Genomic DNA, 115,343 nt, shown 5'->3' on the forward strand with positions numbered 1-115,343 from the left:
TACCGGCATTACTGCCGTGATAGTGCATAGAATCGGTATTCAGCACTTCGCGCCATTTGCCCGGCTGGTTAATGCCGAAGCGGTAGTGATGGCGTGGTACAGGCGTAAAGTTGCTGGCGACGATAATTTCGTTGCCCGCTTTATCCCGGCGAACAAAAACAAACACCGAGCGCTCGTGGTCATCCACCACCAGCCACTCAAAACCATACGAATCAAAGTCGAGCTCGTGCAGCGCTTTATGGTGACGATAAGTGTGGTTCAGGTCGCGCACCAGACGCTGTACACCGTGATGCCAGTTGTCACCCCCTTCCAGCAGATGCCAGTCAAGGCTTGAGTCGTGGTTCCACTCGCGCCCCTGAGCAAACTCATTGCCCATGAACAGCAGTTTTTTACCAGGGAAGGCGAACATCCAGCCATAGTAAGCGCGCAGGTTGGCGAACTTCTGCCACGCGTCACCCGGCATGCGGTCGAGAATGGATTTTTTGCCATGAACCACTTCGTCGTGAGACAGCGGCAACATAAAGTTTTCGGTGTTGTTGTAGAGCATCCCGAAGGTGAGCTTATCGTGATGATACTGACGATGAACCGGGTCGAGTTTCATGTAGTCGAGCGTGTCATGCATCCAGCCCAGGTTCCATTTGTACCAGAACCCCAGCCCTCCCATTGACGGTGGACGAGAGACACCAGGAAAATCGGTCGACTCCTCTGCCATCGTCACCGCGCCCTCAACCTGTTCACCGAGAATACGGTTGGTATTACGCAGGAATTCGATAGCTTCCAGATTTTCACGACCACCATATTCATTCGGGATCCACTCGCCCTCTTTACGGCTGTAATCGCGATAGATCATCGACGCCACGGCATCGACACGCAGGGCATCAATACCGAAGCGTTCGATCCAGTACAGCGCATTCCCGACGAGATAGTTCGTCACTTCACGACGACCATAGTTGTAAATCAGGGTATTCCAGTCCTGGTGGTAACCTTCACGCGGGTCGCTGTGCTCGTATAAATGCGTACCGTCAAACTCGGCCAAACCAAATGCATCCGACGGGAAATGACCCGGAACCCAGTCGAGGATCACGTTCAGCCCGGCAGCGTGTGCGGCACTGATAAAATAGCGGAAGTCATCACGCGTCCCGAAGCGGCGTGTTGGCGCATACAGCCCGGTAGGCTGATAACCCCAGCTACCGTCGAACGGATGTTCATTAACCGGCAGCAGCTCCAGGTGGGTAAACCCCATCCATTTGGCATACGGCACAAGCTGATCGGCTAACTCGCGATAGCTGAGCCAGAAGTTGTTATCCGTGTGGCGTCGCCAGGAACCGAGATGGACTTCATAGACAGAGATGGGCGCGTCAAAGCGGTTTGCCTGTTTACGCTCCTCACTCTGGGTAATTTTTTCCGGCAGACCACAAATCAACGAGGCGGTATCCGGCCGCATCTGTGCTTCGAAAGCATACGGGTCAGCCTTAATTCGCAGCTTACCGTGTGCATCGATCATCTCAAATTTATAGAGCTGACCATTGTGTGCGCCAGGGATAAACAGCTCCCAGATACCGGTTTCGCGACGCAGGCGCATAGGGTGACGGCGGCCATCCCAGTAGTTGAATTGTCCGACAACAGAAACGCGTTGTGCATTAGGCGCCCACACAGCAAACCGTGTCCCGGTGACGCCATCCATTGTATCGGCATGCGCACCCAACGTTTCATAGGGACGTAAATGTGTACCTTCAGACAACAGCCAGGCATCCATCTCTTGTAACAGAGGGCCAAAGCTGTAGGGATCATCAATCAGATTTTGCTGGCCATGCCAGACAACGGCAAGCTGATAACGGAAAGGGTTTTTACGACGGGGCATGATGCCCGAAAAGAAGCCGCGCGAGTCGAGGCATTCCAGTTGGCCGACTTTACGCCCGGTTTTAGGTTCAATGACCCAGACTTCTGTGGCGTCCGGTAACAAAGCCCGGACCTCCAGTCCAGCCTCTGTCTGGTGCATCCCCAGAACAGAAAAAGGGTCGGCAAAATGACCCGCAATAAGCGCATTAATCACGTCTCTATCCATACGATCGGACATGGTGTTCTTCCTGTTTTTTTGAGATCGCTCCCTTTTAAGCGCGCGGAAACGTCTCTTTTATGATGACCTGAACGGGGCAGCACTAATTTGTGCATCCTTTCTGCTCCGTCCTACCTCCAGGCAAAATGTAAAACATCCTGCTTAAAGCATAGCCAACGCTCTAAATGGCTCCTGATAAAAAATAAGACATACGCGTTTTACTCCATGTATTACGCAAAAAAAGGGGGCGACAATCACCCCCCCACTCTATAACAAATTATTACGCCAGCTGGCGCAGCATGCGGCGCAGCGGCTCAGCAGCGCCCCACAAAAGCTGGTCGCCGACGGTGAACGCGGACAGGAATTCTGGCCCCATGTTCAGTTTGCGCAGACGTCCCACTGGGGTAGTCAATGTGCCAGTAACGGCAGCCGGGGTCAGTTCGCGCATAGTGATATCACGATCGTTCGGAATCACTTTCGCCCACGGGTTGTGCGCGGCCAGCAGTTCTTCCACGGTCGGAATAGACACATCTTTTTTCAGTTTAATGGTGAATGCCTGACTGTGGCAGCGCAGTGCGCCGATACGCACGCACAGACCATCAACCGGGATCGCCGAAGCCGTATTGAGAATTTTGTTGGTCTCGGCCTGGCCCTTCCACTCTTCACGGGTCTGGCCGTTATCCAGCTGTTTGTCGATCCACGGGATCAGGCCACCGGCCAGCGGTACGCCAAAGTTATCCACTGGCAGCTCGCCACTGCGGGTCAACTGGGTGACTTTACGTTCGATATCAAGAATTGCGGACGCCGGGTTTGCCAGCTCGTTCGCAACGCTGTGGTGCAACTGGCCCATCTGGGTCAGCAGTTCGCGCATGTGGCGTGCGCCGCCGCCGGAAGCCGCCTGGTATGTTGCAACAGACACCCATTCAACCAGATCCTGGGCGAACAGACCGCCGAGGGACATCAGCATCAGGCTGACGGTACAGTTACCGCCGACAAAGGTTTTTACGCCGTTGTTCAGACCATCGGTGATCACACCCTGGTTAACCGGGTCGAGAATAATGATGGCATCGTCTTTCATGCGCAGCGAAGAGGCCGCGTCAATCCAGTAGCCCTGCCAGCCGCTTTCACGCAGCTTTGGATAGATTTCGTTGGTATAATCGCCGCCCTGGCACGTGACAATAATGTCGAGTGCCTTCAGCGCTTCCAGATCGTAAGCATCCTGCAACGTGCCTGTGCTACCACCAAAAGATGGCGCAGCCTGGCCAAGCTGAGAAGTGGAGAAGAAGACTGGGCGGATGGCGTCGAAATCGCGCTCTTCAACCATGCGTTGCATGAGTACAGAGCCGACCATACCGCGCCAGCCGATAAAACCAACGTTTTTCATAGCATTTTTTTCCTGCAGAGGTGTGTGCTGTTTGTGCAAGCCAGTATTGAACTGGGATATGCTTCACATTACAAAATGCTGCCAAAGTCGCAAGCGAAATTAATCGATGATTGCCCGTCAATCAGAAAAAGAGCTAATCATCGGAATAACACTACTAAGTATCAGGGATAATTTAAGATGAGTGAAATCATTTCCGCCGCGGTTTTATTGATCCTGATTATGGATCCACTCGGAAACCTGCCTATCTTTATGTCGGTGCTGAAGCACACCGAACCCAAGCGCCGCCGGGCGATCATGATCCGTGAACTGCTCATCGCCCTGTTGGTGATGTTTATCTTTCTGTTCGCCGGCGAAAAGATTCTCGCGTTCCTGAATTTGCGCGCCGAAACGGTCTCAATTTCCGGCGGGATTATTCTGTTCCTGATTGCCATCAAGATGATTTTTCCAGGCGCTGAAGGGAGCAGCAGTGGCCTGCCTGCGGGTGAAGAGCCGTTCATTGTGCCGCTGGCTATTCCTCTGGTCGCCGGGCCGACGATTCTGGCGACGCTGATGCTGCTTTCGCATCAATACCCGAACCAGATGAGCCATCTGGTCATTGCACTGCTGATCGCCTGGGGCGGGACCTTTATCATCCTGCTGCAGTCGTCGCTGTTCCTGCGCCTGCTGGGTGAGAAAGGGGTGAATGCGCTGGAACGCCTGATGGGGTTGATTCTGGTGATGATGGCGACGCAAATGTTCCTGGATGGGATCCGGGCGTGGATGAAGAGTTAACCTTCTCCCTCTCCCCCGTGAGAGAGCTGGAGTGAGTGCATCAGCCCTCTCGCCCCCATGAAGAGTGGGTTAGGGTGAGGGCTCATGCAGCTTCAGTGGTTATTCTGTTCACCTTACGTTTCATGCTTCTCTTTCACCACCATAACCCGTGAACGTGCGAGGGTGGCTCAATCGCCACCCCCCTGGCAACCCGGGCTCCCGGCGGTAAATCACCGCTTCGCGATGTCTTCGGCTAATCCTTCCGGCTTATCGGGGACGGGCGGAGGTAACATCCCCGCCCTCCAGGCGCATCCATGTGCCTCGCCCTGCTCCAGCCAACGCTTCTGGACCCCATTCCTGAGCATTTGAAAGCAAGCCTGACAGTGGATGATCTGCCGCTGGATGTGCCTGTTTTGCGCCGAAAAGTGATCAACCGGGACGGTATTGCCAGCGGTTAACACAACTGCTGTTGAGTCGTGCGTTGTCAGGAAGTGAAAAAAGAGTCGCAGGAGATGTGTTGCAGGATTTAGTGGGGTTTTATAGTGATACGCTGAAAGCGCCGCGTGGGTTGCGAACTGATGAGGGTATTGTGCTGCTGTAAAAAAGCCAGGACGGCGCTAACGCTTTCACCCTCTCCCACAAGGAGAGGGTGAAAAACGAGGTTAACTCAGCAGCGTAAACGCAATCATCCCGACAATTGCCCCTGTCGTGCCAAGGATAGTTTCCATCAGCGTCCAGGTTTTCAGGGTTTGCGCTTCGGTTGCACCGGTAAATTTACCGAACAGCCAGAAGCCTGCGTCGTTTACGTGTGACACCACAATCGAGCCGCCCGCGATACAGATAGACAGTGCCGCCATCTGTGCGCCGGAGTAGTTCAGTTGTTCAATCACCGGCATCACCAGACCCACGGCAGTTAAACACGCCACGGTCGCGGAGCCCTGAATGATACGCACCGCCGCCGCCAGCACGAAGCAGGTCACGGCAATGGGAAGGCCCATCCCGGTCAGTGCTTCACCCAGTGCCGGGCCGACGCCGGAATCCACCAGCACCTGCTTGAACACGCCGCCTGCGCCGATTACCAGCAGAATAATACCTGCCGGTTGCAGTGCAGCACCACAGATCTCCATAACACGGTCTTTCGGCATGCCCTGGCGCATCGCCAGACCATAAATCGCCACCAGACAAGCGACCAGGATCGCAGTGAATGGATGGCCGATAAATTCGAACCATTCGTAAGCCGTAGACCCTACAGGAACAAAGCGTGCAGCGATGGTTTTCAACCCGACCAGCACCAGCGGCAGCAGGATCAGCGACAGGCTGAAGCCGAAGGACGGCATTTTGCCTTCGCCAAGGTGCGGCTCGGTGATGTCATCCGGAATATGCAGCTCAACGTAACGGCTGATGAAGTTGCCCCACAGCGGACCCGCAATGATCATCCCTGGAATGGCTGCGCACAGACCAATCAGGATCATCCAGCCAAAATCAGCGTGCATCTGAGACGCCAGCAGCATCGGCGCAGGCCCCGGCAACAGAAACGCCGCCGCCGCCGCAACACCCGCGAACAGCGGAATCACCAGCTTCACAAGGTTTGTACCGGTGTGACGCGCCATTGAGAAGGCTACGCTAATCAGCAGCACAACCGCCACTTCGAAGAACAGCGGCAGCGCACAAATCAGGCCGGCCAGACCAATAGCATAATGCGCACGGCTGTGCCCGAACGATTTGAGCATCTTGACGGCAATCTGGTCGACGGCCCCCGTCTCATGCAAAATCTTGCCAAACATCGCACCCAGCGCAACGACAATCGCCAGGAAACCCAGCGTGCCGCCCATCCCCTTTTCCATGGTCGCTGCGATCTTATCGAGCGGCATACCGGAAAAGAGACCTGCACCAATAGAAACCACCATCAAAGCAACGAAAGCGTGCATACGCGCTTTCATGACTAAAAACAGCAGCAGCAAAACAGAGCCGACTGCCGTTAAAACTAACGTTAATGTAGTCAAAACTTACTGCCTTTTGTTAATAAGCTCGATGGTGCTTGCCACAACACCGTCCAGCGGCTGATCGATATTCACAATCAGTACATCGCGTTCATCTGCGCCCGGCTCTTCCAGCGTTTCGAACTGCGTTACCAGCATCTGGGTTTTGAAGAAGTGGCCTTTACGCGCTTTCAGGCGGCTTTCAATAACCTCGAAATCGCCTTTCATGTAGATAAAGGAGAGATTTGGATTGCCTTCGCGCAGCAGGTCGCGGTAGCTCTTTTTCAGTGCAGAGCAGACAATCAGCGACACTTTGTTCGTGCGCTGCATAGCAAATGCGGCGTCATTCAGCGCCTGCAACCACGGTTTGCGATCGTCATCGTTCAGCGGCTCGCCGGAAGACATTTTAACGATATTGCTGCGCGGATGGAGGAAGTCACCATCAAGGAATGCAGCCTGAAGTTGATGCGCCACTTCGCTAGCCACGGCAGATTTACCGCTACCGGAAACGCCCATCAGGACGTAAACGTGGTGATCATGATTAGTCGTGCTCAAAGGGTGGCCCTCAGTCAATTGTTACGGGTAACAGTTATCGGTAACATTGTCCTGCCGGGGCAAAAGAGAAGCAATATCCAAACGTGCGAGAAATGAATAAGTGTGAGCTACTTCAAATTTGTCAGCTTAAATTGATCCACCCGGTGACAAGGTGAAACCTAAATCTAACATTTTCGGCGTAACCACTTCACCACGAATGCGTGCCAGCAGGCGTTCCGCACCAATACGCCCCATGCGTTCACGCGGCGTCAGGACGCTCGCCAAACGGGGCTCCATCACCTGGCCGATGTCATGGCCGTGGAAACCGGCAATCGCCATATCGTCCGGGATTTTCAGCCCCAGACGCTGACACTCGAACGCCGCACCCACCGCAAGGTCATCGTTGGTACAGAAGATGCCATCAAGCTGCGGATACTCGCGGCGCGCCTGGCGCATCAGCTCAATCCCGGACGTGTAAGAAGACGATTGCTCGACCATCACGCTGTATGGAATGAGGTTTGCGTCGAGCATCGCCTGCTCGTAGCCCTTCTGTTTGATGATAGTACGTTCATCAAGACGTGCGCCCAGATATGCGATATGCCGATGTCCGCGCGCGATGATCGCCGCCGTCATCTGACGTGCCGCGTCAAAGTTATCAAACCCGACGGCAATATCGAGGCAAGGAGACTGGCTGTCCATCAGCTCAACCACCGGAATACCGGCGACTTCAATCATCTTCAGGGTTCGGGGAGTGTGAGTACGTTCGGTTAAAATCAGCCCGTCGATGTTCCAGGAAAGCATGGATTCCAGACGTTCTTCTTCCAGATCCGGTTTGTACCCATAGTGCGCAAGCATTGTCTGGTAACCGAACGCATCCGTCACGCTTTCGATACCGCGCAACACTTCGGCAAAAACCTGGTTGGTTAAGGAAGGGAGCAGGACACCTACCGCGCGGCTGGTTGCATTCGAGAGAATATCGGGGGCGCGGTTGGGGATATAACCCAGTTCATCGAGAGCAGCAGCAATCTTGCCACGCAATGCCACGGAAACCTGTTCCGGGTTACGTAGAAAACGGCTGACCGTCATTTTGGTCACGCCGACGCGATCGGCTACATCCTGAAGTACGGGGCGTTTCTTTTTCATCGTCCTGAGAAATCTTGAGTTTGAGATTTTCTCAGTTTATCACGGACAAAGCCCATCCTTCCCCTGTCAAAAGGAAGGATGGGCATTTATTTATGATTAATTACACCGGCGGCAGGTCGAACAGCAGGATTTCACTTTCGCTGTCAGCATGAACGGACAGTGCCTGTTCATCCCAAATCGCCAGACCATCACTGGTGCTCGCTTTCGTACCGTTGATGGTCACGTCGCCTTTCACCACCTGGATCCACACACGGCGGTTTGCGGCGATCTGATGTACTGACTGTTCGTTTTTCGCCAGCGCCCAGCGGAAAAGCTCCATATCCTGATACACTTTCAGCGAGCCATCACGCGCGTCCGGAGACAACACCAGCTGTTTACCTTGCAGGGCGTCGAAGCGGCGTTGCTCATAACGTGGCGTGATGCCGGTTTCTTCTGGAATGATCCAGATTTGGTACAGATGCAGTTTTTCCGTTTTGCTTGGGTTGTATTCGGAGTGACGAATCCCTGTACCTGCACTCATGATCTGGAATTCACCCGCCGGAACCTGCTCTTTATTGCCCATGCTGTCCTGGTGCTCAACCGCCCCTTCCAGAACATAGGTCAGGATTTCCATATCTTTGTGCGGGTGAGTCCCGAAGCCCTGGCCTGCATCAATCACGTCGTCGTTAATAACCCGCAGTGCAGAGAAGCCCATGAAATTCGGGTCGTAGTAATCGGCAAACGAGAATGAATGCCATGAGTCCAGCCAGCCATGATTCGCGTGACCACGTTCGTTTGCTTTGCGTAAGTAGATCATTGTTTTCATCCCCAGTTCGTTTTGATGGACTCAGTGTGGACGCAAACCGCCAGGGATGATAGAGGGTGAAAATTGACTCCTCTGTTCAAAAATTATGAACAAGCCAGCAGGAGTCTTTTTTACCTATCTGGCGAGGGTTACCGTGGCAGGAGAAGCCTGTTCAAAGGCACGTTCAAGGATTTCAAGATTGGTCAGAACTTCAGTTTCCTTGACGTAATTTGCCGTACCCTGGTTTATCGTTTCAAACAGCGCATCGTAAACGAAGCCATAGTCACCGGTTTCAGGCTTTAGCGCCTCTTTGACTGTGATGCCTTCGGCATTCACATACTCCAGCACGCCAACGGAATCATCCGCCGCAAAACCAGGCTCGCCCGGCATAATATTAGCCTTCAGGCTGGTTTCCTGCTGGTCGATACCGTATTTGATAAACGAGCCTTTCGTTCCGTGGACGATAAATTTTGGGTAATCCATTTTCACCAGATGGCTGGTTTTGACGATGGCTTTCAGGTCGCCATAAAACAGCTGCGCCTCGAAGGTATCATCCGGGTTGGCTTTGTTGCGCAAGCTGCGGATGTCATAGGCAACATGATCCGGGCGACCAAACAGGGAGATGATCTGGTCCATGGTGTGGACACCCAGGCCATAAAACGCGCCATCCTGCGGCAGGCCAGGTTTCGTTTCCGCCACCGGGCGGTAGTAATCGAAGTGGCTTTCGATTTCGACAATCTCGCCAAGTTTACCGCTCTCAATGGCCTTTTTCGCCGTCAGGAAGCAGCTGTCAAAGCGACGGTTTTGATATGGCGTTACGGTCAACCCTTTGCTTTTTGCCAACGCAAACAACGTTTTTGCCTCAGCCAGGGTTGGCGTGAGCGGCTTTTCCACCAACACGTTTTTACCGGCCTCCAGCGCGCGTTTTGCGTAGTCAAAATGGCTGTCCGCGTGGGTACAAACCACCACCAGCTTGACCTGGGGATCGTTGAGTACCTCGTCGAGATCGCTGGTGAAATGAATGTGAGAGTATTGCGGGGATTGCTCTTCAGGCTTCGCACTGCGGCGGTAGATATGCGCGACGTGCCAGCTGTCTTTGCGGTTGAGAACATACGGCAGGTGGTAGCGGGTGGTGCTTTTACCAAATCCAATAAATGCGCAATGTAATGTCATGACTCAGTCCTTTTGAAAGGTTACTGCGTCTTACCATAGCGCAATACCTCTGCTCGCGCATCGGCCGTCGACGTCGCAGGCAGTCTGCTCACGGCAAGCGCGCAGCAACCGGAGCGTACATAGAGTGCGTGAGGATTGCGAGCACTTCCCGGAGGCAAAATGGCAAGTAAGCCAGGCTGAAACAAAAACCCCAAAAAAAAAGCCAGCTAGAAGCTGGCTAAAGTAATACTGGAAGCAATGTGAGCAATGTCGTGCTTTCAGGTTCCCGTAGTGGTCTTCCTGAATGCAGGACAATAATAATCATTCTCATTCGCACTTGTCCAATACTTTTTGCAAAAAATAGCAGTTGACTCAAATTTTAAAGTCAATGATGTTGGAAGGGATGTTTAACTGACTGAGGATTAAGGAATGAGTGAGATAGTGATACGCCACGCTGAACCGAAAGATGCAGAAGCCTTACGCCAGAACTACATGCATTACGGGGTGTATCACGACACGCTACAACTACCTCATCCTTCTCTCGAAATGTGGCAGGAGCGTCTCATCGTTAAGCCAGGCCAAAAACGCCTGGTCGCCTGCATAGACGATACCGTAGTAGGGGATTTAGCGCTCCAGGTCGAAGCCAGCCCACGGCGTAGCCATGTGGCCACATTTGGTATTAGCGTCGCAGTGCACGCACAGGGGCGCGGTGTGGGCAGCGCGTTAATGCGTGAAATGGTCAACCTGTGTGATAACTGGATGCGTATCGAACGCATTGAATTAACAGTGTTTGCCGATAATCCGCCAGCACTGGCACTGTACCGAAAGTTTGGCTTTGAAATTGAAGGTACGGGAAAGAAATTCGCCCTGCGTAACGGCGAGTATGTGGATGCGTACTATATGGCGCGCATGAAACAGTGACCTGATTGTTCTCCCTCTCTCCCCTTCGGGGAGAGAGGGAGAAATCATTAGTACCCCGCCGTCAAATCATCCACAGAACGCGGATCTGACGCGCCAAACAGCACACCTTCCGGCCCAACCATAATGCTCTGAGTGCTCCCCATCGCCTCTTTGACCACCACTTTCTGTCCGCGTTGCTCCAGCAGTTTTATCGTGTCCGGGCTAAAACCCTTCTCGACGCGCAACTCATCCGGCAGCCACTGATGGTGTAATCGCGGGGCGTTGGTCGCTTCAGCCACATTCATCCCAAAATCGATGCTGTTGACCACCATCTGAAGCACGGTGGTAATAATACGGCTCCCGCCAGGGCTGCCAGTTACCAGCCAGGTTTTGCCATCTTTCACCACGATGGTTGGCGACATGGACGACAGCGGACGCTTCTTCGGCCCAACAGCATTGGCATCGCCCCCCACTAACCCGTAGACGTTGGGCACACCAGGCTTGGCAGAGAAATCATCCATTTCGTTGTTCAGCAGAATACCGCTATTCCCCGCCACAATCCCGGTTCCGAAGGTAGTATTCAGCGTATAGGTCACCGCCACGGCGTTACCGTCTTTATCCACCACCGAGAAATGCGTGGTCTGGTTACTTTCATACGGCGCTAATTTGCCTGGGCGGATCTCACTCGATGGCTTAGCCCTGTTGATATCGATCTGATCGGCGATGGATTTGGCATAGGCTTTATTGGTCAGCGCTTGCCACGGCACATTGACGAAATCCGGGTCGCCAAGGTATTCCGAGCGGTCGGCATAGGCCCGTTTCTCTGCCTCCGTCATTACCTGCATCGCATCGGCACTGCCAAAACCAAACTTGTGCATATCGAAGTTTTCAAGAATGTTGAGGATCTGCACGATGTGGATCCCGCCGGAAGACGGCGGCGGCATAGAGAACACCTGATAACCACGATAGCTTCCGCTAATCGGCTCGCGCTCAACCGCTTTGTACTCAGCCAGATCCGCCTTGGTGATGAGCCCGCCGTTCTTTTGCATCTCTTCGGCAATCTGATCGGCAATCGCGCCTTTGTAGAAGGCGTCCGGCCCGTGCTCCGCAATCAGCTCCAGGCTTTTCGCCAGGTTTTTCTGCACCAGCTTGTCGCCCTTTTTCAGCGGCTCGCCGTCTTTCCAGAAGATCGCTTTACTGTTTTCATGATTAGGGATCACTTCGCTGCCATAGGTTTTGAGATCGTCCGCCAACGCGTCGTTCACCACGAAGCCGTCACGCGCAAGTTTAATCGCGGGTTGTACCACTTTGTTCAGCGGTAACGTGCCATATTTTTCCAGCGCCAGCGAGAAACCCGCCACTGTGCCTGGTGTTCCGGAAGCCAGATGAGAGGTCAGGGATTTTTTGCTGTCCGGGTTGCCCTGATCATCAAGAAACATATCGCGGGATGCCTGATTCGGCGCCATTTCGCGGAAGTCGATGGCCGTGGTTTTACCGTCTTTGGTGCGCAGCATCATAAAGCCGCCGCCGCCCAGGTTACCGGCCTGCGGGTGTGTTACTGCCAGCGCGTAACCCACCGCCACCGCGGCATCTACCGCGTTCCCACCCTGCCTGAGAATATCCACGCCGACTCGTGTGGCCATCGCATCAACCGATGCCACCATGCCATGCGTCGCCCGCACGGGATGAAACACATCTTCTTCCACGCCGTAGGACACTGGCGGAGCGGCTGGCGGGTTCGCCGCCACGCTAAATGTGCCGCCTGCCATCAGTGCGGCGATCGCTACCCAGCGAAAAAACGTTGGTTTCATCATTATTGTTCTCCAGGTGATGGGATCCATATTCCCCGCTTAATCCTGGTTCACAACTCCTAAAAAATCATCGTTATGGCGGAATCAGGGTAAACTTAAGAGAAGCCTCAAAAGGAGGAGATGACAATGAAACACTTTTTGATTCTTACCGCGCTGCTACCCTTTGCCGCGCTAGCGCAGCCACTCAACACCATGAACAACCCTAACCAGCCAGGCTATGTCATTCCGAGCCAGCAACGTATGCAAACGGAGATGATGAGCCAACAACAGCAGCAAAAAGGAATGCTTAATCAGCAGCTTAAAACGCAGACTCAGCTTCAGCAGCAAAAACTGCAAACGCAGATCAATAACAACACCCAGCGTGTTCAACAAAACCAGCCGCGTGAGCAGGTGTTACCGAACAGCAATGGCGGGATGTTAAGTGGCGGGGCAACGCAGAGTAGCGGTCAGCAGCATATGCTGCCGCCGCGTTCGAATGGGGATATGCTTAATAATCCGCAGAATTAAAATTCGGACCTATCACGTCAACCACATCGGTACAGATACTATCGACACCCCAGCGCAGCAGTTCTGCCGCGCGCTGGGGTTTGTTGACGGTATACACCAGAATATGCAGCCCGGCATCCTTCAACATCTTAACCCGAGCTTCGTCCAGCAGTTTGTGATTCAGGTGAATCGACACACAGCCCAGGCGAGTGGTCAGCTCGCGCCAGTCCTCACGCCACTCATCCAGCAATAACCCGCGCGGCAGTTCCGGGACGGCGGCCTGAGCCGCTTCCAGCGCATCAATTTCAAATGAAGAGAGCAGCGGCGGAGCCATCCCTTCCCACAACTCACGCGCGGCGAGGGCGATAACCTTGCCGGTTAACGGCCCTGTTCCCGTGGTGGGTTTAATTTCGATATTGGCCATCATCCCGTGTTGACGACAGCGATCGGCTACTTCCGCCAGAAGCGGAAGCGGTTCGCCTTTAAATTCGCCGCTGTACCAACTCCCGGCATCGACTTTCAGGAGATCGCGCCACGGTAATTCCCCTGCCACGCCCCAACCGTTGCTGGTCCGTTCGAGGTTATCGTCATGCAGCAGAAAAATTTCGCCATCTTTCGACAGCTTGGCATCAAATTCAATCATGGTATGACCGTAACGCGCACCCACGTCAATCGCCGCCAGCGTGTTTTCCGGCGCCAGTTTACCGCCGCCACGGTGGGCGACGATGTGGGGGTAAGGCCAGTTACTCATAGTCGTTGTCCTGTTTCACCATCAAATAAGTGCAGATGATTTTCTGGCAGATGCAGCCAGAGCGTACTGCCTGCTTTCGGGCGCTCCTGATGCGCCAGACGCACAACGATCTTTTGTTCGCCCCAGCGTCCATGGGCCAGGTTATCCGCCCCCAGCATCTCCAGCGTGTCCATCACCAGCGGTACACCGCCTTCTGCCTGCGAGCTTAGCGCAATGTGTTCCGGGCGGATACCAAGCGTCATCTTACGCCCGGCATAGCCACGATAGTACCAGTTGATCGGCAATGCCATCCCACTGTCCAGCTCAAAATGGGTTCCTGAGCTGCTGATTCGGCCTTCCAGCAGGTTCATCGCCGGGCTGCCAATAAAGCTCGCCACAAAACGGCTGGCCGGTTTTTCATACACCTCAACCGGCGTCCCAATCTGCTCTGCGATACCTTTGTTCATGACCATCACACGCTGCGCCAGAGTCATGGCTTCCACCTGATCGTGCGTGACGTAAAGTGAAGTGGTATTCAGACGACGATGCAACTGTTGCAGTTCAAGGCGCATCTGTACGCGCAGTTTGGCATCGAGGTTTGAAAGCGGTTCATCAAACAGGAACACGGCCGGATCACGCACAATGGCGCGCCCCATTGCCACGCGCTGACGCTGACCACCAGAGAGTTCACGCGGGCGGCGCTTCAGCAGGCCATCCAGCTCCAGAATGCGCGCGGCTTCTTTCACACGCTCGTCGATATGACCTTTGCCCATACCGCGAATTTTCAGCCCCCAGGCCATGTTCTCTTCCACACTCATGTGCGGATAGAGGGCGTAGTTCTGGAACACCATCGCAATGCCGCGATCTTTGGGTTCCATTTCGGTGACGCGCTGGCGATCAATCCAGATATCGCCGGAGGTCACACGCTCAAGCCCCGCCACCATACGCAATAGCGTCGATTTTCCGCAGCCGGACGGGCCAACCATCACGATAAATTCTCCGTCCGCCACGTCGAGCGTGAGCGGCTGAATGACCTGGGTTTTGCCATCCCAGCTTTTGGTTACTGCCTGAAGTTTCAGTCCTGCCATAGAGGTTGTATCCCTTGATTATTCGTGAACGTCGCTGGCGGCTATTTTTGCCCAGGGCAAGGCGCGAGCGACAACGTTTGGTGGGCCCAAATAAAACGCAAGTAACGCGGCACTGGGCAAAAATAGCCCCAGCCCTTTGGGGCGCGTGCCGAAATCGCGTACTCTGCGTTGTTGGATTTGGACATAGGCCCACTATGTCCATCATCCTCCGCCTTGATTACACGATTTCGGCTCAGCGCCGACGTCACGAATAATCAAGGGATACAACCTACTTCTCACTGTCCACTAAACCACGCACAAACGCACGCTGCATGGCTAAAACGATAATGACCGGGGGGATGAGCGTGAGCAGCATCGCCGCCATCACCTGGTTCCAGAGGGTCGTGCCTTCGCCGGTGGCAATCATGCCTTTGATTCCGGCCACCGCAGTCCCCAGATTGACATCCTGAATAATCAACAGCGGCCACAGATACTGGTTCCAGCCGTAGATAAACGTAATCACAAACAGCGCAGCGAGGTTGGTTTTCGACAGCGGCAGCACGATGTCACGGAAAAAACGCATCGGTGACGCACCGTCAATACGTGCCGCTTCAATCAACTCATCCGGCAGGGTCATGAAGAACTGACGAAACAGAAAAGTCGCAGTCGCAGAGGCCATCAACGGCAGGGTTAACCCTGCATAACTGTCGAGCATCCCGAGGTTAGCGATCACCTCGACCGTCGGGAAGATGCGCACTTCAACGGGCAACATCAGGGTAATAAAGATCATCCAGAAGAACAGGTTACGCAGCGGAAAACGGAACCAGACAATGGCAAATGCGGAGAGCATCGATACCACGATTTTGCCCACCGTGATGCCAAAAGCCATAATGAAACTGTTAAGCATCATCAGCCAGAACGGCGCGCTGTTCACCCCGACGCCCTGCGTCCAGATGGTTTTCATGTTCTCGAAAAGATGTCCACCAGGGATTAAGGTCATCGGCGTGTCAAACACGGCTTTGGTATCCAAAGTCGCCGCCACAAAGGCGACATACAGCGGGAAGAGGATGACGATAATGCCCAGAATCAGCATGGTATGGCTGAAAATCGTCAGCCCCGGACGGTTCTCAATCATTGGTAGCGCACCTTACTTTCAACATAGCGGAACTGAACCACCGTGAGGATGATGACGAGGAACATCAGCACGACGGACTGGGCAGCAGAGGCCGAGAGATCAAGACCCGCAAAGCCTTCACGGTAGATCTTATAAATCAGAGTCGTCGTAGCCTGAACCGGGCCGCCCGCCGTGGCAGCATCGATCACCGGGAAGGTGTCGAAGAAGGCATACACCAGGTTGACCACCAGCAAGAAGAAACTTACCGGGGCAATCAGCGGCAGCGCCAGCTTAAAGAAACGACGAACCGGGCCTGCACCATCAATCGCCGCCGCTTCAACCAGCGATCGTGGGATGGATTGCAGCGCCGCAAAGAAGAACAGGAAGTTGTAGCTGATCTGCTTCCACACCGAGGCAAACACCACCAGGAACATCGCCTGGCCACTGTTCTGCGCGTGGTTCCAGTCATAGCCAAACTCCCCAAGAAAATGGGTAATTAGCCCGCGTCCTGGGTTAAACAGGAAGATCCACAGCACGGCAGCGACCGCAGGTGCAACGGCGTAAGGCAGCAGCATCAGGGTCTGGTAGAGACGGCTGCCGCGCACCACGTAATCCACCAGCGCCGCGAAGAAGAGCGAAGCGACAAGGCCGCTTACCGTCACCAGAGTGCTGAATTTGATTGTCGTCCAGAAGGCGTCGATGTAGTAACTGTCATGCCACAGGGCGGCAAAGTTATCCAGACCGACAAACTGGCTGGAAAGCCCAAACGGATCAACGCTCTGGACTGAGTACCACAGCGCTTCGCCCGCAGGCCAGATAAAGAAGATTACGGTGATGACCAGTTGCGGCGCGACCAGCAGATACGGCAGCCAGCGCGAACGGAACACCGGACGGGATGAGGACATAGATTAGCTCATATTGATTTCCCCTCACCCTAACCCTCCCCCCAAAGGGCGAAGGAACGATTACACCCTCCCCCTTAAGGGAGAGGGCCGGAGTGAGGGGGGGATTAGTTTTAATTAAGACTTCGTTGACTGCTCAAAACGGCGCAGCAGTTGATTACCGCGTTCAACAGCTGAATCCAGTGCTTGTTGTGGCGTTTTCTTACCGGTCCACACGCTTTCCAGCTCTTCATCAACGATGGTACGGATCTGTGGCATGTTGCCCAGACGCAGGCCTTTGGTGAACGGCAATGGTGGCTTGTTCAGCATCTGACGCGTCGCAATATCTGCACCTGGGTTCTTGTCATAGAATCCCTGCTGACGAGTCAGGTCGTAAGCGGCTTTGGTGATCGGCAGGTAGCCGGTTTTCTGATGCCACTCGGCCGCATTTTCAGGTTTTGCCAGGAAGTCCAGAAACTCGGCAACACCTTTATACGTCCCCTGATCTTTGCCCTGCATAACCCACAGACTCGCCCCACCAATGATGGCGTTTTGCGGCGCACCCTTCACATCCGCATCGTATGGCATCATGCCGACACCGTAGTTGAATTTGGCGTAATGACGGATATCAGCCAGTGAACCGGAGGACGCCGTAGTGATGGCACAGTCACCGTTGTAGAACTTCTCGGTCGATTCATCTTTACGGCCGAAGTAGCTGAAATCGCCTTTCTTGTTCAGCTCTTCCAGCAACGCGATATGTTTCACCTGCTCTGGCTTATTGAACTCCAGAACCGCGTCTGTGCCGTCGAAGCCGTTATTTTTCGTTGCCACTGGCAGCCCATGCCAGGCACTGAAGTTTTCAATCTGGATCCAGCCCTGCCAGCCGCTCGCATAACCGCACTTCATACCTGCCGCTTTCAGCTTCGCGGTGTACGCCGCCAGATCCTGCCAGGTTTTCGGTGGCTGCTCAGGATCTAAACCGGCTTTTTTGAAAGCATCTTTGTTGTAATAAAGCACAGGCGTTGAGCTGTTAAACGGCTGAGACAGCAAGTGGCCCGTTTTGGAATCGGTGTAGTAACCGGAAACGGTCGGTACAAACTGGGATTCATCGAAGTTAATGCCCGCATCTTTGAACACTTCATAGACGGGCTTGATCGCTTTCGACGCCATCATGGTCGCCGTACCCACTTCATAAACCTGTAACAGTGCCGGCGCGTTACCGGTACGGAATGCCGCGATGCCCGCACTCAGGCTCTGCTCATAATTGCCTTTATACACCGGCACAATTTTGTAATCCGGGTGGGTGTCGTTGAAACGCTGCGCCAGGGAGTCAACTTCCTTACCCAACTCCCCTTCCATGGAATGCCAGAATGGAATGGTAGTGACAGCCATTGCGTTCGTCGCAAAAGCCAGACTCAGTGCCAGACCCAAAGCTGTGTGTCGTAACGATGTCATTGTCATCTCTCTTATTGTGCCGGATGCGCGATATCACGCGTTTTATGCTCGCGAGGTAACATGACATGCTCGAATGACAGAAAAATAACTGTTTATTTACAGAATGATGACAGGAAGGCGTCAGAGGGATGGTGGAATGGTGAAGGAAATGTGGCGGCAACATCAACGTCACCGCCAGGAAATATATATTTAGTGCTTGTCCTTACCCCAGGCATATATCGCGCGCTTCTCTCGCCGCTCGCGCTCAGCCTGAATGAGTGATTTCCCGGAATCTAATACCGGACAATCTGGGCCACTTTCCACCTCGCAAGGGACAGTACGCAGAGGTTGCCCCGTCTGCAACTTTTCCTGCCAGATGGTTGGGTCACGGGGATCTCTTTTTTCCGATGACGCGGCCTGAAAGCACACGGCCACCAGCAAGCTCATACCCACAAAACAAATAGCGCCCAAACGAGTCATCCCTGCCCCCTGGTTACAACAAATAATATGAGCCACCGCAGTGATTGCCGACAGAACAGCATAGGCTGGCTCCGCCAGCCTGCCCTGTTTAGCCCCCGAGGTACGCGCTACGCACCGCTTCGTTCGCCAGCAGTGCATCACCGGTATCGGATAGCACCACGTGACCGTTTTCCAGCACGTAGCCGCGGTCAGCCAGTTTCAGCGCCTGGTTGGCGTTTTGCTCAACCAGGAAGATGGTCATCCCCTCTTTACGCAGTTGTTCAATGGTGTCGAAGATCTGCTGGATGATGATCGGCGCAAGGCCCAGTGACGGTTCATCAAGTAACAGCAGACGCGGCTGGCTCATCAGCGCACGCCCAATCGCCAGCATCTGCTGCTCACCACCCGACATCGTACCCGCACGCTGAATACGACGTTCAAACAGACGCGGGAAAAGCTCATACACGCGTTTAATACGGTCCTGATACTGGTCGCGGTCGGCAAAGAAGCCGCCCATCGCCAGGTTCTCTTCTACCGTCATGCGGGAAAACACGCGACGTCCTTCCGGGACAATCGCCACCGCTTCACGCATGATTTTGGCCGTCTGCCAGTCGGTAATGTCTTTACCATCGAATACTATCCGGCCGCTGGTTGCACGCGGGTCGCCGCATAATGTGCCCAGCAGCGTGGTTTTGCCCGCACCGTTAGCACCAATCAGAGTAACGATTTCGCCCTGATTGATATGCAGACTCACGTCATGCAGTGCCTGGATCTTGCCGTAGTGGGCACTTACCTTATCAAACGTTAACATCGCTTTTTCCATCTTATGCCTCACCAAGGTAAGCACGGATCACATCCGGGTTGTTGCGGATCTCTTCCGGCGTTCCGCTCGCCAACGGCGTCCCCTGGTTCACCACATAGATACGGTCCGAAATGCCCATCACCAGCTTCATGTCGTGCTCAATGAGCAGAATAGTGGTGTCGTGATGACTACGCAGTTCAGCAATCAGCTCGTCCAGCTCTTTTGTCTCTTTCGGGTTAAGCCCCGCCGCAGGTTCATCCAGCATCAGAATTTCTGGCTGCGTCACCATGCAACGGATAATCTCCAGACGACGCTGGTCACCATACGCCAGGTTACTTGCCTGGCGGTTGGCATGCGGCAACAGGCCGATACGATCAAGCCAGGTGGCAGCACGATCCAACGCTTCGCTCTGCGCGCGACGGAATGACGGGGTTTTTAACAGACCGGAGAACACGCCGGTTTTGAGCTGCTGGTGTTGCGCCACCAGCAGGTTTTCAATCACCGTCATCTCACGGAACAGACGCACATGCTGGAAAGTACGTACCACACCCATCCGCGCAATCTGTTGACCCGGCAACCCTTCCAGGTGCTGGTCACGTAGCATAATCGTTCCGCCCGTCGGCTTATAGAAACCGGTCAGGCAGTTAAAGACCGTGGTTTTCCCCGCGCCGTTCGGGCCGATCAGGGAGACAATCTCTTTTTTATGCAGATCAAGAGAGACGTTGTTGACCGCCAGCAGGCCGCCAAAACGCATCATCAGGCCGTTAACGGATAATAATGGCTGACTCATGCCTGCTCTCCTTTCGCTTGCCCGTTTTTCAGCTTCAGCTGTGGACGGGTCATCGGCAGCAAGCCCTGCGGACGCCAGATCATCATCAGCACCATCAAACCACCCAGCATCAACATGCTGTATTCGTTAAAGTCACGCATCAGTTCACGCGACACCACCAGCAAGATGGCAGCGAGGATAACGGCAAACTGCGAGCCCATTCCGCCGAGCACCACAATCGCCAGTACAAAGGCCGATTCGGCAAAGGTGAAGGATTCCGGGCTGACAAAGCCCTGACGCGCGGCAAACAGCGTCCCGGCAAAACCGGCAAACGCGGCGCTGATGGTGAACGCAGTCAGCTTGATGCGGGTCGGGTTCAGACCCAGAGAACGACAGGCGATCTCATCTTCACGCAGTGCTTCCCACGCGCGGCCCAGCGGCATGCGCAGCAGACGGTTAATCACAAACAGCGTAATCACCACCAGCAGCAGCGCCACCAGATAGAGCCATATCACACGGTCAGACGGATCGTACTTCACGCCAAAGAAGTTGCTAAAGGTATCCCAGCCACCTTCACGCGCAGAACGGCTGAACTCCAGACCAAAGAAGGTCGGTTTCGGGATCTGGCTGATACCATTCGGGCCACCGGTCACTTCGGTGTTGTTGAGCAGCAAAATACGGACGATTTCACCGAAGCCTAAGGTCACAATCGCCAGATAGTCACCGCGCAGACGCAATACCGGGAAGCCGAGCAGGAAGCCTGCCGCAGCAGAAACCAGCCCCGCCAGCGGCAGGCACGTCCAGAAACCAAGACCGTAATAGTGGTTCAGCAACGCGAAAGTGTAGGCTCCGATGGCGTAAAAGCCGCCGTAGCCGAGCACCAGCAGACCGGACAGGCCTACCACCACGTTCAGACCCAGACCAAGAATCACGTAGATCATGGTCAGGGTGGCGATGTCTACCGTCCCGCGCGACACCACAAATGGCCAGGCAACCGCCGCCACCAACAGAGCAACGAGGAACAGCTTCTGCTTAACGGTGGAGCCATCAATCGCGGGCAGAACAAACTTCGGCCCTGAAACGTTTTTCAGCGTCTTCTGGAATACCGGACGCAAAAGCTGGAACAGGAAGACGACGGCAGTACCAATAAAGACCCACTGCCAGCGGATATCAGCGGCGGTATCCACCACCAGCTTTGTCCCATCAAGCTCTAACTGAACGCCCATAAAGACGCCCGCCAGCACGAAGAACATGGCAGCAGAAAGCAGCGCCATTGCAAAATGCATCGGTTTCATACTTTCTCTACCTCCGGACGACCCAGAATACCGGTAGGCATTACCAGCAGAACCAGAATCAGCAGGGCGAACGACACCACATCTTTATATTCGGTACTCAGATATGCCGAGGAGAGCGCTTCCGCCACGCCCAGAATCAGGCCGCCAATCATTGCCCCTGGAATGCTGCCGATGCCACCCAGAACCGCTGCGGTGAAGGCTTTCATCCCGGCCATAAAGCCGATGTACGGGTTGATTACGCCATAGAACTGACCGAGCAGAACGCCAGCAACTGCCGCCATGGCAGCACCGATGACAAAGGTCAGCGCAATGACGCGGTCGGTATTAATCCCCAGCAGGCTTGCCATTTTGAGGTCTTCTGCACAGGCGCGGCAAGCGCGCCCCATACGGGAGTAGCGGATGAAAATGGTCAACGCCAGCATCGCCAGGAAGGTCACAATCCAGATCACCAGCTGCATGGTGGTGATAGAGGCAGAGAAGTTTTCGCTCGCCCCCACAATCCACTGGCCGTTAAACAGGCTTGGCAGGGCGACGTCACGCGAGCCTTCCGTAAGGCTGACGTAGTTTTGCAGGAAAATGGACATCCCGATCGCGGAGATCAAGGCAATCAGACGTTTTGAGCTACGCACCGGGCGATATGCGACACGCTCGATGCTCCAGCCGTAGGCACTGGCAATCACAATTGCCCCTACAAAACCGGCGGCCACCAGTAGCCAGCTACTGTCGATGCCCATCATCATCAGTGCGGCGATGATCATAAAGGAGACATAGCTGCCGATCATATACACCTCGCCGTGGGCGAAGTTGATCATGCCGATAATGCCGTAAACCATCGTATAGCCGATGGCGATCAGCGCATAGGTGCTTCCCAGCGTTACGCCGTTAAACATCTGCTGCAAGAAATAGAGAAACTGCTCGGACATAAGGAAACCTTTTTATACCCGCCCGGTATCACCGGGCGGTGGGATAATTATTTGGCGACCGAGGACGAACCATCGGCGTGCCACTTAAAGACACCAAACTCAAATCCCTTCAGATCGCCTTTCTCATCCCAGTTCAGCGGCCCAATCACGGTGTTCGCCCCGTGTGCTTTTAAATCTTTGACTAAATCCAGCGGCGCTTTGCTGCCGGTGCGATCCATAGCGGTTGCCAGAGACTGCACTGCGGCATAGGTGATCCACACATATGGACCACTCGGATCTTTCTTCTGCGCCTTGAGCGCCTCTACGATAGTCTTATTCGCGGGATCCTGGTCATAGCGTTTTGGCATCGTGACCAGCATGCCTTCTGCTGCATCGCCCGCGATGTTTGACAAGGAGGCATTACCAACCCCTTCAGGCCCCATGAACTGGGTTTTCAGACCAGTAGCGCGCGCCTGGCGCAGCATCTGGCCCATTTCCGGGTAGTAACCACCGTAGTACACGAAGTCGATATTTTCTTTTTGCAGACGGGCAATCAGCGCGGAGAAATCTTTCTCACCTGCGGTAATACCGTCAAAGAAGACAATGTTCGCTCCGCCCTTTTTCAGGCTCTCCTGGACGGAGCGCGCCAGCCCTTCCCCGTACTGCTGTTTGTCATGAATGATGGCAATACGCTGCGGCTTCACGTTTTCGAGAATGTATTTGGCAGCGGTGGGTCCCTGAGAGGAGTCCAGCCCGGCGGTGCGCATGATGTGCTGATAGCCGCGCTGGGTCAGTTCCGGGTTCGTTGCACCTGGAGTGATCATCAGAATGCCTTCGTCTTCATAGATATCCGACGCGGGCTGTGTGGATGAAGAGCAAAGGTGGCCGATGACGTACTGGATGCCATCGTTAACGATTTTGTTGGCAACCGCGACAGCTTGTTTTGGATCGCAGGCGTCGTCATATTCCACGCCAATTAGCTTGTCACCTTTGATACCGCCTTTGGCGTTGATGTCTTTGATCGCCTGACGCGCACCGTTGAACTCCATATCACCCCACTGGGCAACCGGACCGGACATCGCACCGACTACAGCAACTTTAATATCTTCCGCCATGGCCGCATGCGAAATCGACAGTGCAACCATCCCCGCGATTAACGTCTTCGCGTTCCTTTTCATCTCTGAATCCCCACTCGTGATGTGATGTATATATTTTGTTTTATTATGGTTAAAAAGCATTCTGTACTTTTAATGAACAACGCTATTTTTACCAGTGCCTTTAATGGTTTAGCGCAGTTTTTTGTCAAAAACCAGACTAAAATCTCTATTTTTCAGGCTATTAAGCAAAGATAATATTCTGAAATCTTACAGAGATAAACAAATAAAAGTAGGTTTTGCAGCATAAAATAACGGTACAAAGCGCCGAATAAATCACTACCATTTAGGTTAAAATCCTGCTTATTTTTCGATCCATATGTTTTCGAACTGCGCATTGAGTCGTCAAAAAACTAATCACCTGGTAAATGGGTATAAAAAGAGAAAGCCTCTGGCAGAATAAATTGAGTACACTGCCCATACTCTTTTTGATTTGGACAAGCAGCTAATGAAACTGACCATCATCCGTCTGGTGACCTTTAGCGACCAGGATCATATCGACCTGGGCAAAATCTGGCCGGAATACTCCCCTTCGTCGCTGATCGTCGACGACACGCACCGAATTTATGCCGCACGCTTTAACGAGCGTCTGCTCGCTGCCGTTCGCGTGACGCTGAGCGGTACGCAAGGGGCGCTTGACTCACTGCGTGTGCGTGACGTGACCCGCCGTCGCGGTGTGGGGCAATATTTGATTGAAGAGGTGATCCGCGAAAATCCGAGCGTAAGTGCCTGGTGGATGGCCGACGTAGGCGTGGAAGATTGTGATGTGATGGCGGCGTTTATGCAGGCGTTAGGATTTACGGCGCTGGAGAATGGCTGGGAAAAGCATTAGGGTTGATTTGTGCGGCCTGATGCCCTCACCCCGCCCCTCTCCCACGGGGAGAGGGTGCAAACACTAAAATGGCAACCTTACGGTTGCCATTTGTGTTTATTTGGCGTCGGTCGCCGTACCGTTAGCGTGCCAGTCAAACACACCGAACTCGAAGCCTTTCAGATCGCCCTTCTCATCCCAGGACAACGGCCCCATAACGGTTTCAACAGAGTTCGCCTTCAGGTATTTAGCGATTTCAGCCGGATCGGCTGACTGATTCAGACCTGCTTGCAGAGACTGCAGCGCAGCATAAGTGGTCCACACGAATGCACCGCTTGGATCCTGTTTCTTCGCCTTGATGGCATCTACGATAGGTTTGTTCGCAGGAACCTGGTCGTAGTTCTTAGGCTTGGTGACCAGCAGGCCTTCAGCAGATTCACCGGCAATATTAGACAAGGAGACGTTCGCAACACCTTCTGGCCCCATGAACTGGGTTTTCAGACCGGCTGCACGCGCCTGGCGCAGGATCTGACCCATTTCAGGGTGGTAGCCACCGTAGTAAACGAAATCGATATTCTCTTTCTTCAGACGAGCAACCAGCGTGGAGAAGTCTTTCTCACCAGCAGTGATACCGTCAAAGAACACCACGTCAGCATTGGCTTTTTTGAGGTTGTCCTGTACGGAACGTGCCAGCCCTTCACCATACTGCTGTTTATCGTGAATGATGGCGATGCGTTTCGGTTTCACTTTTTCGACGATGTATTTGGCTGCCGTTGGGCCCTGGTCAGAGTCCAGGCCTGTCGTACGCAGGATCAATTTATAGCCGCGCGCCGTCAGCTCTGGTGCAGTTGCTGCCGGGGTGATCATCAGAATGCCTTCGTCTTCGTAGATGTCAGACGCTGGCTGAGTGGACGAGGAACACAGGTGACCGATAACGTATTTGATCCCGTCATTGACCACTTTGTTCGCCACGGCGACTGCTTGTTTAGGGTCACAGGCATCATCATATTTTACGATCTGCAGTTTTTCGCCCTTGATCCCGCCCTTGGCATTAATATCTGCAACCGCTTGTTCTGCGCCAGTGAACTCCTGATCGCCATACTGTGCTACCGGACCAGACATTGCCCCAACAACAGCCACTTTGATATCGGCCTGAGCCATGGTGCTGAATGCCAACGCGATACATCCTGCCAGTAACGCTTTACCCTTCATATTCATCCTGAGAATCCCCATTGTGATGGTTTTTGCAATTGTTGTGATGTTGTTGTGCAGTATATTATTTTTCTTATAGGTATAAGAAAAGCATATGATAGTTATGTTTTGGCGTGCCACCCGGACAAAAGCAGCATACTCTGCTAAAACATACCCCATTTTTATGAATTTGGAATAGCTAATTTGAAATGTATCTATGGTAAGCCCGGCATGCATTCGATACCGGGCAATGGCTTTAACGTGTCAGCACTGACGAGATAATATCCAGCGCTTTACGGAACTGAACTTCGGGGATAGTGAGCGGATAAAGGAAGCGAATGACGTTGCCATACACGCCACAACTCAGCAGTAGTAACCCTTCCTGGAGCGCACGCTCCTGCACCTGACGGGTAAACTCCGGCGAAGGTAGTCCGGTTTGCGGATCGTTAAACTCCACCGCCACCATTGAGCCTTGCGCGCGAATATCCGCAATATAAGGGCAGCCCGCTTTCGCTTTACTGAGCACTTCGACCAGGTCGTGGCCGAGATGGGCTGCGCGGTGACACAGATCTTCTTCGTCGATCACTTCCAGCACGGCAAGTGCGGCGGCAATCGCCAGCGGGTTACCTGCGTAGGTCCCGCCCAGTCCACCCGGGGCTGGGGCATCCATAACATCAGCACGCCCGGAAACGGCAGAAAGCGGCATGCCTCCTGCCAGACTTTTGGCCATGGTGATCAGGTCCGGTTTCACACTCTGGTGCTCCATCGAGAATAACTTACCGGTACGCGCAAAGCCGGTTTGAACTTCATCGGCGATCAGTAATATTCCGTAGGTGTCGCACACGGTGCGCAGACCCTGCATGAAATCGGCAGGCGCGATGTTGAATCCGCCTTCACCTTGTACTGGCTCAAGAATGATGGCGGCAACCTGATCCGGGGCGATGTCGGCCTTAAAAATGCGATCCAGGCTTTTGAGCGCCTCGCGGGTACTGATGCCGTGCAGGTCATTAGGATATTGCGCGTGATACACCGAGCCTGGGAAAGGGCCGAAGCCAATTTTGTACGGCGCAACTTTACCGGTAAGTGCCATGGTCATGAAGGTACGACCGTGAAAAGCACCACCGAAGGTAATTAATCCAGGACGTTTAGTGTATGCGCGCGCAATCTTCACCGCGTTCTCGACCGCTTCTGCGCCAGTGGAGAAGAAGGCGGTTTTGGCCGGGCCTTCAATCGGTACGCGAGCGTTGATACGTTCCGCCAGCGCCACATAGCCTTCATATGGCACAATCTGATAGGCCGTATGCGTAAAGGCATGCAGCTGTTTTTCAATAGCGGCGATAACCTTCGGGTGGCGGTGTCCGGTGTTCAGCACTGCGATCCCGGCAGCAAAGTCGATCACTTCGTTGCCTTCCACATCCCACACCGTGGCATTCTCTGCTTTATCAGCATAGAAATTACACATCACGCCGATACCGCGCGGCGTCGCCTGTAGACGCCGTTCATTCAACTCGTTGTTTTTCACCCTGTCCCCCTGAGATTCCAGCACCCAAAATGCGAATAGCGCACCTGTAAGTGTTTGCCAGAGGGAGAGAATTCGCCAGAGCAGGCGCTAAAAAAACAAAACCCCCGAATTTGCATTCGAGGGTTATCAGGTACTTCGTGAAAATTATGCTTCGATAGCCGCGCGAAGTTTTTTCATGGCGTTCTTTTCAAGCTGACGAACACGTTCTGCGGAAACACCATAACGATCGGCCAGTTCCTGCAGCGTGGACTTGTTATCTTCGTCCAGCCAGCGGGCACGGATGATATCCTGGCTACGCTCGTCAAGGCCTTCCATCGCGAAGGTCAACTTGTTAGCGGCCTGATCTTCCCAGTTGTCTTCTTCAATGCCGTCAGCAAAGTTGGACGATTTATCCTGGAGATACAGAACCGGCGCCATTGGCTGGCTATCAGACGCATCGTCGTCAGAAGACATGTCAAAAGTCATGTCCTGCGCGGCCATACGGGATTCCATCTCACGCACATCTTTGCTGGATACGCCCAGCTCGCGCGCCACCATTTCGACCTCATCCTGATTGAACCAGCCCAGACGCTGCTTGGTTTTACGCAGGTTGAAGAACAGTTTGCGTTGCGCTTTTGTCGTGGCGACTTTCACGATACGCCAGTTACGCAGGACGTATTCGTGAATCTCTGCTTTGATCCAGTGCACGGCAAAGGAGACCAGTCGCACACCCACTTCCGGGTTAAAGCGACGTACAGCCTTCATCAGACCGATATTACCTTCCTGAATCAAGTCCGCCTGCGGCAGGCCATAGCCCGAGTAATTACGAGCAACGTGAACAACAAAGCGCAGGTGAGACAGGATCAGCGTCTTAGCTGCTTCCAGATCGCCCTGGTAATGCAGCTTTTCAGCAAGCTCCTTTTCTTCCTCAGCCGTCAACATCGGCCAAGTGTTAGCGGCCCGGATATAAGATTCCAGGTTACCAACAGGGGCTAAAGCTAAAGTTTGCATTTCTTTGGTCATTCATTCCTCTCAATTCGATATCTTCTGGTCCAGGTTATCCCCATCAGGCAACAACCATGCCAAAGCATTTGAGCAACGAGAATAGCATTCACATTTTTATCAGACAGTGATTTTATCCACAAGTTCCAGGTGCAACAGTGAATAAATTACGCACAAAATGTGACATGACGATGATACTGCGGGGAAGAGACAACAGGGAGCTCTTTCCCTGCAGAGCGAACAACTCGGTGCAGGGAAAGATTATATCACGCTTTTATTAGTCGGGAGTAAAGTGACGTAAATGTTGAACAGTCGCCAGCCATGCCGCAACCCAGCCAATCATTGAGCAGACCAGCAATAACAACAGGCACTCATCAAATCCTAACCCACTGATATCAAACTTAGTTCCAAAAACCTGCGCCACTTCAGTGACGGCGGAAGAGAGCCGCATCACCAAAATTTCTGACAATATCAGTGAAAGAAATGCCCCGGAAAAACCGAGCAATGCACCACCGTACAGGAACGGACGGAGGATGAATCCATCCGTTGCACCAATCAGTTTTTGCACGTTGATCGTATCGCGACGCGCGAAGATGCTCAGACGCACGCTATTACCGATGACAAGGAATACTGCGGCCACCATCAGCACGCCAATCATCGCCGACACGCGCCCCACTAACCCGGTCAGAGAAGCAAGACGGGCAAACCAACTGTCGTCCATCCGCACTTCATCGATACCGTTGATATGGGTGATGCGCTCGCGAAGCGTGTTGAGTGACTCCGTGCCCTGGAAATCAAGCTTCGGGATCACCACGGCCACCGCAGGTAACGGGTTCTCTTCCAGCATATCCAGCGCACCGCCAAACCCGGACCAGTTACGAAACTCGCCCAGCGCCTCTTCGCGCGACAGGTAGTTCACCTTCTCCACACCCTGCTCGGACTGAAGTTGCCCCACCACCTGTGCCGCAGCGTTATCGTCCAGAGCCTTATCCAGATATACCGTGATCTGCGGCGACGGATAGTACTGTGAAGCCGCCTGGTTCACGTTTTTGTAAACCATGTAGCAGACGCTCGGTAACGTCAGGGAGATGGCGATAACCATCACCGTCAGGAACGTCGCCAGCGGCTTGCTTTTCAGATCCTGCAATGCGCCGTGGAAAGCATAACGCACCTGCTCGTTAAAGACGTTCGTTTTGCGAGAGTTCGGTTTTGGTGCAGCCTTCGCACGCTTTGGCGCATTGCGGTTGTTATCGCCGCCGCCCTGCGATTTGCGGAACCGGTCAAACCGGTTCCCAAACTGCCGAATCTGGTTCATTGCTTCACGCTTGTTCACCGTGGCCTCCGTGCAAATGACCGTCGCTCAGCGACAGCATGCGGTACGAACGACGGGAAATCAGTCCGATGTCGTGCGTTGCCATCAATACTGTGACCCCTACGCGGTTAAACTCCTCAAACAGACGCAAGATCCCTTCAGACAAAGCGTCGTCCAGGTTACCGGTCGGTTCATCCGCCAACAGAACGGCAGGTTTATTCACCACTGCACGGGCAATGCCCACGCGCTGCTGTTCACCGCCAGAAAGCTGGATCGGGAAGTTCTTCGCTTTGTCCAGCAATCCAACCTTGTCCAGTGCCGCCGAAACGCGACGGCGAATATCATCCCCGCTCGCGCCCGCAATGATCAGCGGGATCGCGACGTTGTCGAATACCGTACGATCCATCAACAGATGGTGATCCTGGAAAATCATACCGATCTGGCGACGTAAAAACGGCACTTCACGGTTTTTCAGGCGGCTAATATCATGGCCGCCAAAATAGATTTTCCCGGCACTTGGCCGTTCGATCCCACAGATAAGCTTGAGCAGGGTACTTTTCCCCGCGCCAGAATGGCCGGTCAGAAATGCCATCTCGCCCGGCTGCAGGTGAAAGGTCACTCCCTGCAGCGCTTGTCTCCCACCGAGATAGGCCTTGCTGACGTGTTCAAAGCGAATCATTGTTAATCCTCTCGGGCAAATAATGCCTCAATAAAGTCGTCCGCTTTAAACGGACGTAAATCCTCAATACGCTCGCCCACACCAATGTAACGGATAGGAATGCCGAACTGATCCGCCACGGAGAAGATCACCCCACCTTTGGCTGTACCGTCCAGTTTGGTCAGCGTAATCCCTGTCAGTCCTACCGCTTCATCAAACAGCTTCGCCTGACTCACGGCGTTCTGTCCTGTGCTGGCATCAATGGTCAGCATCACTTCATGCGGTGCATCTTCATCCAGTTTTTTCATCACACGGACGATTTTCTTCAACTCTTCCATCAGGTGCGCTTTGTTCTGCAAGCGCCCTGCGGTATCTGCAATTAACACATCCACGTTACGCGCTTTTGCGGCCTGGATGGCATCGAAGATAACTGACGCGGAATCCGCGCCGGTGTGCTGGGCAATCACCGGAATGTTGTTACGCTGGCCCCACACCTGCAGTTGTTCCACCGCCGCCGCGCGGAAGGTATCACCTGCCGCCAGCATCACCGATTTACCCTGCTGCTCGAACTGGCGCGCCAGCTTACCGATGGTGGTCGTTTTACCCACACCGTTCACACCAACCATCAGAATAACAAAGGGCGTTTTTCCTTCAATATTAAGCGGTTCGTCAACTTTTGCGAGAATTTCGCCCATCTCATCTTTTAACAGACCGTATAACGCCTCGGCGTCACGCAGCTGTTTGCGGCTGGCACTTTCGGTCAGGCTGGCGATAATCTTACGGGTCGTTTCCACACCGACATCGGCGATCAGTAACTGCTCTTCCAGCTCTTCAAAGAGATCATCGTCGATCTTTTTGCCCCGGAACAGACTGATAAATCCGGAACCTAAGTTTTCTTTGGTTTTTAGCAGGCTGCGCTTCAGGCGTGCGAAGAAACCCTCTTTGGTTGGTTTTTCCTGCTCCTGAACGGCCTCTTCCTCCGGTTCAGCAATCTCAGCGTCTTCAGCAGACTCAGCAACTAACGCCTGAGCTTCCAGCTCTTCGTCAGTAATATCAGCGACATTTTCTTCCTGGACCGCGTCAATAATTTCAACGGTTTCAGCCTCCGCTTGCCACTCTTCCGGGGAAACTGTCTCAGCTTTCACCTCTTCCGGCAAAGGCAGTTCTTCGTGTTCAACCACCGCCTGAGAAGGGGTTTCGACAACCTCTTCAACGGGTTCTTCAACAACAACTGGCTCAGGCTCAACCACCTGTGGTTGCTCACTTTCCTGTACCTGTTCAGTGACCTCAACCACCTCTTCAGCAAAGGCTTCAGTCTCTTCTTTGCTGTGGGCGTGTTCTTCTGCTTCTACAACGGCTGCGGTTTCAACAGGCGTTTCAGGCAGAGATTGCTCTTCAACGGCTTGTTGTTCTTCGATTTTCTGTTCTGTTTCTTGCTCTTTTTCACCGAAGCCAAGCCAGGAAAAGAAGCCACGTTTTTTTTGTTTTGCCATCAGCGACTACACTCCTCGCGGCGCTATATACAGGGAAGCTAAAAAAATGATGAAATAGTCTAACACTTTACTTAATTGACATCACCGCCTGGAATCGCAGGCCAATTGTTAGCAGAGCTTTCCTGAAATGAAGAAACCCACCCGCGCCTCAGCCGGACAAATTCGTATTATCGGCGGCCAGTGGCGAGGCCGGAAATTACCGGTTCCGGACAGCCCCGGTTTGCGCCCCACCACCGATCGCGTCCGAGAGACGCTGTTTAACTGGCTGTCACCATCGATGGTCGATTCCCGTTGTCTGGACTGTTTTGCCGGGAGCGGCGCATTAGGTCTCGAAGCCTTGTCTCGTTACGCCGCCAGCGCCACCCTGCTGGAGATGGAGCGTAACGTCGCACAGCAGTTGCAGCAAAACCTGGCAACCCTGAAAGCAGCAAATGCAAAAGTGGTGAACACCAATACGCTCAGTTTCCTTGCGCAGTCAGGTACGCCGCATGATGTGGTGTTTGTCGATCCGCCGTTCCGTAAAGGCCTGCTGGACGAAACGCTCACACTGCTGGAGAAAAATGGCTGGCTGGCCGATGACGCGCTGATTTACGTCGAGAGCGAAGTAGAAAATGGCCTGCCGCCAGTGCCTGCTCACTGGAGCCTGCACCGGGAAAAAGTGGCCGGACAGGTTGCGTATCGTTTGTATCACCGTGAAGCACAAGGAGAATCCAATGCCGGTACTGATTAATCTGGGACGTTTACTGATGCTGGGTGTCTGGGCGTTTCTGATCCTGAATCTGGTGCATCCTTTCCCACGTCCGATGAATATTTTCGTCAACGTTGCGCTGATTTTCACCTCATTTATGCATGCTCTGCAGATGGTGATGCTAAAAAACGGTCTGCCGAAAGATGGCCCACAGATGACTGGCTGGCAACAACTGCGCGTCTTTATTTTTGGCGTATTTGAATTGCTGGTATGGATGAAGAAATTTAAAGCGCAGGCGAAGAAGTAAGCGGCCTGATGTTTTCACCCTCTCCCACAGGGAGAGGGGACTTTCCGGGCATTATTCCGGCGCGAACCCCTCAAACCGCGATCCTTTATAGCTTAGCGTCCCTTTATCCCCCACCGTCAGGTGATGATATTGCTGCGCCTCAAGGCGGAAAGTCATCTCCAACCCACCGGTTTCCGGCTTAAAGCTCGCCTCATAACGTATCGTCGCTCCCGCAGGCGTCACCTGCTGCTGACGTGAACGTCGATCGTTAAGGGTTTTCTCGCGCTTATTACTCACCACGACACGTTTTTGCACCAACGGGGCAGCGTCATTACTGGCCTTCTCACGGCGTTGCTGCACGAAACGGAACGAGGCAGCAATCACGATGATAGCCACCACAATAATAAAAAAAAACGGCATCTTGCTCATTGTTAAATCCTATCAGATTAGGCGGAAATCAGGATACCTTGCCTTATCCGTCATTGCCAAACGCCCGCCCGCATCACTACACTGATCTGAAACTGATGATTCAGTCATAACAGATACAGGGAGTTAATATGCTTTGGTCATTTATCGCTGTCTGTTTTTCCGCATGGCTTTATGTCGATGCGTCTTATCGCGGCCCTGCGTGGCAGCGTTGGTTATTTAAACCCGTCACCCTGCTGCTTTTGCTCCTGCTTGCCTGGCAAGCGCCAATGTTCAATGCCGTTAGCTATCTGGTCCTCGCCGGTTTGTGCGCGTCATTAATTGGCGATGCGTTAACGCTGTTACCACGTCAGCGCCTGCTCTATGCCATAGGGGCGTTTTTCCTGTCGCATCTGCTTTACACCATCTACTTTGCCAGCCAGATGACGCTCTCCTTCTTCTGGCCATTACCCCTGGTGCTGCTGGTCATTGGCGCGCTATTGCTGGCGGTTATCTGGACACGTCTGGAAGAGATGCGTGTGCCAGTCTGTACCTTTATCGCCATGACACTGGTGATGGTCTGGCTGGCCGGAGAACTTTGGTTCTTCCGTCCGACATCGCCTGCCATGTCTGCTTTCTTCGGCGCGGCGCTGCTGCTGATCGGCAATATTGTCTGGCTGGGCAGCCATTATCGCCGCCGTTTCCGCGCGGATAATGCCATTGCCGCAGCCTGCTACTTCGCCGGTCACTTCCTGATTGTGCGTTCACTTTATATTTAAATAAGCCTTGACTCTGGAGTCGACTCCAGAGTGTATGCTGCGGCTAATGAGAAAATTATCATTACCGGAGACTGCCATGTCGACTCCAGACACAAACAAAAAAGTGCCGCAATTCTCGGCACTTAAACTTAATCCCCTCCCGGCTAAAGACGATTGCTGCTGTGAGGGGACGTCTTGCGAAAGTGAAAAGGCGCAAGCACTGCCCGAAAGCGGTAACCGCTTCAGTTGGGTCGTGAATGGCATGGACTGCGCTGCCTGCGCCCGCAAAGTTGAGAATGCGGTCCGGCAGGTCAGCGGCGTCGAGCATGTCCAGGTGCTGTTTGCGACCGAAAAACTGCTGGTCAACGCCACATCAGACATCAGTGCCCAGGTGGAAGCGGCGGTTATCCGCGCCGGTTACACTCTGCGTAATGAAAACACTCCGGCAGAAAAAACCACGCCACTGCGCAAAAACCTTCCCCTGATCACGCTGATCATCATGATGGCGTTGAGCTGGGTACTGGAACAATTCAACCATCCATTCGGTAACCTGGCGTTTATCGCCACCACGCTGGTTGGCCTGTACCCCGTCGCCCGTCAGGCACTGCGCCTGATAAAAACCGGGAGCTGGTTTGCCATCGAAACACTGATGAGCGTTGCCGCCATTGGCGCGCTTTTTATTGGTGCAACCGCTGAAGCAGCGATGGTTCTGCTGTTGTTTTTAATTGGTGAGCGTCTTGAAGGCTGGGCCGCGAGCCGGGCACGTAAAGGCGTGAGCGCGTTGATGGCACTAAAACCGGAAACCGCTACCCAGGTTATCAACGGAGAACGTCAGATTGTGGCGATCGGCGCGCTACGCCCGGGAGATGTGATTGAAGTGGCTGCGGGCGGTCGTCTGCCAGCTGACGGTGCTCTCCTCACGGCCACCGCCAGCTTTGATGAAAGCGCCCTGACCGGAGAATCCATCCCTGTGGAACGCACCGCAGGTGAAAAAATCCCTGCGGGTGCGACCAGCGTTGACCGCCTGGTGCAGCTTCGCGTCTTGTCCGAGCCAGGCGACAGTGCCATCGATCGCATTCTGAAGCTCATTGAAGAAGCGGAAGAGCGTCGCGCTCCCGTTGAGCGCTTTATCGATCGCTTCAGCCGTATTTACACCCCGGTCATTATGCTGATTGCTCTGCTGGTTGCCGTCTTGCCCCCACTGTTTTTTAGCGCGCCGTGGGAGGGCTGGATCTACAAAGGGCTGACGCTGCTGCTGATTGGTTGCCCGTGTGCATTAGTTATCTCAACCCCCGCCGCGATTACCTCTGGTCTGGCTACTGCTGCGCGATATGGCGCCCTGATTAAAGGTGGCGCAGCACTGGAGCAACTGAGCCAGATTCACCAGATTGCCTTCGATAAAACGGGCACGCTAACTATCGGTAAACCTCAGGTCACAGGAGTTTATCCGCAGGACACCACCGAGGATAACCTGCTTGCGCTGGCAGCTGCTGTTGAGCAAGGCTCAACCCACCCGCTGGCGCAGGCGATTGTCCGTGAAGCCCAGTCACGTGGGCTGGCAATTCCAGCCGCCACGGCTCAACGGGCGCTGATGGGATCCGGCATTGAAGCGGACATCGAGGGTAAAAAAACGCTGATCATCACCGCAGATAAATTCAAGGCTATCGGGCTGAGCCAGCAAATCCAGACGCTGGAGCAAGCCGGACAGACCGTGGTTATCGTGGTGCAGGACGGCGTGGCGCAAGGCATGCTGGCCCTGCGCGATACCCTGCGCGATGATGCAAAAGCCGCGATCGCCGATCTGCATCAACTCGGCGTACAAGGGATTATCCTGACAGGTGATAACCCACGTGCCGCCGCCAGTATTGCCGCAGAACTGGGGATGGAATTTAAGGCCGGACTGCTGCCCGCCGATAAAGTGAATGCTGTCACGCAGATGAATGCCCGCGCTCCGCTGGCTATGGTAGGCGACGGAATTAACGATGCGCCCGCGATGAAAGCATCAACCATTGGGATTGCAATGGGCAGCGGTACAGACGTCGCGCTGGAAACTGCCGATGCCGCGCTGACACATAACCGCCTGACCGGGCTGGCGCAAATGATCAGTCTGGCTCGCGCCACACGCACCAACATTCGCCAGAACATCACGATTGCACTGGGGCTGAAAGGGATTTTCCTGGTGACCACACTGCTTGGGATCACCGGGCTGTGGCTGGCGGTGCTGGCCGATACCGGCGCGACAGTGCTGGTTACGGCAAACGCCCTGAGGCTGCTTCGCAGGAAGTAGGCCTGCCGACTATCCTTTGCGAATTAAGTACCGGTACGGCAGCGTATCGGTCTCTTGCGCCACCAGCGCATGTTCCATAAAGGTACAAAAACCGGGAATATCGCGGGTGGTGGCAGGATCATCAGCAATGATGAGCAAGGTTTCGCCCGTCTGCATGGTGCGTACAGTTTTACGCACCATCATCACAGGCTCAGGGCAGCGGAGGCCCTGAGCATCGAGCGTATGGTCTGGGCTGGAAAACAGGTCGGTCATTTTCGTCTCGTTCACATAAAAACGGCTGTAGTTTACGCCGCGTTCCCGTCAATGCAAACCAGGTTAACGATTGCGTGAAAATTAGCCATTGCAAACTACATTTAAAGCAGTATCATGCGGCGGCTTTATTGGGTTCCCTCACCCCAAAGATTAATCAAAAAGGTACAATATGAACTCCTTTACACAAACCCAGCGCGTAAAAGCGTTGTTCTGGCTTTCGCTTTTTCATTTGCTGGTGATCACCTCCAGCAACTATCTGGTACAGCTGCCTATCTCCATTTTGGGTTTCCATACCACCTGGGGTGCGTTCAGTTTTCCGTTTATTTTCCTTGCCACTGACCTGACCGTGCGTATTTTTGGCGCGCCGCTGGCTCGTCGCATTATTTTTGCGGTGATGCTGCCTGCGTTATTCGTTTCGTACGTGATTTCGTCCCTGTTTTACATGGGAAGCTGGCAGGGCTTCGAAGCGCTGACGCACTTTAACCTGTTTGTCGCCCGTATCGCGGCGGCCAGCTTCATGGCCTATGCCCTGGGGCAAATCCTCGATGTTCATGTCTTTAACCGTCTTCGCCAGAATCACCGCTGGTGGATGGCGCCAACAGCATCAACGCTGTTTGGCAATGTGAGCGATACGCTGGCATTCTTCTTTATCGCCTTCTGGCGTAGCCCGGATGCTTTTATGGCAGCACACTGGATGGAGATCGCGCTGGTTGACTACTGCTTCAAGGTACTTATCAGCATTGTTTTCTTCCTGCCGATGTATGGCGTACTGCTGAATATGCTGCTGAAAAGGCTGGCAGATAAATCTGAAATCACCGCATTGCAGGCAGGTTAAGGGTTCGATTTATCAGTTGTGATAAGATGGACGAATGAGCCGTTATGGCCGTTTATCGAAAGGAAGAAGTCAATGCGCAATCTGGTTAAATATGTCGGGATTGGCCTGCTGGTTGTGGGCCTTGCAGCCTGTGATAACAGCGACACAAAAGCACCTGCACAAGGCGCGTCAGCTGAAAGTAATGCCACCGGGCAGCCGGTTAATCTGCTGGATGGCAAACTCAGTTTCTCTCTCCCGGCGGATATGACCGACCAGAGCGGTAAGCTGGGCACGCAGGCGAACAATATGCACGTCTATTCCGACGCCACCGGACAAAAAGCGGTGATTGTGATTGTGGGTGACGACACCAGCGAAGCGCTGGGCGTACTGTCAAAACGTCTGGAAGATCAACAGCGCAGCCGCGATCCACAGTTGCAGGTCGTGACCAATAAGTCCATCGAACTGAAAGGCCACACGATGCAACAACTGGACAGCATTATTTCTGCAAAAGGCCAGACGGCTTACTCTTCCGTGGTTCTCGGCAAAGTGGACAACAAGCTGCTGACCCTGCAAATCACACTGCCTGCCGAAGACCAGCAGAAAGCACAAACCGCAGCGGAAAATATCATTAACACCATCGTGATTCAGTAAGTCTTCACGATGATGACGTGGCCTCTGGTGCTTGCTCCAGAGGCCATTTTTTTAGCCGCCATGTCAGCAACAGCGCCACCGCCACCAGCCCAGCTGCCGCCAGATAGATAACCGGCACACCCGCCCACGACATCATCAGCCCCGCCAGCGGCCCGGTCACGCCTAAAGACATGTCCATAAACACCGTATAAGTCGCCAGTGCTGCCCCCTGGTTTTGCTGGGGAACCGCTTTTACCGCCACCACCCCCAGCGCCGGGAAGACCAGCGAGAAACCAGCCCCAGCCAGGAAGACCCCTGTTTTTGCCATCCACGGTTCGCCCGCCACACCGGTCAGCAACAGCCCAACAATCTCTACGGCGAAACAGATCATCGCCACGTTCAGGCCGCCCAGACGGTTGATGCTGTTCGGGAACAGCAAACGCGTCCCCACAAACGCACAGCTAAACAGGGTTAAGGCAAACGCTGCGCCATCCCATCCTTTTGCGTCGTAGAACAGGGTGATAAAGGTGGCAATCACCCCGAAACCTGCCGACGCCAACGCAAGCGCCATTCCGTAAGGCCAGACGCGCCCCAGTACCGCCCGAAACGGCATGGGTTTGCCTTTGCTGGCTTTTACTTTTGGACGCGGTAATGCAAACAGGATCGCCATCAGCGCCACGGCCATAATGGTCAATGCCAGACCGTTCAGCCCCGCAAAGGAGAAGCAGACAACGCCCAGTGGCGCGCCCAGGGCCATTGCCCCATAGGTGACAATCCCGTTCCATGAAATCACCCGGCCAATGTGCGGCGCACCAACGACACCCACGCCCCACAGCGTTGAACCGGTTCCGGCCAGACTTTGTCCAACACCGAGGATCACGCGTCCCAGACAGAGCAACGCCAGGCTCACCATTGGCCAGCCGCTGGTCAACCCGGCCATTAAATAGCTCAGACCACTCAGGAAGCAGCCACAAAGTCCTAATACGACGATGCTTTTCGGGCCAAATAAATCAGCGTATCGCCCGGCATGGGGGCGGCTTATCAGTGTGGCGAAATACTGCAGGCTGATCACCAGCCCTGCCCAGAAAGCACTAAATCCCATCACATCATGAACATAACCGGGCAGTACAGCCAAAGGCAGGCCAATGGTCAGATAACTGGCGAAGTTGAAAATAACAACAGAAACAATGCGCAGATTAAGGCGTAATCCGCTTAATGCCGGCTCGGCGACGGGTTCGGGCATGGAGCTCTACCTGGATTTTTACAACAGTGTTTCACTATTACCACGACGAGCCATGAAAATCAGCAGCGACTTTCAGATTATCAACCCATACGGCGCATGGAGGGCGCACTACACTTAAGAGCACACAATAAAAGGAATTCACATGACATCCATTCAGCCCGACAAAGCGGGTTTACATATACTGCTTAAACTCGCCAGTCTGGTCGTGATCCTCGCCGGTATTCACGCCGCAGCGGATATTATTGTTCAGCTCTTGCTGGCACTATTTTTTGCTATCGTCCTCAACCCCTTAGTGACCTGGTTTATCCGTCACGGCATGAAGCGAACCGTTGCAATTACCCTTGTGGTGCTGGTGATGCTGGTCGTCCTCACCGTGTTGGTTGGCGTCCTCGCCGCCTCGCTCAGCGAATTCTCAACCATGCTGCCGGCGTACAACAAAGAACTAACCCGCAAGGCGCTGATTTTGCAGGACTCACTGCCCTTCCTGCATATGCATATGTCGCCCGAACGCATGTTGCAACGCATGGACTCCGAGAAAATCATGACCTTCGCCACGACGCTTATGACTGGCCTGTCCGGGGCGATGGCCAGCGTTCTGCTACTGGTGATGACCGTCGTCTTTATGTTGTTCGAAGTGCGTCACGTGCCCTATAAACTGCGTTTTGCACTGAATAATCCGCAGATCCATATCGCTGGCCTGCACCGTGCGCTGAAAGGCGTGTCTAAATACCTGGCCCTTAAAACGTTACTCAGCTTGTGGACTGGCGTCATTATCTGGCTGGGTCTGACATTCATGGGTGTACAGTTTGCACTGATGTGGGGCGTGCTGGCTTTTCTGCTGAATTATGTTCCGAATATCGGCGCGGTGCTCTCCGCCGTCCCCCCAATGGTTCAGGCGTTTCTGTTCAATGGTATCTATGAATGCATGTTGGTCGGTGCACTGTTCCTGATCGTGCACATGGTGCTGGGAAATATTCTTGAGCCCCGCATGATGGGTCATCGGCTGGGGATGTCGACGCTGGTAGTGTTTCTGTCATTATTGGTCTGGGGATGGCTACTGGGACCGGTCGGTATGTTGTTGTCAGTCCCGCTGACCAGTGTCTGTAAAATCTGGATGGAGACAACGAAGGGTGGCAGCAAACTGGCTATTTTGCTCGGCCCGGGCCGACCCAAAAGCCGGCTTCCCGGTTAATAATGTCATGCGTAAACCTACCAACCCGGGTAGGTTTATTACCAGTTGGCACTCTGTAGAATATTTGCCAATTTTATAATTGCAGTAGCCTTTATTTATCTGCATAAATCAACGCCAGGAATAACCCGAAAAAAACAGATAAACCTCATGGCAATGGTTATTTAAATCAAATTAAATCACATCTGGTTAAGCATTTGTACTTTCAATAACAATATGCTTCCCTTCATATCTTATTTGTAAAATAATGGCATCAAAGCGATGTCGTCAGAATAACATTTGTCTGATTTAAAACCAGAAGCTGTAAATATTACTCGAATAAATCGTTATTATTGATACGGAGATGTTGATGAAAAAGCTTGTTAAATGGTGTGCAGCCTTTGCCATCGTGGGTGCTCTTGCAGGTTGTGCGCGTACTGCTCCAATCGATCAAGTTCATACAATTGTGAGCGCGGGTCACACGTCTGAACAGGTCAAAAACGCAATTCTTAACGCCGGCCATCAGCGTAAATGGATCATGACGGAAGCAGGCCCTGGTGTTATTAAAGGCCGCCTTCAGACCCGTGACCACTTTGCCGAAGTGCGCATTCCTTATTCCGCAACAGGTTACTCCATTAACTATGCAAATAGCCTGAACCTGAAAGCTGGCGATGGCAAAATCCACAAAAGCTACAACCGCTGGGTTCAGAACCTCGATAATGACATTCAGTTGAATCTCTCTGCTCCTGCTGCGAAGTAAGTTTCGCTAAAGTCGGGCCGCTAATGGCCCGATAATCCCTCCATTAGTTCCGTAAAGGTTACGCAACAATGTACGAAAAGGACTCTCTCAGCGCGCTGGATGCCATCACTGAAGCGCAACGCATCGCCTTTGCACCGATGCTTTTTCAAACTGCGCTCTGTCTGCGTAACTCTGGTGTTCTGGCCTGGCTGGATAAGCAGGGAAAACAAGGCTCTAACCTTGCGGATATAACGGAAAACAGCACCCTGAATGAATATGGCGTCAGCGTGTTGCTGGACATGGGATTAAGCGGCCGGATCGTGACTTATACCGAGGGACGTTATTACCTGGCCAAGGTGGGGCATTTTTTACTCCACGATACCATGACCCGCGTAAATATGGATTTCACCCAGGATGTTTGCTATCAGGGGTTATTTCATCTCGCCGACTCCCTCAAGCAAGAAAAACCCTCAGGACTCAGCGTATTTGGCGACTGGCCAACCATTTATCCTGCGTTGTCACAATTACCCGCGCAGGCGAAAGAGAGCTGGTTTGCGTTTGATCATTACTATTCTGACGCCGCTTTCGATGCCGCATTGCCATATATATTCGCAAGCTCGCCAACAAAATTGTACGATGTAGGCGGTAATACGGGGAAATGGGCGCTGCGTTGCTGTCGGTATGATGAGAATGTCGCAGTCACCATCCTGGATTTGCCGCAACAAATCGCGCTGGCGCAGCAGAATATCGCAAATGCAGGTTTATCTCATCGCATTGGGTTCCATCCTGTCGATATGCTTAGCCATGCGGCGCTCCCTGGTGAGGCGGATATCTGGTGGATGAGTCAATTCCTGGACTGTTTCTCACCCGATCAGATTGTCACCATGCTCGGTAAAATTGCACAGGTTATGAAGCCCGGTGCGCAACTGTGCATTATGGAGCTGTTCTGGGACGCACAGAAATTTGAAGCGGCATCGTTTAGCCTTAACGCCACTTCGCTTTATTTCACCTGTATAGCGAATGGCAACAGCCGTTTTTACAGTGCAGAAAAATTTTATCACTACCTGGAAATGGCAGGATTCCGCGTAACACAGCGGCATGACAATCTTGGAGTGGGTCATACCTTACTGGTTTGTCAGAAAAATGAACAATAGAGCAGTGTAGCTGCCTTGCTCCACCCTTTTATTATTATTGATTACGGTTTTTCGCGGACGCGCGTAGATGAAATTTTCACTGAACATAATCGACTGGCAGGCCAGAGCGCCGGGTCTCAGCGATGCCACAGAGTGGCAGGTATGGTCACGCCATTCGCTAATCATCGATCCAACCGCTGCGCAGGCAAAATTGACCGACTTGCCGATGATGACCGCACGCCGCCTCAACTCCGGCAGTAAGCTGGCGGTTGATTGCGGTCTTGCCATGCTACGCAAACACGCCATTGATGCTGTCGTCTACACCAGCCGCCACGGCGAGCTGGAACGCAATTACCGTATCCTGCACGCACTGGCGACAGAACAGGCCGTTTCACCGACTGATTTTGCCATGTCAGTGCACAATTCCGCCGTGGGTAATCTGACCATTGCCGCGCGCCAGCCAATTGTCTCCTCCTCGCTTTCAGCCGGTCGGGATACTTTCCAGCAAGGTTTGTGCGAAGTCCTGAGCCTGCTGTACGCCGGTTACACCCGTGTATTGATGGTCGATTTCGATGGCGCACTGCCTGAGTTTTACCACTCTACACTGCCTGCCCCCCTGCCAACATGGCCCTACGCCATGGCACTGGTGATTGAAGCAGGTAATACACTGAGCTGCGAAACCCAACGCGCAAGCCCGACAGAAGAGCCTTCGCTGCCACAAAGTCTGCTGTTTTTGCAGCGCTACCTCCGGGATGAAAAGCATTTTCACATCTCCGGCGAACGTTTGCTGTGGCAATGGGCGCGCGCATGAGCACCCTGATGAGCCGCATCAACAGGGTATGGCGTCTGGCAATGACCGGATTCTGCTTCGTGCTCTTTGGCACAGGCGGCCTGCTGCTCTCGCTGGTATGGTTCAACCTGCTGCTGGTTATGCAGCGCGATCGTGCGAAACGTCGTCGACTGGCACGACGTAGCATCTCCGCCAGCTTCCGCTTTTTCTTAACCGTTGCCCGCCTGACAGGTGTGCTGGATTACCGTATTGATAACCTCAGTGCATTGAGCGAAGAACGCGGTTGTCTGGTCGTGGCTAACCACCCGACGCTAATCGACTACGTGATCCTCGCATCGGTGATGCCAGAAACAGACTGCCTCGTGAAAAGTGCGCTGCTACGCAACCCCTTTGTCAGCGGCGTCATTCGCGCAGCGGATTACCTGATCAATAGCGAAGCGGAAACGCTGTTATCCTCAAGCCAGCGTCGGCTGGCACAGGGCGATACGATTTTGATTTTTCCGGAAGGCACGCGCACGCGCGCCGGAGAAGCCATCACGTTGCAACGCGGCGCGGCGAATATCGCCGTTCGTTGTGGCAGCGATCTGCGCGTGGTACTGATCCACTGCAGCGAGCATCTGCTCGATAAAAAAAGCCGGTGGTATGACATACCGCCAAACAAGCCCTATTTCACCGTGGATGTTCGTGAGCGGGTGAATATTCATGATTTTTACGATGCGACGCAACAAGAACCGGCGCTGGCGGCAAGGCAGTTAAACCGGCATCTGCAGCATCGATTAACATCAGGTCTTCAATCTTTGTCAGGAATTAATGATGCAAGCGCTCTATCTTGAAATTAAGAATCTTATTATCTCTACGCTGAATCTGGACGAGCTTACCGACGCGGATATCGACACAGAAGCGGCGCTGTTTGGGGATGGCCTGGGTCTCGACTCCATCGATGCCCTCGAACTGGGTCTGGCAGTGAAAAACCAGTACGGCGTTGTATTATCAGCGGAAAGCGAAGAGATGCGTCAGCATTTCTACTCTGTTGCCACGCTGGCATCATTTATCCATGCCCAACGCGCCTGAGAACTCACCATGACTGAACAAGAAACCATTTATCAGGAAGTCTCTGCACTTCTGATTAAACTGTTCGAGATTACCCCTGAGGAGATCACCCCAGAGGCTCGCCTGTATGAAGATCTGGAGCTGGATAGCATCGACGCCGTCGACATGATTGTTCATCTTCAAAAGAAAACGGGCAAAAAAATCAAACCGGAAACCTTCAAGTCGGTGCGTACTGTCCAGGACGTTGTTGACGCCGTCGCTCAGCTTCTGCACGAAGAGTAAGAGATCGTGCGTGGTTCCCGGTCGTTTCCGGCGATCCCGCTGCTGACGGGTCTGATGCTGCTGGCGTGGCCATTCCTGATTGGTTTTGGCTTAACGCACAACAGTCTGCACTGGCTACTGCCGCTGATGGCGTTGTTGCTGGTCTGCCGGTTGAGACAAGCGAGACATAGCGTCGGACCGATGCGTTTTGTCATTCAGAGCGTTGCCCTGGCGGGTATTGCGCTCTGCGCGGCAAGCTATCTGCTGAAAGCACATCAGTGGCTACTGTTCTATCCGGTGGTCGTCAATGTTGTCATGCTGGCCGTTTTTGGGGGATCGCTGTGGACAGCGATGCCGCTGGTTGAACGGCTGGCGCGTCTGCGTGAGCCGAATTTGCCCCCGGAAGGCGTCCGCTATACCCGCAACGTCACTCGGGTCTGGTGCGGCTTTTTCATCATCAATGGCACTGTTGCCCTTTTTACGGTGCTAAAAGGTGATATACGGCTATGGACGTTGTGGAATGGCATGATTGCCTACGTTCTGATGGGGACGCTGATGGCAACAGAATGGCTGGTGCGCCAACGGGTGATACATAAAGAGAAGCGCAATGAATAACCCCCTTCCGCTAAGCCAGTGGCTCAATGCGCCACGCCCTGACGACACGCCGATTGCCTGGCTGGACGAACACACCTGGACACTCGGTCAGTTGCGCCACGACGTTACGTCACTAATGCAGACCTTGCGCCAGCAGGAAGGCGAACGGTGGGCACTGTGTTTTGAAAACAGCTACCTGTTTATCGTAGCGCTACTGGCGTCGCTGCATGCGGGAAAAACGCCGGTCATTCCAGGGCACTGCCGCGTGTCATTGCTGGAAGAGCAAAAAGCGTTGTTCAGCGGCGTGCTGAGCGATCAAGCGCTGGCATTCCAGGGACCACGAATTGTGGTCAATTCCGCGCGTTGCAATGTCACCGCCTTTACGCCACTTCCGGCGCTGGATGCCTCTTGCTGCGTGGAACTCTTTACCTCTGGCTCCACTGGCGCACCACGACGAATAACCAAACCCGTCTCAAGCCTGGATCGTGAAGCCAGCATGCTGGCTGCCCGCTTTGGCGAACGTCTGGCGGGTTGCCGCGTTGTTGCATCGGTGGTTCCCCAGCATCTGTACGGCCTCACGTTCCGCATCTTTTTGCCCATGACGTTAGGTTTGCCGCTGCATGCTGCCATGCTCTATTACGCAGAACAGCTCGCCGCGCTAAGCCACGATCATCGCTATATGTTTGTCAGTAGCCCTGCGTTTCTGAAGCGGCTCGATACGCAGCTCACACCGCCTCCGGTGGTCATGCTGCTCTCTGCGGGTGGTCTGTTACCGTGGGATGAGGTCTCTGCAACCCATCGCTGGCTGAATATCTGGCCAGATGAAATTTACGGCAGCACCGAAACCGGTATCCTCGCCTGGCGACATCGTCAGGAAGCGGCGATCGCCTGGCAGCCTTTCCCCGAGATCGCATTCCATGCCGAAGGTGAAACCTTCCGCGTAACGTCACCGTTGATCCACGAAGACGCCGGTCTGCTACTTGACGATATCCTGCACTTTGACGATAACGGCAGTTTCACGCTGGCGGGTCGCCGTGGGCGGGTGGTGAAAATCGAAGAGAAACGCATTTCACTCAATGAAATCGAACAGCGTTTGCTGGCGCTGGACGGCATTTGTGAAGCGGCTGCGCTGCCGGTAACACGCGGTGGGCGTCAGGGGATTGGCGTCTTACTGGTGCTGAATGATGACGCCCGTCAGCGTCTGCAACACCACGGAACCAAAGAACAAGAGTTCGCATGGCGTCGGGCCTTACTGCCATGGCTTGAGCCTGTCGCGGTTCCGCGCTACTGGCGCATCATTGATGAGATGCCAGTTAACAGTATGAATAAGCGTGTCTATGCGCAGTTACAGGAGTTATTTCATGAAAATTCATGAAATCGAGCGCCACCAGGCACAACCGCAACACCTTGAGATTGTGTTGCATCTCGATCCCGCGTTGTTTTGGTTCCAGGGGCACTTTGCCGTACAGCCACTGTTGCCAGGCGTCGCCCAGCTTGACTGGGTGATGCACTATGCCACCACACTGCTGGCCCCGGAACATCGTTTTCACAGTATTCAGAACGTGAAATTTCAGGCGCCCTTGCTCCCGGAGAGCACAGTAACCTTAGTGCTCGACTGGAACAGTGACCGCCAGATCCTCACCTTTAGCTATCAGCGCCACGACGGCGATGCACGCCATACTGCCAGCAGCGGGAAAATTCGCCTATGTCGTTGACTTTCCGCCCCTGCGTGATGATCCCCTGCTACAACCACGGCGCGATGATGGCGAGCGTTCTGGCACGCCTGCAGCCGTTCAACCTGCACTGCCTGGTGGTCGATGACGGCAGCGAGGAGAGCACACGCCTGGAGCTTGAACGTCTGGCACAAGAACAGCCGCAAATGACCCTGATTCGCCTGCCGCAAAATAGCGGTAAAGGCGTGGCGGTGATTCGGGGCCTGGAAGCGTGTGCTCGCGCAGGTTATACCCATGCGGTGCAGGTGGATGCCGACGGCCAGCACGCCATTGAAGATATTCCGCAGTTGCTGGCACTGGCTGAACGCCACCCAGAATCGCTGATCTCCGGCCAGCCTGTTTATGACGCGTCTATCCCCCGTTCACGTTTGTATGGACGCTGGATCACCCACGTCTGGGTGTGGATAGAAACGCTGTCGTTGCAGTTGAAGGACAGCATGTGCGGTTTTCGTGTCTACCCCGTCGTGCCCACGCTGCAACTGGCGCAACGTGTGCCGCTCGGCAAGCGGATGGATTTTGATACCGAAGTGATGGTGCGTCTCTACTGGCAGGGCAATACCAGCTATTTTCTGCCAACCCGCGTCACCTATCCACTCGACGGCTTGTCGCATTTTGATGCCCTGAAGGACAACGTGCGTATCTCATTGATGCATACCCGCCTGTTCTTCGGCATGTTGCCGCGCATTCCGTCGCTGCTTTTGCGCCGTCGCAGCCAACACTGGGCAAAACAGCAGGAAGTGAACGGTTTGTGGGGCATGCGCCTGATGCTGCGCGTCTGGCAACACCTTGGACGTAACGCCTTTACCCTGCTGTTATGGCCGGTGATTGCGGTGTACTGGCTCACCGCTCGTCCGGCGCGACAAGCATCCCAGCAGTGGATCCGCCGCGTAAAACAGAGGCTGGCACAACAGCACATGCCTGTGCCACCGCGCCTGAACAGCTTTTTCCACTTCATGCGTTTCGGCAATGCCATGCTGGATAAAGTCGCTAGCTGGCGCGGCGAGCTGAAAATGAACCGGGATGTGGTATTCGCCCCCGGCGCACAGGAGGCTCTCGACATCGACGCGCCACAGGGAAAACTGCTGCTGGCATCTCATCTCGGTGATGTCGAGGCCTGCCGGGCGCTGGCGCAGCTTGATGGCAGTAAAACCATTAATGCCTTGGTATTCAGCGAAAACGCCCAGCGTTTTAAACAAATCATGGAAGAGATGGCCCCACAGGCCGGGCTTCATCTGATGCCTGTCACCGATATCGGGCCAGAAACGGCCATCGCCATTAAAGAAAAACTCGAACGGGGAGAGTGGATCGCCATCGTCGGTGATCGTATCGCCGTCAACCCACAACGCGGTGGCGACTGGCGCGTAGTGTGGAGTACGTTTATGGGCCAGCCCGCCCCTTTCCCGCAGGGGCCGTTTATTCTGGCCGCTATTCTGCGCTGCCCGGTGCTGTTGATTTACGCCCTGCGTCAGCAGGACAAGTTGCACATTCACTGCGAACGTTTTGCCGACCCGCTGATACTGCCGCGCGGCGAGCGTCAGCAAGCACTACAGCACACCGTCGAGCGCTACGCGCAACGGCTTGAACATTACGCCCTGATGTCGCCGCTCGACTGGTTTAATTTTTTCGATTTCTGGCGTCTGCCGGATGCCAAAAACAAGGAGTAAAGGGTGCTGACCGATCCCCGTTTTACGACGGAAGTAGAGCTGACCGTACCGTTTCACGACGTCGATATGATGGGCGTGGTCTGGCATGGTAACTATTTCCGCTATTTTGAGATTGCCCGCGAGGCACTGCTTAATCAGTTTGATTATGGCTATCGCCAGATGAAAGCCTCTGGCTATGTCTGGCCTGTGGTGGATACGCGAGTGAAATACCGCGATGCCGTCACCTTCGAGCAACGTATCCGTGTGCGAGCCCATATTGAAGAGTTCGAAAACCGTCTGCGCATCGCGTACCAGATTTTCGATGCAAAAACCGGAAAACGCACCACGACGGGTTACACCATTCAGGTTGCTGTTGAGGAGACAAGCCGTGAGATGTGTTTCGTCAGCCCGGCGATCCTCTTTGAACGTATGGGAGTGACGCCATGAAGTGGCTACCGTTACTGGCCCTGCTGGTCAGCCCGTTCGTCAGCGCGGTCACGCTTGATGAGCTTCAGCAACGCTTTACCGGGCAGCCTGTCGTGCGGGCGCATTTCGAGCAGGTGCGCACTATCAAAGACATGCCGCAGCCGTTGCGCTCCCAGGGCGAGATGCTGATTGCCCGCGACAATGGGCTTCTGTGGGATCAAAAAGCCCCTTTCCCGATGACATTGTTGCTGGACGACAAACGGATGGTGCAAGCGATCAACGGTCAACCCCCCCAGACCATCACCGCCGACAACAACCCGCAGATGTTCCAGTTCAACCATCTGCTGCGTGCCCTGTTCCAGGCGGATCGCCGCGTGCTGGAAGAGAATTTCCGCATTGATTTTAAAGATCTCGGTGCGGGTCGCTGGTCACTGGTATTAACACCAACCACGACGCCACTGGACAAGATTTTTGCCAACATGGAGCTGGGGGGGGCAACCTACCTGGAATCCATCCGCCTGAACGATAAACAGGGCGATCGCACCGATATTGCCCTTTCACGCCACCAACTGACGCCCGCCAGCCTGACCCATGACGAACGCCAACGCTTTGCCGCACCGTAACACGCTGCGCCCGGCACTGCTGTGGGCCGCGGTATGTCTGGTTCTGCTGGGCGTGCTGCTGTCCCTGCTGCCTGGCGCCCGGCTCAACAGTAGCGTGTTGGCCATGCTGCCGAAACAGACGCTGGGGGCGATCCCTCCGGCGCTCAACGACGGCTTTATGCAGCGTCTCGATAAACAGCTGGTCTGGCTGGTTAGCCCAGGGAAAGAGCCCAACCCACAGGTCGCACAGCAGTGGCTGACGTTGCTGCAAGGCACACCATCCCTGAGTACGGTAAAAGGCCCGATGGACGCCGCCGGGCAAAAAGCCTGGGGCGAATTTTTCTGGCAACACCGCAATGGACTGATCGACAGCGCAACGCGCGCACGCTTACAGAATGGTGGCGACGCGCAGGCACAGTGGATTTTGTCCCAGCTCTACTCCGCGTTCTCCGGCGTGAGCGGCAAAGAGCTGCAAAACGATCCGTTGATGCTGATGCGCGGCTCACAGCTTTCACTGGCGCAAAACAGCCAGAAACTGAGGCTGATGGACGGCTGGCTGGTCACTAAAGATGACGCCGGAAATTACTGGTATCTGCTGCACGGCGAGCTGGCAGGGTCGTCGTTTGATATGCAGCAAACGCACCAGCTGGTGACAACGCTGCATGACCTGGAAAGCACGCTCAAATCCCGTTACCCGCAGGCACAGCTGTTATCACGCGGAACGGTCTTTTACAGCGATTACGCCAGCCAGCAGGCAAAACGCGATATTTCCACGCTCGGTGTCGCGACCATCATCGGGGTGATCCTGCTGATTGTGGCGGTATTCCGCTCTCTGCGCCCTTTAGCCTTGTGCCTGATATCTATCGCCATTGGTGCGCTGGCCGGTACAGTCGTCACCCTGCTGCTGTTTGGTGAACTGCATCTGATGACCCTGGTGATGAGTATGAGCATCATCGGCATCTCGGCAGATTACACACTCTACTACCTGACTGAGCGCATGGTACACGGCAGTCAGGATTCGCCGTGGCAAAGCCTGGCCAAGGTTCGCAATGCCCTGCTGCTGGCACTACTCACCACGGTTGCCGCGTATTTGATTATGATGCTTGCGCCCTTCCCTGGCATCCGCCAGATGGCGGTCTTTGCTGCCGTGGGGCTGAGCGCCTCGTGCCTGACGGTCATTTTCTGGCATCCGTGGCTGTGCCGTGGCCTGCCGGTTCGTCCGGTTCCGGCTATGGTTCTGATGCTTCGTTGGCTGGCCGCGTGGCGGCGCAATAAGAAACTGTCGGTCGGCCTGCCGGTCGCACTGGCGTTGGTTTCCGTCGTCGGCATAGCGTCTCTGCGCGTGGATGACGATATCGCCCAGCTTCAGGCGCTACCGCAGGACATCCTGGCGCAGGAAAAAATCATTACCGCCCTGACCGGACAAAGCGTCGATCAGAAATGGTTCGTGGTTTACGGTGCATCCGCTCAGCAGGCGCTCGAGCGGCTTGAAGCGTTTACCCCGGCATTGGAGCAGGCGAAAAAAACCGGGGAGCTAACGGCATACCGCACGGTCCCACTGAACTCGCTGACACGGCAAGAAAGCGATCTGGGTTTACTGCGTCAGGCCGCCCCTGCCGTTGCCCACGTCCTGCAAAACGCCGGATTGAGCAGCGTCTCACCTGACCTGCGACCGATGCCCGTCAACGTGGATGACTGGCTTGCCAGCCCGGCAAGCGAAGGCTGGCGTCTGCTGTGGCTGACGCTGCCTGACGGGCAAAGCGGCGTGCTGGTTCCGGTCGATGGTGCAAAACACAGTGCGCCCCTCAACGCCCTGGCAGCCGCACATCCCGGTGTGGTATGGGTCGATCGTAAAAGCAGCTTCGACAGCCTGTTTGCACTCTACCGTGCGGTGCTGACCGGATTACTGCTGGTTGCCCTGGCGGTCATTGCCTGCGGTGCGATGTTGCGCCTTGGCTGGCGTAAAGGCTTGATAAGCCTGGTTCCTTCCGTCTTGTCATTGGGCTGCGGCCTGGCGGCGCTGGCGGCCACGGGCCATCCGGTTAACCTGTTCTCATTGCTGGCACTGGTCCTGGTGCTGGGTATCGGTATCAATTACACGCTGTTTTTCAGCAACCCGCGCGGCACGCCGTTAACGTCGATGCTCGCCATCACGTTGGCTATGATGACCACGCTTTTGACCCTCGGGATGCTGGTGTTTAGCGCGACGCAGGCGATCGGCAGCTTTGGCATTGTGTTGGTCAGCGGCATCTTTACCGCTTTCCTGCTGGCCCCACTCGCCATGCCCGCCAAAAGAGAGAGAAAACGATGACGACCCCTTTTTTCCGCGCTGCGGCGCTGGTTGCGACTCTGCTGCTGGCGGGATGTAGCCACTCAACAAACACAACAGAGGGTAATCGTCCTCAGGCCTGGTTACAGCCTGGCACGAAAGTGACGCTGCCCGCACCGGGCATTACTCCTGCGGTGAGTTCACAGCAGTTGCTGACCGGCAGCTTCAACGGGCAAACCCAGTCACTGCTGGTGATGCTCAATGCCGATGCACACAAAGTGACGCTCGCCGGACTCTCTTCGGTGGGTATTCGCCTGTTCCTCGCCACCTATGATGAGACCGGCATTCACACCGAGCAGTCCATCATCGTGCCGCAACTGCCGCCAGCCAGTCAGGTCCTGGCAGACGTAATGCTTAGCCACTGGCCGCTGAGCGCCTGGCAGCCGCAATTGCCGAAGGGCTGGACACTCCGGGACATCGGTGACAAACGCGAATTGCGCAATGCCAGCGGCAAACTGGTGACGGAGATCGTCTACCTGCAACGTAAAGGCAAGCGCGAGCCGATCAGCATCGAGCAGCACGTCTTTAAATACCACATCACCATTCAATATCTGGGTGACTGAGATGATCTACATTTCTGCTGTTGGCATGGTCAACGCGCTGGGGAATTCGGCGGATGAGATTGCCACGAATCTGACGCAAGGCGTTTCACCTGGAATGCGCAGCCGAGCAGGCTGGTTGCAGGGACATTCTGATGCCATATTCGGTGGCGTTGAGGGTGAACTCCCGGCTATTCCGGATAGCATGGCCGCTCATCGCACCCGCAACAATCAGCTGTTACTGGCTGCACTGGCGCAAATCCAGCCCGCCGTGGATGAGGCGATTGCCCGCGTAGGCCGCGATCGCATCGCGGTTGTGTTGGGTACAAGCACCTCAGGGCTGGACGAAGGCGACCGGCACGTGAGCCTGGTCTCGAACGGGCAGGAGAGCCCTCACTGGCATTATCCGCAGCAGGAACTGGGCGATCCTTCACGTTTTCTGGCGAACTGGCTTACCCTGGAAGGCCCGGCCTATACCCTTTCAACCGCCTGTTCATCAAGCGCACGGGCCATGATCAGCGGTCGTCGACTGATTGAAGCAGGGCTTGTGGATATCGCTATCGTGGGCGGAGCCGATACTCTGAGCCGAATGCCGGTTAATGGGTTTAACAGCCTCGAATCCCTCTCCGTTACCTTGTGTGAGCCGTTCGGTCGTGACCGACGCGGCATTACCATTGGCGAAGGGGCGGCTCTGATGATTCTGACCCGTGAGCCGCAGCCTGTTGCCCTGCTGGGGACGGGCGAATCGAGTGACGCTTACCATATTTCAGCGCCACATCCCCAGGGGGAAGGTGCTATTCGCGCCATCACTCAGGCACTGCGTGAGGCCGGCCTGCAAGCCCATGACGTTGGCTATATCAACCTGCATGGAACCGCGACACCACTCAACGATCACATTGAGTCGCAGGTGGTGCATACCCTCTTCGGAGCGGATGTGCCGTGCAGCTCAACCAAACACCTGACCGGCCATACGCTTGGTGCAGCAGGCATAACGGAAGCGGCCCTGAGCTGGTTGATCCTGACGCGTGAACTGCCGTTGCCGCCACAGGATTTCAGCCGCTATGATCCAGACCCGGCACTGCCGCCGTGCGGCGTGCTTCATCAACCAACGGCACTGCAAAAGGCCGTGATTTTGTCTAATTCGTTCGCATTTGGCGGCAATAATGCCAGCATCCTGCTGGGGAGAGTGTCATGAGTTATCTGCCCCCCGTCGACTATCTGCCCCACGACGCCCCCATGCTGCTGCTGGGATCCGTCGAGAAAGTCACAGACGAAAGCGCGGTCTGCTGCGTCAGCGTTAACAACACTGGCGTCCTCGCGCCCTTCCTCACGGCCAATGGCGACCTGCCTGGCTGGTATGCGCTTGAGCTTATGGCGCAGACCGTGGGGGTATGGTCCGGCTGGCATCGTCAGCAACAGGGACAAAGCCAAAGCGCGCTGGGTATGGTGCTCGGCGCGCGCGAACTGATCTGTGCTACAGGTCGGTTTCCCGCAGATTCGACGCTGACGATCACCGTCAAACTGCTGATGCAGGATGCACGGTTTGGCAGCTTCGAATGTGCCATTACATCGGGTGAGGAGACGCTGGCAACGGGCCGCGTAAATACTTTCCAGCCCACCCAGGAAGAACTCGCTACGTTATTTAATCAGGGATCTATCGCATGAGTCGTTCCGTTCTGGTCACCGGAGCCAGTAAAGGCATTGGACGTGCCATCGCCCAACAGCTTGCGGCTGATGGGTTCATTGTCGGCGTGCACTATCACCGCGATGCCACAGGCGCACAGAACACACTGGATGCCATACAGCAGGCGGGAGGCAGTGGTCGTTTGCTCACCTTTGACGTGGGTAACCGCGAACAGTGCCGTGAGATACTGGAACAGGATATGGACACTCACGGCGCGTGGTATGGTGTCGTCAGCAATGCCGGGATCACCCGCGACGGTGCATTTCCGGCACTCAGTGAAGATGACTGGGACAGCGTTATCCATACCAACCTCGACAGTTTTTACAACGTCATCCACCCCTGCATTATGCCCATGATCGGCATGCGCAAGGGGGGACGTATTATTACCTTATCGTCGGTTTCTGGCGTGATGGGCAACCGTGGTCAGGTGAACTATAGCGCAGCAAAAGCAGGGATTATCGGTGCGACAAAGGCGCTGGCGATTGAGCTGGCGAAGCGCAAAATCACCGTCAACTGCATTGCGCCTGGGCTGATTGATACCGGCATGATCGAGATGGAAGAAGCCGCACTGAAAGAGGCGATGTCCATCATCCCAATGAAACGTATGGGCCAGGCCGACGAAGTGGCTGGTCTTGCCAGCTATCTGATGTCTGATATCGCGGGCTATGTTACCCGCCAGGTCATTTCCATTAATGGAGGAATGTTATGACGCGTCGTGTGGTCATTACCGGAATGGGCGGCGTCACCGCCTTTGGAGAAGACTGGCAATCCGTTTCCGCGCGGCTGCTCGCCTACGAAAACGCCGTACGTAAAATGCCGGAATGGCAGGTGTACGATGGTCTTCATACGCTGCTCGGCGCGCCGATCGATGATTTTACCCTGCCGGAGCACTACACCCGCAAACGCATCCGCGCCATGGGCCGCGTCTCACTGATGTCGACCCGAGCCACCGAGCGCGCACTGGAACAAGCCGGATTGATTGGCGACCCGGTGCTGACCAACGGGCAAACCGGGATTGCTTACGGTTCGTCAACAGGAAGTACCGGCCCGGTTAGCGAATTCGCCACCATGTTGACCGAAAAGCACACCAATAACATCACAGGCACAACCTACGTGCAGATGATGCCACACACCACCGCGGTGAATACCGGTCTGTTCTTCGGCCTGCGTGGGCGGGTGATCCCCACCTCCAGCGCCTGTACTTCCGGTAGCCAGGCCATTGGTTATGCGTGGGAAGCCATTCGTCACGGTTATCAGACCGTGATGGTGGCCGGCGGCGCGGAAGAGCTTTGCCCGTCAGAAGCCGCCGTATTTGACACCCTGTTCGCCACCAGCCAGCGCAATGATGCGCCGAAAACGACCCCGTCACCGTTTGATACTGAGCGTGATGGTCTGGTTATCGGAGAGGGTGCTGGTACGCTGATTCTGGAAGAGTTGGAACATGCGAAAGCCCGCGGCGCAACGATCTACGGTGAAATTGTGGGCTTTGCCACCAACTGCGATGCCGCGCATATCACGCAACCGCAGCGAGAAACCATGCAGATTTGTATGGAGCAATCTCTGGCAATGGCAAGCTTAAGTGCCAGAGACATGGGTTACATCTCCGCACACGGTACAGCCACCGATCGCGGCGATATCGCCGAGAGTCAGGCCACCGCCGCCATCTATGGTGATAGCGTGCCTATCTCCTCATTGAAAAGCTATTTTGGGCATACGCTGGGGGCGTGTGGCGCACTGGAAGCCTGGATGAGCTTGCAGATGATGCGGGAAGGATGGTTCGCCCCAACGCTCAATTTACGACAACCTGATGAGCAATGCGGCGCATTAGATTATATTATGGGAGAAGCACGCCAGATTGATTGCGAGTATCTGCAAAGCAATAACTTCGCCTTCGGTGGCATCAATACCTCCATAATCATCAAACGCTGGGCGTAACTATGTACCAGTTTATACTGGGAAAAATCTCCACCCTGAGCGCGGACCCTCTGGCGTCTGCGCTTAAACATACGGCCCCTCAGGGCGTCCGGAACGCGTCCTGGCTTGCAGGCCGGGCGCTGCTCGCCCATGCGTTATCCCCCTCTCCGTTACCGGAAATCGTCTTTGGCGATCAGGGGAAACCCACTTTTGCAGATGACCATCCGCTGTGGTTTAACCTGAGCCACAGTGGAGATGATATTGCCCTGCTGCTCAGCGATGAAGGCGAAGTGGGCTGTGATATCGAAGTGATTCGCCCGCGAGAAAACTGGCAGGCGCTGGCCAATGCCGTGTTCAGCGTGGCAGAACATCATGAACTGGAACGTGAAGAGCCAGAGGCAAAACTCTCGGCATTCTGGCGTATCTGGACGCGCAAAGAGGCCATCGTGAAACAGCGTGGCGGCAGTGCCTGGCAGATTGTCAGCATCGACAGTACAGCGCAGACACATTCAGTCAGTCAATTGCGGTTCGGTACTCTGAGCCTTGCCGTTTGCACCCCGACGCCCTTTCAACTCACGGCGGAGTCGGTTTCTCTCCACGAGGGATCACAGGCCTGAAAATCACCAGTACGCCCAGGACAATAAAGGCGACGCCCACAAGTCCGTGCCAGGAAAAACGGTCTTCCCAGCCAGGCAGCAAAATAGCCGCGCCCCACACCAGGATGTAGCTGAGGCTCAGTAAGGCATACGCTTTACTGAGTACCATGCGGTGAAGTGCCAGATACCAGCAGCCCATCGAGGCGACATACCCCATCAGCCCCAGTATCAGTGAACCTGCACCCGGTGCGAGATGCCAAAGTGCCGGGATAAAACGGGTAATCTCCCCCACCGGCGGCAATGTCATCATGGCATAACGCAGCAACAGCTGCGCAACGCTGACCAGCAGCACGCTGCACAATGCCCAGAACACGCCTTTCACAGGCTTCCTCCCAGCAAAATAATCCCGACCATAATGAACCCCACACCCAGCCAGTGATGTGGGGCAATCTTCTCGCGCCAGAACGCCTTAGCCGCCAGCGTCACCCAGACAAAGTTCAGACTCAGCATCGGGTAGGCAATCCCGACTGGCAGATGTTGCAATACCACCAGCCAGACCAGCATACCGCTGCCCAGAGCCAGTAACGCCAGGCCCAGCCATAACACGATATGCGTTCCGCGCCGCCCGGCTTTCGCCGGACGGGTCGCTTGCTTCTGGCATAACTGCCCTGCACAACTCAGCAAACTGGCCAGTACCAGCCAGAACCAGATCATCATTGTGGCAGGTACTGCAGGTAGGCCAGACGTCCCTGAATGTACAGGTTATCCGGCTTTGGCAGATTAGCGCGTTCAAGATCGCTATTCTTCGACAGTAAGATCACAAGAGAGATACGCCCCTCCTGACGATGTTCAGCCAGCCATTGCGCGAAATCCTCTTTACCCACAAAGCGGCCTGTCACATCCGGGTAATCCAGCCCGTATCTCAGCTCACCGCTTTGACCAAAGAGCGTAATGTCATTGCGTTTCAACTCCCACGCCAGACCCGACGCAACACCAACATTGTTTGCCAGTACATATCGGCTGTCCTGCAACGGCTCACGTACCGTATCCACCAGCGACTGCGGCTGCTTAGAATCCACCACCAGGTTCGGTATGGCAAAACCGATCAACAGCACCAGACCAAGCGGACAAAGAGCTGCCAGCCACCAACGCTGCTGGCTTTTGTAGAGCGTAAACCATCCCACGGCCGCCCAGATGAGGAAGGCAACGACGGCACAGAAAACCTTATACAGCTCGACGGACGTCCAGACGGGATGTTTGGTGAGTCCCCACGGGGAGACAACCAGCGCAGCAACCACACCCACTACGCCAAAGGCCAGGTTTATCCAGCCGTTGACGCGCAAAACCCTGGCACTTTTCTCCATCACTGTGCAGGCATAACGTGCCATCAGGATCGCCAGTGGCGCAAAACACGGCAGGATATAGGTTGGCAACTTGCCTTTCGCAATGCTAAAGAACAGCAGAGGCATGACAATCCAGCCTAATAAATACAGCCCGCTTGCCGTGTCTTGCCGGTCTCGCCACCCCAGACGTAATGCGCCAGGCAATAACGCCAGCCATGGCAGGCTTCCTGCAATCAGGAATGGCAGGTAATACCAGAACGGCGCTTTATGTTGAGCATCGCTCTGGGCAAAACGCTGAATATGTTCCACCCAGAAGAAATAGCGCCAGAAATCCGGTTCACGATGAGCAATCGCCAGCGCCCAGGGCAGGACGATAAGAATACAGCTGAGTATCGCCAGCCAGCCGAACAGCAGCACCTCTTTCCAGCGTTTCTGTACAAAGACCCACGGCAGTACACCAATGACCGGAACGGCTAACGCGAGAAAGCCTTTGGTCATCACCCCCATACCGCAAGCTAACCCTAACAGCAGATATCCAGCGACCTTCCCCCCCGTGGTTTTAGCCTGTGCGGCAAACCAGAAGCTGCACATGGCGGCCACCAGCCAGAGAGTAATGATCGGGTCCAGCACAGCATACGTACCTATGCCATACACCAGGAACAGGGTTAAAAAGATGACGCCGGAGAACAGCGCCACCCGCTTATCACGCCAGATCCGCCAGGCCAGCCACATCACCATCAGCGCAGTCAGCCCCGTGGAGAATATCGCTCCAGCGCGTACCGCAAAATTGGTGTGACCAAACAGTAACTGGCCGATGCTGTTGATCCAGTATCCGGCAATCGGTTTTTCAAAATAGCGTAACCCCAGAAAATGCGGGACGACCCAGTCTCCGGATGCCAGCATTTCACGGCTGATTTCCGCATAACGCGTCTCATCAGGCTGCCACAACAGACGGAAATCCACCGCCAAAAGGTAATAAATGACAAACAGTGCGAAAAGCGCAAAGCCATAACGGGCTGCTTTCATGATACCGGGCTCATGGTTTGTTGATAGCCAAGCCAGCCTTCCCGGCCAGCCATTTCATTACGAACAATTTTTCCAATGGGTAACGTACTGAGATCGTCAGGCAGTAGCTCGCTTAAGGGGCAAAACTGAATACCTTCCTGAGCGGCCATCGTCAGCAGTGCGTCGAAATCCTTCCGGTAGGCGATACCTTCCACTTCGGCATGAATGGTGTAGACCGGCGTACCGGCGTCACGATGGATACAGTCCAGAATGTAACGGTTAAACCCTTCAGCGCTCACCTCGCGCCCGACCACCTCATCCCAGGTGGGAAGCGTGACCGGGATCTGCACCGTACCAACCCGGTTTTCACCCAACTGCGGTAAAAACGGCCCCGTACCGCGGCAGTCGCTATTGTAGTGAAACGCAAAAGGCTCTTTGGCCCGCACCACGCGTTGATCCGCACGCCAGCCAGCCACAGCCGAACACCGCACCGGTTGACGAATAATCGCTTCCAGCTCCAGCATTCCCCGCTCCACTTCGCGCGTTAAACGAGGGATCTCCCAGACACCCGCCCAGGCTTGCCAGGCATGGTGATCCCAGGCGTGTAGACCCACTTCGTGGACGCGCGCCGCTTCGCGGATAACCTCTTCGTTACCTGCGCCGATGCGCCTGCCAGGCCAGGCTGTGCCCGCCAGCAAGATATCCCAGCCATAGAGGGAAGCTGCGCGTGAGCGCAGCATTTTGAACAGAAATGCCGGTTTAACCAGACGCCATAAATGGCGTCCCATGTTGTCAGGCCCAACGCTAAAGAAAATACTGGCCCGCACGTCATGCTGACTCAGCGACGCCAGTAATCCAGGCACGCCATCGCGCGTGCCCCGAAAGGTGTCAACATCAATGCGTAAACCGACTTTTTTCATGATACCTGTTCCGACAGCTCCACAGTGCGCAGGAAGAAATCGAGCGTTTCGTCGATGGTCTGTTCCATCTTCACTTCTGGCGTCCAGTTCAGGCAGCGCTTCGCATTGCGGATGCTTGGCTTACGGTGCTCAACGTCCTGATAACCTTTGCCGTAGTAGCTGCTACTCTCCACTTCACGGAAGCCCGCGAACGGAGGGAACTGATCGCGCAGAGGATGACGTTCAAAGCTTGCCAGCAGCATTTCTGCCAACTCACGGATACTGGCTTCGTTTTCCGGGTTACCAATGTTAATGATTTCCCCATTGCAGCGGCCATCTTTGTTCTCAATGATGCGGAACAGCGCTTCAATACCGTCACTGATGTCGGTGAAGCAGCGTTTTTGCTTCCCGCCTTCAATCAGCTTGATCGGGGAACCTTCAACCAGGTTCAGGATCAGCTGTGTGATTGCACGTGAACTACCGATACGCGCAGCGTTCAGGTTATCCAGACGCGGTCCCATCCAGTTAAACGGACGGAACAGCGTAAAGCGAAGACCTTCTTTTTCGCCATAGGCCCAAATCACGCGGTCCAGAAGCTGTTTGGAAACCGAGTAGATCCAGCGCTGTTTGTTGATCGGCCCTACCACCAGGTTAGACGTATCTTCATCGAAATTCTTATCGGTACACATACCGTAAACTTCAGAGGTTGACGGGAAGATAATGCGCTTATCGTATTTCACGCAGTCACGGATGATCTTCAGGTTCTCTTCGAAGTCCAGCTCAAACACGCGCAGCGGGTTACGGGTGTACTCGATCGGCGTCGCAATCGCCACCAGCGGCAGAACCACGTCGCATTTTTTAATGTGGTATTCGATCCATTCGGAATGGATGCTGATATCTCCTTCAACGAAATGGAAACGCGGGTTGTCCAGGAAACGGCTGATCGCATCAGAACCGATATCCAGGCCATAGATTTCGTAGTTGTCGTCCTTGAGCAGACGCTCGGTCAGGTGGTTACCGATAAAGCCGTTAACGCCCAGAATCAGAACGCGCGTGCGACGTTTGATCGCCACAACCGGAGCACTCGTTATCAGTGCGCCCGCAACCAGACCCAGCGACTGCGCCAGTTGCGTACCCTGAACGTAAACACCGTTGTCTGTCTGGCCGGTAATGATTTCCAGCGCCTGTTCACCACAGCTGACAATCAGCGGTGAAACGGAGACGACAGTGCCAGGTTTTGCCACCGGAATGTCATCACGCACGCGGGATTTCCAGACGATAAATTTGCTCACACCAGCAAAGCTGTATGCGCCTGGCCACGGATCGGTGACGGCACGCACCAGATTGTGCAACTGACGTGCAGGCTTGTTCCAGTCCAGACGACCGTCTTCAGGTGCACGGCGGCCAAAGCAGCTCGCCTTACTTTCATCCTGAGCCGTTTCTGAGAAAGCGCCCTGACGAATCGCAGGCAGAACATCGCGCAGCACGTTTTGCGCCGCACCACACAATTTGTGATGCAGCTGTAATGCGGTTTCATCGGCATCAATCGCCACGCTCTGCTGCGCCACAATACCGCCTGCATCAGCGCGGCGTACCATACGGTGCAATGTTACGCCCGTTTCCGTTTCACCATTAACCAGCACCCAGTTCAGCGGTGCACGACCACGATAGGCTGGCAGCATAGAGCCGTGCAGATTGAACGCGCCTTTGGTGGCCAGGCTTAAGATCTCGTCGTTCAACAGATTGCGGTAGTAGAAGGAGAAAATCACATCGGGGGCGAGATCCCGAATACGCTCTACCCACAGCGGGTGGTTTACATCATCCGGGGCATAAACCGGGATACCACGCTCTGCGGCAATACGGGCCACAGAACTGAAGAAATGGTTTTCACCGGCAGTGTCCGGATGAGTGAAGATCGCAGCAATATCATAGCCCGCGTCCAGCAGGGCCAGTGTGCCCGTGCACCCCATATCGTGATAGGCAAATACAACAGCTTTCATGGGTGAATTTCCTCTTGAGACGCTTTGTGTTCCTGACGGACAACACGTTGAATAAAATAGCGCGGACGTGCGCGAACATCGTTATAGATACGGCCAATGTACTCACCGAGCAGCCCCATACCGACAAACTGGGCCCCGATGAACATGAACAGAACGGCAAACAGCATGAAGACCCCTTCCGCCGCCCACTGTGGACCGAAGACCAGTCGCAACACCACCAGCAGAACGGAAAGCGTAAATCCGGCCAGCGCAATGATGCTGCCGAAGACGCTCAGCAAGCGCAGGGGGGTGGTGGTCAGGCAGGTGATCAGGTCATACATCAGGTTGATCAGACGCATAAAGCTGTACTTCGACTCCCCGTGTTCACGCTCGGCGTGCAGAACCGGGATCTCCGTAGCTTTACGGGCAAAGGTGTTCGCCAGAATAGGAATGAAGGTGCTGCGTTCGTGGCAGTGCAGCATCGCATCAACAATATGGCGACGGTAGGCGCGCAGCATGCAGCCATAGTCGCCCATCGCTTTACCCGTGGTGCGCTGGATGAGACGGTTAATGGTGCGCGACGCCAGCTTGCGGAACAAACTGTCCTGGCGGTTTTGGCGCACTGTACCGACGACGTCATAACCTTCATCGGCTTTAGCCACCAGACGCGGGATCTCTTCTGGCGGGTTTTGCAGATCGGCGTCCAGGGTGATGATCAAATCACCCGTAACGTGGCTGAAACCCGCCATGATGGCGGAATGCTGGCCGTAGTTACGGTTAAGCAACACGGCAACGATATGGCTACCTTCGACCTGTGCTGCTTCAGTGAGCATCAGGGCTGAGTTATCGCTACTGCCATCATCAACCAGCAAAATTTCATAGGCTTTACCCATGGTTTCACAGGCCGCTGTCGTACGGCGAATCAGTTCGGGCAAGCTCTCTTGCTCGTTGTACACCGGAATAACCACGGAGACTTTTTGTACGGGCGGGGCGCTAAACATATCAATGTCCTGCAAGTTGATGGAGCGCGGTAATGACGCGGGTTGTGTCGTCATGGGTCATGTCCGGGAAAAGGGGGAGAGAACAGATACGCGCGCTATTCCATTCGGAGTTCGGGAGCGATACATCCGGAAAACGCTCGCGGTAGTATTTTTGAGTGTGTGCGGCACGGAAATGCAGACCCGTACCAATACCTTTCTCTTTCAGTGCAGCCATCAGCGCATCACGCGTGAGTCCACACTGTGCTTCATCGACACGAATAATGAAAAGATGCCAGGCATGCACATGCGGCCACGCAGGAATGCGCAACGGCTGGAACGGGGTATCGGAAAGCTCCAGCAGATAGCGGTCGGCAATTTCGCGACGGCGCTTGTTGGCTTCGCTCAGTTTGCCCAGTTGAACCAGTGCCAGCGCGGCGTTGATATCAGCGAGGTTGTACTTAAAGCCTGGCGAAATCACTTCTGCCTGAGGAGCACGTCCATGGGTCTGACGATCGTAGGCATCCACACCCAGTCCGTGGAATTTCAGGCTACGTATCCGTTGTGCCAGTTGCTCATCATCCGTCACCACTAACCCGCCTTCGGCACAGGTCATGTTTTTGATGGCATGGAAAGAAAAAATAGCCGTACCTTGCCAGCCCACGTGATGAGCGTTGTAGTAGGTTCCCGCAGCGTGTGCCGCATCCTCAACAACAGGAATGCCGTGACGCTCGCCAATCGTGCGGATCGTGTCAATATCGCAAGGTGCGCCAGCATAATGCACAGGCACAATCGCTTTAGTGCGTGGCGTAATAGCCGCTTCTACCATTTCTGGCGTGACCATCAACGTATCGCGATCGACATCGATCATCACGGGCGTCGCCCCCAACAAGACGATCATGTTGAGCGTCGATACCCATGTCATAGAGGGCGTAATGACTTCATCGCCAGGACCAATCCCCAGCGCCATCAGCGTGACATGCATACCCGCGGTAGCAGAACTGACGGCAATGGCATGACGGTTCCCCGTCAGTGCACAGAATGCTTCTTCAAGCGCCTGATTCTTTGGCCCTGTCGTGATCCAACCTGACATCAGAACGTCCTGAAGCGCCGTAATTTCCTCAACGCCCATCGACGGTCGCGAAAAAGGCAGAAAATCACTCATTATTAATTTCCTTGCTGTATTAAAGGCGTCATCTTTTTACTGCGCTGTCGTAATGGGCAGCTCAATGGGATCTTGCAAGATGGTTTTTAAATAAAGACCAAATAAAATCTAGTCGTTGCTTCATTTATGTCAACAAACCATCAACTAAAGCAAAGTAGCGTTCTTTTCTTAGGAAAAAATTAAGACATAAATAAAGCGCGATGAAACAGGCAAACCGAGGAGACTAAAAAATCGTTGAACAACATAAAGATAGGTGAAGGTGCTATTTTTTTGAATTTTTTGTGACTATGCTCACGGCATATTAAGGATATATTTCATTTTATTACCGTGAAAATAATAAGAAAAGTAAATGAATAATCAACCGATATAAAAATACAGGGGATTTCAGCTGAAAGCCGTAATCCCCTGGGAACTTTTTAATAATGTGAATTGTCGCGCTTAGCGAAGATTAGCAGGGAAATCATCGGGCAATTCGCTGGCAGCACAGGCAATCACATTATCGTTGTTAGCCCCACAATCACGGACAAACGTAATGGTCGCAAATTCATCAATGACTTCAGTCGGATACGCTGGACCCGCATCACGATAAGCATTCATCAGAGGAATATGCTCGTTCTGGAAACAGACGGTTTTTTCAGGATTATTGATGACCCAGCGTGGGAAGAAAATTGTCCCATGGAACAATTTATCACCCAGGTTCACGATCAGACTGACATCAGTACCCGTCGGCTCAGTCCAGGAAATCTTATAGATACTCTCCCCAACCCGCACAATATAAGCCTGCTGGTCCTTCACCCAACGGTTTGCCACGATGCCGCTGTGGATGCGGTAATCCAGCGTGGTGTCATTTTTTACGTAAATCTCATAGTTCCAGCCATTATCGTAGGTATACACCAGGTGTTTGCCCACAAAGCCGCTTAAATCATGTTTGTCGAAGGTGTTCATAACGGGTCTCCTCTGTTTTGATGAAACGATCGTACCCCTTCAAAAAATGAATGAATAACGCTATGTTTGAATCAAATTCATTCAAATTTTAGATGTGTTATGCATAAGACAACGCTGGAACAATGGTCACTGCTGGAAAAGGTCGTCACCCTTGGCAGCTTCGCAAAAGCTGCCGAAGAGAGTAACCGAAGCCAGTCTTCCGTGAGTTACAACCTGTCGCTGTTGCAGGAGCGTCTGGGCGTGGCGCTGCTGGTCCCGGAGGGACGCCGGGCGGTATTGACCCCTGCCGGGGAATTACTGCTCAACCAGGTCAAACCGCTGCTCAACGCCTTTTCTTATGTCGAAACCCGCGCCGCCACTCTGCGCAGTGGCATGCGCACGCAACTGGATCTGGTTGTCGACAGCATTTTCCCGCGCCGCCGCCTGTTCGCTATTTTGCGTCAGTTTCAGCAACGGTATCCGCAAACGCAGGTGCGGCTGACTGAAGTGCTGGAAAACGCCAGTTCAGAGCCGATTAATAACGAGGCCGATGTAATGGTGCTGACCCGCCGTCAGGACATCACCGGCTTGGGTGAATGGCTTATGAATATCGACTTTGTCGCCGTCGCCCATCGCGATCATCCCCTGTTCACCCTTGATACGCCGCTTAACGACGAACTGCTGCGCCCGTGGCCATTGATTCAAATTGCAGGTAGTGCTCCTGCCGCGCGTCAGGCCGGTGAATCATGGACATTTTCGACGATCGATGCCGCTATCGAAGCGGTGATGTTCCAGGTGGGGTATGGCTGGCTACCCGAAGAACGTATTCAAACGCAACTGGAGCAGGGCATTCTTAAAACATTGCCTTTGAGCCACGGTATCCGACGAGCTACTCCGCTGCACCTGATTGTTAAGCGATCGCTCACCCCACTGGATGAGCAGGTTGAAACACTACTCCGCCTTTTTAGCCAACCTCAGGATCCGTCAACTGCTACGCTTTAAGGTCTGAACTTTGAAAACGACAAGGAGCCGATCATGAAAATCGATTTTACGGGAAAAGTGGCACTGGTCACCGCCTCCACTGGCGGCATTGGCTTTGCTATCGCCAGAGGGTTGGCTGAAAGTGGTGCTGAGGTGATTATCAACGGACGCAGCACAGAATCCGTGAACAAGGGGATACAGCAGTTGCAGCAGGTTGTGCCTGGCGTTCAGGTCCGCGCGGCGGTGGCCGATCTCAGCTCGCCAGAAGGGGTTGATTCCCTCCTGAAGGTGGCGGCGAATGTCGACATTCTGGTCAACAACGCCGGGATCTACGGACCGCAGGATTTCTACGCCACAGACGATGAAACCTGGGAGCGCTACTGGCAAACCAACGTCATGTCAGGTGTGCGCCTCTCCCGCGCCCTGCTACCCGGCATGGTGCAAAAAGGCTGGGGCCGCGTGGTATTTATTTCATCGGAGTCAGCTCGCAATATTCCGGCAGACATGATCCACTATGGTGTGACCAAAACGGCACAGCTCTCTCTGGCACGCGGACTGGCAAAATTCGTGGCCGGAAGCGGCGTAACGGTTAACAGCGTGCTACCCGGCCCGACAATGTCCGATGGATTCGCACAGATGATGAAGGACGAGGTCGAAAAAACCGGTAAATCACTTGAGCAACTGGCGAAGGAGTTTGTCATGGCGAACCGTCCAGGCTCGGTTATCCAGCGCGCCGCCACGGTTGAAGAGGTCGCTAATATGGTGGTGTATGTCTGTTCAACTCAGGCTTCTGCCACCTCCGGTGCGGCCTTGCGTGTCGACGGCGGTGTCGTGGATGACATCATCTGACCGGGCTTGCCCACAAGTTCGATAAAAAAACGCGCGCGATATAAGGACTGTAGAGGTAAAGCAGGTAAACTAATGCGCAGAATGTGTATTTCAGCTAAGACGTATCTATGACCAATATGATTGCCGATGAGGCAGTGGCAAAATCCAGAGTGCTCTCTGTCTTTGACTTTGATGGAACCCTGACGCACCACGACAGCTTTATCCCTTTCCTGCGTTTTGCCTTTGGTAAACGCTACTTCGCGGGTCGTCTGGTCCGTATGGCGTTACCGACCATCCGTTGCGTACGCCGGAAGCTGACGCGTGATGAGCTGAAAGAAGTGCTGATCAAAACCTTCCTCACTGGCGTAGATGAACATTGGCTGCGTCAGCAGGCGGAAGCGTTTTGCGAGAAAAACTGGACAAAACTGATGCGCCCGGCAGGTGTTCTGGCGGTGGCGGCAGAGGTTAACTCCGGCGCGGAAGTGACGATTTGTTCTGCGTCTCCGGCACTGGTGTTACAGCCGTGGGCCGATAAGCTCGGGATTAAGTTGATTGGTACGCAACTGGAAGTGAAAAACGGCAAGCTGACCGGGCATATTACCGGCCATAACTGCCGTTGTGCTCAGAAAGTGGCAAGGCTGGAAAAAGTGTATGGCGATCTGAACGATTACCACCTTCGTGCCTGGGGCGATACCCGTGGCGACCACGAACTGCTGGCGGCGGCGCAAGATCCACACTGGCGACACTTCCATCATCCGCGTAAGCGCCGGAACTCACCGATTAAGCGTGAAGTGTGATCTATGGCCCTCTCCCTATGGGAGAGGGCGAAAGCATGACATCAGGCTTCTCGTTTCCCAGGGAAGAGCACGCTCGTAATAATCCCAAGAGCCAGTACACCCAAAACCACAAACAAACTCGCCGTGGCGGAGATGCTGTAACCGTGATGCCAGAAGTGGTCTGTCGCATTCAGCCCAAGCTTAAACGCCACAAAGAACAGCAGCAGAACCACCGCTTTTTCCAGATGCACCAGATACTGTTTCAGCGCCTCCAGTACAAAGTAGAGCGTACGCAGGCCGAGGATCGCAAACATCATGGCACTATAGATAATCAACGGTTCACGGCTAACGGCAATAATGGCCGGAACAGAGTCAAACGCGAACATCACATCGGAAAGTTCAACCACGGCCACACAGAGTAATAACGGCGTCGCGTAGCGTTTCGCCTTCTTCACTCGCCCCACCATCACATCCTGGTTTTCCGGCTTTTCGAGTTCGGCATCAACCTCTTTCTGGCTAAGAATGAACGCATGGCTGCTAATTTTCGGCCAGACAGGGTAAAAACGTTTCACCAGCCGATAGGCCAGGTGGCCGGAGTAATCTTCGACTTCATCACTCTCTTCGTTGCGTTTCAGCATCATCACCGCCGTCCAGCCAACAACCAGGGCAAAGATCACTTCAACATACGGCCCCAGACTCAATAAGCTGGTCCCAATGGCAACAAAGATACCGCGGAAGACAATCGCCCCCAGCACCCCCCAGTACAGCACGCGGTGGCGGTACTTATCCGGCACGCCGAACCAGGCGAAGATCGCCATCATCACAAACAGGTTATCGACGGAAAGCACCTCTTCCAGCGCATAACCCGTAAGGAACAGGCTCGCCATTTCCGCGCCGTGGTGCACATAGAGGAATCCGGCGAAAGCCATCGCCATCATGACCCAGAAAATGGACCACATCGCCGCACTTTTCAGCGAAATGGGCTTATCGTGACGGTGCATGAAGAGGTCGATAAACATCGCCCCAACGGCCATTACCACAAAGACAACAACGGTTTCCGTCGGGAAACCGAGATGAGCAGCAGACATACACAACCCTTTTTGAAAACAAAGACACTAACCATGCTGACTGGCATAAACCAGTAATGAAAAGAGTGGACCGTTTTGCGTCTTACCACTCAAAAAAATCAAACATTCTTTTCAGCCAGCGCCTGCGCGCATGCCCAGGCACTCGCCCATGCCCACTGGAAGTTATATCCCCCCAGCCAGCCGGTGACATCCATCACCTCACCAATAAAGTAGAGCCCCGGCACGTTACGTGCTTCCATAGTACGTGACGAAAGTTCATGCGTATCCACGCCGCCAAGGGTGACTTCCGCCGTGCGATAGCCTTCTGTCCCATTAGGCTGTACACGCCAGTTGGTCAGGGTATCAACCAGCGCCTGCTGGTCGCGATTATTGAGCTGTTTAAGCGAGACATCAGGGATCTGTCCCAGAAGCTGCAAACACTCCACCAGTCGTTTCGGCAACTGCATTGCCAGGGTGTTTTTCAGACTCTGATTCGGGTGCGCGGTGCGTTGTTCGTCAAGGAAGCTCTCCAGGTCACACTCAGGGACTAAATTCACCGTCACAAACTCGCCCGGCTGCCAGTAACTGGAGATTTGCAGTACCGCAGGCCCGGAGAGACCACGATGCGTAAAAAGAAGATTTTCACGGAATACGGTTCCATCCTCCGCCGTAATAACGGAAGGAACAGAGACGCCAGACAGGGTCTGTAACTGTTCAAGTAGCGGCTTGTGCAGGGTAAAGGGGACAAGACCCGCACGCGTTGGCAATACTTTTAGGCCAAACTGTTCAGCAATCTTGTAGCCAAAAGGCGACGCGCCCAGACCCGGCATCGACAAGCCACCGCTGGCAATGACCAGATTATCCGTACTGAGGGTGTCACCGTTGAGCTGCAACGTGTAGCCTTGACCGTCTTTTGTCACGTCGAGCACTTCCGTGCGCAAACGCATCACCACACCACCTTTCTCACACTCAGCCACCAGCATATCGACAATCTGCTGTGCCGAGTCATCGCAAAAAAGCTGGCCCAGCGTTTTTTCATGCCATGCAATACCGTGTTTGCCCACCAGGTCAATAAAGTCCCATTGGGTGTAACGCGCCAGAGCAGATTTGCAGAAATGGCGGTTCTGGCTCAGGTAGGCGGCGGGTTCCACATACAGGTTTGTGAAGTTGCAGCGCCCTCCGCCAGACATCAGGATCTTGCGGCCTGGTTTTTTACCATTATCCAGCAACAGCACTCGACGACCCGCCTGTCCGGCCATTGCCGCACAGAACATACCCGCCGCACCGGCACCAATTACAACGGCATCAAACCTTTCCACGTCAAAATCCTCTTCGTTAACTGCCGCGGATTGTAAAGTTTCCGCTGTGGTCACACCAGCGTAAATAAATATTACAAAGCCATTTCATTGAAATTTAAAGAATAACCTCTCAGGCACAATTCCCAAATCAGGTGGTATATCAAAAAAAGTCTATATTTCACTTTGCCCGTTGCGCATTTGTCCTGGATAATGCGCCGCGTTCATGTCCTCAAAATGGCGTAACGTCCTATGCTACATTTGTTTGCCGGCCTGGATTTACATACCGGGCTTTTACTATTGCTTGCTCTGGTATTTGTACTGTTTTACGAAGCTATCAATGGCTTCCACGACACTGCAAACGCAGTAGCAACGGTTATCTACACTCGCGCAATGCGATCGCAGGTTGCGGTCGTTATGGCGGCGGTATTTAACTTTTTTGGTGTTCTCCTGGGCGGACTGAGCGTTGCTTATGCCATCGTGCATATGCTGCCAACGGATCTGCTGCTTAATGTTAGTTCTGGCCATGGCCTCGCTATGGTGTTCTCAATGCTGCTTGCTGCAATTATCTGGAACCTCGGTACCTGGTATTTCGGCCTGCCTGCATCCAGTTCTCACACGCTCATCGGTGCAATTATCGGTATTGGGTTAACAAACGCCCTGATGACCGGTACATCTGTCGTTGATGCGCTTAACATCCCGAAAGTGCTGGGGATCTTTGCTTCACTGATCGTCTCCCCTATCGTGGGCCTGGTCGTTGCCGGTGGGTTAATCTTCCTCCTGCGCCGTTACTGGAGCGGAACGAAAAAACGCGCCCGTATTCACCTGACTCCGGCTGAGCGTGAGAAGAAAGACGGTAAGAAAAAACCGCCATTCTGGACACGTATCGCACTGATCCTTTCCGCTATCGGCGTGGCATTCTCTCATGGTGCAAACGACGGTCAGAAAGGCATTGGTCTGGTCATGCTGGTGTTGATCGGTGTTGCGCCCGCTGGCTTCGTGGTTAACATGAATGCCTCCGGTTACGAAATCACCCGTACCCGTGATGCCGTGAACAACGTCGAGGTCTACTTCCAGCAACATCCTGAGCTGCTGAAGAAAGTGACGGGCGTTGACCAGTTGCTGCCGTCTCCGGCCACCACCACGACAACTGCGCCAGGCGAGTTCCACTGCCATCCGGCAAATGCCATTAATGCGCTGGAACGCGCTAAAGGGATGCTGGGCGACATCGAAAGCTACGACAAGCTCACCGTTGAACAGCGCGGTCAGTTGCGTCGTATCATGCTCTGCATCTCTGACGTGACGGACAAAGTCGCGAAGCAGCCTGAAGTGAATGCTGATGACCAGCGTCTGCTGAAGAAACTGAAAAGCGATATGCTCAATACCATTGAGTACGCGCCAATCTGGATCATCATGGCTGTCGCATTGGCTCTGGGTATCGGTACGATGATTGGCTGGCGTCGCGTCGCCACCACCATCGGTGAGAAGATTGGTAAGAAAGGCATGACGTATGCGCAGGGTATGTCCGCGCAGATGACAGCCGCCGTTTCTATCGGTCTGGCAAGCTACACCGGTATGCCAGTATCCACCACTCACGTTCTTTCCTCGTCCGTCGCCGGTACGATGATTGTTGACGGTGGTGGTCTCCAACGCAAAACCGTGACCAACATCCTGATGGCCTGGGTGTTTACGCTCCCGGCATCCATTTTGCTTTCTGGTGGTCTCTACTGGATTTCACTGCATATCATCCGATAGGCAGTGCACGCGAAATGTGAAAAGCGGGTCAGGAAACTGACCCGCTTTTTTTATGTGCTCAGTGCCAAATCATCAATGCAACCATACTCACCACAACCAGGCCACACAGGGCACTGGTCAAAATGAACTGACGACGCAGGCGCTCACAGCGACGAATAAACTCTTCATCATGATGATCACGATAACGCTGGGCGTAGATATACCACACCAGACGCATCTGTTTGCTGGGCTGTCCATGCGAGGTGAAGAAGCCTCCACCATCCACATACTGATAAAGCAACGGATCGCAACCACGAAGTACTACTAACAGCGCACGTAACGATGAGAAGTAGCGCGCCATATTCACTATGCAAACCACACATAACGCCCAAAACAATGCGACGGTGCTAACCATACTTCCTCCCCGGCGTCCGCCCACGAAGCAATGCTTCGGGACTACCGCACCCCAATGCCCTGACAGACAGTTCAGTGAAGAATGACTCAAAAGTCGATCGGCATCTCATTTTAATATCCGAGCGACTCATTAAATAGTGTAGGAGATCCGTTAATTTTTTTGCCACAAGGTTAATCGTTATCAACACCAAAGCTTGAAAAATTTGTTCAACTGGGCCGTAATAAAAGCAGATAGACGACGGCTTAACTGAATGGTCATCGATAACTTAAGGAAGGAGTAACACTATGGCTTACAAACACATTCTCATCGCGGTAGACCTCTCCCCAGAGAGCAAAGTGCTGGTTGATAAAGCGGTATCCATGGCGCGCCCGTACAATGCGAAAGTTTCGCTGATTCACGTTGACGTGAATTACTCCGATCTCTATACCGGCCTGATCGATGTGAATCTTGGCGATATGCAGAAACGTATTTCCGAAGAAACCCACCATGCGCTAAGCGAACTGTCCACCAACGCAGGCTACCCTATCACTGAGACTCTGAGTGGTAGTGGCGATCTGGGTCAGGTACTGGTCGATGCGATTAAGAAATACGATATGGATCTGGTGGTTTGCGGCCATCACCAGGACTTCTGGAGCAAGCTGATGTCCTCAGCGCGTCAGCTTATCAACACCGTACACGTTGATATGCTGATTGTTCCGCTGCGTGACGAAGAAGACGAGTAAATATTTCCCCACCTCCTCTCCCACAGGGAGAGGAGGTGAAAACATCAGACTGCACTATTCCGCTGTGCCCGAATAAATATCAAATCTGTGCCCTTTCGTGACCACTGCGTTGGTCGTCGCGACTTCCGCCAACGGTGGCGCATAATCCGGGCGCTTCACCACAACACGCTTTGTTGCCAGCAAGCGAGCAGGCTCCAGCAGCCCATCAGCGTCTAAATCCGGTCCCACCAGCGACTGAAACACACGCATCTCTTTTTTGACCAGCGCACTTTTCTGCTTATGCGGGAACATCGGGTCAAGATAGACCACCTGCGGGCGCGGCGTAATGTCCGTCAGCGCCGTCAGACTGGAGGCATGAATCAGCTGCAAACGCTCTTGCAACCACGGACCAATTTCCGGGTCCGCGTAACCGCGCGCTAGCCCGTCATCGAGCAAAGCGGCCACAACCGGATTTCGCTCCAGCATCCGCACGCGGCAACCCACGGACGCCAGCACGAACGCATCGCGCCCCAGTCCCGCCGTGGCGTCGACCACATCCGGTAAATAGCTCCCTTTGATCCCCACAGCTTTGGCAACGGCTTCACCGCGGCCACCGCCGAACTTGCGTCGGTGCGCCATCGTCCCGCCAACAAAATCAACAAAAATGCCGCCAAGCTTAGGCTCATCACGCTTACGCAGTTCGAGATGCTCCGGCGTCATCACCAGCGCCATCAGGTTCTCTGGGTCATGTTCCAGCCCCCATCGGGCGGCCAGAACAGATAAGGCGCCGTCTCCGGCGCCTGTTTCATCGACTAAGCAGATCTTCACGTAGCAATCAGCCTTTAATCCCGTAATGCTCCAACATCGCATCCAGCTGTGGCTCGCGGCCCCGGAAACGTTTGAACAGAACCATTGGCTCTTCAGACCCTCCGCGCGTCAGGATGCTGTCCAGGAACGACTGACCGGTTTCACGGTTGAAGATCCCTTCTTCTTCGAAGCGCGAGAAGGCATCTGCCGCCAGCACATCAGCCCACAGGTAGCTGTAGTAACCTGCTGCATAGCCCCCCGCAAAGATATGGCTGAAAGCGTGCGGGAAACGTCCCCAGGCAGGACCAGGAATAAGCGCTACCTGCTTTTTAATCTCGGCCAGCGTTTCGAGGATTTTCGCCCCCTGCTCCGGGCTAAATTCCGCATGCAGGCGGAAGTCGAACAGTCCGAACTCCAGTTGACGCAGAATAAACATCGCCGCCTGGTAGTTTTTCGCCGCCAGCATTTTATCCAGCAGCTCTTTCGGCAGCGGCTCACCCGTTTCGTAATGACCGGAGATAAACGCCAGCGCGTCCGGCTCCCAGCACCAGTTTTCCATAAACTGGCTCGGCAGTTCGACCGCATCCCACGGCACACCGCTGATACCGGCAACGCCAGCGGTTTCAATACGGGTCAGCATGTGGTGCAGACCGTGACCAAATTCGTGGAACAGGGTGATCACTTCGTCGTGAGTGAACAGCGCAGGTTTGCCGTTTACCGGACGGTTGAAGTTACAGGTCAGGTACGCAACCGGTTTTTGCAGTGAACCATCGGCTTTACGCATCTGGCCCACGCAGTCGTCCATCCACGCCCCACCGCGTTTATTTTCGCGCGCATAGAGGTCGAGATAGAAGCTACCGCGCAGTTCATTCTTGTCGTCATACAGCTCGAAGAAACGCACGTCAGGATGCCAGACGTCGATATCTTTACGCTCTTTAGCCGTAATGCCGTAGATACGTTTTACCACTTCAAACAGACCATTAACGGCTTTGTTTTCCGGGAAATATGGACGCAGTTGTTCATCGCTGATGCTGTACAGGTGCTGTTTCTGTTTTTCACTGTAGTACGCGATATCCCACGGCTGAAGCTCATCAACACCGAATTCTGCTTTCGCAAAGGCGCGCAGTTGTGCCAGCTCTTTTTCGCCCTGAGGACGCGCCCGTTTTGCCAGATCGGTTAAGAAATCGAGCACCTGCTGCGGGTTTTCCGCCATTTTGGTGGCAAGAGACTTATAGGCATAACTTTCAAAGCCCAGCAGTTGCGCCAGTTCATGACGTAGCGCGAGGATTTCGGCCATTACCGGGCTGTTGTCCCATTTGCCTGCATTCGGCCCCTGATCCGAGGCACGAGTGCTGTAAGCGCGATAGAGCTCTTCACGCAGAGCCTGATTATCGCAGTAGGTCATCACAGGCAGGTAGCTTGGGATATCCAGAGTTAACAGGAAACCTTCCTGCTCTTTCGCTTCAGCCTGCGCTTTTGCCGCCGCCAGTGCGCTTTCTGGCATCCCCGCCAGCTCAGCTTCATCACTAATCAGTTTTGACCAGCCCATGGTGGCATCAAGCACGTTATTACTGTACTGGTTGCCCAGTTCAGACAGACGCGCCGCAATTTCACCGTAGCGGACCTGTTTCTCTTTTGGCAGGCCAATACCGGACAGCTCAAAATCACGCAGTGCGTTATCAACCGATTTTTTCTGTGCCGTATTCATCGCTGCATAGTGATCGCCATCGCGCAGATCACGGTACGCCTGGTACAGCCCTTCATGTTGGCCGACCCAGGTGCTGTATTCAGACAGCAGCGGCAGCGTTTGTTCGTAGGCTTCTCGCAGTTCCGGGCTGTTTTGCACCGAGTTCAGGTGGCTGACTGGAGAGAAAATTCGCCCCAGCACATCGTCCACTTCAGCAAGCGGCTGACACAGGTTTTCCCAGGTATACGGCGCCCCCTGGGCCACCACACTTTCTACCGCCGCACGGCAGTTATCCAGCGCCTGGGTTACAGCGGGGACAACATGCTCAGGGAGGATTTTAGAAAAAGGCGGCAAGGAAAAAGGCGTCAGTAATGGATTGGTCATAAGCGCTGTCCTGTTGAAAAAGGTGAATGAAGCGCGCATCCGGCGCTGTGCATATTGGTTCTAGAATGGGGTTAAGTGTAGATAATTTCAATGGTGAGCGCGGTGAATTACGCCCGGCAGCATTGCACATACCGGGCGCAAAGGCGTTAACGGGCGTGATGTCCGAGTGCATAGGCTGCAGGCAGGTTAAGACGTTGCCAGAACTGCTGTTCAGCCGTATCGCCCGACAACGGATAACCGGCAGGCAATGCGGTTTTCACCATCAACGCCTGACGCTGGGCAACAGACAGGTTTGGCAGCGCGGCCTTCAGCAGAACATCAGCACCTTCAGGAACCGTAAGATTCTGTTTTTCACCTTTCTGCTGCGGCAAATCGTAGGTCATCGTGAAACGGTAGAAAGCCTGCATGGCCGGGTCACGATAGGGATCGTCTTTTCCATTTGTCTTCGCGCAATCAGCAAGGGACATGCCGCACTCTTTTTCCAGCGCAGTACGTAACTGATCGCGGGCCTCATTAAACAGCGTGCGGTATTTCGCGTCGTTCAGGTAGTGGGCAACATTGCGTTGTGCCACCATCCGCGAGCCCATGACATCCAGCGGATAATGCACGCCGAGCACAATCCGTGAATAACCATAGCGTGCGCCTCGCGTCACCAGCGCATCAAACCGCTCCGGGATCATCTCGGCCATCAGCAGTGCATCGGTATAGCCGGTATTGGTATGTCCGCTCGGGAATGAACCACCGTCAGCGGTGTACGGATGATTATCTTTCACCACCACATCATCCGGCACAAGGTGGATCGTGTTGCCCTGAATCAGGAATGGGCGAGGATTATTGAAATGTTTCTTCGCCTCGCTGGTACTCACTTCCGAGGCTTTAATCAGTGCAGCCGCTTTCCCCAGTTCACCTTTATCGTAAGCCGTCAGGAAGGCTTTACCCAAACGTGGCCCCAACGCATCACTGAGGAAATAGAGATAGTTAATCCCTTCCGCATCTGCCAGGGCCTGATGACGGCTTGTCTGAACAGCGTCACGGTTAATCACCGTTACCGTTTCCAGATTGTCCTGAATCACCGTTTTGGGTAGCGAACTAAAGGCTGAAAGTAGCGCGATGCCAGCCTGCTGGTTCTCTTTCGTCTGGAAATCATAGCCACTGGCCTTCAGCCAGGCTTTATCGGCCTGCGTTTTGGTCTGTTTAGCATGTTCAAGCGCCTCACGCGTCAGCGTTGACGCGTTGCCCTTCAGTGCGTCACGAAGTTGCGCCAGCGCCTGGCTCTCTAGCGTATCAAACGCCATGCTTTCCGCCGCTGGCGTTACGCTGTTAGCGATCGCCGCCGCCTGATTAACCGGAACCTCTTTCGCCAGAACCGGCAACGCCAGCATCAGTGCAGATGTCAGGAGTGTTATTTTCAGCTTCATTATTTTTCCTTTTATTCAAACAATTACCTTGCCTGACTGCGACGCTAGCCCCGCTGGTTGACACTTTTATGACACGGTTATGTTTTGCAACGCTTTTGCGGCAATTGAAACAGCACGGCGCTTTAGCGGTAATCTGGGCGGATCTACGGTAAACTACCGCTTAACTTGTTTACTTCCCGGAATCTCTGCATCCATGCTCAGTTATCGCCACAGCTTTCACGCAGGCAACCACGCCGACGTCCTCAAACACACCGTTCAGAGCCTGATTATTGAAGCGCTCAAAGAGAAAGATAAACCGTTTCTCTACCTGGACACGCACGCCGGCGCGGGCCGTTATCAACTGAGCGGCGAGCACGCTGAACGCACGGGAGAGTACCTCGAAGGCATCGCACGTATCTGGCAGCAGGATGACTTACCTGCCGAGCTGGAGCCGTACATCAATGTGGTCAATCACTTCAACCGCAGCGGTCAGCTACGCTACTACCCAGGTTCTCCACTGATTGCGCGCCAGCTTTTGCGCGAGCAGGACAGCCTTCAGCTCACCGAGCTGCACCCGAGCGATTTCCCGCTGCTGCGTTCTGAATTCCAGAAAGATAGCCGCGCCCGAGTGGAAAAAGCAGACGGCTATCAGCAGCTGAAATCCAAACTGCCACCGGTTTCCCGCCGTGGTTTGGTTTTGATCGACCCGCCATACGAAATCAAAACCGACTACCAGGCGGTAGTGACCGGCATCCATGAAGGCTACAAACGCTTTGCTACGGGGACATATGCTTTGTGGTATCCGGTGGTCCTGCGTGCGCAAATCAAACGCATGATCAAAGACCTGGAAGCCACTGGCATTCGTAAGATCCTGCAAATTGAACTGGCCGTGCGCCCGGACAGCGACCAGCGTGGCATGACCGCCTCCGGTATGATTGTGATCAACCCACCGTGGAAGCTCGAAGCGCAAATGAACAACGTGCTGCCATGGCTGCACAAAACGCTGGTTCCGAACGGAATTGGCCATGCGACAGTAAGCTGGATCGTGCCAGAGTAATCACAGTCATCGGTGGAACCTATTGATTTCAGGTATACAATCGCGGCAATTAACGATTAAGGATAAAGGCTATGACTAAGCATTATGACTACATCGCTATCGGTGGCGGCAGCGGCGGTATCGCCTCGATCAACCGTGCAGCCATGTACGGCCAGAAATGTGCACTGATTGAAGCCAAAGAACTTGGTGGCACATGTGTGAACGTGGGCTGTGTGCCGAAAAAAGTGATGTGGCATGCCGCGCAAATCCGTGAGGCTATCCATCTGTATGGCCCGGACTACGGCTTTGACACCACGATCAATCATTTCGACTGGGACAAGTTGATCGCCAGCCGTACCGCCTACATCGACCGCATTCATACCTCGTACGACAACGTGCTGGGTAAAAATAATGTGGATGTGATCCGTGGCTTTGCCCGCTTTGTCGATGCCAGAACGATCGAAGTTAATGGTGAGACGATCACCGCCGATCATATCCTGATCGCGACCGGTGGCCGTCCAGTCCACCCGGCCATTCCAGGCGCAGAATACGGTATCGACTCGGACGGTTTCTTCGAACTGCCCGCATTGCCAAAACGTGTTGCGATTGTTGGCGCAGGCTACATCGCCGTTGAGCTGGCTGGCGTGATTAATGGCCTGGGCGCTGAAGCGCATCTGTTTGTCCGCAAACATGCCCCGCTGCGCAGCTTTGACCCGCTGATTGTCGATACGCTGGTTGAGGTGATGAACGCTGAAGGCCCAACCCTGCATACCCACGCCGTACCAAAAGCCATTGTGAAAAATGCCGATGACAGCCTGACGCTTGAGCAGGAAGATGGCCGTAGCCAGACCGTAGATTGCCTGATCTGGGCGATTGGTCGTGAACCGGCAAATGATAACTTCAACCTGGCCGTGACAGGCGTGAAGACCAATGACAAAGGCTATATCGTTGTCGATAAATTCCAGAACACCAGCGTGCCAGGTATTTATGCGGTTGGCGATAACACCGGAGCCGTTGAACTGACACCCGTAGCGGTTGCTGCGGGCCGTCGCCTGTCAGAACGTCTGTTCAACAATAAGCCGGATGAGCATCTGGATTACAGCAACATCCCGACCGTCGTGTTCAGCCATCCACCGATTGGCACTGTGGGTTTAACCGAGCCTCAGGCACGCGAACAGTATGGCGACGACCAGGTCAAAGTGTACAAATCGGCCTTTACCGCAATGTACACCGCGGTCACTTCTCATCGTCAGCCGTGCCGTATGAAGCTGGTTTGCGTTGGCCCGGATGAGAAGATTGTCGGTATTCACGGTATTGGTTTTGGTATGGATGAGATCCTGCAAGGCTTTGCTGTGGCACTGAAGATGGGCGCAACCAAGAAAGACTTTGATAATACCGTGGCGATCCACCCAACTGCGGCAGAAGAGTTTGTGACCATGCGTTAATTACGCATGAGAACTGGCGTCAGGCAATCAGCATTTGCCCGACGCCAGTACACTCTTCAAAAACAAACATCCTCCTGTGCATACTCATCAAACGCATTCCTGCCACCTGGCAACGCCGTAAAATAATCGGTTTTGTAATCACTGAATGTGAGAAACACACATTACGCATATCACAATTCTCGAAAACGATATTCTCAAGGTAACAGCGATTGAGCGTGAAGTTTGAAAATTGAATATGACGAAACAGGCTTTCGCGGATATTACTGCGAAAAATAATGGCTTTTATCTCTTTATCCTGAACGGTAAGTCCGGCTAATTGCCGATATTCTATTAATCCATTGAAGTCTGATATAGTATTTTTCTGTTCAGGCACAGGGTGTAAAGACAAAGGCATAGCGCCCTGACGCGTCGCGTTAAGGTTCATAAGGGTTTCCAGAGTTGTGTTGTCATCAGAGCAGATGACCTGAGTGAGCCCCTTTAATGCCTCAAAGCATAACGCCAAAACAACCGAGATTTTGTCCATTTATTTGCAGAGTTGTGCTGCAAAATAAAAGCGCAAAGAGACAAAATACTTAAATAGAAAATAAAATAATTTTACTTAGGTTGATATTCCATGCCAAAAAGCAAAAGTAAAAACTGTGTTCTGGTTATCGAATCACCGTGGGGACTGGATGATTACGATGCCAACCGTTCATCCGTTGTACCGTTTATTCAGGGGATCGCAAAAATGCAGGGCGATACCGAAGTCTATTTCCTGAATTTCTACAATAAAAAGAGTTTTGACATTGCCCTTGAGTGTCTGTGCCGCCAGAGATTTGAAAACACCATCGTTTATGTCGCAGCACATGGCAGCGAAACACATATCGGCGATGTCTCCCTTATCGATATTCTGTTCGCCGTTAATCAGAAATCCCGCGAGTTCAATATCAAAGGTCTGATGCTGGGGTCGTGTTTTGCAGGCACCAAAACACATCTGATGCAGGGATTTACTCAGGACAGTAATCTGTGCTGGTGCGCGGGCTATTCCTCCTCATGCGAGTGGCTGACAGGCACGATGATCGATTGTGCAATCATCCACAAAGCACTCAATATCAAGAAAGCTCACTATAAAAACCGCGAGAAGATGCAGCTCGCCTTTGCATCGGCCATATCGCCTTTCGCCGCGAATGCTGTGATTGGTCAAAATACGGATGATGAAAACGTACCGCTGCACGAATCGTTGCAATTTGTCATTCAACCGGAAGGTAAAGGTTTTCACGCGCTGCCCTCATCCGAAGCAATTTTCAGACGCGCACTGGACTGGCATATCGAAGAAGAGGACGCTGAAGCCTGATTTTCAGACTCCAATTCACACTCTGTTGCAAAGCGAATGATCCGAATTTGACCACGCCAGATCGCTGCTGAAAATGATGTTTATCGCAGTAAAAACAGAAACCTGTATTCAGCAGCGACGATGACGCCTCATCCGTAAATGTGATCAGGCGCACATTTCCATCCCCACACACCGAAGCGAATGACTACGCTTAACAGACACCCGGAAAAACCTGTCTTTGTGAACATACAACCGGAGGTCTTTATCGCCATGTTCAGCCAGAAACTACACGCTGCAGACACCGTCGAATTCGAGATCGCGGAAGAGCTTCGCTACGAGACCGATCCCTGCGAGTTGAAACTGGATGAAATGATCGAGGCGGAGCCGGAGCCCGAAATGATTGAGGGACTACCTGCTTCTGACGCGCTCACACCTGCCGATCGCTATCTTGAACTGTTTGAACATGTTCAGTCATCTCGATTGTTCGCCGATAGCAAAACCTTCCCCGACTGTGCGCCCAAAATGGACCCGCTGGATATTCTGATCCGCTACCGTAAAGTTAAACGCCATCCGGATTTTAACCTGCGACAATTCGTGGAGAACCATTTCTGGTTGCCGGAAACTTACAGTACAGAGTATGTCTCCGACCCTGGTCTGTCGCTCAAAGAGCACATTGACAGCCTGTGGCCCGTGTTGACGCGCGAACCGCAGGATCATATTCCCTGGTCGTCACTGCTGGCGCTGCCGCAGGCCTACATTGTGCCCGGCGGGCGTTTCAGTGAAACCTACTACTGGGATTCTTACTTCACTATGCTGGGGCTGGCAGAGAGTGGCCGTAACGACCTGCTGAAATGCATGGCGGACAACTTCGCCTGGATGATCGAACGGTATGGGCACATCCCTAACGGGAATCGCACCTACTATCTGAGCCGCTCCCAGCCGCCCGTTTTCGCGCTGATGGTTGAACTGTTTGAAGAGGACGGTGTGCGCGGTGCTCGGCGTTATCTTGATCATCTACTGATGGAATATGCCTTCTGGATGGATGGCGCAGAATCACTGGTGCTAAATCAGGCCTACCGCCATGTCGTGCGACTGCCTGATGGGTCACTCCTTAACCGCTACTGGGACGACCGCGATACTCCGCGCGACGAGTCGTGGATTGAAGATGTTGAAACCGCTAAACACTCCGGGCGTCCGGCAAATGAGGTATACCGTGATCTCCGCGCCGGTGCGGCATCAGGCTGGGACTACTCTTCCCGCTGGCTGCGCGATGCCGGACGTCTTGCCAGTATTCGTACCACGCAGTTTATCCCGATCGATTTGAATGCGTTCCTGTATAAGCTCGAAAGCACCATCGCCAATCTCTCCGGCCTGAAAGGGGATAAAGAGGCAGAAGCCCGTTTCCGGCAAAAAGCGCACGACCGCCGTGCAGCAGTGAACCGATATCTGTGGGATGACGAGAGCGGCTGCTATCGCGATTACGACTGGCGACGCGAAGAGATGGGGTTGTTCTCAGCGGCCAGCATTGTGCCCCTGTACGTCGATATGGCAACCCATGAACAAACAGACAGACTGGCTGACACCGTAAAAGCACGCCTGCTGACGCCGGGCGGCATCTTAGCAACCGAACATGAAACCGGAGAACAGTGGGATAAACCTAACGGCTGGGCCCCATTGCAATGGATGGCGGTTCAGGGATTCAAGCGCTATGGCAATGATTCGCTGGGTGACGAAATAGCCCATAGCTGGCTGCAAACCGTCAACCATTTCTATAAGAAGCACCACAAGTTAATCGAAAAGTACCATATTGCCAGCAGCACACCGCGCGAAGGCGGCGGCGGTGAGTATCCACTGCAGGATGGTTTCGGCTGGACGAACGGCGTGGTGAGGCGGTTGATTGGATTGTATGGGGAACCTTAAAGTGCGTCCCTCTCCCGTATCAGAAGAGAGGGAGCGCTTAGCGAATCACATCATAAATAGCGGTCTGGATAGACTGCCACTTTTTCGTGTTTTCATCTGGCTGCGATTGCGCGCGGCGTTTCGCCATGTCCGCGTCATGCTGCTGTCGTTTGACCACCGCAGGTACAGTACAAAAAGCCTGTAAATACTGCTTACGCATTGACGTTAATGATTCGCCATTGGACATCGCGTGACTAAGGGTGTTGATAAAACGGCGGCACGGCTTCTCTTCCACCATCTGAAGCCGATAACGCAACAGAATTTCCAGCACGTCATCATCGCCTGCCGACATCGCCTCTTCGGTCCATGACATCTTCCAGTCCATACCACCTTGCAAAAACAGCAGGGCTACGCGGGTATCGTTACGGTTGATAGCCGAGCGAAAATTATTCTCATCCCAGGTGACGCCCATGCGCGTGAGAGTTTCGCGTGAAGACGGTGCTTCTCGCATTTCCTTAGGCTCCGGCCTGACCTCTACGGTGGCATTCACTTGCGCAGGTTTGCTGCTGGTTACCAGCCAGAATCCTCCGACCACAATAGCAATAACCATCAGGCCAACCGCGCCCCAGAGCGCACCTGAGATGAGCTGTTCGCGCTGTTCAGGCGTTCGAGGCGCACGCTGGGTCGGCTTTTCAATCGTGTCACGAACTTCAAAGAGATCGCCACCGGTTATGCGATCCATTTTCTGCGCGTTTTCCCAAAAGGCATGCAGTTCACTCGCATCGACGGCCATTAATCCTGCCGGATTGATACGCGTCCGCCCTTCTTCAAACGCACGCTGAACAGGCTGGGTAATTTGCGCATAGTAATTATCCAGTAGCAGTATCTGCGCTGAACTTAGGGGCTGTTGCACGGTAATACAGTTGCGGATTTGCCGGATGTCATCCAGGAAGGTTTGTAACGTTTTTCGCGGTTCAACCAGCAGCGTCAGCATCATCGGGTCGCTAAACAATGACGAGTAATACCGACTGAACTCTTTTTTATCCACCACCATCAGTGCCAGCTCGCTAAACAACATTCCGCTGAGCACATCGTTGATTTCACCCAGTTTCAACCAGCGGCGCACGCGGTCTGCATTGAACAACGTTTTCAGATGGTTATTCAGCCGTACCGGGTCGGGCCATGCCTGCAAAACCAGTCCTTTAATCATCAGTTCAATTGCGCGAACCTGCTTATGGGCCTGCTGCTGCTGAATATCGTTACCCGGTGCAACTTCGGTGCTGTACATTAAAAGCGGCTGTCGCAGACGCAGGTGTTCGAGTGATGTCACGAAACGCATGGCAGCAATAAGCTGGTTTTCACTCACATCCTGACCGCTTTCGTACTGCGGTACACGCTGCTGCAACAAACGCAGTTGCAAAGTGAAATCGGACATTTCAGCGTCATTCAGGTTGAGCTGCTTCGCCACAGCGGCCCATCCGCCCAAACCTAAGCGAGCATTATCCAGTTGCTCCAGAAACCAGCGAGGATCTTTTCCTTCAGAAACATGCACATTGAGGAGAAGCAAAATCTCCACAGACGCCTGACGAATAACCGCCAGGCAGTGTTCAAACTGAGCGCGGATGTGGTGTGATGTGCTGAGAGCCATTGTTTTCCTTCAAAGCCAGCGAAGACATCGGTATTGGCCACATATGGACCGTTTTTCTTTTTATTTATACGAAGTTAAACCATAACCGAGTTTCTGTTCAAATACAGTGACAGCCCTACAATCATTTGCAAATGTCATGGAGAATCCGTATGCCTACCCTCACGACCTCGCGCCTGACGTGCACACTGTTGCGAGAGGAAGACTGGCCCTTTTTTTTGTCTTTGCAGCAACATCCTGAAGTGATGCGTTATGTTGCTGATACCCGCAACATCAGTGATATCCGTGAGACTTTCGATTCTCGTCTGCCCCTCTGGACACCGGGAAGTTCGCACTGGCTCTGTCTCGTCGTGCGTGATACGGCCAGCCAGACACCACTGGGTGTCACCGGCTATATTCACCGGGAAAAGGATTGCGCCGAGGTGGGATTCCTTTTTGCACCGCACGCACAAGGCAAAGGCTATGGTTTCGAATCGCTACAGGCATTGTGTGATTTCGCGTTTAACCAGGGCGGTATTCGTCGACTGACCGCAACCGTCACTGCGGGTAATCTCGCATCAAGATACCTGCTGGAAAAAACAGGGTTCCGCCAGGAAGGCGAACTGCGGGAAAGCTATTTCCTTGCAGGGCAATGGCAAAATGACTGGATCTTCGGTTTGCTGAAACATGAGTATCTTATCGATAACCCGTAAACAATAGCCATTTGGCTGATATGGCATACGCTTCGTTTCCTCTACAGTCATGTCCGAGAGAGGAAACGCCTATGACATGCCATTCGCTAAAAATATCTTCTACCGGAATTGAGTTAATTAAAAAAACACAGGGGCTTTCTCTGGAGAAATATCGCGATGAAAACGGGATATGGGTCATTGGATATGGCCACGTCATCAGCCAGGGTGATTCGTTTAACAAACTTATCACCCCTGCTGAAGCCGCATATTTACTGCAAAAAGATCTCCAGAAATGCGAGGATTTACTGCGGAAAAATATCACCCAACCCTTAACACAGGATCAGCATGATGCGCTGGTGTCGTTGATATTTAGCTTAAGTGATACATCAGGCCTGCAAATGAATATTCTTCAGACGGTCTGCCGGGTATAGAGCATGGCCGCCTGAGTTCTGTTTTTGACATCAAGGCGGCGAAAGAGCGTTTCCAGGTGCGCTTTTACCGTTCCCACACTGATGTTGAGCAAACGGCCAATCTCTTTGTTTGATTCGCCGGCGGCCAACAACATCAACACTTCATGCTGGCGCTCACTCAGGGATGACAACTCCTGTTTCGGTGGCGACGCTGCTTTTAGCCAATCGCCCGGAAGGCAAACCATTCCCTTTGATACAGACTCCAGAACAGCAGAAAACATTGCAGGCGAGGCGCGACGAGGAATAATGGCGACCACGTTGCACTGCATGAGTTGCTCAACCCACCTTGCCTCTTTCTTCGCCAGAACCATGACAATACGCAGGGCCGGAAAACGAAATGCCACCTCTGCCAGAAAGGCCATACCATCATCCTGAATGAAATGCCCGTCAATCAGGGCAATACAGGAAGGAGATGCAGAAAGAAGCGCCCACAACTCATCCGTCTGACTTGTGCCCGTCATACTTATTTCCGGAATTAATTTCTGCAAACTGTTCATTGCTCCATGAATAAATATTGACTGCCTGTCAAACATGATCACTCGCATTCTTTTTCTCCCTCTGACGAAAATGGCTGTCGTCATGGATGATTGTTAAACGTAATAAATAGCGAGGAGGATTCTAGCGAAGTGTTTTTTGAGAAAAAACTCAATGAGGGTAAAGGTTACATATTGCCTGGCATCGTTAAATTTCCCGTGTTTTTGACACATTTATTTTGAGGAATTCCTCAAAATATAGCCGTGATGGGGTTCCCTCCCCTCCGGCATCAAATCAGAGGAACATACCGCCTGATACTTCAATACGTTGTGCATTCATCCAGCCGAGATTATCGCTGAGTAGCGCGGCAATCGCGTCCCCAATATCGTCAGGTAATCCCACCCGTCCCAGCGCAGTCTGAGAAGCCAGAAGCTGGTTGAGCTGTGCATTATCACGTACCCGGCCGCCACCAAAGTCCGTTTCGATCGCCCCAGGCGCAATGATATTGACGGAGATCCCACGCGCACCCAGTTCTTTCGCCTGATAACGCGTCAGTACTTCCATCGCCCCTTTCATCGCCGCGTAGGCACTGGAGCCAGGTTGTGTGAAACGCGCCAGACCACTGGAGACGTTCAGGATGCGGCCACCGTCGTTCATCACTGGTAGCAGAGATTGCGTCAGGAAAAATGGTCCTTTGAAATGGATGTTCATCGCCTCATCAAACTGGGCTACCGTTGTCTCAGCGTAAGGTGCGTACAAACCCGTACCGGCATTGTTCAATAAATAATCGAAGGCATCGCGTTGCCAGACCGTCCTGAGCGTTTTTTGCACATCGCGGGTAAAGTTGTCAAAACTCGTGATGTCACCAACATTCAACTGCAACGCTGCTCCTTTAACACCTTTCGCCTCTATTTCACGTACCACGTCCTGAGCTTCTTGCTCGCTGCTGTTATAGGTCAGGATGATTCCCGTACCCGCCGCTGCCAGCTTTAATACCGCATTTTTACCCAGCCCTCGGCTTCCGCCAGTCACTAATGCAATACGTTCAGTCATAAGAAACCTCATTTCTACTGTTATGGAGATTGAGATAGAGCTTATTAGGTGATAGAAAATCAATAAAGATGGAAATAAACGCTTCACTGTTCCAATAAAAACAACAATGAGTCTTTGCTATGGATAAAATTCACGCAATGCAACTCTTCATCCGCGTCGCGGAACTGGAGAGTTTTTCCCGTGCAGCAGAAACGTTAGGCCTGCCAAAAGGCAGCGTATCACGTCAGATCCAGTCTCTGGAAAACCTGCTGGGAACGCAGCTTCTGCACCGAACCACGCGCCGCGTCAGCCTGACGCAGGACGGTATGGTTTATTATGAACGTGCAAAAGATCTCCTGGCGAATCTCGATGAACTGGATGGATTATTTCAGCATGACCCTTCCAGCATCAGCGGACGATTGCGCGTCGATATGCCTGTTGGCATTGCACGAAATTTAGTCATCCCAAAACTGCCTGCCTTTTTGCAGCAGTACCCCGGCATTGAACTGGAGCTGAGCAGCAGCGACCGTCTGGTGGATGTCATACGCGAAGGGTTTGATTGTGTGGTGCGCGTCGGCACACTAAAGGACTCAGGATTGATTGCTCGCCCACTTGGCAAGCTGTCGGTGATCAATTGTGCAAGCCCTGATTATCTGGACCGTTTTGGCTACCCGGATAGCCTGGACGATCTGGGCTCTCACGCCGTTATCCACTATTCCGCCAATCTGGCAACGCGTCCTCATGGCTTTGAGTTTTACAACGGCAGTACCACTCAATGGATTAAAACGGGCGGTATTTTGACGGTGAACAGCACCGAAACCTACCACGCTGCCTGTATCGCCGGGTTAGGCATCATCCAGGTTCCCCGCGTCGGTGTGCGTGAGTCTCTGCGCGCGAAAAAACTTCTGGAGATCTTGCCGCAATACCGTGCAGAACCCATGCCGGTATCCCTCATTTATCCCCACCGGCGTAACCTCTCCCGCCGGGTACATCTCTTCATGGAGTGGCTCACAGTGTTAATGAAGGGTTATGTTGATTAGAGACAGGCTATAATTTCAGTGACATCCCGTCAGACGAATAAGGAAAACGCGCGTGACGCAGGAAAACAACCCGCAACCTTCACCCCAGGAAACCTCCCCCGGAAAAGCCAGGCAGGCGCTACAAACAGTAACCGGCACAGCGCAAAAAATTCAGCGTTGTCCCGTCATTGCGCACCTGTTACGTGCCACTGAACGCTTCAATGATCGTATGGGGAATCAGTTTGGTGCAGCCATCACCTATTTTTCATTTTTATCGATGATCCCCATCCTGATGGTGTCATTTGCTGCCGCCGGTTTTATTCTTGCCTCCCATCCGACGTTGCTGGAGGATATTTTCGAGAAAATCCTGTTGAATGTCAGCGATCCCACTCTTGCGAGCACGCTCAAAAGCACCATTAACACCGCCGTACAGCAACGTACCACGGTGGGTATCGTCGGATTGCTGATTGCACTTTATTCCGGGATTAACTGGATGGGAAACCTGCGTGAAGCCATTCGCGCCCAGTCGCGCGATGTCTGGGAGCGCACACCGCAGGATCAGGAGAAGATATGGGTGAAATATTTCCGCGACTTCGTGTCGCTGATCGGGCTGCTGATTGCGCTAATTGTGACGCTTTCTATCACTTCTGTAGCCGGTTCGGCACAGCAGTTGATCATCTCGGCACTCTATCTCGACAGCATTGAGTGGCTTAAACCGGCATGGCGCGTTATCGGTCTGGCAATATCCATTTTCGCGAACTACCTGTTGTTCTTCTGGATCTTCTGGCGTTTGCCACGCCACCGACCACGTAAAAAGGCACTGATTCGCGGCACGCTGATCGCAGCCATAGGCTTTGAAGTGATCAAAATCGTGATGACCTATACCCTGCCAACACTGGTGAAATCTCCGTCTGGAGCAGCTTTCGGCTCAGTACTTGGGCTAATGGCCTTTTTCTACTTCTTTGCGCGGCTGACATTGTTCTGCGCAGCGTGGATCGCCACCGCGCAATACAAAGACGACCCGAGAATGCCGGGTAAAACGCACAGTTAACAGGCCCATCGGACTGATATAAGCATGTAATACTTCAGTTCGACTCATCATTTCAGCATATAAATCCAGTACGTAACTTTTATTTAACCAAAAACTAGTTTTATCATCTAATATTTAAATTCTGTGAAGCATTTCATAGAAGGTATTTTGCTGGCTTGAATATTATCCGCTTTTTGCTGATTTTATCACCAGCTCGCAACTTTGTTACAGATTGAAATGTCGCTTTTGCTATGCGTAATATGGCCGTTCGTTCGTCAAAAAATAAGAAAATATTATGCAAGCCACAGCCACAACACTCGATACCGAACCAGAAAACGTTCCGGTCAATTCACGCAACAAAGTTGTCGTCGCATCGCTGATTGGCACTGCCATTGAGTTCTTCGACTTTTATATTTATGCCACTGCCGCGGTCATTGTCTTTCCGCACATTTTCTTCCCGCAGGGCGACCCTACGGCTGCCACGCTACAGTCTCTGGCAACCTTTGCGATCGCGTTTATCGCACGCCCTATCGGCTCTGCCGTATTTGGGCACTTTGGCGATCGCGTGGGCCGTAAAGTCACTCTGGTCGCATCGCTGCTGACAATGGGGATCTCCACTGTCGCAATCGGCCTGTTACCGACCTACGACACCATCGGTATTTTGGCCCCTGTTCTGCTGGCACTGGCGCGCTTTGGTCAGGGTCTCGGCTTGGGGGGGGAATGGGGCGGCGCGGCGCTGCTGGCAACCGAGAATGCGCCGCCGCGCAAGCGTGCACTGTATGGCTCATTCCCGCAACTGGGCGCGCCGATCGGCTTCTTCTTCGCGAACGGCACTTTCCTGTTGCTCTCCTGGCTGCTGACTGATGAGCAGTTTATGAACTGGGGTTGGCGTATACCGTTTATCTTCTCTGCTGTGCTGGTTCTGATTGGCCTGTACGTGCGTGTTTCCCTGCATGAAACACCGGTATTCGCCAAAGTTGCGGCGGCGAAAAAGCAGGTAAAAGTGCCGCTGGGCACACTGCTGACCAAACACGTTCGCGTAACGGTTTTGGGCACATTCATCATGCTGGCAACCTATACGCTGTTTTATATCATGACCGTGTACTCGATGACGTTCAGCACTGCGGCTGCGCCCGTCGGTCTGGGGCTGCCACGTAACGAAGTGCTGTGGATGTTAATGATGGCGGTGGTCGGTTTTGGTGTGATGGTTCCGATTGCAGGTCTGCTGGCAGATAAATTTGGTCGTCGTGCAAGCATGATTGTGATCACCTCCCTGATTATCCTCTTCGCTTTGTTCGTCTTCCCACCGCTGTTGGGTTCAGGTAGCCCTGCGCTGGTCATGGCCTACCTGTTAATTGGTCTGAGCCTGATGGGGCTGACATTTGGCCCAATGGGCGCACTGCTGCCGGAGTTGTTCCCGACTGAAGTGCGCTACACCGGGGCATCTTTCTCTTATAACGTGTCCTCAATTCTGGGCGCATCCGTCGCACCGTATATCGCCACCTGGCTTCAGGCAAACTACGGTCTGTTCTATGTGGGTGTGTATCTGGCAGCGATGGCAGCGCTGACGCTAATTGCGTTGTTGCTGACACACGAGACGCGTCACCAGTCATTATAAAAGCGAAACGGCAACCATAAGGTTAATGCCGATCAGTTAAGGATCGATTGACCGATCCGGTGGCTGGTGTAAAAAGGGTTCCATGTTCATGATGGAGCCCTTTTTAAATGGAACTTTATCAGGCACCTGGCATTATCAACGCCACCACTCCAGAGCGTGCCCGTAGTCTCGCCGACCTCATTCCCCCGGCGCTTATTCAGCAGGCACTCACGCTGACCGATACCGTCACTTTGCGTAAACGCAAACTCCCTCTCGGGTCGATGATTTGGCTTGTCGTAGGGATGTCCATTTTCTGCGACCGTCCAATGACAGAAATCGTAAATCTGATGGATATCACTGACCGTACTGGCCCCCCCTTTTACCGCCCGGAGTGCTGTCATTCAGCGCCGTAAAACACAGGGGGAGAACGCTGTGCGGGAGCTTTTTGATATCGCCCGGCAAACAGGCAGTGCATCCACAATGGCACGGACTGAACCTCTTTGCTGTCGATGGCGTGGTCTGGCGTACCGCAGATACACCGGAAAACAGAGCCGCCTTCAGTAAACACACCAGTCAGTATGGCGAAGGGGGTTATCCTCAGGTACGTATGGTTTGTCTGATGGAGCTGAGCAGCCATCTGATCACAGCCAGTGCTTTCGACAGTGAAAATATCAGCGAAATGAGGCTGGCTGAGCAACTGACAGAGAAAGCGCCGGATAACAGTATTACCCTGTTCGATAAGGGATTTTACCCGATGGGCCTGCTCCATCACTGGCAGACATTAGGAGAAAACCGGCACTGGTTGTTGCCGTTGAAAAAGAATACACAGTATCGGGTGGTTCGCCGTCTGGGCCGGGGAGATGAACTGGTGTGCCTGAAAACCAGCCCGCGAGCCCGGAAGCACTGGCCAGGGGTCCCGGAAGAAATAGTGGGAAGACTGCTGACCCGCAGGGTGGACGGAAAAGAGAGGCAGGTGCTGACATCACTGACAGACCCGAATCGTTATCCAGGCAATGACATCAGTGAGTTATATCGCCACCGCCGGGAAACAGAGCTGGGTTACCGGGAAGCCAGGCAGAGTATGCTGGACAGTCGATGGACGTTACGCAGTCGCCTGCCGGAACTGGTGAGGCAGGCGCTGTGGGGGGGTCTGCTGGCGTATAAGCTGGTGCGATATCAGATGGTGCAGATGGTGTTCCATCTGAAGGGAGATGATTTGCCTAACCAGCTTAGCTTCAGTGGAGCGATAAGCGAAATAATCCGGCTACTGATAACCCTGCCGTGGGCCTCACCGGGAAAAATGCCGGGCGAAATGAGAACGCTGTATGAACAAGCGAAATGGCTGATATTACCGGAGAGAAGGGAGCGAAGTTACCCGCGGGAACTCAGGGTAAAGACCAGAAAATATCCGGATAAAAAGGTTGCTGGTCACCTTAAGTGACCAGCATTAACCATAAGGTTGCCGTTTTTTATGCACCAGTCCTCTTCCTGTCACAAAGGCCTTCAGGCTGAACAATCACTTTTTCATCTGCGCCAGTATGTTCCGACACTGATTTGCCTCTCCTTCTGACGGAGAGATCAGCGCCAGCAGCGCTGCAGCTGGTGTCACCAGCGTAGCCAGTGCCGCAGCGACTGCACCACGGGCAATCAATGGCCCGGCTTTCACCCCCGCCTGCGGGTTTTTGAATGTACCTCGCACATACAACGGCGAACGCAGGGTAATGATGCGGATCCCTTTGCTTTCAGGGTCGATAGTCAAATCGAGCTGTTCAGACGCCATGCTGGCCGTCCCGGTGACGTTTATCACTGCATTCTCCGTATCAAAGGCGAAAAGCTGGGGACGCGCCACACCGTTGACCAGATCCACGTTCGCAGCCGCGCAATTCACTTTCACTTCGTCATCGCCAAAAATTTGTCCGACCACGAAATTACCCACGTTCAGCCCCAGGATCTCCATCAGGTTACGGCTCACCAGTCCATCGTTCATCAGCAGTTTGAGGTTACCGTTACTGCTCCCCAACAGAGCGGCGACAGAATTCCCGGTTCCGCGGAAGTCAGCATCACCGTTCATTTCGCCGAGCGTTTTTTGCATCAGTTCAACGTCAGGCATCAGCTCTTTTAGCTTGAGACGCCGCGCCTGTACATCGGCCCGTCCTTGCATCGGCTTTTTATCGCCTTCAAGGTGAATATTCGACGAAATCATTCCACCCGCGAGGCCAAATTTCAGCGGTTGCAGGCGCAGGTCAGCATTTTTGAGGATCAGATGAGTGGAGAGATCGCTAATGGGTAGCGTACTGCCATGCTCAATTTTACGCCCTTTAAAGCGGACATCGGCATCCATCACATTCCATTTATCGGTTTCAAAGCGATCATATGGCAATACTTTACCTGCTGGCTGAAGATCCTTTTTCACCTCTTTGGACCTGGTTCCTTTCCCCGAATCCACGCCAATCAGTGGCCCAAGATCGGCCAAACGCAGCTGACGGGACTCCACATCACCTTCCAGTTTTGGCCGAGGTTTTCCCGTGGTGTAGGTCAGCGAACCGTGAATATCGCTGTCACCGATGTGGCCGTTGAAATCACGGTAATCGAATACTGACGCCTGTTGATGACCTATTTTGGCCACCAGATGACCATCCGTTTCGAATGGCGGCGTATCAGGCAACAATACGCCTGTCAGGTCGTAAAGCGCACCCAGTGAATCACCAGAGAACCTCAGCCGCAGATCCACGCCCCCCATGTTCATTGGATCATTTATTGTTCCGACAAATGCCACGCGAGTGTTCCCGGAACGGAAATCAGCCTGTACCGGGAAAGGCGTACCGTCGCCGCGTAATGCCAACATACCACCTATTTTCCCTGTGCCACTCAGCGGTTGCCCGTTGTAGCGGCCCTTTGCCGTCAGACCGAAGATGTAATCACCTGTCTTGCGGGACGCCTCTTTGCTTTGGCTACCTGTGACTTCATTAAACGGTAGCGGTTTCCCAAGCGGATCAACCAGGATCTCCACATTGGCCTTACTCACTGCGTCATCAATCGCGATCCGCCCACGATCAAACAGGATGTTATCCAGACGAAATGACCATGCCGAAGGCACTGCATCGGGCTTGCTGCCATCATTGTTGGCGAGATTAAACGTCCAGTTATTATTTTTTTCTGACAGGCGAATCAAGCGTGCATCGGGTTTTTCGAGCTTGATCCAGGGCAGATAAACCGTTTTATTCAGGAGTGCGAGCGGCGCAAGCGTGGCCTCAACGCGCGGGAGATGAACCATTGTGACATCGGGGATATCAGGTGGGTTGCCAAGAATAATGTCATCAGCATGAACGTGCGGCCAGGGAACCCAGCTTCGCCAGCCCGTCTCTTCTTGCTGCCGTTCCCACACAATGCCCAGATCGCCACGAATGGCAAAAGGCCGGTTCAGCTCGGTTGAGACTTTCTGGTTGATGGTCGGTTTAAGGCGATTCCAGTCAAACGTGGCAATAATGATGATTGCCACCACAATCAACAACAAGAAGATCCCAAGTCCCCAGGTGACAATCCTGGCTGTTTTCGTCATCTTTTCCCCCTTACCTGATGGCCTTACCTTTCATGAATATAGCTCATGGCTCAGATAAGCGGGGGCCGCTGTGTCCGGTAATAGTGCGTATTCTCCACGCACTATTATGGGAAACAGCAGGGGTTATAAAGTGATAATAACGTTATCGAGCGTGTCCATCGGAACCGGACGCGAGAGGAAATAGCCCTGAGCTGCAGCCGCAGGCGAGTTTTGTACGTCGCGCCACTCTTCCAGCGTTTCAACGCCTTCCACAATGACTCCCTGACAATAACGATTCATCAACTGCAGCAACAGGGTGAACAAATTTCGCCCTTCCGACGTCTGTCGCAACATAATGAACAAGTCACGGGCGACTTTGATGTAGTCGTAGCGAACTTCACTCAGTGCAGAAAAATTCGCCATACCCGTACCGAAGTCATCCAGCCACAATGGGCCAAATTCACACATAGAGGCAAACGAAGAATCCTGTGGAAGACGGACATGCTCAACCAACTCAAAACGCATCCACGGCAACGCAGAGATCAATCCCTGTAATGTCGCATTCTGGCGTAATGCCATCAGGGTTGGGCCGTCGACATTCACCGAGGCAAGAATATTGTGCTGCTGGAAAAAGGACTGCCTGGAGGCCAACATTTTCAGTTGCTCTTCCAGCACATCCAGGCGCTGACGCACGGAAACCTCGGCAAAATAGCGGTCCGGTGCGATACGCTGTAAAGGATTCGATGGGTGTGTAACAACCGTTAAAATCTCAATTGCCATCAGCCGACCATCAGTACGGTAGATCGGTTGATAGGTGTACACACGCTCACATTGCAGCCAGTAGCGATGCTCCTGCAAGTTCTCAATACTTGCCTCAGGCGTAGTGCTTAGCCGCTGGATAACCTGCTCTGACTTCATTTCAGATGTCCTGTTGTATGGGGATGACCTTTTGGACTCGTCAATGGGTTATCGGCGCAACGATTGAGAACTTTATGTTCAGTCTGCGGGGAAAATGAAATTAAGATGACAGAAATTTCCAGGAATACGCGCTGGCTCAAAAAAAATAATGGAACGTCGTTTTAATATAGTTGACCATAAAATCCACACAGCGCACACTACCGCTAATTTATCTGTTCAGGTTCACGACTATGTCCAAAAAAATTGCCGTGATAGGCGAATGTATGATTGAGCTGTCACAAAAAGGCGCGGAAGTCAGCCGCGGTTTTGGTGGCGACACATTGAACACGTCAGTTTACATTGCCCGTCAGGTTGCACCCGACGCACTCTCCGTAAACTATGTTACCGCACTGGGGACAGACAGTTTCAGCCAGCAAATGCTTGAAGCCTGGCAAAGCGAAAATGTACAAACTTCACTCATCCAGCAGATGGAAAACCGTCTGCCGGGTCTGTACTACATTGAAACCGACAGTGCAGGTGAGCGCACGTTTTACTACTGGCGCAACGAAGCCGCGGCAAAATTCTGGCTGGAAAGCGACGCCGCCGCCGCCATCTGCGAAGAGCTGGCAACCTTTGATTATCTCTATCTGAGCGGGATTAGCCTGGCGATTCTAAGCCCGACCAGCCGCGAAAAACTGTTGTCACTCCTGCGTGAATGCCGTGCAAATGGCGGTAAAGTTATCTTCGATAACAACTACCGTCCTCGTCTGTGGGCCAGCCGCGAAGAGACACAGCAGGTCTACCAGCAGATGCTGCAGTGCACCGATATCGCATTCCTAACACTGGATGACGAAGATGCCCTGTGGGGTGAGAAACCGGTCGATGAAGTGATCGCCCGAACTCAGGCTGCTGGTGTAAATGAAGTGGTGATTAAGCGTGGTGCAGATTCCTGCCTGGTTGCCGTCGCTAACGATGCACTGGTTGACGTTCCAGCCGTGAAATTAGCCAAAGAAAAAGTGATTGATACCACTGCTGCAGGTGATTCATTCAGTGCGGGTTATCTGGCCGTTCGCCTGACGGGTGGAACACCTGAAGCCGCCGCACAGCGCGGACACCTGACGGCCAGTACCGTCATTCAGTATCGCGGTGCGATTATTCCACGCGACGCAATGCCTGATTAAGACGTTTGACCTCTCCCCCTCTCTCCAAAAGAGAGAGGGGGAGAGTGAAGAGCTTACTGCCCCTGTGGAATATCCGTCACTTCCTGATGCGCATCATCTGTCGCAGTATTCTGAGCAGACGCCGTCGACGAGACCATAATAGAATTCCAGGTCGACTGAAGCGCTTTCATGTCATATTCCGGCTCGCCTTTCGGCTGCATCAGAATCAACGCCATATCTTGTGACAGTTGCTGACGCAAATCCTGGTTCAACATCTCAACGGTCAGACCGCTCAGGAAATCCTGACGTAGCTTCTGATACTGTTCTGGCGCAATATCCACCACCTGATTTTGCAGGGAACGAATACGCTGGCTGATCAGAATGTCTGTATCAGCACGGGCATAGGTTGCAAACAGCTTCTGTAGCTCAAGTTTTTTCTGCGCGACCAGCGCGTTGAATTCATCTTCAGACAGGCCATCTTTACGCACTTTCGCCAGTTCCTTTGCCACCACACCGAGATTGGCGTTCAGCTTGTCGCCAGGCGATTCAACATTAATGGCACACTGTGCACGCTGGAACAGCACACGGCAGTCAAAGCCCAGGCCAATATCTTTCATGTTGTTTTTGCTGAGCGTCTGCTGAACGTGCCAGAACAGGGCTTCACGCGCCAGGTCTGCACGCCAGTAACGCAGCAATGCGGCGGATTCACGGATTGGCTGCCACGCGGTATCCCACATGACGGAGAGACGATCCTGACGCACTGTGTCGGTCATGATACTGACAGGCTCTGCACGCAACGGCGAAAGCGTCGGGACAGGAGCAGGCGTCTCACGCTTACCTTTTAGTTCACCAAACGCCTTGTTGATCTGTTCAACAACCGCACGGCTATCAACATTACCCACCACAATCAGGGTCATCGCATCCGGGGTGTACCATTTCTGGTAGAAGGATTTTACCTGCTCGGCATCCACTGGCTGTTTCAGCGGCTCTGCCGGATCGTGTCCCAGCAGCATTGAGCCCTTCAGACGATAACGCCACCAGCCGTCTTTGGTATCAGCAGGCCATGTCGCGACCATGTCACTGTTACTTAATGCGTAGTTCACGGTATCTGGCGTAATTGCCAGCTTGCCCGTCGAATCCGACAAATAGGTGAGTGCTTCTTTCAGCAGGTCATTACGGTTATTCGGCAGACTCAGATTAAACATGGTGTAGTCATAAGAGACCACTGCAGGAGGAAGCGGGCGCTTAGGATCAATAGCCTGTTGCCAGAGTGAGCGCACCTGTACAGCTTGCAAACTGCCGCTCTGAGTGAGCGCCAGCCGAGGAATAAAATGGCTTAAACCGGTCTGCTGGGTACTCTCAGCAAGAGAGCCTGTATTCACAGACAGACGGATTTCGATACGGTCGCTGGGGCGTTGAGGAGTGGCTAAAACTTGCCACTGGAACCCATTCGCCAACGTCCCTTGTTGCCAGGCCGGGTCTGGCTGGAGCGCATCTGCCTGCACATAACTGGCCGCTGCCATCATCAGCAAACCGCCGGTTAAGAGTCGAATTTTTGTGCCCTGCATGTGAACCCCTGATCAACATTCCTGGTTAAAAAAGAGTGTCTCACGACGTGGAGAACTCTAAAAGATGACGATGAAAACACGTCGATTAGACCGCGTGTTCAGCAAAACGTCACGGTCAGAAGTGAAATATACCCAAAAAAAATCTTGTCGAATTATGACAGGTATGAACAGTTATTATGCGCAGGAGCCCGCTTCCCGACAAGGGAATGCGGGCATAAGTGAGGAGATTAGGAGGATAATCCCTGGGTTTTGCTATCAGATGTCCGATTATTCAGCGTGTCGTCGAGCTTTTTGTGATCTAACTCTTTAACCCACTTCGCCACAACCACTGTTGCCACACCATTACCCACCAGGTTGGTCAATGCGCGCGCTTCAGACATAAAGCGGTCAATACCCAGAATCAACGCCAGACCCGCTACCGGCAAGTGGCCTACAGCCGAAATGGTCGCCGCGAGAACGATAAAGCCACTTCCTGTTACACCTGCCGCCCCTTTGGATGAAAGCAATAACACAACCAGCAGCGTAATTTGATGGAAAATATCCATATGGCTGTTGGTCGCCTGCGCGATGAAGACCGCGGCCATAGTCAGGTATATCGACGTACCATCCAGGTTGAAGGAGTAACCCGTCGGGATCACAAGCCCTACAACAGACTTCCGGCAACCGAGTTTTTCCATCTTATCGAGCATACGCGGCAGTGCAGATTCAGAAGAAGAGGTCCCCAGTACAATCAGCAGCTCTTCGCGGATGTAGCGAATGAATTTGAAAATATTGAAACCTGCGGCACGTGCAATCGACCCCAGCACGACCACCACAAACAGAATACAGGTGATATAGAAGCAGATAATCAGCTGGCCGAGCTGTACCAGCGAACCCACACCGTATTTACCAATGGTAAATGCCATCGCCCCGAACGCACCGACAGGTGCAAGGCGCATGATCATATTGATAATGCCAAAGATGACCTGAGAGAAACTTTCAATCACGTTGAAGATAATCTGGCCTTTGCTGCCCAGACGGTGCAACGCAAAACCAAACAGGACGGCAAACAGCAGTACCTGCAAGATATTCCCGCTGGCGAACGCGCCAATCACACTGCCTGGAATAACATCCAGCAGGAAAGCCACAACACCTTGATCTTTTGCCTGTTCGGCGTAGATAGCGACCGCTTTTGCATCAAGCGTCGAAGGATCAACGTTCATCCCCGCACCCGGCTGAACCACGTTAACGATAATCAGACCGATGATCAGTGCGATGGTACTGACCACTTCAAAATACAGAAGAGCGACTGCACCGGTACGGCCTACCGCCTTCATGCTTTCCATGCCAGCGATGCCGGTCACTACCGTACAGAAAATCACCGGAGCGATGATCATTTTGATGAGCTTAACGAACGCGTCGCCAAGCGGTTTCATTTGTGCGCCTAATTCCGGGTAGAAGTGACCAAGCAGAATACCGATTGCGATGGCTGTCAGGACCTGAAAATAAAGGCTTTTGAAGAGAGAGGTTTTCATAGGGTGTCCTTGGGAAGAAAAACCACAGGCTTTGTAAGGTTATGGTTAACCTGCGGCTCTAAAATAACACCCGTAAAACAGGACAGAAATAAACTCAGATCAAATTTGAAACACAAATGTTAAAAAGTTAGAGCTGACTCGCACAAGCCAGCAACAAAATTACACGTTTGCGTTATTGTCTTCGCCAAAAAGATATCGCTGTTCAAACACATTCGCAGGGACAGCACGAGCAAACAGAAAGCCCTGTCCACTCTCAACACCCGCCCCGGCAAGCCAGTCGCGCTGCGCTTCCGTTTCAATCCCTTCGGCAATCACATGCAGTTTGAGGCTTCGCGCCATCTGAATGATGGCCTGGACCATGCTACTGTCATCCGGCAGACCGTCAACAAAGGTTTTATCAATCTTCAGGACATCAACCGGCAGCGTTTTCATGTGCTGGAGCTGACGCAACCCGGCATACCCCATACCAAAATCGTCAAGTGCGATGCGGATACCCGCATTACGCAGCGGTTTCAGAATGGCGACAGCTTCATTAGGATCATCAATACGTCGGCTCTCCGTCACCTCCAGAATCAGCGTATCAGGCTGGATCCGGTAACGGTGGATAAGTTCCAGCATCTCCGACACCATCGTCGGGTGCATAAGCTGTAATGCAGACAGGTTCACCGACAACGGCATCATGACACCCCGCTCTTGCCAGGCGGCGAGCTGTCGGCAGGACTCTTCCAGCACCCAATAACCCACGGTCACCATCAGACCGCAAGACTCGATACGCTCAATCAGCCCTTGAGGCAGTTCCCATGAGCCATCGGGTTGCTGCATACGCAACAGGGCTTCTGCACTTTTCACCTCTCCGGTCAGCAGGTTCACCTGCGGTTGTAACCAGATCGCAAACTGATGGTTATCCAGCGCAGTCAGAATGTCACTCTCTTCTGTCAGGCGCTGCTGCGCTTTCTCCATTTGCTCCGGATCGAAGAACTGAATTTGATTTTTGCCCTTACGACGAGCAGTGAAAGCAGCCGAGAAGGCGCGGCGATAAAGTTGCTCAGCCGTCAGGTCGCCATAGAACATCGCAATCCCGATGCTGGCACTTGGCCGCAGCTGGATTCCCTGAATCGGCAACCGCTCGTTAATAACAGTGAGTACTTGCTGACCTAGTGTAATCGCATGCCATGGCTCTTTTACACCATGCGCGATAATCACGAAGTCATAGCCGCTCACCTGGGTGAGCACCATACGCGGTGCGAGAACAGATTTTACTTTTTCAACCAGTGTCAGCAGCAGTACTTCCCGCTGGCTCTCCTTCAACACGCCAGCCGTGTCCTGCAAGGTTTCACATGCCACTACCATCAGCGCAGTCGTCTGCTGGCGCGCCACAGTTTGCTCCAGCATTGCCATCAGAAAGGCTTTGTTGGGCAAATCAGATACCGGGAAGCGAGTGGCATTGCTGTTCAACTCATCCTGCTGGCGCATGACACGCTGTTGGTTGATGTTGTAGCTACGCACCAGCATGCCGATTTCATCATCATGATGCAGGCGCGGAACGTCCAGTTGATGTCCAACCTGGTCCTGAGGCGAGAGATTATCCAGCGCTCTGGCAATACTGCGCAGCGGGTGCACAATCAGGCGGTTAATACACCAGGTCAGAGCCACGCTCAGGATGAGTGATAAAAGTAAGTAAGTAGTTACCAACGTGGCAACCCAGCTCATCACAAACTTATACAGACGGTAGGAGTCCGCCTGGAGTACAAGATAGGCCAGCGGCTGTGGGTTTGCCGGGCGCTCAAGCGAATAAACAGGCAATGAGATTTGCACTGGCAGCTCAAACAACCGCATGAGCATCATCGGAACCGGACGCTCAGGAATGAAGCTCATCCGTAGCGCCTGAAACTGATTGGGTAAGACGACATCCGCACGGCTGACAATCCCCGTCGGCTGGATGCGTTTTAAGATGGTTTCCGCCTCGGGAATATCCCCTTTCAAAATCGCGGCTGAGAGCGGGCCGCGTATTGAGCGGGCTATACTTTCTAATTGCGAAGCCGTGTTATAGCGATTCTGCTGTACGGAATGAAACAGCAAAATGACGCAGAATAGAAAAACAAACAGCATAGTGACGGCTGAAACCATCGCCATCTGTTTGATAGTTAAAGAACGGCTGACACGCAAAATGACTCTCCACAGAACTCGAAGCGCAAGACACACCAGGGAGTTAGCCTGGTGCGCCTGAGTATACCCGATTGATGAGATTTTAAGAGAGACTTACAAATGGATTAAGGATTATTCTGGTTACCAGTCCGCATAAGGTATGAGCGGTTGCGGCGGGAGGTCCATATCCCCTTGCCAGCCTGCGGCAGAATAACGCACATAAATAAGCGCGTGGCTTGGTGTGTAATCCTTCGCCTGCTGTATGTCAACGCCCAGCCCAACGAACCAGTTTGACGTAACACGACGTTCAATAATCGCTCTCGCGGTGTAACCCGTACCCGACGAACTGCTGCCGTTTACAGGCTCATGCTTATCGGCATACATCAGATTATCGTCAGCATCGTAATTATCATTCGGAATCAGCCCCTGAAGAGGGTATCGCATCCCGTCACTGGTTTTCGAATGCGACCATGAAACCGAGCCACCCAATTCCCACGACCAGTTTTCGGTACGTTTGCGCCAGGTGACAGGCAGCGCGAAGGAAACATACTCCTGAGGGCTGTAATAACCGCCTTGTCCCAGGGTATAGCCACCCAGGTCTTTGTCGTAATGCCACAGCATATTGCTGACGCCGACCGTCAGGCGTTCATTATTTTTATTAATGACTTTGTAGTAATACCCGGTCATCCAGCGGATGCGCCAGTTATCCGCCACATTCTTACCTGTCAGGCTATCCGCATTCAGGCTGGACCAGACACCGTTCGCCTCCCCCTTGTCATAGCTCATGCTCACGCCACCACCGGTGGCACGTACGCCGCCCCAGGTCGTGTCGGTATTCGAATCATGTTGTCCTGCAAAAGCCAGCACAGAGCTGGAAATCGGGCGGCGGTGAACGTTCAGGGTATAACCGATCGGCCCCAAATCGTTGCTGTATGCCAGACTACCGACCACGTCCACCACATCGAAGCCCATCGGCGTTGTGCCAATGTCCATCGCCCAGGTGTCGTTTTGCCAGCCAACCGCCACACTTGCGCCATTGGCAGTCTGATTTGTATTGCCATGGCAAGGCGTTCTTGCACACGTACCCCATTGCGGATCGTATTTCCCGTCTTTGGTGGCAAAAGTTCCGGCATCCATATTCACCAAATCGCTCCGGAAGAACATACGCCCATCCGCCAGTGGCGCGTCCACTTGCAGCATAGTGGTATGCGCTTTCAGGTCGGAATACCCGCCCGTACCGCTTGACCCCCAGTAATCGTGTTGCAGCGTGACATTCACATCCTGCTGGCGATACAGATCGCCTGCGTCACTGCGCACGCCCCGTTTCAACCAGTCATCTTTCTCGTCATTCCGCGTCAAACGCGTAAAGCTGTCATTATCTGCCGGACGCGTAGTCGTAATACCGGAGGAAACCATCGCGTCTTTATAAGTCTCCAGCGCCTGCTGAGGCTCGCCACTTTGCGCCTGAATACGGGCGGCATCACGCAGCACCAGCGCATTTTCCATAGAGGCAGGTTGTGTCCTTGCCTGCGGAACAATGTTACTGAGCGTCTGCTTAGCCGCAGCGGTATCACCAAGACCTGCCTGAGCCAGGGCCACACGACGCTGTACATTGAGAGATGGCGGCTGATCGCTTTTCACCTCAGACAGTTTTGCCAGCTCTGTACGCGCGGCATCTTTATTGCCTTGTGCAATATAAACTTCCGTCAGACCGAGAATCGCATCTTCGTTGTTTGGCTCCCGCTGCAAGACTTTGCTGTATGCGGCCTGTGCCTGAACGTTATCCCCACGCTGCTGAGCCCAGTCAGCCAGGGTTAAATCAATTCGTGTTGAGGCCGGTTGCTGGCGCAGCAGGTTTTCGGCCTCCTGCTCTTTCCCGCTGTCACGCAGACGATTTGCCGTTTCCAGCACCTGGTTGCTTTGCAGACGGTCTGACAACTCCTGAATATTGCCATTCCATTTATCGCGCGGGAGCGTATTCAGGTGAGCCAGAGCAGCCCGATCCTGATCGTTCCCTGAGAGGTAAAGCCCGGTGGCGTAAACTTGTTCCGGATCGCCAGGTTTTTGACTCGCAAGCTGCCGCATTAATGTATCCGCCTGGCTGCGCTGTCCTGCACTGTAGAGATCGCGTGAAAGACGGTAGGTGATCCATACATCGCCTGGTGAGAGCGCCAGACGACGACGCTGAATTTCTGCAGCCTGTGCAAATTTACCCTGATTTTCCAACTGTTCTGCCTGTTGGGAAAGCTGTTCGTTCGTCAGGCTACGTTCAATGTCATCAATGCTGCGACGCTGGCTGGCAGAAAGGGACTGAATAAACTGTGTGGCCTTCTCTGGCGATTGCGCGCGATACACATTTGCAAGACCACGTACCGCGTTGCTGTTACCGCTGTCCATGCGCAATGCCTGGCGATAATAACGCTCGGCCGCCACGTTATCTTTACGCACCATCGCGGCATCCCCCAGCCCCAGGACTGCATAGCTGTCGGTATTATCGATGTTGCGTGCCTGCTGGTAATAACGCTCCGCCTGGCCTGGATTGTTCGCTTTTAGTGCGGCATCACCTTGCTGGATTAAAAGCCAGTAACGGTTAACCTTTAACAGGCTATCCCATTTGCCCCGGTTGTCGCTCTGCGGATCGAGAGCGATGGCCTTTTCAAACTGCGCGACTGCGCGGGCACGATCGCCTTTCTGTGAATACGCCTGGCCCAGTGCGCCGACGGCTTCACTGTCGGCATGGTTCGCGCTGACCGCTTTTTGCAGTTCCGCTACGGCCTTGCCACCCTGCCCGGCATCGACTGCGGCTAACCCTTCTGCTTTCGCACGGAACGCTGGATCGGCGAGCTGTTTCTGTTGCGCTTCAAGCTGCGAGCGAGCAGCGGTCACGCTGTCACCATGACTAAAAACACTGAGGTATTTTTGTAGTGCATTGACGCTGGCACTGCTTGTTGGCTGGTCTTTAATTTGCTGATACCAAAGCTCAGACGCCTGGTCACGGCCACTGGTGCTTTTGGCCATATCCTGCAATACCGCAAACCCTTCATCACGTCGCCCATTCTGGAACAATAACTGCGCCAGAGAAGCCTGTTGTTGCGTGTTACCGGGATTATTCGTGTTAATTCTCTTCAACTGATCGATGGCTGTGTTACGTCTGGCAGGATCTTTCGCAACCACTGTCCAGTATTCTGCTGCCAAATCCCCTGTGGGTGGATTGCCATCAAAGAGTTTGTCGTAAGCGGCAATGGCTTCCTGAGTATGGCCTGTCGTGGCTAACAATCGTGCTTGTTGCAACGCCTGACGGCCATCCGATGTCGAGAGCAACATGGTGTTACGTGAGGATTTATAGGCGTTCGAGCTGGGTGCGAGTCCTTTAAGACGATCCAGCTCTTTTTGCGCCCCTGCAACATCCCCCTGACGCAGCAGATAGCGGAATCGCGCAGCCACCACGTCCGGATTGTTTGGGTCGATCAGTTCAAGGCGGTAGAGCGACTGGCGTACCAAATCTTCACGCTGTGTTGACTCACCCAGATGCACCTGTTCCAGCAGCTGTTTCTGTTGCGGAGAATTGGCGGCCTGAGCCAAAGGCATCAGCGCAAGGCCAAGCGATAAACTGAGTAAATTTAATGTGAACTTGCGCATTCCTGGCCCCAATCCGGTATTAATTCACCTTTTGCGGTGAAGCGAAAACGATGCTGATCCCATCCTTGTCCAAAGAGAGTCAGCACGTAGCTGTAATAGGCATTATTATCGGGAAAATTGTCGGCGACACGCTGACGCTGTACCGCTTGCGCGTCACGGTTTTGTATAAATGGCAGCAAAGAGGCAGAAAACCCGACCGGGCCTTTTCCCGTGCGTTTTCCGCTCGCCACATCCACTTTCTCCGGCGGTACGCCCTGCTTTGTCGTCACCGTCGCCATCGGCTGAAAGCGTGCCAGTAGCCGGGCTTTTTGCGGATCGTTATCGTTCATCATGCCCACCCAGAGATACACCCGGATGGCATCGTAGCTTCCCACCAGGGACGCTGCCTGGTTCAACTGCCAGCCTTTGTTTTTCCGGTACTGCACCCAATCAGGTGAGAACCCTTTTGGCGCTGTCTCCAGCAATAAGCGCTGGTTTGTTTCACGAAGAGCGGTCCATGGCGCGCCAAAGCGGGTGAAATAGTGCGCAAACTGAGGAGGAAGATAACTGGGGTTGAAACGCCAGGCATCGGTTTCAGCAAAACCGATTTTACCCGGAAGCAGCATGGACCCCAGCCCAGGTACTTTCACCACTTCTTCACTGGCAATGCGTTTAAGTAACGCTTTCCCCATGCTGGTGTAGTTCGGTTTCTTCCATAAACGTCCCGCTTCCAGCAGTGACCAGGCAATCCAGATATCAGCATCTGACGCAGAGTTCGTGTCGAGCACAGTCCAGGTCTCTTTACCCTTCTGCCCCCACAACCAGGCTGGCAGATGTTGCTGTAAGTCACCCTGAGCCAGGTTATCGCGAGTCCAGGTCAATAGCAGATCAAAAGCCTTAGGATCATTGGCTGCCAGCGCAAAGAACAACGCATAGCTTTGCCCTTCGGAGGTGGTAATTTTGCGCGCATCACTCGGATCAATGACGCGCCCCCCCTCGCTGATATAGTCCTGTTTAAACTGTTCCCAGGCAGGCCAGGTGCAGGCGGCGCGAAGATCAACCGCCGCCAACATCAGTCCAGCCAAAACACACCAGCGAAAGGCTCTCATCACGTGTTACTCGTGGTCCGGGTTGAGGCGACGACGGCTGATAATACGCAGCAGACGCCACAGCACCCACGCCAGCAGAACGACGCTGATTGCCGCCAGAATCGCCAGTAAAACCGGATGGTTTGCCAGCGCATACCACAGACGTTCAAACCACGGCAGATGCCCCACGTAGTAAACATCACCGACACGCAGACTATTTACCCCCGACTCACGAATGACCGACACTGAACCGAACATCGACGCACGCTTGCCGCTGTCATTCATCGCATTGTTTAACAGTTCATAACCGCGCGGACTATCAGCCAACAGCGCGATAACGCTTCGCTGGTCGTTGTACGGTGACTGGAAGCCCACAATCGCGGCCATTGGACCGGAAGAAGTCACGCGGGTCTGGACGTTGGCCTGGCGATCGCCGCTGTCAGGCATAATGCTTGGGAATTCACTCTGACGCAGCGGGGTATTGACCCAGGACTGAGTGGCCTGCACCAGCAAATCGATACGCTTATCGTCTTTCAGCTTATCCGGGATAGTCCCAATCACCATGATGTCAGCATCTTTGTTCTGAATCTGGCTGCCATCGTCAGTGAGCGTCACATTGATGGACGGTAATCCCGTTTGCGCCCCCACTGAAGCCATGGTATCCAGCAGCGTCGTCAGTTGCGCTTCATTTGGCGCTTTTGGCATCACAACAATGGACTCAGACAAGTCAGCCATGCGGCTGAACGGGAAGCTGGCATTGGCAAACGCCCGCAGATCCGGCATCGCCAGGAAGTGATAATATTTCGAGAAATCGATAGTCGACTCGTCGCCAATAACCACGTGGTTCTGCACTGGCTGGAAGGTAATGCAGTTGTCAACCGACCCACCAGGCATCGGGTTCATGTACTGAAAGTCAAAACGTAACTGGTTAACCGCCCCCAGTTTCAGCGCCGGGATGGATACATCCGTTTTACCGTCCAGCAAGCCTTGCAGTACCGGCAAGCGCAGCATCAGTTTGTTGGTATCCTGATTACTGGCCAGACTAAAGGATTGCAGGAACTGATTATTCAGGCTGATATCCATACGCGAACTGTCATTGACCGACGGTGCGGTATAGCGGTAGTTCAGATTGATATCGATGCCGTTAGTGCGCAGCAGATACAAGTCTGGTGGAAGGTTGAGTGAAAGGTTGATAGGCGAAGGCTCAAGCCCCGTAGACTGAAGCTGCTCTTCATAGGTTTTTAACTCACCAAACGTGATGGCACGATCGGTACGTACCCAGTTCGGCGCATCGTACGGTTTACGTGCCAGCAGAGGTTTCACATCATCCACCACTACACTGTTACCACGGAACAGTACGTTACCCTGAGCGATCCCTTTTGCAGCCTGGACCAGATCTTTGTCATCACGACCAAATACCACCAGCAGTTTCACGTAAGGATTGTCAGGATGGTTAATGACTTCAACCGTCGGCGCTTTCACATCCGGGTGGTCACGCAGGAAAGCGGGACGTTTTTCATTAGTGGCAAACACAATGGCATTACGGTCCGGCAAGGTATCAAACAAAACCGGGAAACTCTGCCCACGCCAGCCAGAACGGGAACCAAACCAGGAGGACACAATGGTGGCGGCCAGTTGCTGGGTCACATCCGGAGAGCCAGCAAACACCACCGGTAAGTTTAACGGGCGGTTATCACGCGGGTCGAAGAACGGAATGGGGAAAGCGGAAAGATCGTTCTTCAGCGCCAGTGACTGGTAGGTCATTTGCAGCGACGTATTACGGCCAACGTCGACCCAGAGCGTACTGCTGGCAGGGTTTTCACACACATCGCGGTAGTGACCGACAAACTCCAGACGCACGCGGTTAAAGTCGGTGATAAACAGGGGATTGATTGGAACCTGTGCCAGCGTTTTTTTACCCAGTTGTTCTTTGGTAACAGGCAGGACATCCATCAATTCATCATTGAGGTACACCTTCAGCTGCGATTGTATCGGCAACAGCGACGGTGACGGCGTGTATTCCAGGTTCAACATCGCCTTCGACACCACTTCATCGCTTCGCATGCCAAACTCGACGCCACCGTTAGGGTTAATGCCACGTAGCACCATACTGCCCGGAGGCGGTGCGATCTGAGCAAAGGTGAGTTTCACATCCCTGGACGGGGCGTTGTCCACGACGATTGGCGCATCAGCACCGCGTACACCAGGCAGGACACGTCCAACGGTCTGAGCATCCCCGCCAGTCGGCTGAACAGCCGCCTCGTTTTCGGCTGGCGTCGATGCAGCGGTGACAACCTGATCGGTCGCTTGCACAGTCGTAGCCGCGGTATTTTCAGGGGCTGCATTCGCCACCATGGAGGGAAGTGCACTCATCCCCACTGCCACTGCACATATCCAGGAAAGTTTTGTTTTCATCGCGTTATCATCATTGTTGAGCCATAACCGGGTCTGATTGCTTCGTTTCATCCCGTTCAGGTCGACGAGGAATAAACGATACAACCCAGGAAATCAGCGAGGTAAGTGACCGGAAAATTAATTTCACAGACGACGGGGCAAATTCTGCAAGGTGACGATAGCCACGGAACCCCAGCTTCAGAATATCCAGCAGGCTTTCCAGTGGTTTATCTTCCGGGAAGCTGTCCTGCCAGAGAGCCCACGTATCCGCGCGGGCAAACGTACATTGCACAAAATCAATATGTTGCTTTTTGGTCAGCGGCATAAGTTGCAGACCGACTTCATTACCTGACACACGCACGACTTGCGTCGGGAAGACATACTCCTGCTGACCGCGTTTGAGCAGCAGGTTTACTTTCTGCCCTTCCAGCACTTTCGCCTGACCATTGATCTTGATCCCCAAACCGCCGTCAGAAAAGTCATGCACGGTACAGGAGAAGAGATGGCCATCTTCGCGGGCAATTGCCGCAGGCATGCTGATCTCAACACGATGCGCACGGCGCACCTGTTTGCTTTCTACCGATACCGCCACCGCGCCACCCAGGATAATCAGGTTGTAGAATACCCACGCCATACTCACGAAGACGGTCAGGACTTCGTTTTCCGGTCCATAGAAGTAGCGCCAGATACCCACAATCACGCCGACAATATTGAGCAGCACCAGGAAGATATACGGACGAGAGATAACCCAGTCGACGTACTCCTCTTCCACCAGCCCACCTTTGGCGGTGACGTTGAATTTCCCTTTATGCGGGTTAATCAACGCAACCATTGTCGGTGGCGCGATATACCAGGCCAACACGGTTTCGTAGATTTCACTCCAGAATGAATGACGATATTTACCCTGAATCTTCGAGTTCGTCAGGCTGGCATGGATCATGTGAGGCAAGACAAACAACGCAATCATCAGTGCCGGAGCAAAGATGATGTAAGCGTGAAGCAGCAAGAATGCCAGCGGCGCAGTCAGGAAGATCAGTCGTGGAATACCGGACAAAAAGTGGAACATGGCGTTGACGTAACACAAGCGCTGCGCCATCTTCAGCCCTTTACCAAATAACGGGTTATCAAGACGGAAAATCTGCACCATGCCGCGCGCCCAGCGAATACGCTGGCCAATGTGCGCTGAGAGGGATTCCGTCGCCAGCCCTGCGGCCTGAGGGATACGCATATAGGCGGAGGTATAACCTCGACGGTGTAAGCGCAGCGACGTATGGGCATCTTCTGTCACCGTTTCTACGGCGATACCGCCAATCTCATCCAGGGGTTTACGGCGAATAACCGCACAGGAACCGCAGAAGAATGTGGCATCCCACATGTCGTTCCCATCCTGTACCAAACCGTAGAATAGTGTCCCTTCGTTAGGGGTCTTGCGAAAACGGCCCAGATTACGTTCAAACGGATCCGGAGAGAAGAAGTGGTGCGGCGTCTGCATCATCGCCAGTTGCTTCTCTTTCAGGAACCACCCCATCGTCATTTGCAGGAACGAACGGGTGGGAACGTGGTCGCAGTCAAAGATGGAGACAAACTCCCCTTTGGCATACTTCAGCGCATTATTTATGTTCCCGGCTTTCGCATGCTCGTGCGTGGTACGAGCGATATACTCCACCCCGACATCTTTCGCAAAATGTTGAAATTCTTCGCGGCCACCATCATCAAGGATCCAGATTTTGAGCTTGTCTTTTGGCCAGTCGATACCCAGCGCAGCATAAATGGTGTTTTTCACCACAGTCAGATCTTCGTTGTACGTAGGGACAAAAAGATCAACTGTCGGCCACAGAGAGGTATCCTTTGGCAACGGAACCGGCTGGCGATTCAACGGCCAAATGACCTGGAAATAGCCCAGAACTAACACAATCCATGCGTAAGTTTCCGCAAATAGCAGCACCAGCCCACACACCAGGCTTACCGGATCATCCCAGTTCAGCGTCGAGGTATAACGCCACCAGATGTAGCGGCAAGAGACCGTCAGCGACAGCACAATCAGCATCAGCGCTGAGAAACGGCCTGGAATTCGGCGAACCAGCAACGCCACACCCCAAAGCAGGATCAGGAAGATAAACTGCGCCAGCGGGTTAAAGGGCTGCGTGATACAGACCAGCGCCAGAATGAGTGAGAACACCACGATCACGCCGAGGATAAAACGCCTAAGCCCCGGATGGAGATGCCCGAGTTCTTTATGGTCATCAAGATGGCTGGTCTGGTCGCTGACGCGACCGGGCAGATTATCCAGCCATTGATGGTAACGCCCACGAAGATGCTGAGCACGCTCGAAGCCGTGCCAGCGTGGACTCTTTTTTTCATGTTTTTCCGCTGTTGCAACAAGCCACACAGCCTGAATGGCATAGCGTGCGGGATCTAATGGCCGAGGTTTATCAGGGTTGATATGCGGATAAAACTCACGGTGCTGTGCACGAATACGTTGCCAGCGCGGATGTTCAAGCGGAATAAATATCCAGGCCAGGATCATCCATAAACAACCCAGCGCAGCACTCAGCGATGACGCACCATGCCGACGGTAATGCCGGTAATGCTCGCTTAAACGCGCGCTGACTGGCGGGATGAGTAACCAGCTGGACAGACGACTCATACAGAACTCCCGGCAGATGCAGGACGATTCGCATACTGCAGTAAACACCAGTTGGCCAGCGTAAGGATCTCTTCCGCCGCCAGTGCATCGCTACGGTATTCACCGAGCGGCTGTTTGGAAGCGAGACACTCTGCCATTCCTTCATCACGATGAATCACCATCGGCAACAAACGACGCTGGCTTTGTAGCCATATCTGATAGAGATCATCCTGAATCTGACTGTTTAGACGTAAGTCGTTAATCAGAATATGGGCATCCGCAGGCAGAGCCTGCTGATGCAGACGGATGTGACAATTTGCATCCGCATTGACGATGGTGAGCATGCGGTCACATTGATCAATCAATTGGCGGGTGAGCGTTGTATAGCCGTGGGGAAGATCCAGTAATATCCACTGGTAATGGCTTTTTTCTTTCAGCTGTTGCAGCGCGTTGCTAAACGCCGCCAGCGGTTGCTGATAAGCGTCAGGATTTTCACGTTCATTGGCGGTCAGTTGACCAAAAGGCAGCACGTCGAGCTGAGAAGTGTAGCGTAATCCCGCATCTCGCCAGTCTTGACCATCCAAAAGTGCACGAGCCCAGCCGTTAGCGTTATCAAAATCTACGTTGAAAGACATGCGCAGCAAATTATCGGGGCATGCATCAATAACCAGCACCGATTCGCCTAATATTTGTAATGACCACGCCAGCGCCGCAGTAACGGATGTTGTACCCACTCCACCACGGACGCCCTGTAATCCTAGTACGGCCATCAATGGCTCCCTTATTGTTGTTGGGCAAATTCGGCTAATAATGGCCAGCGTTTAATAGCCGCCGCCAACTGTTCGCGCTGGGAAATATCGGTGTAATCTATTTCAGGCAATGAAAAAGCCCGCGTCAGCGCCAGAAAATCGTTTTGGAAAGTGTAACCCAGGCTAGAGTCGACCGGCGTGCCGGATTCATTATTATGCATTTATGTCTCTTCCCTTTGAGTAAAATCATACAACCAGATCCAGCAAGGCATCCTGCCACGAAATTTCATTTACATGCTAAATCTGATGTTCTTTAATTTCAATGTTAGGTTTATTTCTACGCTTTCGCTAGTAAACTGAGATACAGATAAATTAGACGAAAAGAGGGACACCGTGGACTCCATATTTTCTATTGGCATCCAGTCATTATGGGACGAATTGCGCCACATGCCAGTCGGGGGAGTCTGGTGGATTAATACGGACCGCAATGAAGACGCCTTAAGCCTGGTAAATCAAACGATTGCAGCACAAGATCAGGATGCGCGTGTGGCTGTCGTAACGATGGGTGAAGAGCCCAAAAAAACCATCAAACTCGATAGTCAACACGGACCAAAAAAGGTGCGACTTTTTTCCATGCCAAACGAAGCAAATAGTCTATACTTTTTGCCCCGTGATATTCAGTGTAGCATTGATCCCGATCACTATTTAGTGGTGCTAAAGTGCGCAACGAATACCTGGCAGAATATATCCGCTGAAAATTTGCGACGCTGGTTAGAAAAAATCAATAAATGGGCGCGGAATCAAAATTGCACGCTTCTGGTTATCAACCCGGGCAATAATAATGATAAACAGTTCTCATTTTTAATGGGTGAATATCGGTCCCTTTTCGGTCTGGCGAGTATCCGCTACGAGACTGATAGCTATCTTTACGATATTGCATTCTGGTGCAATGAAAAAGGCGTCAGCGCCAGACAGCAGCTTGATCTGAAAAATATTGAAGGTGAATGGCATCTCGCTCAACAAGAAGAAACCGTTGTGCAGCCACGTAGTGATGAAAAACGCATACTGAGCCAAATTGATGTATTAGAAGGTGCACCAGCACTTTCTGAATATTGGTCGCTCTACGAAACAAATGAAGCCATGTTTAATGAGGCGCGCACCACTCAGGCCGCCACTATTGTTTTCTCATTAACGCAAAACAACCAAATAGAAACGCTGGCCAAACAAATCCACACCCTCCGCCGTCAGCGTGGTAGCGCATTAAAAATCGTGGTACGCGAAAATCACACCAGCCTGCGCGCAACTGATGAGCGCCTGCTGCTGGGTTGCGGTGCGAGTATGGTTATTCCGTGGAACGCCCCACTTTCACGTTGTCTGACGCTGATTGAAAGTATTCAGGGCCAGCAGTTTAATCGGCATGTCCCGGAGGACATCACCACGCTGTTGTCGATGACGCAGCCGATGAAACTGCGCGGGTATCAGAAATGGGATACCTTCTGCGATGCGGTCAGTAATATGATGAATAACACACTGCTTCCTGCAGATGGAAAAGGTGTGATGGTTGCGCTCCGCCCTGTACCGGGTATTCGTGTTGAGCAAGCACTTACGCTGTGCCGCCCGAACCGTACAGGTGACATTATGACCATCGGTGATAACCGTCTGGTGCTGTTTTTGTCTTTCTGTCGGGTCAACGACCTCGATACCGCGCTTAACCATATCTTCCCCTTGCCCACTGGCGATATTTTCTCAAACCGCATGATTTGGTTCGAAGATAACCTGATAAGCGCAGAACTTTTGCAGATGCGTACCCTTACGCCAGATCAATGGGTCAAACCGCTCCCTATAACGAGCGATTTCAAACCGATTCTCAATGCTCAGCATGATGGACATGTCTGGCGTCGAATACCTGAACCGCTTCGCTTATTACCAGAAAGTGAGGAGAGCGCATCATCATGAATATCAGCGATATTATTCAACTGATCGTACTTTGTGCGCTCATTTTTTTCCCGCTTGGCTACTATGCACGCCATTCAATGCGCCGACTCCGTGATACGGCCAGATTGCTGTTTGCAAAACCTCGCTACGTTAAACCAGCCGGAACACTGACACGGGCTCCGCACGTCAAGGCAAACCAAAAAAATGACTAATTCGACCTATACTGCTTCAGCTCCTTCGCCGCTCTGGCAATACTGGCGCGGCCTTTCCGGCTGGAACTTCTACTTTTTGGTGAAGTTTGGTCTGCTGTGGGCTGGCTATCTGAATTTCCATCCCCTGCTCAACCTGGTGTTCATGGCCTTCTTGCTGATGCCGCTGCCGAATATCAGGCTGCATCGCTTACGTCACTGGATTGCTATACCCGTTGGCTTTGGCCTGTTCTGGCATGATACCTGGCTTCCTGGGCCAGACAGCATTATGAGCCAGGGCTCGCAAGTTGCAGGATTCAGCGCTGACTACCTTCTCGATCTAGCCGAGCGTTTTATTAACTGGCAGATGCTTGGTGCGGTGTTTGTGCTGTTGATTGCATGGCTTTTCCTGGCACAGTGGCTCCGTGTGACAGTATTCGTCGTCGCCATCATGATATGGCTTAACGTGCTCACTCTGGCGGGCCCAGGCTTCTCTCTGTGGCCGGCGAGTGAACCAGCCACCACGGTCACAACCACCGGCGGTAGCGCCGCTTCGACGGTCGCCACAGCGGGCGATACGCCTGTCGTCGGCGATATTCCGGCAGAAACTGCGCCCCCCACCTCCACAAACCTGAATGCCTGGCTTTCCAGCTTCTATACCGCTGAAGATAAACGCCAGACCCGATTCCCGGATGCTTTGCCAGCCGATGCTCAACCCTTTGAACTGCTGGTCATTAACATCTGTTCTCTTTCGTGGGCCGATGTGGATGCCGCAGGATTGATGTCACATCCATTGTGGTCGCACTTTGATATTCAGTTTAAAGATTTCAACTCGGCAACATCGTATAGCGGCCCGGCAGCGATTCGTCTGCTACGTGCAAGCTGTGGGCAGCCGTCGCATAAGAATCTGTATCAACCTGCTGGTAACCAGTGCTATTTGTTCGACAACCTGTCAAAACTGGGCTTTACACAGCATCTGATGCTGGGCCATAACGGCGTATTTGGGAACTTCCTGAAAGAAGTGCGGGAAAATGGTGGGATGCAAGCACCGCTGATGGAGCAGACTGGCTTACCTGTTTCGTTGCTGGGCTTTGACGGTTCACCGGTCTATGACGATACCGCGGTATTGCAACGCTGGTTACAAACCATCCAGAAAGAGACGAATTCACGCAGCGCAACGTTCTATAACACCCTGCCACTGCATGACGGCAACCACTATCCTGGCGTAAGCAAAACGGCAGATTACAAAGTTCGCGCGCAGAAGTTGTTTGATGAACTGGATGCATTCTTCACCGAACTGGAAAAATCGGGTCGTAAAGTGATGGTGGTGGTTGTACCGGAACATGGTGGAGCGCTGAAAGGCGACAGGATGCAGGTTTCAGGACTGAGAGACATCCCAAGCCCGTCTATTACCAATGTCCCTGCTGGCATTAAATTCTTCGGTATGAAAGCGCCGCATCAGGGTGCACCTATCGAAATTACTCAGCCAAGCAGTTATCTGGCGATTTCTGAACTGGTCGCCCGTGCAGTAGACGGTAAGCTTTTCGTCGAAGACAGTGTGAACTGGAATCAACTGACCAGTGGTCTTCCTAAAACGGCAGAGGTATCGGAAAACGCCAATGCGGTTGTCATTCAGTACCAGAATAAACCGTATGTTCGCCTGAATGGCGGCGATTGGGTTCCGTATCCGCAGTAACAACACTGACCCTTTCCCCGCAGGGGAGAGGGTCAGTCCCGTCCAATACTATTGCTCTGAGAGCCACACCAGCATTTTAAGGCTTGCGGAGTAGTAGTCGTCCTTTGCGGTAATG

106 protein-coding genes and 2 pseudogenes (2 of these 108 cut by a window edge) are annotated in these 115,343 nt (G+C 53.4%); 50 read left to right on the plus strand and 58 right to left on the minus strand.

Features of this window, described 5'->3' with window-relative positions; all coding sequences use genetic code 11:
* Together glgB and asd are read right to left on the minus strand one after the other, a co-directional pair.
* A protein-coding gene (gene glgB / locus HV346_RS21450) for a 1,4-alpha-glucan branching enzyme (protein ID WP_181621181.1) crosses the window boundary here: on the minus strand, positions 1–2,077 show its 5' portion. Its footprint begins 110 nt before the window's first position; the window shows 2,077 of its 2,187 coding nt (coding positions 1–2,077); its start codon is at positions 2,075–2,077; the stop codon falls past the left edge of the window.
* Positions 2,078–2,336: 259 nt separating this feature from the next.
* Positions 2,337–3,440 carry an aspartate-semialdehyde dehydrogenase gene (asd, locus tag HV346_RS21455; protein ID WP_181621182.1) on the minus strand — a complete coding sequence of 368 codons (1,104 nt, stop codon included), beginning with the start codon at positions 3,438–3,440 and terminating at the stop codon, positions 2,337–2,339.
* 177 nt (positions 3,441–3,617) lie between these two features.
* Here asd and HV346_RS21460 point away from each other — a divergent pair, with 177 nt between their 5' ends.
* Together HV346_RS21460 and HV346_RS21465 are read left to right on the plus strand one after the other, a co-directional pair.
* The gene (locus tag HV346_RS21460; protein WP_181621184.1) at positions 3,618–4,211 is read left to right on the plus strand and encodes a YhgN family NAAT transporter; all 594 of its coding nucleotides are present in this window, start codon (positions 3,618–3,620) and stop codon (positions 4,209–4,211) included.
* A gap of 290 nt (positions 4,212–4,501) precedes the next feature.
* Positions 4,502–4,791: pseudogene (locus HV346_RS21465) on the plus strand (hypothetical protein); the annotation flags it as partial.
* 61 nt (positions 4,792–4,852) lie between these two features.
* Here HV346_RS21465 and gntU read toward each other — a convergent pair.
* From gntU to HV346_RS21490, 5 genes are all read right to left on the minus strand, one after another.
* Positions 4,853–6,193 (minus strand): gluconate transporter, encoded by a 1,341-nt coding sequence (gene gntU, locus HV346_RS21470; protein WP_181621186.1) that lies wholly within the window; start codon positions 6,191–6,193, stop codon positions 4,853–4,855.
* A 3-nt stretch (positions 6,194–6,196) separates the two neighbouring features.
* Positions 6,197–6,724 (minus strand): gluconokinase, encoded by a 528-nt coding sequence (gene gntK / locus HV346_RS21475; RefSeq protein ID WP_181621187.1) that lies wholly within the window; start codon positions 6,722–6,724, stop codon positions 6,197–6,199.
* A 126-nt stretch (positions 6,725–6,850) separates the two neighbouring features.
* Complete coding sequence (gntR, locus tag HV346_RS21480) at positions 6,851–7,846, minus strand: gluconate operon transcriptional repressor GntR (protein WP_181621188.1); 996 nt, start codon at positions 7,844–7,846, stop codon at positions 6,851–6,853.
* Between the two features lie 100 nt (positions 7,847–7,946).
* Positions 7,947–8,642, minus strand: a complete 696-nt coding sequence (locus HV346_RS21485; RefSeq protein WP_181621190.1) for a pirin family protein — start codon at positions 8,640–8,642, stop codon at positions 7,947–7,949.
* A gap of 123 nt (positions 8,643–8,765) precedes the next feature.
* Positions 8,766–9,803, minus strand: a complete 1,038-nt coding sequence (locus tag HV346_RS21490) for an oxidoreductase (protein ID WP_181621191.1) — start codon at positions 9,801–9,803, stop codon at positions 8,766–8,768.
* A 408-nt stretch (positions 9,804–10,211) separates the two neighbouring features.
* Between HV346_RS21490 and yhhY the strand changes: the two genes are divergently transcribed.
* Positions 10,212–10,703, plus strand: coding sequence for an N-acetyltransferase (gene yhhY, locus HV346_RS21495; protein ID WP_181621192.1), 492 nt, complete (start codon positions 10,212–10,214; stop codon positions 10,701–10,703).
* A gap of 47 nt (positions 10,704–10,750) precedes the next feature.
* Here the strand turns inward: yhhY and ggt are convergent, their stop codons facing one another.
* Positions 10,751–12,496, minus strand: coding sequence for a gamma-glutamyltransferase (gene ggt, locus HV346_RS21500; protein WP_181621193.1), 1,746 nt, complete (start codon positions 12,494–12,496; stop codon positions 10,751–10,753).
* A gap of 123 nt (positions 12,497–12,619) precedes the next feature.
* Here ggt and HV346_RS21505 point away from each other — a divergent pair, with 123 nt between their 5' ends.
* Positions 12,620–13,000 carry a DUF2756 family protein gene (locus HV346_RS21505; RefSeq protein WP_181621194.1) on the plus strand — a complete coding sequence of 127 codons (381 nt, stop codon included), beginning with the start codon at positions 12,620–12,622 and terminating at the stop codon, positions 12,998–13,000.
* Here the strand turns inward: HV346_RS21505 and ugpQ are convergent.
* The 11 genes from ugpQ to livK all read right to left on the minus strand — a co-directional run bounded on the left by ugpQ (position 12,981) and on the right by livK (position 23,610).
* The gene (ugpQ, locus tag HV346_RS21510; RefSeq protein WP_181621195.1) at positions 12,981–13,730 is read right to left on the minus strand and encodes a glycerophosphodiester phosphodiesterase; all 750 of its coding nucleotides are present in this window, start codon (positions 13,728–13,730) and stop codon (positions 12,981–12,983) included. The genes HV346_RS21505 and ugpQ overlap by 20 nt on opposite strands.
* Positions 13,727–14,797: a sn-glycerol-3-phosphate import ATP-binding protein UgpC gene (locus HV346_RS21515; protein ID WP_181621196.1), complete on the minus strand. Its 1,071-nt coding sequence runs from the start codon at positions 14,795–14,797 to the stop codon at positions 13,727–13,729. Before HV346_RS21515 ends, ugpQ begins: the two co-directional genes overlap by 4 nt.
* Before the next feature lie 268 nt (positions 14,798–15,065).
* Positions 15,066–15,911 (minus strand): sn-glycerol-3-phosphate ABC transporter permease UgpE, encoded by an 846-nt coding sequence (gene ugpE, locus HV346_RS21520; RefSeq protein ID WP_181621197.1) that lies wholly within the window; start codon positions 15,909–15,911, stop codon positions 15,066–15,068.
* The gene (gene ugpA / locus HV346_RS21525) at positions 15,908–16,795 is read right to left on the minus strand and encodes a sn-glycerol-3-phosphate ABC transporter permease UgpA (protein ID WP_181621199.1); all 888 of its coding nucleotides are present in this window, start codon (positions 16,793–16,795) and stop codon (positions 15,908–15,910) included. Before ugpA ends, ugpE begins: the two co-directional genes overlap by 4 nt.
* Positions 16,796–16,909: 114 nt before the next feature.
* Entirely contained in the window at positions 16,910–18,226 is a 1,317-nt protein-coding gene (ugpB, locus tag HV346_RS21530) for a sn-glycerol-3-phosphate ABC transporter substrate-binding protein UgpB (protein WP_181621200.1), read from the minus strand.
* 189 nt (positions 18,227–18,415) lie between these two features.
* The gene (locus tag HV346_RS21535; RefSeq protein WP_181621201.1) at positions 18,416–18,685 is read right to left on the minus strand and encodes a hypothetical protein; all 270 of its coding nucleotides are present in this window, start codon (positions 18,683–18,685) and stop codon (positions 18,416–18,418) included.
* Between the two features lie 88 nt (positions 18,686–18,773).
* Positions 18,774–19,487, minus strand: a complete 714-nt coding sequence (gene livF, locus HV346_RS21540; protein ID WP_181621203.1) for a high-affinity branched-chain amino acid ABC transporter ATP-binding protein LivF — start codon at positions 19,485–19,487, stop codon at positions 18,774–18,776.
* 1 nt (position 19,488) lies between these two features.
* A complete protein-coding gene (livG, locus tag HV346_RS21545; protein WP_181621204.1) occupies positions 19,489–20,256 on the minus strand; it encodes a high-affinity branched-chain amino acid ABC transporter ATP-binding protein LivG in 768 nt (255 codons plus the stop codon).
* Positions 20,253–21,530: a branched chain amino acid ABC transporter permease LivM gene (gene livM / locus HV346_RS21550; protein ID WP_014072159.1), complete on the minus strand. Its 1,278-nt coding sequence runs from the start codon at positions 21,528–21,530 to the stop codon at positions 20,253–20,255. Before livM ends, livG begins: the two co-directional genes overlap by 4 nt.
* Positions 21,527–22,453 (minus strand): high-affinity branched-chain amino acid ABC transporter permease LivH, encoded by a 927-nt coding sequence (gene livH, locus HV346_RS21555; protein ID WP_040078237.1) that lies wholly within the window; start codon positions 22,451–22,453, stop codon positions 21,527–21,529. The genes livM and livH overlap by 4 nt, the downstream gene beginning before the upstream one ends.
* Before the next feature lie 47 nt (positions 22,454–22,500).
* Entirely contained in the window at positions 22,501–23,610 is a 1,110-nt protein-coding gene (livK, locus tag HV346_RS21560; RefSeq protein ID WP_181621205.1) for a high-affinity branched-chain amino acid ABC transporter substrate-binding protein LivK, read from the minus strand.
* Positions 23,611–24,034: 424 nt separating this feature from the next.
* Between livK and panM the strand changes: the two genes are divergently transcribed.
* Positions 24,035–24,418 (plus strand): aspartate 1-decarboxylase autocleavage activator PanM, encoded by a 384-nt coding sequence (gene panM, locus HV346_RS21565; protein ID WP_181621206.1) that lies wholly within the window; start codon positions 24,035–24,037, stop codon positions 24,416–24,418.
* A gap of 96 nt (positions 24,419–24,514) precedes the next feature.
* On the opposite strand, the gene livJ is transcribed toward panM, so the two are convergent.
* From livJ to ftsY, 6 genes are all read right to left on the minus strand, one after another.
* Complete coding sequence (livJ, locus tag HV346_RS21570; RefSeq protein WP_181621207.1) at positions 24,515–25,615, minus strand: branched chain amino acid ABC transporter substrate-binding protein LivJ; 1,101 nt, start codon at positions 25,613–25,615, stop codon at positions 24,515–24,517.
* Positions 25,616–25,844: 229 nt separating this feature from the next.
* Positions 25,845–27,110, minus strand: coding sequence for a 4-aminobutyrate--2-oxoglutarate transaminase (locus tag HV346_RS21575; RefSeq protein WP_181621208.1), 1,266 nt, complete (start codon positions 27,108–27,110; stop codon positions 25,845–25,847).
* Positions 27,111–27,254: 144 nt separating this feature from the next.
* Positions 27,255–28,112, minus strand: a complete 858-nt coding sequence (gene rpoH / locus HV346_RS21580; protein WP_181621209.1) for an RNA polymerase sigma factor RpoH — start codon at positions 28,110–28,112, stop codon at positions 27,255–27,257.
* Between the two features lie 256 nt (positions 28,113–28,368).
* Positions 28,369–29,424, minus strand: coding sequence for a permease-like cell division protein FtsX (gene ftsX, locus HV346_RS21585; RefSeq protein WP_181621210.1), 1,056 nt, complete (start codon positions 29,422–29,424; stop codon positions 28,369–28,371).
* Positions 29,411–30,082 carry a cell division ATP-binding protein FtsE gene (ftsE, locus tag HV346_RS21590; protein ID WP_181621212.1) on the minus strand — a complete coding sequence of 224 codons (672 nt, stop codon included), beginning with the start codon at positions 30,080–30,082 and terminating at the stop codon, positions 29,411–29,413. The genes ftsX and ftsE overlap by 14 nt, the downstream gene beginning before the upstream one ends.
* A gap of 2 nt (positions 30,083–30,084) precedes the next feature.
* Positions 30,085–31,554, minus strand: coding sequence for a signal recognition particle-docking protein FtsY (gene ftsY, locus HV346_RS21595; protein WP_181621214.1), 1,470 nt, complete (start codon positions 31,552–31,554; stop codon positions 30,085–30,087).
* 127 nt (positions 31,555–31,681) lie between these two features.
* On the opposite strand from ftsY, the gene rsmD reads away from it, so the two are divergent.
* Positions 31,682–32,284, plus strand: coding sequence for a 16S rRNA (guanine(966)-N(2))-methyltransferase (gene rsmD / locus HV346_RS21600; protein ID WP_181621215.1), 603 nt, complete (start codon positions 31,682–31,684; stop codon positions 32,282–32,284).
* Complete coding sequence (locus HV346_RS21605) at positions 32,268–32,549, plus strand: DUF1145 family protein (protein ID WP_090420791.1); 282 nt, start codon at positions 32,268–32,270, stop codon at positions 32,547–32,549. Before rsmD ends, HV346_RS21605 begins: the two co-directional genes overlap by 17 nt.
* 51 nt (positions 32,550–32,600) lie before the next feature.
* On the opposite strand, the gene HV346_RS21610 is transcribed toward HV346_RS21605, so the two are convergent.
* Positions 32,601–32,957 carry a DUF2500 domain-containing protein gene (locus HV346_RS21610; protein ID WP_181621217.1) on the minus strand — a complete coding sequence of 119 codons (357 nt, stop codon included), beginning with the start codon at positions 32,955–32,957 and terminating at the stop codon, positions 32,601–32,603.
* A gap of 128 nt (positions 32,958–33,085) precedes the next feature.
* On the opposite strand from HV346_RS21610, the gene HV346_RS21615 reads away from it, so the two are divergent.
* A complete protein-coding gene (locus HV346_RS21615) occupies positions 33,086–33,712 on the plus strand; it encodes a lysoplasmalogenase (protein ID WP_181621219.1) in 627 nt (208 codons plus the stop codon).
* Between the two features lie 76 nt (positions 33,713–33,788).
* The gene (gene zntA / locus HV346_RS21620; RefSeq protein WP_181621220.1) at positions 33,789–35,978 is read left to right on the plus strand and encodes a Zn(II)/Cd(II)/Pb(II) translocating P-type ATPase ZntA; all 2,190 of its coding nucleotides are present in this window, start codon (positions 33,789–33,791) and stop codon (positions 35,976–35,978) included.
* Positions 35,979–35,987: 9 nt separating this feature from the next.
* On the opposite strand, the gene tusA is transcribed toward zntA, so the two are convergent.
* Positions 35,988–36,230 carry a sulfurtransferase TusA gene (gene tusA, locus HV346_RS21625; RefSeq protein ID WP_181621221.1) on the minus strand — a complete coding sequence of 81 codons (243 nt, stop codon included), beginning with the start codon at positions 36,228–36,230 and terminating at the stop codon, positions 35,988–35,990.
* Between the two features lie 169 nt (positions 36,231–36,399).
* Between tusA and HV346_RS21630 the strand changes: the two genes are divergently transcribed.
* Together HV346_RS21630 and HV346_RS21635 are read left to right on the plus strand one after the other, a co-directional pair.
* A complete protein-coding gene (locus HV346_RS21630) occupies positions 36,400–37,065 on the plus strand; it encodes a 7-cyano-7-deazaguanine/7-aminomethyl-7-deazaguanine transporter (protein WP_181621222.1) in 666 nt (221 codons plus the stop codon).
* 72 nt (positions 37,066–37,137) lie between these two features.
* On the plus strand, positions 37,138–37,695 hold the full coding sequence (locus HV346_RS21635) for a DcrB family lipoprotein (protein ID WP_181621223.1): 558 nt from the start codon (positions 37,138–37,140) through the stop codon (positions 37,693–37,695).
* Positions 37,696–37,699: 4 nt separating this feature from the next.
* On the opposite strand, the gene HV346_RS21640 is transcribed toward HV346_RS21635, so the two are convergent.
* Entirely contained in the window at positions 37,700–38,917 is a 1,218-nt protein-coding gene (locus tag HV346_RS21640) for an MFS transporter (protein WP_181621224.1), read from the minus strand.
* A gap of 142 nt (positions 38,918–39,059) precedes the next feature.
* Here HV346_RS21640 and HV346_RS21645 point away from each other — a divergent pair, with 142 nt between their 5' ends.
* From HV346_RS21645 to acpT, 20 genes are all read left to right on the plus strand, one after another.
* Positions 39,060–40,109, plus strand: coding sequence for an AI-2E family transporter (locus tag HV346_RS21645; RefSeq protein WP_181621225.1), 1,050 nt, complete (start codon positions 39,060–39,062; stop codon positions 40,107–40,109).
* Positions 40,110–40,455: 346 nt separating this feature from the next.
* Positions 40,456–40,845 carry a hypothetical protein gene (locus tag HV346_RS21650; protein ID WP_181621226.1) on the plus strand — a complete coding sequence of 130 codons (390 nt, stop codon included), beginning with the start codon at positions 40,456–40,458 and terminating at the stop codon, positions 40,843–40,845.
* A 68-nt stretch (positions 40,846–40,913) separates the two neighbouring features.
* Positions 40,914–41,978 (plus strand): class I SAM-dependent methyltransferase, encoded by a 1,065-nt coding sequence (locus tag HV346_RS21655; protein ID WP_181621227.1) that lies wholly within the window; start codon positions 40,914–40,916, stop codon positions 41,976–41,978.
* Between the two features lie 67 nt (positions 41,979–42,045).
* Positions 42,046–42,768 (plus strand): beta-ketoacyl synthase chain length factor, encoded by a 723-nt coding sequence (locus HV346_RS21660; protein WP_181621229.1) that lies wholly within the window; start codon positions 42,046–42,048, stop codon positions 42,766–42,768.
* Positions 42,765–43,580, plus strand: a complete 816-nt coding sequence (locus tag HV346_RS21665) for a lysophospholipid acyltransferase family protein (protein WP_181621231.1) — start codon at positions 42,765–42,767, stop codon at positions 43,578–43,580. Before HV346_RS21660 ends, HV346_RS21665 begins: the two co-directional genes overlap by 4 nt.
* Complete coding sequence (locus tag HV346_RS21670; protein ID WP_181623851.1) at positions 43,561–43,818, plus strand: phosphopantetheine-binding protein; 258 nt, start codon at positions 43,561–43,563, stop codon at positions 43,816–43,818. Before HV346_RS21665 ends, HV346_RS21670 begins: the two co-directional genes overlap by 20 nt.
* 9 nt (positions 43,819–43,827) lie before the next feature.
* A complete protein-coding gene (locus tag HV346_RS21675; RefSeq protein WP_181621233.1) occupies positions 43,828–44,079 on the plus strand; it encodes an acyl carrier protein in 252 nt (83 codons plus the stop codon).
* A 6-nt stretch (positions 44,080–44,085) separates the two neighbouring features.
* Positions 44,086–44,673: a hypothetical protein gene (locus tag HV346_RS21680; RefSeq protein ID WP_181621234.1), complete on the plus strand. Its 588-nt coding sequence runs from the start codon at positions 44,086–44,088 to the stop codon at positions 44,671–44,673.
* Positions 44,666–46,027 (plus strand): acyl-CoA synthetase, encoded by a 1,362-nt coding sequence (locus HV346_RS21685; RefSeq protein ID WP_181621235.1) that lies wholly within the window; start codon positions 44,666–44,668, stop codon positions 46,025–46,027. Before HV346_RS21680 ends, HV346_RS21685 begins: the two co-directional genes overlap by 8 nt.
* A complete protein-coding gene (locus HV346_RS21690; RefSeq protein WP_181621236.1) occupies positions 46,014–46,367 on the plus strand; it encodes a hydroxymyristoyl-ACP dehydratase in 354 nt (117 codons plus the stop codon). The genes HV346_RS21685 and HV346_RS21690 overlap by 14 nt, the downstream gene beginning before the upstream one ends.
* A complete protein-coding gene (locus tag HV346_RS21695; protein ID WP_181621237.1) occupies positions 46,358–48,049 on the plus strand; it encodes a glycosyltransferase family 2 protein in 1,692 nt (563 codons plus the stop codon). The genes HV346_RS21690 and HV346_RS21695 overlap by 10 nt, the downstream gene beginning before the upstream one ends.
* Positions 48,050–48,052: 3 nt before the next feature.
* A complete protein-coding gene (locus HV346_RS21700; RefSeq protein ID WP_181621238.1) occupies positions 48,053–48,475 on the plus strand; it encodes a thioesterase family protein in 423 nt (140 codons plus the stop codon).
* Positions 48,472–49,077, plus strand: a complete 606-nt coding sequence (locus HV346_RS21705) for an outer membrane lipoprotein carrier protein LolA (protein ID WP_181621239.1) — start codon at positions 48,472–48,474, stop codon at positions 49,075–49,077. The genes HV346_RS21700 and HV346_RS21705 overlap by 4 nt, the downstream gene beginning before the upstream one ends.
* Positions 49,046–51,367, plus strand: a complete 2,322-nt coding sequence (locus tag HV346_RS21710; protein ID WP_181621241.1) for an MMPL family transporter — start codon at positions 49,046–49,048, stop codon at positions 51,365–51,367. The genes HV346_RS21705 and HV346_RS21710 overlap by 32 nt, the downstream gene beginning before the upstream one ends.
* Complete coding sequence (locus HV346_RS21715; protein WP_181621242.1) at positions 51,364–51,948, plus strand: DUF3261 domain-containing protein; 585 nt, start codon at positions 51,364–51,366, stop codon at positions 51,946–51,948. Before HV346_RS21710 ends, HV346_RS21715 begins: the two co-directional genes overlap by 4 nt.
* A 1-nt stretch (position 51,949) precedes the next feature.
* Positions 51,950–53,119, plus strand: a complete 1,170-nt coding sequence (locus tag HV346_RS21720) for a beta-ketoacyl-[acyl-carrier-protein] synthase family protein (protein ID WP_181621243.1) — start codon at positions 51,950–51,952, stop codon at positions 53,117–53,119.
* Positions 53,116–53,589: a 3-hydroxy-fatty acyl-ACP dehydratase gene (locus HV346_RS21725; protein WP_181621244.1), complete on the plus strand. Its 474-nt coding sequence runs from the start codon at positions 53,116–53,118 to the stop codon at positions 53,587–53,589. Before HV346_RS21720 ends, HV346_RS21725 begins: the two co-directional genes overlap by 4 nt.
* Positions 53,586–54,317 (plus strand): 3-ketoacyl-ACP reductase FabG2, encoded by a 732-nt coding sequence (locus tag HV346_RS21730; RefSeq protein ID WP_181621245.1) that lies wholly within the window; start codon positions 53,586–53,588, stop codon positions 54,315–54,317. Before HV346_RS21725 ends, HV346_RS21730 begins: the two co-directional genes overlap by 4 nt.
* Complete coding sequence (locus HV346_RS21735; RefSeq protein ID WP_181621246.1) at positions 54,314–55,543, plus strand: beta-ketoacyl-ACP synthase; 1,230 nt, start codon at positions 54,314–54,316, stop codon at positions 55,541–55,543. Before HV346_RS21730 ends, HV346_RS21735 begins: the two co-directional genes overlap by 4 nt.
* 2 nt (positions 55,544–55,545) lie before the next feature.
* Entirely contained in the window at positions 55,546–56,139 is a 594-nt protein-coding gene (gene acpT / locus HV346_RS21740; RefSeq protein ID WP_181621247.1) for a 4'-phosphopantetheinyl transferase AcpT, read from the plus strand.
* Here the strand turns inward: acpT and arnF are convergent.
* From arnF to HV346_RS21780, 8 genes are all read right to left on the minus strand, one after another.
* Positions 56,096–56,500, minus strand: a complete 405-nt coding sequence (gene arnF / locus HV346_RS21745; RefSeq protein WP_181621249.1) for a 4-amino-4-deoxy-L-arabinose-phosphoundecaprenol flippase subunit ArnF — start codon at positions 56,498–56,500, stop codon at positions 56,096–56,098. The two genes, acpT and arnF, sit on opposite strands and share 44 nt — an antisense overlap.
* Positions 56,497–56,835 carry a 4-amino-4-deoxy-L-arabinose-phosphoundecaprenol flippase subunit ArnE gene (gene arnE / locus HV346_RS21750; RefSeq protein ID WP_181621250.1) on the minus strand — a complete coding sequence of 113 codons (339 nt, stop codon included), beginning with the start codon at positions 56,833–56,835 and terminating at the stop codon, positions 56,497–56,499. Before arnE ends, arnF begins: the two co-directional genes overlap by 4 nt.
* Positions 56,832–58,487: a lipid IV(A) 4-amino-4-deoxy-L-arabinosyltransferase gene (gene arnT, locus HV346_RS21755; RefSeq protein WP_181621252.1), complete on the minus strand. Its 1,656-nt coding sequence runs from the start codon at positions 58,485–58,487 to the stop codon at positions 56,832–56,834. Before arnT ends, arnE begins: the two co-directional genes overlap by 4 nt.
* The gene (arnD, locus tag HV346_RS21760) at positions 58,484–59,386 is read right to left on the minus strand and encodes a 4-deoxy-4-formamido-L-arabinose-phosphoundecaprenol deformylase (RefSeq protein WP_181621254.1); all 903 of its coding nucleotides are present in this window, start codon (positions 59,384–59,386) and stop codon (positions 58,484–58,486) included. Before arnD ends, arnT begins: the two co-directional genes overlap by 4 nt.
* Complete coding sequence (gene arnA / locus HV346_RS21765) at positions 59,383–61,365, minus strand: bifunctional UDP-4-amino-4-deoxy-L-arabinose formyltransferase/UDP-glucuronic acid oxidase ArnA (RefSeq protein ID WP_181621255.1); 1,983 nt, start codon at positions 61,363–61,365, stop codon at positions 59,383–59,385. Before arnA ends, arnD begins: the two co-directional genes overlap by 4 nt.
* Positions 61,362–62,345 (minus strand): undecaprenyl-phosphate 4-deoxy-4-formamido-L-arabinose transferase, encoded by a 984-nt coding sequence (gene arnC / locus HV346_RS21770; protein WP_181623852.1) that lies wholly within the window; start codon positions 62,343–62,345, stop codon positions 61,362–61,364. Before arnC ends, arnA begins: the two co-directional genes overlap by 4 nt.
* Before the next feature lies 1 nt (position 62,346).
* Positions 62,347–63,486, minus strand: a complete 1,140-nt coding sequence (gene arnB, locus HV346_RS21775; protein WP_181621262.1) for a UDP-4-amino-4-deoxy-L-arabinose aminotransferase — start codon at positions 63,484–63,486, stop codon at positions 62,347–62,349.
* A gap of 438 nt (positions 63,487–63,924) precedes the next feature.
* Entirely contained in the window at positions 63,925–64,431 is a 507-nt protein-coding gene (locus HV346_RS21780) for a phenolic acid decarboxylase (RefSeq protein WP_181621264.1), read from the minus strand.
* A 99-nt stretch (positions 64,432–64,530) separates the two neighbouring features.
* Between HV346_RS21780 and HV346_RS21785 the strand changes: the two genes are divergently transcribed.
* The 3 genes from HV346_RS21785 to HV346_RS21795 all read left to right on the plus strand — a co-directional run bounded on the left by HV346_RS21785 (position 64,531) and on the right by HV346_RS21795 (position 67,016).
* Positions 64,531–65,412: a LysR family transcriptional regulator gene (locus HV346_RS21785; RefSeq protein ID WP_181621265.1), complete on the plus strand. Its 882-nt coding sequence runs from the start codon at positions 64,531–64,533 to the stop codon at positions 65,410–65,412.
* 33 nt (positions 65,413–65,445) lie between these two features.
* Positions 65,446–66,240 carry an SDR family NAD(P)-dependent oxidoreductase gene (locus tag HV346_RS21790; protein ID WP_181621266.1) on the plus strand — a complete coding sequence of 265 codons (795 nt, stop codon included), beginning with the start codon at positions 65,446–65,448 and terminating at the stop codon, positions 66,238–66,240.
* Positions 66,241–66,347: 107 nt separating this feature from the next.
* Complete coding sequence (locus tag HV346_RS21795) at positions 66,348–67,016, plus strand: HAD family hydrolase (RefSeq protein ID WP_181621268.1); 669 nt, start codon at positions 66,348–66,350, stop codon at positions 67,014–67,016.
* Between the two features lie 41 nt (positions 67,017–67,057).
* On the opposite strand, the gene HV346_RS21800 is transcribed toward HV346_RS21795, so the two are convergent.
* A complete protein-coding gene (locus tag HV346_RS21800) occupies positions 67,058–68,083 on the minus strand; it encodes a TerC/Alx family metal homeostasis membrane protein (RefSeq protein ID WP_181621275.1) in 1,026 nt (341 codons plus the stop codon).
* A 98-nt stretch (positions 68,084–68,181) separates the two neighbouring features.
* Positions 68,182–69,381 (minus strand): NAD(P)/FAD-dependent oxidoreductase, encoded by a 1,200-nt coding sequence (locus HV346_RS21805; protein WP_181621277.1) that lies wholly within the window; start codon positions 69,379–69,381, stop codon positions 68,182–68,184.
* A 228-nt stretch (positions 69,382–69,609) separates the two neighbouring features.
* On the opposite strand from HV346_RS21805, the gene pitA reads away from it, so the two are divergent.
* Positions 69,610–71,112, plus strand: a complete 1,503-nt coding sequence (gene pitA / locus HV346_RS21810) for an inorganic phosphate transporter PitA (RefSeq protein WP_181621279.1) — start codon at positions 69,610–69,612, stop codon at positions 71,110–71,112.
* A 58-nt stretch (positions 71,113–71,170) separates the two neighbouring features.
* Here pitA and uspB read toward each other — a convergent pair whose 3' ends face one another.
* A complete protein-coding gene (gene uspB / locus HV346_RS21815) occupies positions 71,171–71,506 on the minus strand; it encodes a universal stress protein UspB (RefSeq protein ID WP_181621280.1) in 336 nt (111 codons plus the stop codon).
* A gap of 284 nt (positions 71,507–71,790) precedes the next feature.
* Between uspB and uspA the strand changes: the two genes are divergently transcribed.
* Complete coding sequence (gene uspA, locus HV346_RS21820; protein WP_003861223.1) at positions 71,791–72,228, plus strand: universal stress protein UspA; 438 nt, start codon at positions 71,791–71,793, stop codon at positions 72,226–72,228.
* Positions 72,229–72,282: 54 nt separating this feature from the next.
* On the opposite strand, the gene rsmJ is transcribed toward uspA, so the two are convergent.
* From rsmJ to HV346_RS21835, 3 genes are all read right to left on the minus strand, one after another.
* Complete coding sequence (rsmJ, locus tag HV346_RS21825; RefSeq protein WP_181621282.1) at positions 72,283–73,035, minus strand: 16S rRNA (guanine(1516)-N(2))-methyltransferase RsmJ; 753 nt, start codon at positions 73,033–73,035, stop codon at positions 72,283–72,285.
* 7 nt (positions 73,036–73,042) lie between these two features.
* Entirely contained in the window at positions 73,043–75,085 is a 2,043-nt protein-coding gene (prlC, locus tag HV346_RS21830) for an oligopeptidase A (protein WP_181621284.1), read from the minus strand.
* A gap of 146 nt (positions 75,086–75,231) precedes the next feature.
* Positions 75,232–76,503: a phosphatase PAP2 family protein gene (locus HV346_RS21835; protein WP_181621285.1), complete on the minus strand. Its 1,272-nt coding sequence runs from the start codon at positions 76,501–76,503 to the stop codon at positions 75,232–75,234.
* Positions 76,504–76,696: 193 nt separating this feature from the next.
* Between HV346_RS21835 and HV346_RS21840 the strand changes: the two genes are divergently transcribed.
* Together HV346_RS21840 and gorA are read left to right on the plus strand one after the other, a co-directional pair.
* Positions 76,697–77,539, plus strand: coding sequence for a 23S rRNA (adenine(2030)-N(6))-methyltransferase RlmJ (locus tag HV346_RS21840; protein ID WP_181621286.1), 843 nt, complete (start codon positions 76,697–76,699; stop codon positions 77,537–77,539).
* A gap of 71 nt (positions 77,540–77,610) precedes the next feature.
* Complete coding sequence (gene gorA / locus HV346_RS21845; protein ID WP_181621287.1) at positions 77,611–78,963, plus strand: glutathione-disulfide reductase; 1,353 nt, start codon at positions 77,611–77,613, stop codon at positions 78,961–78,963.
* A gap of 19 nt (positions 78,964–78,982) precedes the next feature.
* Here gorA and HV346_RS21850 read toward each other — a convergent pair whose 3' ends face one another.
* Positions 78,983–79,486: a pentapeptide repeat-containing protein gene (locus HV346_RS21850; protein ID WP_249415114.1), complete on the minus strand. Its 504-nt coding sequence runs from the start codon at positions 79,484–79,486 to the stop codon at positions 78,983–78,985.
* Between the two features lie 90 nt (positions 79,487–79,576).
* Between HV346_RS21850 and HV346_RS21855 the strand changes: the two genes are divergently transcribed.
* Positions 79,577–80,296 (plus strand): hypothetical protein, encoded by a 720-nt coding sequence (locus HV346_RS21855; RefSeq protein ID WP_181621288.1) that lies wholly within the window; start codon positions 79,577–79,579, stop codon positions 80,294–80,296.
* 249 nt (positions 80,297–80,545) lie between these two features.
* Complete coding sequence (locus tag HV346_RS21860; protein ID WP_181623854.1) at positions 80,546–82,195, plus strand: alpha,alpha-trehalase; 1,650 nt, start codon at positions 80,546–80,548, stop codon at positions 82,193–82,195.
* Positions 82,196–82,232: 37 nt separating this feature from the next.
* Here the strand turns inward: HV346_RS21860 and HV346_RS21865 are convergent, their stop codons facing one another.
* The gene (locus HV346_RS21865) at positions 82,233–83,822 is read right to left on the minus strand and encodes an STY4199 family HEPN domain-containing protein (protein ID WP_181621289.1); all 1,590 of its coding nucleotides are present in this window, start codon (positions 83,820–83,822) and stop codon (positions 82,233–82,235) included.
* Between the two features lie 149 nt (positions 83,823–83,971).
* On the opposite strand from HV346_RS21865, the gene HV346_RS21870 reads away from it, so the two are divergent.
* Both HV346_RS21870 and HV346_RS21875 read left to right on the plus strand, forming a co-directional pair.
* Positions 83,972–84,511, plus strand: a complete 540-nt coding sequence (locus HV346_RS21870; protein WP_181621290.1) for a GNAT family protein — start codon at positions 83,972–83,974, stop codon at positions 84,509–84,511.
* A 71-nt stretch (positions 84,512–84,582) separates the two neighbouring features.
* Positions 84,583–84,921, plus strand: a complete 339-nt coding sequence (locus tag HV346_RS21875) for a lysozyme (protein ID WP_181621291.1) — start codon at positions 84,583–84,585, stop codon at positions 84,919–84,921.
* Here HV346_RS21875 and HV346_RS21880 read toward each other — a convergent pair.
* A complete protein-coding gene (locus HV346_RS21880; protein WP_181621292.1) occupies positions 84,900–85,505 on the minus strand; it encodes a response regulator transcription factor in 606 nt (201 codons plus the stop codon). The two genes, HV346_RS21875 and HV346_RS21880, sit on opposite strands and share 22 nt — an antisense overlap.
* A 223-nt stretch (positions 85,506–85,728) precedes the next feature.
* Complete coding sequence (locus HV346_RS21885) at positions 85,729–86,487, minus strand: SDR family oxidoreductase (protein WP_181621294.1); 759 nt, start codon at positions 86,485–86,487, stop codon at positions 85,729–85,731.
* Positions 86,488–86,606: 119 nt separating this feature from the next.
* Between HV346_RS21885 and HV346_RS21890 the strand changes: the two genes are divergently transcribed.
* The 4 genes and pseudogenes from HV346_RS21890 to HV346_RS21905 all read left to right on the plus strand — a co-directional run bounded on the left by HV346_RS21890 (position 86,607) and on the right by HV346_RS21905 (position 91,553).
* On the plus strand, positions 86,607–87,506 hold the full coding sequence (locus tag HV346_RS21890; RefSeq protein ID WP_181621296.1) for a LysR family transcriptional regulator: 900 nt from the start codon (positions 86,607–86,609) through the stop codon (positions 87,504–87,506).
* Positions 87,507–87,558: 52 nt separating this feature from the next.
* Positions 87,559–88,536, plus strand: a complete 978-nt coding sequence (gene yhjD / locus HV346_RS21895; RefSeq protein WP_181621298.1) for an inner membrane protein YhjD — start codon at positions 87,559–87,561, stop codon at positions 88,534–88,536.
* 274 nt (positions 88,537–88,810) lie between these two features.
* Complete coding sequence (locus HV346_RS21900; protein ID WP_181621299.1) at positions 88,811–90,133, plus strand: MFS transporter; 1,323 nt, start codon at positions 88,811–88,813, stop codon at positions 90,131–90,133.
* A 107-nt stretch (positions 90,134–90,240) separates the two neighbouring features.
* Positions 90,241–91,553 (plus strand): annotated as a pseudogene (locus tag HV346_RS21905) (IS4 family transposase).
* Positions 91,554–91,628: 75 nt separating this feature from the next.
* Here the strand turns inward: HV346_RS21905 and HV346_RS21910 are convergent.
* The gene (locus HV346_RS21910) at positions 91,629–93,671 is read right to left on the minus strand and encodes an AsmA family protein (protein ID WP_181621301.1); all 2,043 of its coding nucleotides are present in this window, start codon (positions 93,669–93,671) and stop codon (positions 91,629–91,631) included.
* A gap of 123 nt (positions 93,672–93,794) precedes the next feature.
* On the minus strand, positions 93,795–94,568 hold the full coding sequence (pdeH, locus tag HV346_RS21915) for a cyclic-guanylate-specific phosphodiesterase (protein WP_181621303.1): 774 nt from the start codon (positions 94,566–94,568) through the stop codon (positions 93,795–93,797).
* 230 nt (positions 94,569–94,798) lie between these two features.
* Between pdeH and HV346_RS21920 the strand changes: the two genes are divergently transcribed.
* Positions 94,799–95,728, plus strand: coding sequence for a sugar kinase (locus HV346_RS21920; RefSeq protein WP_181621305.1), 930 nt, complete (start codon positions 94,799–94,801; stop codon positions 95,726–95,728).
* 53 nt (positions 95,729–95,781) lie between these two features.
* On the opposite strand, the gene HV346_RS21925 is transcribed toward HV346_RS21920, so the two are convergent.
* From HV346_RS21925 to bcsR, 9 genes are all read right to left on the minus strand, one after another.
* Complete coding sequence (locus HV346_RS21925) at positions 95,782–97,275, minus strand: pitrilysin family protein (protein ID WP_181621306.1); 1,494 nt, start codon at positions 97,273–97,275, stop codon at positions 95,782–95,784.
* 227 nt (positions 97,276–97,502) lie between these two features.
* Positions 97,503–98,789: a dicarboxylate/amino acid:cation symporter gene (locus tag HV346_RS21930; RefSeq protein WP_181621308.1), complete on the minus strand. Its 1,287-nt coding sequence runs from the start codon at positions 98,787–98,789 to the stop codon at positions 97,503–97,505.
* A gap of 159 nt (positions 98,790–98,948) precedes the next feature.
* A complete protein-coding gene (hmsP, locus tag HV346_RS21935; protein WP_203452647.1) occupies positions 98,949–100,955 on the minus strand; it encodes a biofilm formation regulator HmsP in 2,007 nt (668 codons plus the stop codon).
* Positions 100,956–101,075: 120 nt separating this feature from the next.
* Positions 101,076–104,573, minus strand: a complete 3,498-nt coding sequence (bcsC, locus tag HV346_RS21940; RefSeq protein WP_181621311.1) for a cellulose synthase complex outer membrane protein BcsC — start codon at positions 104,571–104,573, stop codon at positions 101,076–101,078.
* A complete protein-coding gene (gene bcsZ / locus HV346_RS21945; protein WP_181623855.1) occupies positions 104,555–105,661 on the minus strand; it encodes a cellulose synthase complex periplasmic endoglucanase BcsZ in 1,107 nt (368 codons plus the stop codon). The genes bcsC and bcsZ overlap by 19 nt, the downstream gene beginning before the upstream one ends.
* Positions 105,662–105,667: 6 nt before the next feature.
* Complete coding sequence (gene bcsB / locus HV346_RS21950) at positions 105,668–108,055, minus strand: cellulose biosynthesis cyclic di-GMP-binding regulatory protein BcsB (protein ID WP_181621313.1); 2,388 nt, start codon at positions 108,053–108,055, stop codon at positions 105,668–105,670.
* A 10-nt stretch (positions 108,056–108,065) separates the two neighbouring features.
* Positions 108,066–110,681: a UDP-forming cellulose synthase catalytic subunit gene (gene bcsA, locus HV346_RS21955; protein WP_181621314.1), complete on the minus strand. Its 2,616-nt coding sequence runs from the start codon at positions 110,679–110,681 to the stop codon at positions 108,066–108,068.
* The gene (gene bcsQ / locus HV346_RS21960) at positions 110,678–111,430 is read right to left on the minus strand and encodes a cellulose biosynthesis protein BcsQ (protein ID WP_181621316.1); all 753 of its coding nucleotides are present in this window, start codon (positions 111,428–111,430) and stop codon (positions 110,678–110,680) included. The genes bcsA and bcsQ overlap by 4 nt, the downstream gene beginning before the upstream one ends.
* 11 nt (positions 111,431–111,441) lie before the next feature.
* Positions 111,442–111,630 (minus strand): cellulose biosynthesis protein BcsR, encoded by a 189-nt coding sequence (gene bcsR, locus HV346_RS21965; RefSeq protein ID WP_181621317.1) that lies wholly within the window; start codon positions 111,628–111,630, stop codon positions 111,442–111,444.
* Positions 111,631–111,802: 172 nt separating this feature from the next.
* Between bcsR and bcsE the strand changes: the two genes are divergently transcribed.
* Genes bcsE through bcsG form a run of 3 tightly spaced genes read left to right on the plus strand, consistent with a single transcriptional unit; the run spans position 111,803 to position 115,228 of the window.
* Positions 111,803–113,365 carry a cellulose biosynthesis c-di-GMP-binding protein BcsE gene (bcsE, locus tag HV346_RS21970; RefSeq protein ID WP_181621319.1) on the plus strand — a complete coding sequence of 521 codons (1,563 nt, stop codon included), beginning with the start codon at positions 111,803–111,805 and terminating at the stop codon, positions 113,363–113,365.
* Positions 113,359–113,556, plus strand: a complete 198-nt coding sequence (gene bcsF, locus HV346_RS21975) for a cellulose biosynthesis protein BcsF (RefSeq protein ID WP_181623856.1) — start codon at positions 113,359–113,361, stop codon at positions 113,554–113,556. The genes bcsE and bcsF overlap by 7 nt, the downstream gene beginning before the upstream one ends.
* Positions 113,549–115,228 (plus strand): cellulose biosynthesis protein BcsG, encoded by a 1,680-nt coding sequence (bcsG, locus tag HV346_RS21980; RefSeq protein WP_181621320.1) that lies wholly within the window; start codon positions 113,549–113,551, stop codon positions 115,226–115,228. The genes bcsF and bcsG overlap by 8 nt, the downstream gene beginning before the upstream one ends.
* A 48-nt stretch (positions 115,229–115,276) precedes the next feature.
* Here bcsG and HV346_RS21985 read toward each other — a convergent pair whose 3' ends face one another.
* Positions 115,277–115,343: the end of a glycosyl hydrolase family 8 gene (locus HV346_RS21985; RefSeq protein WP_181621321.1), read on the minus strand. 926 nt of this gene lie beyond the right edge of the window; only the last 67 of its 993 coding nucleotides appear in the window; its start codon lies off the right edge, out of view; it ends in the stop codon at positions 115,277–115,279.

Origin of the sequence: Enterobacter sp. RHBSTW-00994 (assembly GCF_013782625.1) — a bacterium.
Taxonomy (GTDB): Bacteria; Pseudomonadota; Gammaproteobacteria; order Enterobacterales; family Enterobacteriaceae; genus Enterobacter.

What these genes read in the sequence shown, in the direction of transcription:
- asd (WP_181621182.1), bottom strand. Translation starts at nt 3,440, where the DNA reads ATGAAAAACGTTGGTTTTATCGGCTGGCGCGGTATGGTCGGCTCTGTA.
- HV346_RS21460 (WP_181621184.1), top strand. Translation starts at nt 3,618, where the DNA reads ATGAGTGAAATCATTTCCGCCGCGGTTTTATTGATCCTGATTATGGAT.
- gntR (WP_181621188.1), bottom strand. Translation starts at nt 7,846, where the DNA reads ATGAAAAAGAAACGCCCCGTACTTCAGGATGTAGCCGATCGCGTCGGC.
- HV346_RS21485 (WP_181621190.1), bottom strand. Translation starts at nt 8,642, where the DNA reads ATGATCTACTTACGCAAAGCAAACGAACGTGGTCACGCGAATCATGGC.
- HV346_RS21490 (WP_181621191.1), bottom strand. Translation starts at nt 9,803, where the DNA reads ATGACATTACATTGCGCATTTATTGGATTTGGTAAAAGCACCACCCGC.
- yhhY (WP_181621192.1), top strand. Translation starts at nt 10,212, where the DNA reads ATGAGTGAGATAGTGATACGCCACGCTGAACCGAAAGATGCAGAAGCC.
- ggt (WP_181621193.1), bottom strand. Translation starts at nt 12,496, where the DNA reads ATGATGAAACCAACGTTTTTTCGCTGGGTAGCGATCGCCGCACTGATG.
- HV346_RS21505 (WP_181621194.1), top strand. Translation starts at nt 12,620, where the DNA reads ATGAAACACTTTTTGATTCTTACCGCGCTGCTACCCTTTGCCGCGCTA.
- ugpQ (WP_181621195.1), bottom strand. Translation starts at nt 13,730, where the DNA reads ATGAGTAACTGGCCTTACCCCCACATCGTCGCCCACCGTGGCGGCGGT.
- HV346_RS21515 (WP_181621196.1), bottom strand. Translation starts at nt 14,797, where the DNA reads ATGGCAGGACTGAAACTTCAGGCAGTAACCAAAAGCTGGGATGGCAAA.
- ugpE (WP_181621197.1), bottom strand. Translation starts at nt 15,911, where the DNA reads ATGATTGAGAACCGTCCGGGGCTGACGATTTTCAGCCATACCATGCTG.
- ugpA (WP_181621199.1), bottom strand. Translation starts at nt 16,795, where the DNA reads ATGTCCTCATCCCGTCCGGTGTTCCGTTCGCGCTGGCTGCCGTATCTG.
- ugpB (WP_181621200.1), bottom strand. Translation starts at nt 18,226, where the DNA reads ATGACATCGTTACGACACACAGCTTTGGGTCTGGCACTGAGTCTGGCT.
- HV346_RS21535 (WP_181621201.1), bottom strand. Translation starts at nt 18,685, where the DNA reads ATGACTCGTTTGGGCGCTATTTGTTTTGTGGGTATGAGCTTGCTGGTG.
- livF (WP_181621203.1), bottom strand. Translation starts at nt 19,487, where the DNA reads ATGGAAAAAGCGATGTTAACGTTTGATAAGGTAAGTGCCCACTACGGC.
- livG (WP_181621204.1), bottom strand. Translation starts at nt 20,256, where the DNA reads ATGAGTCAGCCATTATTATCCGTTAACGGCCTGATGATGCGTTTTGGC.
- livM (WP_014072159.1), bottom strand. Translation starts at nt 21,530, where the DNA reads ATGAAACCGATGCATTTTGCAATGGCGCTGCTTTCTGCTGCCATGTTC.
- livH (WP_040078237.1), bottom strand. Translation starts at nt 22,453, where the DNA reads ATGTCCGAGCAGTTTCTCTATTTCTTGCAGCAGATGTTTAACGGCGTA.
- livK (WP_181621205.1), bottom strand. Translation starts at nt 23,610, where the DNA reads ATGAAAAGGAACGCGAAGACGTTAATCGCGGGGATGGTTGCACTGTCG.
- panM (WP_181621206.1), top strand. Translation starts at nt 24,035, where the DNA reads ATGAAACTGACCATCATCCGTCTGGTGACCTTTAGCGACCAGGATCAT.
- livJ (WP_181621207.1), bottom strand. Translation starts at nt 25,615, where the DNA reads ATGAATATGAAGGGTAAAGCGTTACTGGCAGGATGTATCGCGTTGGCA.
- rpoH (WP_181621209.1), bottom strand. Translation starts at nt 28,112, where the DNA reads ATGACCAAAGAAATGCAAACTTTAGCTTTAGCCCCTGTTGGTAACCTG.
- ftsE (WP_181621212.1), bottom strand. Translation starts at nt 30,082, where the DNA reads ATGATTCGCTTTGAACACGTCAGCAAGGCCTATCTCGGTGGGAGACAA.
- ftsY (WP_181621214.1), bottom strand. Translation starts at nt 31,554, where the DNA reads ATGGCAAAACAAAAAAAACGTGGCTTCTTTTCCTGGCTTGGCTTCGGT.
- rsmD (WP_181621215.1), top strand. Translation starts at nt 31,682, where the DNA reads ATGAAGAAACCCACCCGCGCCTCAGCCGGACAAATTCGTATTATCGGC.
- HV346_RS21605 (WP_090420791.1), top strand. Translation starts at nt 32,268, where the DNA reads ATGCCGGTACTGATTAATCTGGGACGTTTACTGATGCTGGGTGTCTGG.
- HV346_RS21610 (WP_181621217.1), bottom strand. Translation starts at nt 32,957, where the DNA reads ATGAGCAAGATGCCGTTTTTTTTTATTATTGTGGTGGCTATCATCGTG.
- HV346_RS21615 (WP_181621219.1), top strand. Translation starts at nt 33,086, where the DNA reads ATGCTTTGGTCATTTATCGCTGTCTGTTTTTCCGCATGGCTTTATGTC.
- zntA (WP_181621220.1), top strand. Translation starts at nt 33,789, where the DNA reads ATGTCGACTCCAGACACAAACAAAAAAGTGCCGCAATTCTCGGCACTT.
- tusA (WP_181621221.1), bottom strand. Translation starts at nt 36,230, where the DNA reads ATGACCGACCTGTTTTCCAGCCCAGACCATACGCTCGATGCTCAGGGC.
- HV346_RS21630 (WP_181621222.1), top strand. Translation starts at nt 36,400, where the DNA reads ATGAACTCCTTTACACAAACCCAGCGCGTAAAAGCGTTGTTCTGGCTT.
- HV346_RS21635 (WP_181621223.1), top strand. Translation starts at nt 37,138, where the DNA reads ATGCGCAATCTGGTTAAATATGTCGGGATTGGCCTGCTGGTTGTGGGC.
- HV346_RS21640 (WP_181621224.1), bottom strand. Translation starts at nt 38,917, where the DNA reads ATGCCCGAACCCGTCGCCGAGCCGGCATTAAGCGGATTACGCCTTAAT.
- HV346_RS21645 (WP_181621225.1), top strand. Translation starts at nt 39,060, where the DNA reads ATGACATCCATTCAGCCCGACAAAGCGGGTTTACATATACTGCTTAAA.
- HV346_RS21650 (WP_181621226.1), top strand. Translation starts at nt 40,456, where the DNA reads ATGAAAAAGCTTGTTAAATGGTGTGCAGCCTTTGCCATCGTGGGTGCT.
- HV346_RS21655 (WP_181621227.1), top strand. Translation starts at nt 40,914, where the DNA reads ATGTACGAAAAGGACTCTCTCAGCGCGCTGGATGCCATCACTGAAGCG.
- HV346_RS21660 (WP_181621229.1), top strand. Translation starts at nt 42,046, where the DNA reads ATGAAATTTTCACTGAACATAATCGACTGGCAGGCCAGAGCGCCGGGT.
- HV346_RS21665 (WP_181621231.1), top strand. Translation starts at nt 42,765, where the DNA reads ATGAGCACCCTGATGAGCCGCATCAACAGGGTATGGCGTCTGGCAATG.
- HV346_RS21670 (WP_181623851.1), top strand. Translation starts at nt 43,561, where the DNA reads ATGCAAGCGCTCTATCTTGAAATTAAGAATCTTATTATCTCTACGCTG.
- HV346_RS21675 (WP_181621233.1), top strand. Translation starts at nt 43,828, where the DNA reads ATGACTGAACAAGAAACCATTTATCAGGAAGTCTCTGCACTTCTGATT.
- HV346_RS21685 (WP_181621235.1), top strand. Translation starts at nt 44,666, where the DNA reads ATGAATAACCCCCTTCCGCTAAGCCAGTGGCTCAATGCGCCACGCCCT.
- HV346_RS21690 (WP_181621236.1), top strand. Translation starts at nt 46,014, where the DNA reads ATGAAAATTCATGAAATCGAGCGCCACCAGGCACAACCGCAACACCTT.
- HV346_RS21695 (WP_181621237.1), top strand. Translation starts at nt 46,358, where the DNA reads ATGTCGTTGACTTTCCGCCCCTGCGTGATGATCCCCTGCTACAACCAC.
- HV346_RS21705 (WP_181621239.1), top strand. Translation starts at nt 48,472, where the DNA reads ATGAAGTGGCTACCGTTACTGGCCCTGCTGGTCAGCCCGTTCGTCAGC.
- HV346_RS21710 (WP_181621241.1), top strand. Translation starts at nt 49,046, where the DNA reads ATGACGAACGCCAACGCTTTGCCGCACCGTAACACGCTGCGCCCGGCA.
- HV346_RS21715 (WP_181621242.1), top strand. Translation starts at nt 51,364, where the DNA reads ATGACGACCCCTTTTTTCCGCGCTGCGGCGCTGGTTGCGACTCTGCTG.
- HV346_RS21720 (WP_181621243.1), top strand. Translation starts at nt 51,950, where the DNA reads ATGATCTACATTTCTGCTGTTGGCATGGTCAACGCGCTGGGGAATTCG.
- HV346_RS21725 (WP_181621244.1), top strand. Translation starts at nt 53,116, where the DNA reads ATGAGTTATCTGCCCCCCGTCGACTATCTGCCCCACGACGCCCCCATG.
- HV346_RS21730 (WP_181621245.1), top strand. Translation starts at nt 53,586, where the DNA reads ATGAGTCGTTCCGTTCTGGTCACCGGAGCCAGTAAAGGCATTGGACGT.
- HV346_RS21735 (WP_181621246.1), top strand. Translation starts at nt 54,314, where the DNA reads ATGACGCGTCGTGTGGTCATTACCGGAATGGGCGGCGTCACCGCCTTT.
- acpT (WP_181621247.1), top strand. Translation starts at nt 55,546, where the DNA reads ATGTACCAGTTTATACTGGGAAAAATCTCCACCCTGAGCGCGGACCCT.
- arnE (WP_181621250.1), bottom strand. Translation starts at nt 56,835, where the DNA reads ATGATGATCTGGTTCTGGCTGGTACTGGCCAGTTTGCTGAGTTGTGCA.
- arnT (WP_181621252.1), bottom strand. Translation starts at nt 58,487, where the DNA reads ATGAAAGCAGCCCGTTATGGCTTTGCGCTTTTCGCACTGTTTGTCATT.
- arnD (WP_181621254.1), bottom strand. Translation starts at nt 59,386, where the DNA reads ATGAAAAAAGTCGGTTTACGCATTGATGTTGACACCTTTCGGGGCACG.
- arnA (WP_181621255.1), bottom strand. Translation starts at nt 61,365, where the DNA reads ATGAAAGCTGTTGTATTTGCCTATCACGATATGGGGTGCACGGGCACA.
- arnC (WP_181623852.1), bottom strand. Translation starts at nt 62,345, where the DNA reads ATGTTTAGCGCCCCGCCCGTACAAAAAGTCTCCGTGGTTATTCCGGTG.
- arnB (WP_181621262.1), bottom strand. Translation starts at nt 63,486, where the DNA reads ATGAGTGATTTTCTGCCTTTTTCGCGACCGTCGATGGGCGTTGAGGAA.
- HV346_RS21780 (WP_181621264.1), bottom strand. Translation starts at nt 64,431, where the DNA reads ATGAACACCTTCGACAAACATGATTTAAGCGGCTTTGTGGGCAAACAC.
- HV346_RS21785 (WP_181621265.1), top strand. Translation starts at nt 64,531, where the DNA reads ATGCATAAGACAACGCTGGAACAATGGTCACTGCTGGAAAAGGTCGTC.
- HV346_RS21790 (WP_181621266.1), top strand. Translation starts at nt 65,446, where the DNA reads ATGAAAATCGATTTTACGGGAAAAGTGGCACTGGTCACCGCCTCCACT.
- HV346_RS21795 (WP_181621268.1), top strand. Translation starts at nt 66,348, where the DNA reads ATGACCAATATGATTGCCGATGAGGCAGTGGCAAAATCCAGAGTGCTC.
- HV346_RS21800 (WP_181621275.1), bottom strand. Translation starts at nt 68,083, where the DNA reads ATGTCTGCTGCTCATCTCGGTTTCCCGACGGAAACCGTTGTTGTCTTT.
- pitA (WP_181621279.1), top strand. Translation starts at nt 69,610, where the DNA reads ATGCTACATTTGTTTGCCGGCCTGGATTTACATACCGGGCTTTTACTA.
- uspB (WP_181621280.1), bottom strand. Translation starts at nt 71,506, where the DNA reads ATGGTTAGCACCGTCGCATTGTTTTGGGCGTTATGTGTGGTTTGCATA.
- uspA (WP_003861223.1), top strand. Translation starts at nt 71,791, where the DNA reads ATGGCTTACAAACACATTCTCATCGCGGTAGACCTCTCCCCAGAGAGC.
- prlC (WP_181621284.1), bottom strand. Translation starts at nt 75,085, where the DNA reads ATGACCAATCCATTACTGACGCCTTTTTCCTTGCCGCCTTTTTCTAAA.
- HV346_RS21835 (WP_181621285.1), bottom strand. Translation starts at nt 76,503, where the DNA reads ATGAAGCTGAAAATAACACTCCTGACATCTGCACTGATGCTGGCGTTG.
- HV346_RS21840 (WP_181621286.1), top strand. Translation starts at nt 76,697, where the DNA reads ATGCTCAGTTATCGCCACAGCTTTCACGCAGGCAACCACGCCGACGTC.
- gorA (WP_181621287.1), top strand. Translation starts at nt 77,611, where the DNA reads ATGACTAAGCATTATGACTACATCGCTATCGGTGGCGGCAGCGGCGGT.
- HV346_RS21850 (WP_249415114.1), bottom strand. Translation starts at nt 79,486, where the DNA reads ATGGACAAAATCTCGGTTGTTTTGGCGTTATGCTTTGAGGCATTAAAG.
- HV346_RS21855 (WP_181621288.1), top strand. Translation starts at nt 79,577, where the DNA reads ATGCCAAAAAGCAAAAGTAAAAACTGTGTTCTGGTTATCGAATCACCG.
- HV346_RS21860 (WP_181623854.1), top strand. Translation starts at nt 80,546, where the DNA reads ATGTTCAGCCAGAAACTACACGCTGCAGACACCGTCGAATTCGAGATC.
- HV346_RS21865 (WP_181621289.1), bottom strand. Translation starts at nt 83,822, where the DNA reads ATGGCTCTCAGCACATCACACCACATCCGCGCTCAGTTTGAACACTGC.
- HV346_RS21870 (WP_181621290.1), top strand. Translation starts at nt 83,972, where the DNA reads ATGCCTACCCTCACGACCTCGCGCCTGACGTGCACACTGTTGCGAGAG.
- HV346_RS21875 (WP_181621291.1), top strand. Translation starts at nt 84,583, where the DNA reads ATGACATGCCATTCGCTAAAAATATCTTCTACCGGAATTGAGTTAATT.
- HV346_RS21880 (WP_181621292.1), bottom strand. Translation starts at nt 85,505, where the DNA reads ATGCGAGTGATCATGTTTGACAGGCAGTCAATATTTATTCATGGAGCA.
- HV346_RS21885 (WP_181621294.1), bottom strand. Translation starts at nt 86,487, where the DNA reads ATGACTGAACGTATTGCATTAGTGACTGGCGGAAGCCGAGGGCTGGGT.
- HV346_RS21890 (WP_181621296.1), top strand. Translation starts at nt 86,607, where the DNA reads ATGGATAAAATTCACGCAATGCAACTCTTCATCCGCGTCGCGGAACTG.
- HV346_RS21900 (WP_181621299.1), top strand. Translation starts at nt 88,811, where the DNA reads ATGCAAGCCACAGCCACAACACTCGATACCGAACCAGAAAACGTTCCG.
- HV346_RS21910 (WP_181621301.1), bottom strand. Translation starts at nt 93,671, where the DNA reads ATGACGAAAACAGCCAGGATTGTCACCTGGGGACTTGGGATCTTCTTG.
- pdeH (WP_181621303.1), bottom strand. Translation starts at nt 94,568, where the DNA reads ATGAAGTCAGAGCAGGTTATCCAGCGGCTAAGCACTACGCCTGAGGCA.
- HV346_RS21920 (WP_181621305.1), top strand. Translation starts at nt 94,799, where the DNA reads ATGTCCAAAAAAATTGCCGTGATAGGCGAATGTATGATTGAGCTGTCA.
- HV346_RS21925 (WP_181621306.1), bottom strand. Translation starts at nt 97,275, where the DNA reads ATGCAGGGCACAAAAATTCGACTCTTAACCGGCGGTTTGCTGATGATG.
- HV346_RS21930 (WP_181621308.1), bottom strand. Translation starts at nt 98,789, where the DNA reads ATGAAAACCTCTCTCTTCAAAAGCCTTTATTTTCAGGTCCTGACAGCC.
- bcsC (WP_181621311.1), bottom strand. Translation starts at nt 104,573, where the DNA reads ATGCGCAAGTTCACATTAAATTTACTCAGTTTATCGCTTGGCCTTGCG.
- bcsZ (WP_181623855.1), bottom strand. Translation starts at nt 105,661, where the DNA reads ATGAGAGCCTTTCGCTGGTGTGTTTTGGCTGGACTGATGTTGGCGGCG.
- bcsB (WP_181621313.1), bottom strand. Translation starts at nt 108,055, where the DNA reads ATGAAAACAAAACTTTCCTGGATATGTGCAGTGGCAGTGGGGATGAGT.
- bcsA (WP_181621314.1), bottom strand. Translation starts at nt 110,681, where the DNA reads ATGAGTCGTCTGTCCAGCTGGTTACTCATCCCGCCAGTCAGCGCGCGT.
- bcsQ (WP_181621316.1), bottom strand. Translation starts at nt 111,430, where the DNA reads ATGGCCGTACTAGGATTACAGGGCGTCCGTGGTGGAGTGGGTACAACA.
- bcsR (WP_181621317.1), bottom strand. Translation starts at nt 111,630, where the DNA reads ATGCATAATAATGAATCCGGCACGCCGGTCGACTCTAGCCTGGGTTAC.
- bcsG (WP_181621320.1), top strand. Translation starts at nt 113,549, where the DNA reads ATGACTAATTCGACCTATACTGCTTCAGCTCCTTCGCCGCTCTGGCAA.